The organism is Pseudomonas sp. H2_A10 (assembly GCF_054680085.1).
Genome location: NZ_CP162821.1, coordinates 165001 through 278475 on the forward strand (window position 1 = coordinate 165001; position 113475 = coordinate 278475).

102 protein-coding genes, 1 rRNA gene and 3 pseudogenes (2 of these 106 cut by a window edge) are annotated in these 113475 nt (G+C 62.2%); 64 read left to right on the forward strand and 42 right to left on the reverse strand.

From position 1 onward, the window contains the following. The 3 genes from AB4O23_RS00820 to aptA form a co-directional block, all read right to left on the reverse strand. A 16S ribosomal RNA gene (locus AB4O23_RS00820) occupies window positions 1-758 on the reverse strand (it extends 779 nt beyond the left edge of the window). Between the two features lie 571 nt (window positions 759-1329). Continuing rightward, the gene (locus AB4O23_RS00825) at window positions 1330-2823 is read right to left on the reverse strand and encodes a CoA-acylating methylmalonate-semialdehyde dehydrogenase (protein WP_017527825.1); all 1494 of its coding nucleotides are present in this window, start codon (window positions 2821-2823) and stop codon (window positions 1330-1332) included. Between the two features lie 39 nt (window positions 2824-2862). Beyond that, window positions 2863-4212, reverse strand: coding sequence for an omega-aminotransferase AptA (gene aptA / locus AB4O23_RS00830; protein WP_223495382.1), 1350 nt, complete (start codon window positions 4210-4212; stop codon window positions 2863-2865). 125 nt (window positions 4213-4337) lie between these two features. Here aptA and AB4O23_RS00835 point away from each other — a divergent pair, with 125 nt between their 5' ends. The 6 genes from AB4O23_RS00835 to AB4O23_RS00860 all read left to right on the forward strand — a co-directional run bounded on the left by AB4O23_RS00835 (window position 4338) and on the right by AB4O23_RS00860 (window position 10351). Continuing rightward, window positions 4338-5258 carry a LysR family transcriptional regulator gene (locus tag AB4O23_RS00835; RefSeq protein ID WP_460085356.1) on the forward strand — a complete coding sequence of 307 codons (921 nt, stop codon included), beginning with the start codon at window positions 4338-4340 and terminating at the stop codon, window positions 5256-5258. A gap of 87 nt (window positions 5259-5345) precedes the next feature. Then, window positions 5346-6740 carry a nucleobase:cation symporter-2 family protein gene (locus tag AB4O23_RS00840; protein WP_116079071.1) on the forward strand — a complete coding sequence of 465 codons (1395 nt, stop codon included), beginning with the start codon at window positions 5346-5348 and terminating at the stop codon, window positions 6738-6740. Between the two features lie 87 nt (window positions 6741-6827). Then, complete coding sequence (locus tag AB4O23_RS00845) at window positions 6828-7487, forward strand: TetR/AcrR family transcriptional regulator (protein ID WP_017527829.1); 660 nt, start codon at window positions 6828-6830, stop codon at window positions 7485-7487. Between the two features lie 12 nt (window positions 7488-7499). Further along, window positions 7500-8081 carry an IMPACT family protein gene (locus AB4O23_RS00850; RefSeq protein WP_017527830.1) on the forward strand — a complete coding sequence of 194 codons (582 nt, stop codon included), beginning with the start codon at window positions 7500-7502 and terminating at the stop codon, window positions 8079-8081. Window positions 8082-8124: 43 nt separating this feature from the next. Beyond that, the gene (locus AB4O23_RS00855) at window positions 8125-8811 is read left to right on the forward strand and encodes an SDR family oxidoreductase (RefSeq protein WP_017527831.1); all 687 of its coding nucleotides are present in this window, start codon (window positions 8125-8127) and stop codon (window positions 8809-8811) included. Window positions 8812-8995: 184 nt separating this feature from the next. Further along, window positions 8996-10351, forward strand: coding sequence for an 8-oxoguanine deaminase (locus tag AB4O23_RS00860; protein WP_460061755.1), 1356 nt, complete (start codon window positions 8996-8998; stop codon window positions 10349-10351). Here AB4O23_RS00860 and AB4O23_RS00865 read toward each other — a convergent pair. After that, window positions 10352-11442: pseudogene (locus tag AB4O23_RS00865) on the reverse strand (calcium:cation antiporter). It lies immediately after the preceding gene. A 193-nt stretch (window positions 11443-11635) separates the two neighbouring features. Between AB4O23_RS00865 and AB4O23_RS00870 the strand changes: the two are divergent. After that, entirely contained in the window at window positions 11636-12589 is a 954-nt protein-coding gene (locus AB4O23_RS00870; RefSeq protein WP_068933845.1) for an adenosine deaminase, read from the forward strand. 42 nt (window positions 12590-12631) lie between these two features. Here AB4O23_RS00870 and AB4O23_RS00875 read toward each other — a convergent pair whose 3' ends face one another. Both AB4O23_RS00875 and AB4O23_RS00880 read right to left on the reverse strand, forming a co-directional pair. After that, the gene (locus AB4O23_RS00875) at window positions 12632-13318 is read right to left on the reverse strand and encodes an ArsR/SmtB family transcription factor (RefSeq protein WP_017527835.1); all 687 of its coding nucleotides are present in this window, start codon (window positions 13316-13318) and stop codon (window positions 12632-12634) included. Window positions 13319-13452: 134 nt separating this feature from the next. Beyond that, window positions 13453-14382, reverse strand: coding sequence for a LysR family transcriptional regulator (locus AB4O23_RS00880; RefSeq protein ID WP_460116560.1), 930 nt, complete (start codon window positions 14380-14382; stop codon window positions 13453-13455). 116 nt (window positions 14383-14498) lie between these two features. Between AB4O23_RS00880 and AB4O23_RS00885 the strand changes: the two genes are divergently transcribed. The 3 genes from AB4O23_RS00885 (at window position 14499) to AB4O23_RS00895 (ending at window position 16152) form a co-directional block, all read left to right on the forward strand. Beyond that, entirely contained in the window at window positions 14499-14792 is a 294-nt protein-coding gene (locus AB4O23_RS00885) for a putative quinol monooxygenase (RefSeq protein ID WP_017527837.1), read from the forward strand. Between the two features lie 25 nt (window positions 14793-14817). Further along, window positions 14818-15831, forward strand: coding sequence for a zinc-binding alcohol dehydrogenase family protein (locus AB4O23_RS00890; RefSeq protein WP_065879402.1), 1014 nt, complete (start codon window positions 14818-14820; stop codon window positions 15829-15831). A gap of 147 nt (window positions 15832-15978) precedes the next feature. Then, complete coding sequence (locus AB4O23_RS00895) at window positions 15979-16152, forward strand: hypothetical protein (protein WP_017527839.1); 174 nt, start codon at window positions 15979-15981, stop codon at window positions 16150-16152. Between the two features lie 7 nt (window positions 16153-16159). Here AB4O23_RS00895 and AB4O23_RS00900 read toward each other — a convergent pair whose 3' ends face one another. Both AB4O23_RS00900 and AB4O23_RS00905 read right to left on the reverse strand, forming a co-directional pair. Then, window positions 16160-17353, reverse strand: coding sequence for a multidrug effflux MFS transporter (locus tag AB4O23_RS00900; protein ID WP_017527840.1), 1194 nt, complete (start codon window positions 17351-17353; stop codon window positions 16160-16162). A gap of 84 nt (window positions 17354-17437) precedes the next feature. Further along, on the reverse strand, window positions 17438-17635 hold the full coding sequence (locus tag AB4O23_RS00905) for a heavy-metal-associated domain-containing protein (protein ID WP_017527841.1): 198 nt from the start codon (window positions 17633-17635) through the stop codon (window positions 17438-17440). A 147-nt stretch (window positions 17636-17782) separates the two neighbouring features. Here AB4O23_RS00905 and AB4O23_RS00910 point away from each other — a divergent pair, with 147 nt between their 5' ends. The 3 genes from AB4O23_RS00910 to cueR all read left to right on the forward strand — a co-directional run bounded on the left by AB4O23_RS00910 (window position 17783) and on the right by cueR (window position 20828). Continuing rightward, entirely contained in the window at window positions 17783-18163 is a 381-nt protein-coding gene (locus AB4O23_RS00910) for a hypothetical protein (RefSeq protein ID WP_017527842.1), read from the forward strand. Between the two features lie 65 nt (window positions 18164-18228). Further along, window positions 18229-20430: a heavy metal translocating P-type ATPase gene (locus AB4O23_RS00915; protein ID WP_065879403.1), complete on the forward strand. Its 2202-nt coding sequence runs from the start codon at window positions 18229-18231 to the stop codon at window positions 20428-20430. Next, window positions 20427-20828, forward strand: a complete 402-nt coding sequence (gene cueR / locus AB4O23_RS00920) for a Cu(I)-responsive transcriptional regulator (protein WP_065879404.1) — start codon at window positions 20427-20429, stop codon at window positions 20826-20828. The genes AB4O23_RS00915 and cueR overlap by 4 nt, the downstream gene beginning before the upstream one ends. A gap of 82 nt (window positions 20829-20910) precedes the next feature. On the opposite strand, the gene AB4O23_RS00925 is transcribed toward cueR, so the two are convergent. Together AB4O23_RS00925 and AB4O23_RS00930 are read right to left on the reverse strand one after the other, a co-directional pair. After that, complete coding sequence (locus AB4O23_RS00925; protein ID WP_017527845.1) at window positions 20911-21810, reverse strand: PA4780 family RIO1-like protein kinase; 900 nt, start codon at window positions 21808-21810, stop codon at window positions 20911-20913. A 134-nt stretch (window positions 21811-21944) separates the two neighbouring features. After that, window positions 21945-23222, reverse strand: coding sequence for an acetyl-CoA C-acetyltransferase (locus AB4O23_RS00930; RefSeq protein WP_460150365.1), 1278 nt, complete (start codon window positions 23220-23222; stop codon window positions 21945-21947). A 116-nt stretch (window positions 23223-23338) separates the two neighbouring features. Between AB4O23_RS00930 and AB4O23_RS00935 the strand changes: the two genes are divergently transcribed. Continuing rightward, complete coding sequence (locus tag AB4O23_RS00935; protein ID WP_460061766.1) at window positions 23339-24682, forward strand: 3-oxoacyl-ACP reductase; 1344 nt, start codon at window positions 23339-23341, stop codon at window positions 24680-24682. 3 nt (window positions 24683-24685) lie between these two features. Then, window positions 24686-25542: pseudogene (locus AB4O23_RS00940) on the forward strand (MaoC family dehydratase). 269 nt (window positions 25543-25811) lie between these two features. On the opposite strand, the gene AB4O23_RS00945 reads toward AB4O23_RS00940, so the two are convergent. From AB4O23_RS00945 to pbpC, 5 genes are all read right to left on the reverse strand, one after another. After that, window positions 25812-26369, reverse strand: coding sequence for a DUF4136 domain-containing protein (locus tag AB4O23_RS00945; protein ID WP_460061768.1), 558 nt, complete (start codon window positions 26367-26369; stop codon window positions 25812-25814). 43 nt (window positions 26370-26412) lie between these two features. Then, window positions 26413-27015, reverse strand: a complete 603-nt coding sequence (locus AB4O23_RS00950; RefSeq protein WP_017527867.1) for a DUF4136 domain-containing protein — start codon at window positions 27013-27015, stop codon at window positions 26413-26415. Window positions 27016-27039: 24 nt separating this feature from the next. After that, window positions 27040-27789 (reverse strand): methyltransferase, encoded by a 750-nt coding sequence (locus AB4O23_RS00955; RefSeq protein ID WP_017527868.1) that lies wholly within the window; start codon window positions 27787-27789, stop codon window positions 27040-27042. Beyond that, window positions 27782-28090, reverse strand: a complete 309-nt coding sequence (locus tag AB4O23_RS00960; RefSeq protein ID WP_017527869.1) for a MazG-like family protein — start codon at window positions 28088-28090, stop codon at window positions 27782-27784. Before AB4O23_RS00960 ends, AB4O23_RS00955 begins: the two co-directional genes overlap by 8 nt. A 105-nt stretch (window positions 28091-28195) precedes the next feature. Continuing rightward, window positions 28196-30487 (reverse strand): peptidoglycan glycosyltransferase PbpC, encoded by a 2292-nt coding sequence (gene pbpC / locus AB4O23_RS00965; RefSeq protein ID WP_068937851.1) that lies wholly within the window; start codon window positions 30485-30487, stop codon window positions 28196-28198. A 197-nt stretch (window positions 30488-30684) separates the two neighbouring features. Here pbpC and AB4O23_RS00970 point away from each other — a divergent pair, with 197 nt between their 5' ends. Further along, complete coding sequence (locus AB4O23_RS00970) at window positions 30685-30978, forward strand: hypothetical protein (protein WP_017527871.1); 294 nt, start codon at window positions 30685-30687, stop codon at window positions 30976-30978. Window positions 30979-31068: 90 nt separating this feature from the next. Here AB4O23_RS00970 and AB4O23_RS00975 read toward each other — a convergent pair whose 3' ends face one another. Further along, complete coding sequence (locus AB4O23_RS00975) at window positions 31069-35970, reverse strand: alpha-2-macroglobulin family protein (RefSeq protein WP_460061773.1); 4902 nt, start codon at window positions 35968-35970, stop codon at window positions 31069-31071. Between the two features lie 230 nt (window positions 35971-36200). Between AB4O23_RS00975 and AB4O23_RS00980 the strand changes: the two genes are divergently transcribed. Continuing rightward, window positions 36201-37544: an MATE family efflux transporter gene (locus AB4O23_RS00980; RefSeq protein WP_460061775.1), complete on the forward strand. Its 1344-nt coding sequence runs from the start codon at window positions 36201-36203 to the stop codon at window positions 37542-37544. Window positions 37545-37673: 129 nt separating this feature from the next. Here AB4O23_RS00980 and speA read toward each other — a convergent pair whose 3' ends face one another. From speA to AB4O23_RS01000, 4 genes are all read right to left on the reverse strand, one after another. Beyond that, window positions 37674-39587, reverse strand: a complete 1914-nt coding sequence (gene speA, locus AB4O23_RS00985; RefSeq protein WP_017527874.1) for an arginine decarboxylase — start codon at window positions 39585-39587, stop codon at window positions 37674-37676. 142 nt (window positions 39588-39729) lie between these two features. After that, window positions 39730-40101 carry a translation initiation factor Sui1 gene (locus AB4O23_RS00990; RefSeq protein ID WP_017527875.1) on the reverse strand — a complete coding sequence of 124 codons (372 nt, stop codon included), beginning with the start codon at window positions 40099-40101 and terminating at the stop codon, window positions 39730-39732. A gap of 178 nt (window positions 40102-40279) precedes the next feature. Next, a complete protein-coding gene (locus tag AB4O23_RS00995; protein WP_065879411.1) occupies window positions 40280-40816 on the reverse strand; it encodes an NUDIX hydrolase in 537 nt (178 codons plus the stop codon). 2 nt (window positions 40817-40818) lie between these two features. Beyond that, the gene (locus AB4O23_RS01000) at window positions 40819-41796 is read right to left on the reverse strand and encodes a DUF2333 family protein (protein WP_370671257.1); all 978 of its coding nucleotides are present in this window, start codon (window positions 41794-41796) and stop codon (window positions 40819-40821) included. Between the two features lie 391 nt (window positions 41797-42187). Between AB4O23_RS01000 and AB4O23_RS01005 the strand changes: the two genes are divergently transcribed. The 13 genes and pseudogenes from AB4O23_RS01005 (at window position 42188) to AB4O23_RS01065 (ending at window position 59081) form a co-directional block, all read left to right on the forward strand. Continuing rightward, entirely contained in the window at window positions 42188-43858 is a 1671-nt protein-coding gene (locus AB4O23_RS01005) for a response regulator (protein ID WP_065879413.1), read from the forward strand. Between the two features lie 1499 nt (window positions 43859-45357). Further along, window positions 45358-45873, forward strand: a pseudogene (locus tag AB4O23_RS01010) (methyl-accepting chemotaxis protein); the annotation flags it as partial. Window positions 45874-46171: 298 nt separating this feature from the next. Beyond that, window positions 46172-46666: a type II 3-dehydroquinate dehydratase gene (aroQ, locus tag AB4O23_RS01015; RefSeq protein ID WP_460150366.1), complete on the forward strand. Its 495-nt coding sequence runs from the start codon at window positions 46172-46174 to the stop codon at window positions 46664-46666. Beyond that, window positions 46653-47114, forward strand: a complete 462-nt coding sequence (gene accB / locus AB4O23_RS01020; protein WP_065879415.1) for an acetyl-CoA carboxylase biotin carboxyl carrier protein — start codon at window positions 46653-46655, stop codon at window positions 47112-47114. Before aroQ ends, accB begins: the two co-directional genes overlap by 14 nt. A gap of 17 nt (window positions 47115-47131) precedes the next feature. Further along, window positions 47132-48493 (forward strand): acetyl-CoA carboxylase biotin carboxylase subunit, encoded by a 1362-nt coding sequence (accC, locus tag AB4O23_RS01025; RefSeq protein WP_460150367.1) that lies wholly within the window; start codon window positions 47132-47134, stop codon window positions 48491-48493. 180 nt (window positions 48494-48673) lie between these two features. Further along, window positions 48674-49552 (forward strand): 50S ribosomal protein L11 methyltransferase, encoded by an 879-nt coding sequence (gene prmA / locus AB4O23_RS01030; protein ID WP_068937848.1) that lies wholly within the window; start codon window positions 48674-48676, stop codon window positions 49550-49552. A 30-nt stretch (window positions 49553-49582) separates the two neighbouring features. Then, on the forward strand, window positions 49583-50830 hold the full coding sequence (locus tag AB4O23_RS01035; protein ID WP_460061784.1) for a DUF3426 domain-containing protein: 1248 nt from the start codon (window positions 49583-49585) through the stop codon (window positions 50828-50830). A gap of 185 nt (window positions 50831-51015) precedes the next feature. Then, on the forward strand, window positions 51016-52029 hold the full coding sequence (gene dusB, locus AB4O23_RS01040) for a tRNA dihydrouridine synthase DusB (RefSeq protein WP_017527884.1): 1014 nt from the start codon (window positions 51016-51018) through the stop codon (window positions 52027-52029). Further along, complete coding sequence (fis, locus tag AB4O23_RS01045; RefSeq protein WP_017527885.1) at window positions 52026-52346, forward strand: DNA-binding transcriptional regulator Fis; 321 nt, start codon at window positions 52026-52028, stop codon at window positions 52344-52346. The genes dusB and fis overlap by 4 nt, the downstream gene beginning before the upstream one ends. A gap of 81 nt (window positions 52347-52427) precedes the next feature. Beyond that, the gene (gene purH, locus AB4O23_RS01050) at window positions 52428-54035 is read left to right on the forward strand and encodes a bifunctional phosphoribosylaminoimidazolecarboxamide formyltransferase/IMP cyclohydrolase (RefSeq protein ID WP_065879416.1); all 1608 of its coding nucleotides are present in this window, start codon (window positions 52428-52430) and stop codon (window positions 54033-54035) included. Between the two features lie 104 nt (window positions 54036-54139). Continuing rightward, window positions 54140-55432 (forward strand): phosphoribosylamine--glycine ligase, encoded by a 1293-nt coding sequence (gene purD, locus AB4O23_RS01055; protein WP_065879417.1) that lies wholly within the window; start codon window positions 54140-54142, stop codon window positions 55430-55432. 126 nt (window positions 55433-55558) lie between these two features. Beyond that, window positions 55559-58330, forward strand: coding sequence for a hybrid sensor histidine kinase/response regulator (locus AB4O23_RS01060; RefSeq protein WP_460070240.1), 2772 nt, complete (start codon window positions 55559-55561; stop codon window positions 58328-58330). Window positions 58331-58484: 154 nt separating this feature from the next. Beyond that, window positions 58485-59081: a MarC family protein gene (locus AB4O23_RS01065; protein ID WP_003171467.1), complete on the forward strand. Its 597-nt coding sequence runs from the start codon at window positions 58485-58487 to the stop codon at window positions 59079-59081. Here AB4O23_RS01065 and AB4O23_RS01070 read toward each other — a convergent pair. The 5 genes from AB4O23_RS01070 to cobG form a co-directional block, all read right to left on the reverse strand. Beyond that, window positions 59078-59854 (reverse strand): hypothetical protein, encoded by a 777-nt coding sequence (locus AB4O23_RS01070; protein ID WP_017527889.1) that lies wholly within the window; start codon window positions 59852-59854, stop codon window positions 59078-59080. The two genes, AB4O23_RS01065 and AB4O23_RS01070, sit on opposite strands and share 4 nt — an antisense overlap. A gap of 224 nt (window positions 59855-60078) precedes the next feature. Then, on the reverse strand, window positions 60079-61716 hold the full coding sequence (cobJ, locus tag AB4O23_RS01075) for a precorrin-3B C(17)-methyltransferase (RefSeq protein WP_068936054.1): 1638 nt from the start codon (window positions 61714-61716) through the stop codon (window positions 60079-60081). Further along, window positions 61716-62447 carry a precorrin-2 C(20)-methyltransferase gene (locus tag AB4O23_RS01080; RefSeq protein ID WP_017527891.1) on the reverse strand — a complete coding sequence of 244 codons (732 nt, stop codon included), beginning with the start codon at window positions 62445-62447 and terminating at the stop codon, window positions 61716-61718. Before AB4O23_RS01080 ends, cobJ begins: the two co-directional genes overlap by 1 nt. Then, complete coding sequence (locus AB4O23_RS01085) at window positions 62447-63073, reverse strand: precorrin-8X methylmutase (protein WP_017527892.1); 627 nt, start codon at window positions 63071-63073, stop codon at window positions 62447-62449. Before AB4O23_RS01085 ends, AB4O23_RS01080 begins: the two co-directional genes overlap by 1 nt. Next, complete coding sequence (gene cobG, locus AB4O23_RS01090) at window positions 63066-64355, reverse strand: precorrin-3B synthase (protein WP_223271431.1); 1290 nt, start codon at window positions 64353-64355, stop codon at window positions 63066-63068. The genes AB4O23_RS01085 and cobG overlap by 8 nt, the downstream gene beginning before the upstream one ends. Before the next feature lie 95 nt (window positions 64356-64450). Between cobG and AB4O23_RS01095 the strand changes: the two genes are divergently transcribed. From AB4O23_RS01095 to ureC, 20 genes are all read left to right on the forward strand, one after another. Next, entirely contained in the window at window positions 64451-65656 is a 1206-nt protein-coding gene (locus AB4O23_RS01095) for a bifunctional cobalt-precorrin-7 (C(5))-methyltransferase/cobalt-precorrin-6B (C(15))-methyltransferase (protein WP_065879421.1), read from the forward strand. Further along, window positions 65653-66372 carry a cobalt-precorrin-6A reductase gene (locus AB4O23_RS01100; RefSeq protein WP_065879422.1) on the forward strand — a complete coding sequence of 240 codons (720 nt, stop codon included), beginning with the start codon at window positions 65653-65655 and terminating at the stop codon, window positions 66370-66372. Before AB4O23_RS01095 ends, AB4O23_RS01100 begins: the two co-directional genes overlap by 4 nt. A gap of 366 nt (window positions 66373-66738) precedes the next feature. Next, window positions 66739-67041, forward strand: a complete 303-nt coding sequence (locus AB4O23_RS01105) for a type II toxin-antitoxin system RelE/ParE family toxin (protein WP_017527896.1) — start codon at window positions 66739-66741, stop codon at window positions 67039-67041. Window positions 67042-67044: 3 nt separating this feature from the next. Continuing rightward, entirely contained in the window at window positions 67045-67332 is a 288-nt protein-coding gene (locus AB4O23_RS01110; protein ID WP_065879424.1) for an addiction module antidote protein, read from the forward strand. Between the two features lie 97 nt (window positions 67333-67429). Next, window positions 67430-67825, forward strand: coding sequence for a DUF2946 domain-containing protein (locus AB4O23_RS01115; RefSeq protein ID WP_017527898.1), 396 nt, complete (start codon window positions 67430-67432; stop codon window positions 67823-67825). 47 nt (window positions 67826-67872) lie between these two features. Beyond that, window positions 67873-68355, forward strand: coding sequence for a copper chaperone PCu(A)C (locus AB4O23_RS01120; RefSeq protein WP_017527899.1), 483 nt, complete (start codon window positions 67873-67875; stop codon window positions 68353-68355). Window positions 68356-68366: 11 nt separating this feature from the next. Beyond that, a complete protein-coding gene (locus AB4O23_RS01125; RefSeq protein WP_065879425.1) occupies window positions 68367-68765 on the forward strand; it encodes a DUF2946 domain-containing protein in 399 nt (132 codons plus the stop codon). A gap of 93 nt (window positions 68766-68858) precedes the next feature. Continuing rightward, window positions 68859-70919 (forward strand): TonB-dependent copper receptor, encoded by a 2061-nt coding sequence (locus AB4O23_RS01130; protein WP_065879426.1) that lies wholly within the window; start codon window positions 68859-68861, stop codon window positions 70917-70919. 116 nt (window positions 70920-71035) lie between these two features. Beyond that, window positions 71036-72418 carry a PepSY-associated TM helix domain-containing protein gene (locus AB4O23_RS01135; RefSeq protein WP_068936056.1) on the forward strand — a complete coding sequence of 461 codons (1383 nt, stop codon included), beginning with the start codon at window positions 71036-71038 and terminating at the stop codon, window positions 72416-72418. 205 nt (window positions 72419-72623) lie between these two features. Beyond that, window positions 72624-73889, forward strand: a complete 1266-nt coding sequence (urtA, locus tag AB4O23_RS01140) for an urea ABC transporter substrate-binding protein (RefSeq protein WP_026067266.1) — start codon at window positions 72624-72626, stop codon at window positions 73887-73889. 72 nt (window positions 73890-73961) lie between these two features. Beyond that, window positions 73962-75464 carry an urea ABC transporter permease subunit UrtB gene (urtB, locus tag AB4O23_RS01145; protein WP_460061805.1) on the forward strand — a complete coding sequence of 501 codons (1503 nt, stop codon included), beginning with the start codon at window positions 73962-73964 and terminating at the stop codon, window positions 75462-75464. Then, on the forward strand, window positions 75464-76531 hold the full coding sequence (urtC, locus tag AB4O23_RS01150) for an urea ABC transporter permease subunit UrtC (RefSeq protein WP_017527905.1): 1068 nt from the start codon (window positions 75464-75466) through the stop codon (window positions 76529-76531). Before urtB ends, urtC begins: the two co-directional genes overlap by 1 nt. After that, window positions 76528-77361 carry an urea ABC transporter ATP-binding protein UrtD gene (gene urtD, locus AB4O23_RS01155; protein WP_017527906.1) on the forward strand — a complete coding sequence of 278 codons (834 nt, stop codon included), beginning with the start codon at window positions 76528-76530 and terminating at the stop codon, window positions 77359-77361. Before urtC ends, urtD begins: the two co-directional genes overlap by 4 nt. 58 nt (window positions 77362-77419) lie before the next feature. Next, window positions 77420-78118 (forward strand): urea ABC transporter ATP-binding subunit UrtE, encoded by a 699-nt coding sequence (urtE, locus tag AB4O23_RS01160; protein WP_017527907.1) that lies wholly within the window; start codon window positions 77420-77422, stop codon window positions 78116-78118. Between the two features lie 31 nt (window positions 78119-78149). Beyond that, window positions 78150-78989 (forward strand): urease accessory protein UreD, encoded by an 840-nt coding sequence (locus AB4O23_RS01165; protein WP_017527908.1) that lies wholly within the window; start codon window positions 78150-78152, stop codon window positions 78987-78989. 174 nt (window positions 78990-79163) lie between these two features. Continuing rightward, complete coding sequence (gene ureA, locus AB4O23_RS01170) at window positions 79164-79466, forward strand: urease subunit gamma (RefSeq protein WP_003171437.1); 303 nt, start codon at window positions 79164-79166, stop codon at window positions 79464-79466. 9 nt (window positions 79467-79475) lie between these two features. After that, complete coding sequence (locus AB4O23_RS01175) at window positions 79476-79988, forward strand: N-acetyltransferase family protein (protein ID WP_460116553.1); 513 nt, start codon at window positions 79476-79478, stop codon at window positions 79986-79988. Between the two features lie 5 nt (window positions 79989-79993). Beyond that, window positions 79994-80527: a GNAT family N-acetyltransferase gene (locus AB4O23_RS01180; protein WP_116079041.1), complete on the forward strand. Its 534-nt coding sequence runs from the start codon at window positions 79994-79996 to the stop codon at window positions 80525-80527. After that, window positions 80524-80829 (forward strand): urease subunit beta, encoded by a 306-nt coding sequence (locus AB4O23_RS01185; protein WP_017526372.1) that lies wholly within the window; start codon window positions 80524-80526, stop codon window positions 80827-80829. Before AB4O23_RS01180 ends, AB4O23_RS01185 begins: the two co-directional genes overlap by 4 nt. A gap of 66 nt (window positions 80830-80895) precedes the next feature. Further along, window positions 80896-82596: an urease subunit alpha gene (gene ureC / locus AB4O23_RS01190; protein ID WP_017526373.1), complete on the forward strand. Its 1701-nt coding sequence runs from the start codon at window positions 80896-80898 to the stop codon at window positions 82594-82596. A 43-nt stretch (window positions 82597-82639) separates the two neighbouring features. Here the strand turns inward: ureC and AB4O23_RS01195 are convergent, their stop codons facing one another. Continuing rightward, on the reverse strand, window positions 82640-83578 hold the full coding sequence (locus tag AB4O23_RS01195) for a DnaJ C-terminal domain-containing protein (protein WP_017526374.1): 939 nt from the start codon (window positions 83576-83578) through the stop codon (window positions 82640-82642). Between the two features lie 239 nt (window positions 83579-83817). Here AB4O23_RS01195 and AB4O23_RS01200 point away from each other — a divergent pair, with 239 nt between their 5' ends. Beyond that, window positions 83818-85086, forward strand: coding sequence for an Hsp70 family protein (locus tag AB4O23_RS01200; protein WP_116079038.1), 1269 nt, complete (start codon window positions 83818-83820; stop codon window positions 85084-85086). 116 nt (window positions 85087-85202) lie between these two features. Here the strand turns inward: AB4O23_RS01200 and AB4O23_RS01205 are convergent, their stop codons facing one another. Both AB4O23_RS01205 and AB4O23_RS01210 read right to left on the reverse strand, forming a co-directional pair. Next, window positions 85203-86216 (reverse strand): AI-2E family transporter, encoded by a 1014-nt coding sequence (locus AB4O23_RS01205; protein ID WP_017526376.1) that lies wholly within the window; start codon window positions 86214-86216, stop codon window positions 85203-85205. Between the two features lie 148 nt (window positions 86217-86364). Beyond that, window positions 86365-86664 carry a PsiF family protein gene (locus AB4O23_RS01210; RefSeq protein WP_017526377.1) on the reverse strand — a complete coding sequence of 100 codons (300 nt, stop codon included), beginning with the start codon at window positions 86662-86664 and terminating at the stop codon, window positions 86365-86367. Window positions 86665-86783: 119 nt separating this feature from the next. Here AB4O23_RS01210 and AB4O23_RS01215 point away from each other — a divergent pair, with 119 nt between their 5' ends. Further along, the gene (locus AB4O23_RS01215; RefSeq protein WP_460061821.1) at window positions 86784-87674 is read left to right on the forward strand and encodes a DMT family transporter; all 891 of its coding nucleotides are present in this window, start codon (window positions 86784-86786) and stop codon (window positions 87672-87674) included. Here the strand turns inward: AB4O23_RS01215 and AB4O23_RS01220 are convergent. Beyond that, on the reverse strand, window positions 87655-88545 hold the full coding sequence (locus AB4O23_RS01220; protein ID WP_017526379.1) for an esterase/lipase family protein: 891 nt from the start codon (window positions 88543-88545) through the stop codon (window positions 87655-87657). The two genes, AB4O23_RS01215 and AB4O23_RS01220, sit on opposite strands and share 20 nt — an antisense overlap. 176 nt (window positions 88546-88721) lie before the next feature. Between AB4O23_RS01220 and AB4O23_RS01225 the strand changes: the two genes are divergently transcribed. Continuing rightward, window positions 88722-89252: a ferritin-like domain-containing protein gene (locus AB4O23_RS01225; RefSeq protein ID WP_017526380.1), complete on the forward strand. Its 531-nt coding sequence runs from the start codon at window positions 88722-88724 to the stop codon at window positions 89250-89252. Between the two features lie 115 nt (window positions 89253-89367). On the opposite strand, the gene AB4O23_RS01230 is transcribed toward AB4O23_RS01225, so the two are convergent. Beyond that, the gene (locus tag AB4O23_RS01230) at window positions 89368-91437 is read right to left on the reverse strand and encodes an AsmA family protein (RefSeq protein WP_065879432.1); all 2070 of its coding nucleotides are present in this window, start codon (window positions 91435-91437) and stop codon (window positions 89368-89370) included. A 359-nt stretch (window positions 91438-91796) separates the two neighbouring features. Between AB4O23_RS01230 and AB4O23_RS01235 the strand changes: the two genes are divergently transcribed. Further along, complete coding sequence (locus AB4O23_RS01235) at window positions 91797-92210, forward strand: hypothetical protein (RefSeq protein WP_017526382.1); 414 nt, start codon at window positions 91797-91799, stop codon at window positions 92208-92210. Between the two features lie 149 nt (window positions 92211-92359). After that, window positions 92360-92992 carry a TetR family transcriptional regulator gene (locus tag AB4O23_RS01240; RefSeq protein WP_017526383.1) on the forward strand — a complete coding sequence of 211 codons (633 nt, stop codon included), beginning with the start codon at window positions 92360-92362 and terminating at the stop codon, window positions 92990-92992. 5 nt (window positions 92993-92997) lie between these two features. On the opposite strand, the gene AB4O23_RS01245 is transcribed toward AB4O23_RS01240, so the two are convergent. Continuing rightward, complete coding sequence (locus AB4O23_RS01245; protein ID WP_460061826.1) at window positions 92998-93495, reverse strand: C40 family peptidase; 498 nt, start codon at window positions 93493-93495, stop codon at window positions 92998-93000. 277 nt (window positions 93496-93772) lie between these two features. Here AB4O23_RS01245 and ureE point away from each other — a divergent pair, with 277 nt between their 5' ends. From ureE to AB4O23_RS01270, 5 genes are all read left to right on the forward strand, one after another. Continuing rightward, window positions 93773-94273, forward strand: coding sequence for an urease accessory protein UreE (gene ureE / locus AB4O23_RS01250; RefSeq protein ID WP_017526385.1), 501 nt, complete (start codon window positions 93773-93775; stop codon window positions 94271-94273). Then, window positions 94270-94944, forward strand: a complete 675-nt coding sequence (locus tag AB4O23_RS01255) for an urease accessory protein UreF (RefSeq protein ID WP_017526386.1) — start codon at window positions 94270-94272, stop codon at window positions 94942-94944. The genes ureE and AB4O23_RS01255 overlap by 4 nt, the downstream gene beginning before the upstream one ends. Before the next feature lie 24 nt (window positions 94945-94968). Further along, window positions 94969-95583, forward strand: a complete 615-nt coding sequence (gene ureG, locus AB4O23_RS01260; protein ID WP_017526387.1) for an urease accessory protein UreG — start codon at window positions 94969-94971, stop codon at window positions 95581-95583. Between the two features lie 23 nt (window positions 95584-95606). Beyond that, window positions 95607-96179: a HupE/UreJ family protein gene (locus tag AB4O23_RS01265; protein ID WP_068936072.1), complete on the forward strand. Its 573-nt coding sequence runs from the start codon at window positions 95607-95609 to the stop codon at window positions 96177-96179. A gap of 173 nt (window positions 96180-96352) precedes the next feature. Continuing rightward, the gene (locus tag AB4O23_RS01270) at window positions 96353-97462 is read left to right on the forward strand and encodes an AGE family epimerase/isomerase (protein WP_065879434.1); all 1110 of its coding nucleotides are present in this window, start codon (window positions 96353-96355) and stop codon (window positions 97460-97462) included. Window positions 97463-97503: 41 nt separating this feature from the next. On the opposite strand, the gene AB4O23_RS01275 is transcribed toward AB4O23_RS01270, so the two are convergent. The 8 genes from AB4O23_RS01275 to amaB all read right to left on the reverse strand — a co-directional run bounded on the left by AB4O23_RS01275 (window position 97504) and on the right by amaB (window position 107462). Then, window positions 97504-98268 carry an SDR family oxidoreductase gene (locus AB4O23_RS01275; RefSeq protein WP_017526390.1) on the reverse strand — a complete coding sequence of 255 codons (765 nt, stop codon included), beginning with the start codon at window positions 98266-98268 and terminating at the stop codon, window positions 97504-97506. 790 nt (window positions 98269-99058) lie between these two features. Further along, the gene (locus tag AB4O23_RS01280; RefSeq protein ID WP_017526391.1) at window positions 99059-99775 is read right to left on the reverse strand and encodes an ABC transporter ATP-binding protein; all 717 of its coding nucleotides are present in this window, start codon (window positions 99773-99775) and stop codon (window positions 99059-99061) included. After that, window positions 99772-100647 (reverse strand): ABC transporter ATP-binding protein, encoded by an 876-nt coding sequence (locus AB4O23_RS01285; protein WP_017526392.1) that lies wholly within the window; start codon window positions 100645-100647, stop codon window positions 99772-99774. The genes AB4O23_RS01280 and AB4O23_RS01285 overlap by 4 nt, the downstream gene beginning before the upstream one ends. Further along, window positions 100644-101921 carry a high-affinity branched-chain amino acid ABC transporter permease LivM gene (gene livM / locus AB4O23_RS01290; protein WP_017526393.1) on the reverse strand — a complete coding sequence of 426 codons (1278 nt, stop codon included), beginning with the start codon at window positions 101919-101921 and terminating at the stop codon, window positions 100644-100646. Before livM ends, AB4O23_RS01285 begins: the two co-directional genes overlap by 4 nt. A gap of 2 nt (window positions 101922-101923) precedes the next feature. Continuing rightward, complete coding sequence (locus AB4O23_RS01295; protein ID WP_003236186.1) at window positions 101924-102838, reverse strand: ABC transporter permease subunit; 915 nt, start codon at window positions 102836-102838, stop codon at window positions 101924-101926. Window positions 102839-103039: 201 nt separating this feature from the next. Continuing rightward, a complete protein-coding gene (locus tag AB4O23_RS01300) occupies window positions 103040-104176 on the reverse strand; it encodes a branched-chain amino acid ABC transporter substrate-binding protein (RefSeq protein WP_027607701.1) in 1137 nt (378 codons plus the stop codon). Window positions 104177-104549: 373 nt separating this feature from the next. After that, the gene (gene amaA, locus AB4O23_RS01305) at window positions 104550-105833 is read right to left on the reverse strand and encodes an L-pipecolate oxidase (RefSeq protein ID WP_065879435.1); all 1284 of its coding nucleotides are present in this window, start codon (window positions 105831-105833) and stop codon (window positions 104550-104552) included. A gap of 138 nt (window positions 105834-105971) precedes the next feature. Continuing rightward, on the reverse strand, window positions 105972-107462 hold the full coding sequence (amaB, locus tag AB4O23_RS01310; protein WP_065879436.1) for an L-piperidine-6-carboxylate dehydrogenase: 1491 nt from the start codon (window positions 107460-107462) through the stop codon (window positions 105972-105974). A 153-nt stretch (window positions 107463-107615) separates the two neighbouring features. Here amaB and AB4O23_RS01315 point away from each other — a divergent pair, with 153 nt between their 5' ends. From AB4O23_RS01315 to nadE, 3 genes are all read left to right on the forward strand, one after another. Further along, complete coding sequence (locus AB4O23_RS01315; protein WP_017526398.1) at window positions 107616-108506, forward strand: LysR family transcriptional regulator; 891 nt, start codon at window positions 107616-107618, stop codon at window positions 108504-108506. Window positions 108507-108645: 139 nt separating this feature from the next. Further along, window positions 108646-109860 (forward strand): nicotinate phosphoribosyltransferase, encoded by a 1215-nt coding sequence (gene pncB, locus AB4O23_RS01320; protein ID WP_017526399.1) that lies wholly within the window; start codon window positions 108646-108648, stop codon window positions 109858-109860. A 3-nt stretch (window positions 109861-109863) separates the two neighbouring features. Continuing rightward, complete coding sequence (nadE, locus tag AB4O23_RS01325; RefSeq protein ID WP_460061839.1) at window positions 109864-110691, forward strand: ammonia-dependent NAD(+) synthetase; 828 nt, start codon at window positions 109864-109866, stop codon at window positions 110689-110691. A 136-nt stretch (window positions 110692-110827) separates the two neighbouring features. Here nadE and azu read toward each other — a convergent pair whose 3' ends face one another. Next, complete coding sequence (gene azu, locus AB4O23_RS01330; RefSeq protein WP_017526401.1) at window positions 110828-111274, reverse strand: azurin; 447 nt, start codon at window positions 111272-111274, stop codon at window positions 110828-110830. Between the two features lie 332 nt (window positions 111275-111606). On the opposite strand from azu, the gene AB4O23_RS01335 reads away from it, so the two are divergent. Next, on the forward strand, window positions 111607-111789 hold the full coding sequence (locus AB4O23_RS01335) for a hypothetical protein (protein ID WP_017526402.1): 183 nt from the start codon (window positions 111607-111609) through the stop codon (window positions 111787-111789). A gap of 46 nt (window positions 111790-111835) precedes the next feature. Here AB4O23_RS01335 and AB4O23_RS01340 read toward each other — a convergent pair whose 3' ends face one another. Then, on the reverse strand, window positions 111836-112726 hold the full coding sequence (locus AB4O23_RS01340) for a transglutaminase family protein (protein WP_017526403.1): 891 nt from the start codon (window positions 112724-112726) through the stop codon (window positions 111836-111838). Beyond that, window positions 112726-113475: the 3' portion of a circularly permuted type 2 ATP-grasp protein gene (locus AB4O23_RS01345; RefSeq protein ID WP_017526404.1), read on the reverse strand. The gene runs 1737 nt beyond the window's last position; only the last 750 of its 2487 coding nucleotides appear in the window; its start codon lies beyond the right edge, outside the window; it ends in the stop codon at window positions 112726-112728. Before AB4O23_RS01345 ends, AB4O23_RS01340 begins: the two co-directional genes overlap by 1 nt.

The window sequence follows — 113475 nt, forward strand, 5'->3', positions numbered from 1 at the left end:
GCACCTCAGTGTCAGTATCAGTCCAGGTGGTCGCCTTCGCCACTGGTGTTCCTTCCTATATCTACGCATTTCACCGCTACACAGGAAATTCCACCACCCTCTACCATACTCTAGTCAGTCAGTTTTGAATGCAGTTCCCAGGTTGAGCCCGGGGATTTCACATCCAACTTAACAAACCACCTACGCGCGCTTTACGCCCAGTAATTCCGATTAACGCTTGCACCCTCTGTATTACCGCGGCTGCTGGCACAGAGTTAGCCGGTGCTTATTCTGTCGGTAACGTCAAAACAATCACGTATTAGGTAACTGCCCTTCCTCCCAACTTAAAGTGCTTTACAATCCGAAGACCTTCTTCACACACGCGGCATGGCTGGATCAGGCTTTCGCCCATTGTCCAATATTCCCCACTGCTGCCTCCCGTAGGAGTCTGGACCGTGTCTCAGTTCCAGTGTGACTGATCATCCTCTCAGACCAGTTACGGATCGTCGCCTTGGTGAGCCATTACCTCACCAACTAGCTAATCCGACCTAGGCTCATCTGATAGCGCAAGGCCCGAAGGTCCCCTGCTTTCTCCCGTAGGACGTATGCGGTATTAGCGTCCGTTTCCGAACGTTATCCCCCACTACCAGGCAGATTCCTAGGCATTACTCACCCGTCCGCCGCTCTCAAGAGAAGCAAGCTTCTCTCTACCGCTCGACTTGCATGTGTTAGGCCTGCCGCCAGCGTTCAATCTGAGCCATGATCAAACTCTTCAGTTCAAACATCTTTGGGTTTTTAAGAAACCCTAAACTTGGCTCAGCAATCGTTGGTTACATCTTTGATTTCTCGCGGAGTAACTTGTGATGCTGATAATCTTGTTGACTATCAGTCTGACTCCACAAGCACCCACACGAATTGCTTGATTCAGTTGTTAAAGAGCGGTTGGTTAAGAGCTTTCGTCTCAACCGAGGCGCGCATTCTACAGCAGCCTCATTTGCTGTCAAGCGGTTATTTTCAGAAGCTTTCGAAGATTTCCTCAACAACTTCAACCACTTGCGCTTCCGATCTCTCGTCAGCGGGAGGCGAATTCTACAGCGTTACACGCTGCTGTCAACACCTCTTTTTCAACTTCCTTTTGGCTTCGATGAACTGAAGCAACTTGCTGCCGAAAACTGCGTAACTCATTGTTTACCAAGGAGTTTTCCGTTTCGACTGCGCCGGAAGTGGGGCGAATTATAGGCTTCCAGAATCTGGCGTCAACCTTCTTTTTCATATTTCTGTCATATGGACCAAAAAAGCCCAGAAACGCGAAAGCCGGCCCCAAAGGGCCGGCCTTCTGGCTACCGAGCCTTACAAGCTGGGGAACGCGAATTGCGACGCTTCATGGCTGGCCCGTTGCGGCCAACGCTGGGTAATCGCCTTGCGGCGCGTATAGAAGCGCACCCCATCCGGCCCATACGCATGCAAATCGCCAAACAGCGAACGCTTCCAACCACCAAAGCTGTGATAGGCCACCGGCACCGGCAAAGGCACATTCACCCCCACCATACCTACTTCAATCTCATCACAGAACAGACGCGCCGCTTCACCGTCGCGGGTGAAGATGCAGGTACCGTTGCCATATTCGTGATCATTGATCAACTGCATCGCCGCTTCCAGGCTGTCCACCCGGACTACGCACAATACCGGCCCGAAGATTTCTTCCTTATAGATGCGCATCTCAGGGGTCACACGATCAAACAGGCTGCCGCCGAGGAAGAACCCGTCTTCATGCCCCGCAACACTCAAGCCTCGGCCGTCGACGACCAGTTCAGCACCCGCCGCCACACCGTCTTCTATATAGCCACTGACCTTATCCCGCGCCTGCCCCGTCACCAGCGGCCCCATATCCAGCCCGCATGACGTACCCGCACCAATCTTCAGCGCCTTGACCTGCGGCACCAGCTTGGCAATCAACGCATCCGCCACCTGGTCACCTACACACACAGCCACCGAGATCGCCATGCACCGCTCGCCGCAGGAACCATATGCCGCGCCCATCAAGGCACTCACCGCATTGTCCAGGTCCGCATCCGGCATCAGCACCGCATGGTTCTTCGCCCCACCCAGCGCCTGAACGCGCTTGCCACGCTTGGTCGCCTCCGAATAGATGTACTCGGCAATCGGCGTCGAGCCTACAAAACTCAGCGCTTTCACTTCCGGCGCCTCGATCAAGGCATCCACCGCGCCCTTGTCGCCGTGTACCACGCTTAGCACGCCTTTGGGCAAGCCGGCCTCCTGCAGCAATTGCGCGATCAACAGCGTCGAGCTCGGATCACGCTCCGAAGGCTTGAGAATGAAGCAGTTACCGCACACGATCGCCAGCGGATACATCCACAACGGCACCATCGCCGGGAAGTTGAACGGGGTAATACCTGCCACCACACCCAACGGTTGGAAATCCGACCAGGCATCAATATTTGGCCCGACGTTACGGCTGTACTCGCCTTTAAGAATCTCCGGCGCCGAACACGCGTACTCCACGTTCTCGATCCCGCGCTTCAACTCGCCAGCCGCATCTTCCAGAGTCTTGCCGTGCTCCTCGCTGATCAACTGCGAGATACGCGCTTCGTTCTGCTCCAGCAACTGCTTGAAACGAAACATCACCTGGGCACGCTTGGCCGGCGGCGTATTGCGCCACGCCGGGAAAGCCGCCTTGGCGGAGTCGATTGCACGCTGAATGGTGTCACGGCTGGCCAACGGCACTTGATGAATCACCTGGCCGGTGGACGGGTTGTACACGTCGGCACTGCGACCGCTGTCATTGACCAATTCGCCGTTGATCAAGTGTTGGATAAGGCTCATGCAGGGCTCCTGAAAAGTTGTTCTATATAGAAGGAGAAATCAGTCGATCTTGTTCAGCACTTCGCCGACCGCATCGAACAGGCGATCCAGGTCCTGCGGCTTGCTGTTGAAGGTTGGCCCGAACTGCAGGGTGTCCCCGCCAAAACGCACGTAGAAACCGGCTTTCCATAAGGCCATGCCGGCCTCGAACGGACGCACGATGGCATCACCGTCGCGCGGGGCAATCTGGATCGCGCCGGCCAGGCCGTAATTGCGAATGTCGATCACGTTCTTGCTGCCCTTCAAGCCATGCAGTGCATTCTCAAAGTGCGGGGCGACTTCGGCTACGCTCTGCACCAGGTTTTCCTTGTGCAACAAGTCCAATGCCGCCAGGCCGGCCGCGCACGCCACCGGGTGGGCCGAGTAGGTATAGCCGTGAGGGAATTCCACCGCGTATTCCGGCGTCGCCTGGTTCATGAAGGTCTGGTAGATCTCACTGCTGGCAATCACCGCGCCCATCGGGATCGCGCCGTTGGTGACTTGCTTGGCGATGCACATCAAATCCGGCGTCACGCCGAAGCTATCGGCACCGAACATCGACCCGGTACGGCCGAAACCAGTGATGACTTCATCGAACACCAAAAGGATGTTGTGCTGATCGCAGATCTCGCGCAGACGCTTGAGATAGCCCTGTGGCGGCACCAACACACCAGCGGAACCGGCCATCGGCTCGACAAACACTGCCGCGATGTTGGAAGCGTCGTGCAGCTCGATCAGCTTAAGCAACTCATCGGCCAAGGCAATACCACCCTGCTCCGGCATGCCACGGGAAAAGGCATTGCTCGCCAGCAAGGTGTGCGGCAGATGATCAACATCCATCATCGCCTGGCCAAACAACTTACGGTTGCCATTGACCCCGCCCAGGCTGGTGCCGGCGATGTTCACGCCGTGGTAACCACGGGCACGACCGATCATCTTGGTCTTGGTGGCCTGCCCCTTCAGGCGCCAGTAGGCACGCACCATTTTCACCGCCGTATCGGCGCACTCGGAACCGGAGTCGGTGAAGAACACGTGGTTCAGGCTGCCTGGGGTCAGGTCGATAATCTTTTCCGCCAACTGGAAGGACAACGGATGACCGTATTGGAAGCCCGGCGAGTAATCCAGGGTACCCAATTGCTTGGCCACCGCCTCCTGGATTTCCTTGCGCGTATGCCCGGCACCGCATGTCCAAAGGCCCGACAACGAGTCGTAGACCTTGCGGCCCTTGTCATCCGTCAGCCAGCTGCCTTCGGCGGCCACGATCAGGCGCGGGTCACGCTGGAAGTTACGGTTGGCGGTGTAAGGCATCCAGTGCGCATCCAACTTCAGTTGGCTGGCCAGGGACGATGGGGCGTTTTCATGCATGTTCATCAGCAAAACCTCGCAGGGCAGAAGGCAGCGTCGGGATTGAAAAGCGTAGTTGCAGCTAAATTGCCACGGGGATAAAGTCGGTGAAATCCAACTCTTCTAACCTTCAGTCAGGCCACTACTAAACTATGAGCAGCCGCCGACCCGATCCCCTGGCCCAAGTCAGCGACTTCGATATTCGCCTGCTGCGCATCTTTCGCAGTGTAGTGGAGTGTGGCGGCTTCTCGGCGGCGGAGACCGTGCTCGGCATTGGCCGCTCGGCCATCAGTCAACAAATGAGCGACCTTGAGCAACGCCTCGGTCTGCGGCTCTGCCAACGCGGCCGAGCCGGGTTCTCACTCACCGAAGAAGGCCGCGAGGTCTACCAGTCCGCCCTGCAACTGTTAAGCGCGTTGGAAAGCTTTCGCACCGAGGTCAACGGCCTCCACCAGCATTTGCGCGGCGAGCTGATCATTGGCCTCACCGACAACCTGGTGACCCTGCCCCATATGCGCATCACCCACGCCTTGGCGCAGTTGAAAGAGCGCGGCCCGGACGTGCAAATCCAGATCCGCATGATCGCCCCCAATGAAGTCGAACAAGGCGTACTCGATGGTCGCCTGCATGTCGGCGTAGTGCCGCAGGTCAGCGCCTTGTCGGGGCTGGAGTACCAGCCGCTGTACAGCGAACGCTCGCTGCTCTACTGCGCGGTCGGTCACCCGTTGTTTTACGCTGACGACAAGCAACTGGACGACGAACGCATCGACAGCCAGGACGCCATCGCCCCCACGTTTCGCTTGCCTGCCGAGATCCAGGCCCACTACCAGGCGCTCAACTGCACCGCCAGCGCCTCGGACCGCGAAGGCATGGCGTTCCTGATCCTCACCGGCCGCTATATCGGCTACTTGCCCGACCACTATGCCAGCCTATGGGTCCAACAAGGACGACTGCGCGCGCTGAAACCGGCTACGCGTTTTTACGATTTAAGCCTGGCATCGGTCACGCGCAAGGGCCGCCGCCCTCATTTGGTGCTGGAGAGCTTCCTGGAAAGTCTGGCCGCAACGCGCTAACTCGGGCCTCGCACAAAAAGCTGAGCAACTGGACAGCTTTTTGCAGGGCACATGGCACTTGAACCGTCCTCCACGAGTTTGCCCGCCATGACACCTGAATCCTCCAGCCCCAGCGACCTGATCTACGGCCTCAACGACCGTCCCAAACCCGCCCCGGCCTTTTTGGCCGCACTGCAACATGTGCTGGCCGCTTTTGTCGGCATTATCACGCCGCCACTTATCATTGGTTCCACTCTGGGCCTGGCAGCCCATTTGCCCTACCTGATCAGCATGGCGTTGATGGTGTCGGGTGTTGGCACCTTCATCCAGGCGCGCAGGCCATTTGGGATAGGCGCCGGAATGATCTGCCTGCAAGGCACCAGTTTTGCGTTCCTCGGCGCCGTGCTGTCAGCGGGCTTTTTGGTGAAACAACGTGGCGGCAGCCCGGAAGACATCATGGCGATGATCTTCGGCGTGTGCTTTTTCGGCGCGGCGGTGCAGATCGTACTGAGCCGTTTCATCGGCCAACTACGCCGCGTGATCACGCCACTGGTCACCGGCATCGTGATTACGTTGATCGGCATCAGCCTGATCAAAGTCGGCATCACCGACCTCGGCGGCGGCTTCAATGCCCCCGACTTCGGCGCTCCCACCAATCTGGCCTTGGGCTTGTTCGTGGTGTTGACGATCATCCTGCTCAACCGCTCGAACACACCTTGGGTGCGCCTTTCAGCCATTATCATCGGACTGGCCCTCGGTAGCCTCGCCGCCTGGCTCTGCGGAAAACTGGTGCCCCAGGCCCTGCCCGACTTGCCTTGGGTCAGCCTGCCAATCCCATTTCGCTTCGGGTTCAACTTCGACTGGAGCGCCTTCCTACCGATCGCGCTGATTTATCTGATCAGCAGCATCGAAACCGTCGGTGACCTCACCGCCAACTGCATGATCGCCCGACAGCCCATCAGCGGCCCCTCCTATATAAGACGGCTCAAGGGCGGCGTGCTGGGCGATGGCGTGAGTTGTATGATCGCCGCCACCTTCAGCGCCTTCCCCAACACCACTTTTGCGCAGAATAACGGCGTGATCCAACTCACCGGAGTGGCCAGCCGTTACGTGGGTTTATACATCGGTGTGGTGCTGTTTTGTCTCGGCTTGTTTCCGTTGATCGGTGCCGTGCTGCAGCAAATTCCCAAACCGGTATTGGGCGGCGCAACCCTGGTGATGTTCGGCAGCGTGGCCGCCGCCGGCGTGCGCATCCTCGCCCAGGCACCGTTGGACCGACGCAGCATGCTGATCATCGCTACCTCGTTCGGCGTCGGCCTGGGCATCGCAGCCCAACCGAACCTGTTGCACCTGATGCCGACATTGGTCCAGAACCTGTTCGACTCCGCCATCACCAGCGGCGGCCTGACCGCCATTGTGTTGTGCCTCTTGTTGCCGGAAGCCAACGCGGCCCACGCGGGCGCAAACCACGCGCCGGAGAGCGACACACTGGAATCGCTTTGACGGTTTTATTGCATCGGGACTTGTCTGGGGCTTGAGGGTGGGTTATCTGTGCACACGTCGTCTCTATCGATCAGCACGGTAATCTCCATGAGCCTCGAAGTTCCTGCCCATAGCAACCACGCCGGTAAACCCGCCAGCCGCATTCGGCAAAAGAACGAACAAGCGATTCTGCAGGCGGCTGAAGATGAGTTCGCGCGCCATGGCTACAAAGGCACCAGCATGAACACCATCGCCGCGAGTGCCGGGCTGCCCAAGGCCAACTTGCATTACTACTTCACCAACAAGCTGGGCCTGTATATCGCAGTGCTCAGCAATATCCTCGAACTGTGGGACAGCACCTTCAACACACTGACCGCCGAGGACGACCCTGCGCTAGCGCTTACCCGCTACATCCGCACCAAGATGGAGTTCTCGCGGCGCCAACCCCAGGCGTCGCGCATCTTCGCCATGGAGATCATCAGCGGTGGCGAATGCCTTACCGAATATTTCAGCCAGGACTACCGCGCCTGGTTCAGCGGCCGCGCCGCGGTGTTCCAAGCCTGGATCGATGCGGGCAAGATGGACCCCATCGACCCCGTGCACCTGATCTTTCTGCTATGGGGCAGCACCCAGCACTACGCCGACTTCGCGACCCAGATCTGCCGCGTCACCGGTCGCACCAAACTGACCAAGCAAGACATGGAAGACGCCGGCACCAACCTGATCCACATCATTCTCAAAGGCTGCGGCATCAAGCCGGCCCTCTAGACGAAGCAACCTATGTCTTTCACGCTCACAGGCTGTTGCGAATTTCGTGAAGAAATACGCAAAAGCCGCTTTATCACCCTCGCCGCCCCCATCACCAGCCCGCAGGACGCCCAGGCGTTTTTCGAGCAGCACAGCGACCTGAACGCCACGCACAATTGCTGGGCCTGGAAGCTGGCCGATCAATACCGCAGCAATGACGATGGCGAACCCGGCGGCACGGCCGGCCGGCCGATCCTGGCAGCCATCGAGGCCCAGGGGTTCGATCAAGTCGCGGTGCTGGTGATCCGTTGGTACGGCGGCATCCAATTGGGCACCGGCGGCCTGGCCCGCGCCTACGGTGGCGGTGCAAATAAATGCCTGCAAAACGCCGAACGCATCGAGCTGATCAGCCGCGTGCCGTTGAGCTGCGCCTGTGGGTTTTCCGAATTGAACCTGGTGAAACTGCGCGTCGCCGAACTGGGCGGGCTGGTGGTGCAGGAAAACTTCACCGCCAACGGTGTGGAACTGCAACTGGCCCTGGGCGCCGCCCACATCGATACGCTGCAAACCCAGCTTGCCGACTTGAGCCGTGGGCGTATCCTGCTGCAACGTTGAAACTGCTTGCCCCTCTGAACCTCGACGCCAAAGGAAGCTTTTCATGTCTACGCCAAAAACCGCATTGATCATCGGCGCCTCGCGCGGGCTGGGCCTTGGCCTGGTCAAGCAACTGCTCCAGGACGGCTGGGACGTGACCGCCACCGTGCGTGACCCAAGCAAGGCCGATGCCCTGAAAGCCGTGGGCCCGGTGCAGATCGAGAAACTCGACATGGACGATCAGCAAGCCGTGATCGCCCTGGCCCTGCGCCTCAAGGAGCGCACCTTTGACCTGCTGTTCGTCAACGCAGGGGTAAAAGGCCCCGCCAACCAGGAGCCCGGCCACGCTACGTTGGCCGAAGTCGGCCAGCTGTTTTTCACCAACGCCGTGGCGCCGATCAACCTGGCACAGCGCTTTGTCGGGCAGATCCGCAAAAACAGCGGCGTACTGGCCTTCATGAGTTCAGTGCTGGGTAGCGTGACCATCCCCGACGGTTCGGACCTGGCGCTGTACAAGGCCAGCAAGGCCGCGCTCAACTCGATGACCAACAGTTTCATCACCCAACTCGGCGACCATAAGCTCACCGTCCTGTCGATGCACCCGGGCTGGGTCAAAACCGACATGGGTGGTGAAGACGCGCACATCGATGTCGACACCAGCGTGCGCGGCCTGGTCGACCAAGTGAACGCCTACACCGGCAAAGGCGGCCATCACTTCGTGGACTACAAAGGCGACACCATCGCCTGGTAAACACCACGGGGCAGACGGTGGGAGCAAGCCGCTCCCACACTGGCCGTATCCGCTTTCCTACATCTAGACCAGACCTCGAACTACACGTAGTCTAAGCATCTCGCCCTTCCCGGCGACCCTGGATCAGCAGACAGGGCAACACTGAGCTGGCAAACCTGAACCCATCATTCAGAGGAGCCGGCCAATGCCTGCGACCCGTATCTGGTTAAAAAACCCCCTCGCGATTTTCACCGCCAATGGCCTCGACGCGCGTGGCGGCCTGGTGCTGCAAGACCGTGTGATCACCCAAGTGCTGGCCCACGGGCAAGTCCCCACGCAGCCCTGCACACAGGTGTTCGATGCCCGTGAGCATGTGGTCCTTCCGGGGTTGATCAACACCCACCATCACTTTTACCAAACCCTCACCCGTGCCTGGGCGCCGGTGGTCAACCAGCCGTTGTTCCCGTGGCTCAAAACCCTGTACCCGGTATGGGCACGCCTGACCCCGGAAAAACTCGCCCTGGCCAGCAAAGTCGCGCTGGCCGAGTTGCTGCTCTCAGGTTGCACCACGGCGGCCGACCACCACTACCTGTTCCCCGATGGGCTGGAAAACGCCATCGATGTACAAGTCGCCAGCGTGCGCGAATTGGGCATGCGCGCGATGCTCACCCGGGGCTCCATGAGCCTGGGCGAAGCGGACGGCGGCTTGCCGCCCCAGCAGACGGTGCAGCAAGGCCAGGTGATCCTCGACGACAGTCAACGGCTGATCCGCCAATACCATGAGCGGGACGACGGGGCGCAGATCCAGATTGCCCTGGCGCCCTGCTCACCGTTTTCAGTCACTGCCGAAATCATGCGCGCCAGCGCCGAGATGGCCAGCAGCCTTGATGTGCGCCTGCACACCCACTTGGCGGAAACCCTCGACGAGGAAGACTTCTGCCTGCAACGCTTCGGCCTGCGCACCGTGGATTACCTCGACAGCGTCGGCTGGCTCGGCCCGCGCACCTGGCTCGCGCATGGCATTCACTTCAACCCGGATGAAATTGCGCGCCTTGGCGCTGCCGGCACCGGTGTCTGCCATTGCCCGAGTTCGAATATGCGCCTGGCCTCCGGCATCTGCCCGACCTTGGATTTGCTCGCTGCCGGCGCGCCTATCGGTATTGGCGTGGATGGGGCTGCGTCCAATGATGCCTCGAACATGATCCTCGAAGCGCGTCAGGCCCTGTACATTCAGCGCCTGCGTTATGGCGCAGAAAAAATTACTCCCGAAGGCGTACTGGGCTGGGCCACCAAAGGCTCGGCGCAATTGCTGGGACGTACGGATATCGGCGAATTGGCGGTGGGCAAACAGGCCGACCTGGCGCTGTTCAAGCTTGATGAGCTGCGCTTCTCCGGCAGTCATGACCCGATTTCGGCGCTGCTGTTGTGCGGCGCCGACCGAGCCGATCGGGTGATGATTGCGGGCAAATGGCGCGTGGTCGATGGCCAGGTCGAAGGCCTGGACCTCAAAGGCTTGATCGCCGATCACACCCAGGCCGCGCGACACCTGATTGCAGGCTGACTACACGCCCAGCAGCGACAACATGATAAAGGTCGCAAACAGCACAAAATGGGTCATCCCTTCGATGGCGTTGGTTTCGCCATCGTTGAGGTTGATCGCACTGACGATCAACGTGATAAACACCATCACCGTTTGCACCGGCGTCATCGCCATCTGGAACGGCTGGCCGGTATAGAGCGCCATGGCCTCCATCACCGGCACGGTCAAAATCACCGTCGACAGCGACGCGCCCAGCGCAATATTCACCACCGACTGCATGCGGTTGGCGAGTGCGGCGCGTAGCGCGGTCAGAATCTCCGGCGCGGCCGAAATAGCCGCCACCACAATCGCCGTGATCACCGGCGGTGCGCCCGTGCCTTCCAGGCCAGGTCGAGGGTCTTGGACATCACCTCGGCCAGCGCGCCAATCACGATCACGCCAAACACCAGAGTGCCGATGGAAAACGCGAGGTTCACCGGCGTTTCCTGTTCTTCTTCCGGCAGTTTTTTGCGGCGTTTTTCCGGGTAGCTATAGCTGAAGAAATAACTGTGGGGCCCCACCTGCATGCGCAGGAACAAGGTATAGAGCACCACCATCGCGCCAATGGTGAAGGCCGAGTAAATTTTCCAGTCGGCTTCGGGGATAAATTCCGGCACCACCATCGATACGCCCATGGCGGTGAGAATCATCACGCTGTAGGTGCGTGCTGAATCATCGTTGTAGGACTGTTCGCCATGTTTGATGCCACCCATCAACGCGGCCAGGCCGAGGATGCCGTTGATATCCAGCATCACCGCCGAATAGATGGTGTCGCGCACCAAGGTCGGCGACGGCTCGTTACTCATCATGATCGCCAGGATCACCACTTCCACCAACACCGCCGCGAGGGTCAGGATCATGGTGCCGTAGGGGTCACCGACTTTTTCCGCCAGTTGCTCGGCGTGATGCGCCACACGCATTGACGCAACCACAATAAAAGCGATCAACGCCACACCGGCCAACAGCGCCACTATCTGCCCGCTGTGCAGCATCCAGTGCTCCAGCGGATAAGCGGCGATGGCGGCAATCAGCGCCAGCAGCATGAATTTTTCTTGCTTGAGGAGTGTGAGCATTACGGGCCTTTTCAAACGCCAAATCAGTCATTGATGGGGTAGAGACTGCGCCACGCTGCTAACGTTTCGTTACACCTTAGTTCACGTCGCCCTTGCGCGAATAAACCGAATACTCTCCTGCCGGTCAGGTTTTGCCGATTATTTCAGCCATGACCTGTAGAATGCCGCCATTGCACCTGATGAGAATTTAGACATGTACGATTGGCTCAACGCCCTGCCCAAGGCTGAACTGCACCTGCATCTGGAAGGCTCGCTGGAGCCGGAGTTGCTGTTCGCCCTGGCTGAACGCAACAAAATCGCGCTGCCGTGGAATGACGTCGAAACCCTGCGCAAGGCCTACGCCTTCAATAACCTGCAAGAGTTTCTCGACCTGTATTACCAGGGCGCCGACGTACTGCGCACGTCACAGGACTTCTACGACCTGACCTGGGCCTACCTGCTGCGCTGCAAAGCGCAGAACGTGATCCACACCGAACCCTTCTTCGACCCGCAAACCCACACCGACCGTGGCGTGCCGTTTGAAGTGGTGCTTAACGGCATCGCCGCTGCGCTTAAAGATGGCGAGCAGCAACTGGGCATCACCAGCGGTTTGATCCTGAGCTTCCTACGCCATCTGAGCGAAGACGAAGCGCAGAAAACCCTCGACCAGGCGCTGCCGTTCCGTGACGCGTTCGTGGCCGTAGGCCTGGACAGTTCGGAAATGGGCCACCCACCGAGCAAGTTCCAGCGCGTATTCGATCGTGCCCGCCATGAAGGCTTCCTCACCGTGGCCCACGCCGGCGAAGAAGGCCCGCCCGAGTACATCTGGGAAGCCATCGACCTGCTGAAAATCCAGCGTATCGACCACGGCGTACGTGCCATCGAAGACGAGCGCCTGATGCAGCGCATCATCGACGAGCAGATCCCGCTCACCGTGTGCCCACTGTCCAACACCAAGCTTTGCGTGTTCGATGACATGGCCCAGCACAACATCCTCGACATGCTCGAGCGTGGTGTGAAGGTGACGGTAAACTCGGACGACCCCGCGTACTTCGGCGGTTACGTGACCGAGAACTTCCACGCGTTGTACACCTCGCTGGGCATGACCCAGGACCAGGCCAAACGCCTGGCGCAAAACAGTCTGGATGCGCGCCTCGTAAAACCCTGACACGCCCCGACGGTAGGCGTGGGCGCCTGAAGGCGCTGGCGCCTACCGCAGGGTCAATCGGGCGATCTCCTGAATGCCGATCTCGTTGACCTGCACGGCCTGGGACTCGTTGACCAGGCTGATCCAGTTCGACTGCAGGAACAATTGCATTAACCCCGCGCCCAGCGCACCGCCCAAGTGCGGTTGCTGCTGGCTCCAGTCGAAACAGTCGCACACCAGCGGCGATACCAGTGCCTGGGTAAAAATGCCCAGCTGCGCCAGGCAATGCGCGCCTTTGACCGTGACGTCGGTACGATGCTCATGACGTTCGAGCCACCCCGCCGCCATCATCCGTTCATACAGCCCCGCCGCCATTTCGCCACCGAGGTGGCCATGGCACAGTCGCGCCCGTCTCAACGAGGGCGGCGCCAGCAGCACCGCGGGTGAAGCATCCGGCGCGCTGCGTGCCGCACTGGCCAGGGTGGTACTGGCCAAGGCGTCGATGGCAGCGCAAACATCGGCGGCCGCCACGCGAAACAGCCGTTTGCCACGTCGCGCCTCGACACGCAGCAAGCCGCTACCCGTCAACCGTGCCAGATGCGCATTGGCCGAGGCCGCCGACAACCCGGCCACTGTCGCCAGTTCCTGCGATGACTTGGCCGAGCCGTCCATCAAGGACCACAGCATGGCGGTGCGTTTGGGCTCGGCGAGCAAGCTGGCGATCTGACTGATGCAAGGTGCCTCTTCCATCTATTAACTCCCTGTCGAATTATTTTTGTACCGCAGTTGGCGCCAAAGTATAGGTGCGCCAAGCGCCAGTTCCGTGGCGTCTGACACCGGGAATAGGGACAGGGCTTGAGCGAAATTTCCGCTGATGGTGGAGGTTATTGCCCAACGCCCGCTCGGGACGGCAACTGCGCCGTCAATGTCGCACAGCGCGCCGCGAGCATTTCGCGCAGCAGGTTGATGGGTTTGCTCAGCTGGGCACGGTGGGCGCACAGCAGATTGAGCGGCGTAGGCTCGCCACGCAGCTCCGGCAGGATCAGGCGCAAGCGCCCGGTCAGCACGTCGCTGCTCACATCCAGCCAGGATTTGTAGGCAATGCCCACTCCCGCCACAGCCCAGCGCCGGACGACATCGGCATCATCGCTGAATCGGTCTCCGGACACCGTCAGGCTGACTTCGCGCTTGCCGTCGTGGAATGTCCAGTGGTCATGCACCCGGCTGCCCAGCATGTAAAGCAGGCAATTATGCTGGGCCAGTTGCTCCAGGTGCCGGGGCTCGCCGTGGCGCGCCAGGTAACCGGGGGCGGCACACAGCACGCGAATATTGGTCGGCGCCACCGGCAATGCGATCAGGCTCGAATCTTCGGGCTCACCGTAGCGCAGGGCGATGTCCACCGGCTGGCGGAACAGGTCGGCAATCCGATCGCCCAGCAGCAGACGCACGGCGAGCTGGGGGTGTTCACGCTGGAATTCATCCAGCCATGGCAACAGCTGGTTGCGACCAAAATCCGAGGGCGCCGACAGTTGCAACACACCACTGACATGGTCCTGGCCGCTGGCCAATAGGCGCCGCCCTTCGTCCAGTGAGCTCAAGGCCGCGCGGGCATATTCCAAAAAGCCTTCACCTTCGGCAGTCAGCCGCAGGCTGCGAGTGGAGCGTGCCAGCAAGCGCGCGCCCAGTTGCTGCTCGATGCGTTTAAGCGCTGCGCTGGCTACAGCGGGTGACAGGTCCATCACTCGAGCCGCCGCCGACAAACTGCCCAGGTCCGCCGCGCGCACAAACAGCTGCAAATCATCAAAACGCAGCATTTGGCGCCCCATTATCAAAATTTGGTTGAAACAGCGTGCTGTTTTAGCCGCTTTTTTCTTGCGGGGAAATAGCCAATGATCTGTTCATCCCGTTCTTCACGTGCCTGGAGTTGAATATGTCTGCTGCCTTTAACGTTATCGCCACCCTGATCGCCAAGCCCGGCCAACAGGCCACCTTGGAACCCCTGCTGCGTGGCCTGCTGGAGCCGACCCGCCGCGAAGCCGGCTGCGAGCAGTACGACCTGCACCAAGACCTGCAACACCCCGAGACCTTCTACATGCTCGAACGCTGGAGCAACGACGCCGCGCTGGCAGACCACGACCAAAGCGCGCATATCCAGGAGTTTCGCGCCAAGGCCGCTGACGTACTCGAACACTTCGAGCTTAAGCGCCTGAAATTTCTTGCCTGATCACCGCCCTTTTTCCGGAGCCCCCATGAAAGCCATTGCCTACTACGCATCACTGCCCATCAACGACGAAAATTCCCTGCAGGACATCGACCTGCCGGAACCGGTCGCCGGCCCTCGCGACCTGCTGGTAGAAGTCAAAGCCATCTCGGTCAACCCGGTGGACACCAAGGTGCGCCAGAACGTCGCCCCGGAAAACGGCGCCGCCAAGGTGTTGGGCTGGGACGTGGCCGGTGTGGTCAAGGCCATCGGCAGCGAAGTGACCCTGTTCAAGGCCGGCGACAAGGTGTTCTACGCCGGCTCCCTGGTATGCCCGGGCGGCAACAGCGAACTGCACACCGTGGACGAACGTATCGTCGGCCATATGCCCAAGACGCTGGGCTTTGCCGAGGCCGCTGCGCTGCCGTTGACCGCCATCACGGCGTGGGAACTGCTGTTCGAACGCCTGCAAGTGCGTGAGGGTAAACAGGATGAAGGCCAGAGCCTGCTGATCGTCGGCGCCGCCGGTGGTGTGGGGTCGATCCTGACTCAATTGGCCAGCCAGCTCACTGCGCTAAAAGTCATCGGTACCGCCTCGCGGCCGCAAACCCAGGCATGGGCCAAGGCACTCGGCGCCGATCTGGTGATCGACCACAGCCAACCGCTGAGCGAAGCACTGAAGCAGGCCGGCCACGCGCAAGTGACCCACGTCGCGAGCTTGACCCAGACCGACCACCACCTGGACCAACTGGTAGAAGCGCTGCGGCCCCAAGGCAAGCTGGCCCTGATCGACGACCCCAAGGCGCTGGATGTGAGCAAACTCAAGCGCAAGAGCCTGTCGCTGCATTGGGAGTTCATGTACACCCGGTCGATGTTCGAAACACCGGACATGATCGAGCAGCACAACCTGCTCAACCGCGTGGCCGAACTGATCGACGCCGGCACCTTGAAAACTACGCTGGGTGAACACTTTGGCGTGATCAATGCCGCCAACCTGCGCCGTGCCCATGCGCTGCTGGAAAGCGGCAAGGCCAAGGGCAAGATCGTGCTGGAAGGCTTCTGACAGTAACGTCGGTCAGTGTCGTCCGTTATTCGCGTGAGTAAGGGACGACACCGCTAGTCAGAGACTTGATCCTTGTCATATTTGTGAGCGTATTCAGGTTTATATTGGCCGCCTTTGCCACGATTCTTTTACGTGAGGAAGTCAGCAATGAAGATCCTGATAAAAGCGTTAGCAAAATCCCAATGGGAGGTCCGTCTGGACCAGAAAGCCATTGTTTTCCACACCGAAGCCGAGGCTCGCGCCTTTGCCGATACCCTGCAGGCGCGCATCCAGGCGCCCCATCGTTTCCCGCTCAGCCAGCCACAATCCGCCGCCGGCTGAGCGTCCTTCAGGCCTGCGCCTGCAAGGCCCTGGCCCGCTGCAGGCGCTGGGTCGACACGGCTACCGCCACGGCCAATACACCGCACAAGCTGATGACCATCGCCATTGGCATAGCCGTGCCATCGTGCAACATCCCCACCAATGACGCGGCCCCCGCCGCCACGCCGAACTGGATGCAGCCCAGCAACGCCGAGGCGCTACCGGCACGGGCGCCCTGCCCGCTCATGGCGCAGGCCGAGGTGTTGGGCAAAATGCAGCCCAGGCTGGCGATGCAGATAAACAGCGGCACCAGCAATGGCCACAGTGCATCAGTGTGCAACGCCGAAATGCCCAGCAGCGTCATGCCTGCCAACGCGTAGAGCCACACCGTGCGCGACAGCAAAAACGCCGGGCCACGCTTGGCCAGCAGGCGCGCGTTGAGCTGCGCCACCAATATAAAACCGGCAGCGTTGGAACCGAACACCCAGCCGTAATGCTCGGCGGGCACGCCATAAAGCTTGATAAACACGAACGGTGAACCGGCGATATAGGCAAACATGCCGGCAATCGACAGCGCGCCGGTAAGCGCATAACCGAGGTAAACCCGGTCCGACAGCAGCCCGAAGTAGCGGCGCAACGATCCGGATAGCGGCTGGCGCGGCTGATGGGCCGGGAAAGTTTCCGGCAGGCCGAATGCAACGGCGACGGCGGCCATTACGCTGAAGATCGACAACGCCAGGAAAATCGACTGCCAGCCCCACACCCCAACCATCAAGCCGCCGGCCAGCGGCGCAAGGATCGGCGCCAGGCCGGTTACCAGCATCAATTGGGAAAACACCTTGGCCGAGCCCACCGCATCACATTTGTCGCTGACCACCGCGCGGGAAATCACCATGCCCGCGCAACCGCCCAGGGCCTGCACGAAGCGGGCGCCGATCAGCCAGTCGAGGGAAGGTGCGTAGGCACAGGCGAAAGACGCCAGGGTAAATAAGGTCACGCCGCTAAGCAGCGGCCCGCGCCGGCCAAAGCGATCCGCCAGCGGGCCGTAGATCAATTGGCCGATGGCCAACCCTGCGAAATACACCGCCAGGGTCAACTGGATGTGTTTTTCATCGGTGGCGAACGCCGTGGCCATTGCCGGAAAGCCCGGCAGGTAAAAGTCGATCGCCAGCGGGGCAAAGGCGCTCAAGGCCCCCAGGATCAGAATTATGCGAAGGTTCATCAGGCACCCAAGTGAGTCGGCAGCCCGACAGTCTAGCCGGGCCTGGGTGCCTTGAACATAACGATAGCTCGCTAACTATTAAAATCAGGCGAGCGTGGCTTTATAGCCTTCTTCTTTAATGAGGTTGATCACCTCGTCGGCAGACAAACGGCTTTCCACGCCCACTTCCCCGGCAGCCAGATCCACCTTCACACTGGCCGCCGGGTCCTGGCTCTGCACCGCCTGGGTCACCGCTTTGACGCAATGGCCGCAGGTCATTCCTTCAACGCTGAATACTTGCATGACATGACTCCTTTGATGAGGTTGACGCCAGTCTCGACCTTGCCACGATGGCAAGGTCAAGTTTTGAAAATATCGGCCGGGCTGGTATTCGGCGGCACGGTCGGCCAAGCTTGAGGCATCGTTGATTCAACCCACGGAGCATTCGCCATGCGCTGGTCGTATTTTGGCCTTGTCGGCCTGATGAGCTTGTCTGCCGCTGCGCCCTTGGCCAGCGCCGCTGAAGACTATGCAGTGCTGATCATTTCCCGGGAGCGCCTGGAGGTGTCGACCAATTGTGAGATCGGCCTGTATCTCAATGACCAGCTCGCCGGTCGGCTGTTCCAGGAACAGGCCACCTCGTTCAACCTGGCGCCCGGAACGGTATCGCTGCGCCTCAAACTGTTGCCGGGCCAGGCAGCAGGCTGCTTGCCCGGTCTGCTCGCTCCGCCTGCGCAAAACATCACGCTCAAGGCCGGTGACGTGCGCAAGTTGCGTATCGCCCAAGGCCCGGACGGCATGTACCTCAAAGGCGCCAAATTGGACTACTAAGGCGCTTGACCTTCCCCACAGGTCAAGGTTGATCCTAGGCGCAACTTCTTCCGGAGGACTGCCCCATGAACGGATCCACCACCTTTGACCTGCCCATCAGCGGCATGACGTGCGCCAGCTGTGCCGGGCGTGTCGAGCGCGCATTGGGCAAGGTGCCTGGGGTGCAAAGCGTCAGCGTCAACCTGGCCAACGAGCGCGCCCATGTTGAAGTCATGGGCCAGATGGACGCGGCCGTATTGATCGCGGCCGTCGACAAAGCCGGCTACACCGCCACCCTGCCCCAAAGCGAAACCGCCACCGACGCCAACCAGGCCCAGCGCCTGCACCGCGAGCGTTGGGCGCTGCTGCTGGCCATTGCGCTGGCACTGCCCCTGGTGCTGCCAATGCTGGTGCAACCCTTCGGCATGCACTGGATGCTGCCCGCCTGGGCGCAATTCGCGCTGGCCACTCCCGTACAATTCATCCTCGGTGCGCGCTTTTACAGCGCCGCCTGGAAAGCCGTGCGCGCCGGTGCCGGCAATATGGACTTGCTGGTGGCCATCGGCACCAGCGCCGGTTACGGCCTGAGCCTGTATGAATGGCTCACCGCCCCCGCAGGCAGCATGCCGCACCTGTATTTTGAAGCCTCGGCCGTGGTGATTGCCCTGGTACTGCTCGGCAAATACCTGGAAAGCCGTGCCAAACGCCAGACCGCCAGCGCCATCCGTGCGCTGGAAGCCCTGCGCCCTGAACGCGCCATTCGTGTGCAGGACGGCCGCGAAGAAGATGTGGCCATCAGCGCGCTGAAGCTGGATGACCGGGTGCTGGTCAAGCCGGGCGAGCGCTTCCCGGTGGACGGTGAAGTGCTCGAAGGGCAAAGCCACGCCGACGAAGCGCTGATCAGCGGAGAAAGCCTGCCGGTGCCCAAACAACCGGGCGATAAGGTCACCGGCGGCGCCATCAATGGCGAAGGCCGCCTGCTGGTACGCACCACCGCGCTGGGCGCCGAAAGCGTATTGGCCAGGATCATCCGCCTGGTGGAAGACGCCCAGGCCGCCAAGGCGCCGATCCAGAAACTGGTGGATAAAGTCAGCCAGGTCTTCGTACCGGCCGTGCTGGTGCTGGCCGTGATCACTCTGCTGGGCTGGTGGTTATACGGCGCCTCGCTGGAAACCGCGATTATCAACGCCGTGGCGGTACTGGTGATCGCCTGTCCTTGCGCCCTCGGGCTGGCCACCCCGACTGCAATCATGGCCGGCACCGGCGTCGCCGCCCGCTACGGCATCCTGATCAAAGACGCCGAAGCCCTGGAGCGTGCCCATGCAGTGAGCGCCGTGGTGTTCGACAAGACCGGCACCCTCACGTCCGGCGCACCCAAAATCGCCCACTTGGCGGCGCTGGATGGCAATGAAGCCTTGCTGCTGCAACAGGCCGGCGCGCTGCAGCGTGGCAGCGAACACCCGTTGGCCAAGGCAGTGCTGGATGCCTGCGACGAACGAGGGCTGGCAGTCGCGGATGTGAGCGCCAGCCAATCCCTGACCGGACGCGGCATCGCCGGCACCCTGGACGGCCGGCAACTGGCCCTGGGCAACCGCCGCTTGTTGCAAGAGAGCGGCTTGAGCGCAGGCGACCTGGCCACCCGCGCCCAAGACTGGGAGGCCGAAGGCCGCACCCTGTCGTGGCTGCTTGAACAAGGCGCGCAACCCAAGGTGCTGGGGCTGTTCGCCTTTGGCGACACCCTCAAGCCCGGCGCACTGCAAGCGGTGACGCAACTCAAGGCACGCAATATCAGCAGCCACCTGCTTACCGGCGACAATCGCGGCAGCGCGCGAGTAGTCGCGCAGGCGCTGGGCATCGACGACGTACACGCCGAAGTGCTGCCCGCCGATAAAGCCGCCACCGTCGCCGAACTGAAGAAAACCGCGGTGGTGGCCATGGTCGGCGACGGCATCAACGACGCCCCGGCCCTGGCCGCCGCCGATATCGGCATCGCCATGGGCGGTGGCACCGACGTGGCCATGCACGCCGCCGGGATCACCCTGATGCGCGGCGACCCACGCCTGGTGCCGGCCGCGCTGGAGATCAGCCGCAAGACCTACGCAAAAATCCGCCAGAACCTGTTCTGGGCCTTTGTGTATAACTTGATCGGCATTCCCCTGGCCGCATTCGGCCTGCTTAACCCGGTGCTTGCGGGCGCAGCCATGGCCTTGTCCAGTGTCAGCGTGGTGAGCAATGCACTGCTGCTCAAAACCTGGAAACCCAAGGATCTGGAGGATCAACGCCCATGAACATCGGCCAAGCCGCCCGCCAGAGCGGGCTGAGTGCAAAGATGATTCGTTACTACGAGTCCATCGGCCTGCTCAAGGCCGCCCACCGTACCGACAGCGGTTACCGCGTGTACGGCGCTGAGGACCTACACACCCTGGCATTCATCAAGCGTTCGCGGGATCTGGGGTTTTCACTGGAGGAGGTCGGCAAGCTGCTGACCCTGTGGCAGGACCGGCAACGGGCCAGCGCCGATGTGAAAGCCCTGGCACGCCAGCATATCGAGGAGTTGAATCAGAAAATTGTGGAACTGGGGCAACTGCGCGACACGTTGCAAGACTTGGTGGAACACTGCCACGGTGATGATCGACCGGATTGCCCGATTCTCAAGGAGTTGGCATCGGGCAGTTGCTGCCCCTGATCATCTTAGTGGCCCACCAAAAACCAATGTGGGAGGGGGCAAGCCCCCTCCCACATTTTTCAGATCTTCATTTGCTGGAAGATCACTGCATCCAAGGCGGAGGCGGTGGCTCTTCGGACGCTTTGCTCGCGGGCGCATCATCCGCAGCCCGAATCGCCTGACGACGCTCTTCATCCAAACGTGCCGCTTCGATCTCGCGGATCACACCGCCCACGTCCGCCAATTCTTCCGGCTCATCGAACTCACCGGTCAATACGCTGGCCGGGTGCAAAGTGCCGGCTTCATACAGCGCCCACATTTCCTTGGCGTACTTGGTCTTCTTCAGCTCCGGGGCAAAGCGCCCGAAGTAGGAAGCCATATTGCCGACATCCCGCTCCAGCATGCTGAACGCGTGGTTGTTGCCCGCCGCATCCACCGCCTGGGGCAGGTCGATGATCACCGGGCCCGTAGGTGTGAGCAGCACGTTGAACTCGGACAGGTCACCGTGCACCAGGCCGGTACACAGCATCAGCACGATCTGGGAGATCAGGAAGGCGTGGTATTCACGCGCCTGGTCCGGCTCCAGCACCACGTCGTTCAGACGCGGCGCCGCATCGCCGTACTCGTCGGCCACCAGTTCCATCAGCAGTACGCCTTCGAGGAAGTCGAACGGCTGGGGCACGCGAACGCCAGCACCGGCCAGGCGAAACAACGCCGCGACTTCGGCGTTCTGCCAGGCATCCTCGGTTTCTTTCTTGCCGAACTTGGAGCCCTTGGCCATGGCCCGGGCCTGACGGCTGTTACGGACCTTGCGCCCTTCCTGGTATTCGGACGCCTGACGAAAACTTCGTTTATTCGCCTCCTTGTAAACCTTGGCGCAACGCAATTCGTTGCCGCAGCGCACCACATAAACAGCTGCTTCTTTACCACTCATGAGTGGGCGCAGCACTTCGTCGACCAGACCGTCTTCGATCAGGGGTTCAATGCGTTTAGGAGTCTTCATCAGCTTTTATTGTGGGTCCTTTATTACCAAATACGCGTATGGCACTCGTTATACGGCAATCGGCCCGCCGGTGGGAGAGGCGACCGACCTTTGACCACTCAAGAATGCATCCTATATGCCAGTTTCCATGGCAATCAACGCTCAATAATCGCCGTGACGCCTTGCCCACCCGCGGCGCAGATCGAAATCAACCCGCGCCCCTTGCCCGCCGTGCCCAGCAATTTGGCCAGGTTGGCGACGATACGGCCACCCGTGGCGGCAAACGGGTGGCCGGCCGCCAGCGAGCTGCCCTTCACATTCAACCGGCTGCGGTCGATGGAACCCAGTGGCGCGTCCAGGCCCAGGCGGGTCTTGCAGTAGTCGGCGTCTTCCCAGGCCTTGAGGGTGCATAACACCTGGGCCGCGAAAGCTTCGTGGATCTCGTAGTAATCGAAGTCTTGCAGCGTCAGACCATTCCTCGCCAACAACCGTGGCACGGCATACACCGGCGCCATCAGCAGGCCTTCGGCGCCATTGACGAAATCCACGGCTGCCGCTTCGCCATCGCGCCAATAGGCCAGGATCGGCAAGCCACGTTCCTGGGCCCAGGCTTCGCTGCCCAGCAGCACCAGGGATGCACCATCGGTGAGCGGCGTGGAGTTGCCGGCGGTGAGCGTGCCCTTTTCGCTGCGTTCGAACGCGGGTTTGAGCGCCGCCAGTTTTTCCAGGCTCAGGTCGGGGCGCAGATTGTTATCGCGGGTCAGCCCCAGGAACGGAGTGAGCAAATCGTTGTGCCAGCCTTCGGCGTAGGACGCGGCCATTTTCTGGTGGCTTTCAAGGGCGAGCTGGTCCTGCTCGGCACGGGGAATCTGCCAGGTCTGCGCCATCAACTCACAGTGCCGGCCCATGGACAACCCGGTACGCGGCTCGCCATTGCGCGGCAGCTCGGGCTTGAGGTGATGGGGACGAAGTTGTAACAGAAGTTTTAATTTATCGGCCATGGATTTGCTGCGGTTGGCCTGCAGCAGGATTTTGCGCAGCCCTTCATTCACGCCGATCGGCGCGTCGGAGGTGGTGTCCACCCCGCCCGCGATGCCGCATTCGATCTGGCCCAACGCAATTTTGTTGGCCACCAGCAGCGCCGCCTCCAGCCCGGTGCCGCAGGTCTGCTGGATGTCGTAGGCCGGGGTTTGCGGCGACAGGCGCGAGCCCAGCACGCATTCGCGGGTGAGGTTGAAATCACGCGAATGCTTGAGCACCGCGCCGGCGGCCACTTCACCCATGCGCAGGCCGTGCAGGTTGTAGCGTTCGATCAGGCCTTCGAGCGCCGCTGTCAGCATCGCCTGGTTGCTTGCCGTGGCGTAGGGGCCATTGGAACGGGCGAACGGAATGCGGTTACCGCCAATGATCGCTACACGGCGCAATTGAGTCATGGAAAGCTCCCTCTGTGGGGTGGGCGGCTGCGGTGGGCCAGATAGCTGAGCCTAGTCGAACGACTGCTACCCTGGGATGGTCAACCCTTTGAACCCCAGCCTTCGGAGAGCGTTCCATGTCTGACCGTTATATCGACTTCGCCAACTCAAGCCTCGGCCATCGCCTGGTCGCCGCCCTTGGCCTGCCGTCACCGGTACGCCTGGAACGCTGGCAAGCCGGGCGCCTGCGCCCGGTGGACGGTGCCCTGCTGTTGGGCGGTGGCGCACTGGCGAGCGGGGTGCAGGCGTTTGCCCATAAACTCACCGAGGCCATCTACAGCTACGGCACCGAGACCTCGACGTGGATTCCAGGGCACGGCCCAAAACTCAAGGCCGTGGTGTTCGATGCCAGCCACTTGCAGCACACCGATCAACTCAAGCAGCTTCGCGAATTCTTCCAACCGCTGCTCAAAAACCTGGATAACAGCGCGCACCTGGTGATCCTCGGCCGTGCCCCGGAAAGCCTGCGCGACCCGTTCGCCGCCAGCGCCCAGCGCGCCCTGGAAGGGTTCAGCCGCTCCCTGGCCAAAGAGCTGCGCAACGGCGGCGTGCTGCAATTGCTCTACGTCGGCGAAGGTGCCGAACACCAGTTGGAAGGCGCGCTGCGCTTCTTCCTCTCGCCAAAAAGCGCGTACATCTCTGGCCAAGTGATTCGCCTGCAGGCCTGCGCCACGCCCGTTGAAGACTGGACTCGCCCGTTGGCCGGGCGCAAGGCGCTGGTCACTGGCGCGGCCCGAGGCATCGGCGCATCCATCGCCGAAACCCTGGCCCGCGATGGCGCCGACGTCATCCTGCTGGATGTGCCCCAAGCCAAGGCCGATCTCGAAGCGTTGGCCGCGCGCCTGGGTGCGCGCCCAGTGGTGCTGGATATCTGCGCCGAAGACGCCGCCGGCCAGTTGATCGAACAGTTGCCCGATGGCCTGGACATCCTGGTGCACAACGCAGGGATCACCCGCGACAAGACCCTGGCCAACATGACCCCGGAATATTGGGACGCAGTGCTGGCGGTCAACCTCAGTGCCCCGCAAGTACTGACCCAGGCACTGCTCGACAGCCACACCCTGCACGACAACGCACGCGTGGTGCTGCTGGCGTCCATCAGCGGTATCGCCGGTAACCGTGGGCAAACCAACTATGCCGCGAGCAAGGCAGGCTTGATTGGCCTGGCCCAGGCATGGGCGCCGCTGCTGGCGGAACGCGGGATCAGCATCAACGCCGTGGCCCCAGGGTTTATCGAAACCCAGATGACCGCGCACATTCCGTTTGCCCTGCGCGAAGCCGGGCGACGCATGAGTTCGCTGGGCCAGGGCGGTGTGCCGCAGGACGTCGCCGAGGCCGTGGCGTGGCTGGCCCAGCCGGGCTCCGGTGCGGTCAGTGGGCAAGCCGTGCGGGTGTGTGGGCAAAGCCTATTAGGAGCGTGATGCATGCAATGGCAGACCTTGAGCAGCCCCCGTTTCTGCCGCCGCTGTATTGGCGCGCGGCACTCAAACGCAAGATCACCGGCACGGCCCTGCCTGAACAGGGCGTGCGCTGCCGGGTCAGCGTCAATTCCTGGCAGGTGGCGGCCTATCGCAAAGTCTGCGGGTTTGCCGACAGCCCGGTGCTGCCGGCCACCTACCCGCATATCCTGGCGTTCGGCTTGCAGATGCAGCTGCTCACCGATCACGCCTTTCCTTTCCCGCTGTTGGGCTTGATCCACCTGAGCAACCGCATACGCATCCACCGGCCTTTGGGCGGTGTGAGTGAACTGTCCATCGCCGTGCACGCGCAAAACCTGCAGCCACACCCCAAGGGTGCGACGTTTGACGTGGTGACCCGCGTCGAAGATTCCCTCGGCCTGTTGTGGGAAGCCGAAAGTCGCATGCTGTGCCGAGGCGTGAAACTCGACGGCGAAACGGCGCAGGCCGTGCAAGCCGCCCCCACTCAAACCGGCGAAATCACCCGCTGGAAAGCCCCGGCCGATATCGGTCGCCGCTATGCCCGTGTGTCGGGCGACTACAACCCGATCCACCTCAGTGCCTTCACTGCAAAACTGTTCGGCTTCCCCCAGGCCATCGCCCACGGCCTGTGGAACAAGGCGCGCACACTCGCCGCACTGGCTGAGCATCTGCCCGCGGCCAATATTGAACTAACGGTCGAGTTCCAGAAGCCCGTGCGCCTGCCCAGTGAAGTGGTATTGCTTGCCAGTGCTGCCGGTGCCCGTGGCGAATTGATGTTGAAAGGTGCGGGCGACATTGAACATATGCGGGGTAAATGGCAGCCGATCACGGAACGGCATTGATTAATTGTATATATACGCAAAAAGTTATAGCGGGCCTGATCAGGCCCACTTCTGTTAATTAAGCTTCTGATTTAAAACACCTATACATTTGGAAAACCAGTACCGCATTGGCCCTGGCAGTCGCAATGACGCTCGGCGGCTGCAGCAGCGGCGCCGGCACCGACACACGCTGGGCACCACCCTGGGCAGCTTGCCGATCTTAGGCGTAACCGCCCGCGACCTGACCATCACCACCGGTACGACAGCCTCTGGGGCCGGTGCGGCGTTTTTCAGTGCGGCGGATAGCTGGAGAGCACGCGGCTCACGGTGGTGCGAATGGCTTTGTCGCGATCCTGGGGGTTGGGCGTGCTGCTCATCATCTGTTCATCGCTGCCGCGCCACACCAGTTTGCCGTCCTTGCCGTCGAGCAGGTCGATCTGGATGGTCGCGACTTTGTAGGTGATGTTGCGCGTTTCGTCGTACATCGGCACGCCCCAATAGCCATTCCACGGGCCACCCCAGGCGCCACCGTAGCGGGTGGTGACTTGTTGCTGGCGGTCTTCGACGATCAGGTACGCCTGCACGTTCAGGTCAGCCCTGGTACCGGCCGCCGCAGGGCGCAGGCCGCGTTGGTCGAGTTGGTCGCCCACGGCTTGGCGGATGCGCTGCTCGGTAAGGTCGCTCTTGATACGCGGATCATCCGGGCGGTATTGCAGCGCCGGGTCTTTCCAGGCCCAACTGCGGTAGGCGGCGAAATCTCGGCTGGCGTCGAAATCGTGGTTGACCTGGCTGGTCTGGCAACCGCCCAGCAGCACGACAACAGCAAGCGTAGCGATGCGACGAAACATGGTGATCTCCAAAAACGAGCAAGGCGTCAGATGAGAATAGCTGTTAACTCGGAGGATACGCCGTCAGCGCCTTTTGCACCGCCTGGCGCAACGCATCCGCGCGCTCGCTGAGGCTGCCCTGGCTGCTGGTTTCCGCGCTGGCGCTCCACACCGGCTGGCCACTGCGCGCGTCGAACAGATTGACGCGCACCACCACCACTTGCACTTCATAAGTGCGCACGATGGGCGCCGAGTTGTACATGCCGTAGCCATTGCCGTAACGGTTATAGCCACCGTAGCCGTAGCCATAGTCGTCCTGGACCTGTTTGAGGCGCTTCTCCAGGCGCACATCGGCGCTTACCCACAGGTCCGGGGCACGCTTGTCATGCAGCGGGCGCAAGCCGCGCTGGTCAAGGGCACCGCTGACCGCTTCGGCCACTTGCGCCGAATCAGCCCACGCCGTGCCCGCCGGCAGCTGGCCGTTGCGCCAGGCCCAATTGCGGTAGGCGCCGTAATCGCGCACCGGCGCCGGGTAGGCGCTGGTATCAAAGGTGGTGGCCGCCTGGGCCGGTGCCGGCGGCATCGGGGCCGAGGCTGCGACGTAGGGGTTGGGGCTTGAGCAAGCGCTCAGGCCGAGGGATAACAGGATCAAACAGAGACGACGCATTTCGACCTCCGCAGACTGGGCCGCTTAAACCGGACGGCAGATCCAGTGCAAATAACGCCCAAGTCCGGCAAAGCTTGGGTGACGACGGTGAGCGAGTTCCATCTCTACAAGGTCCTGAAGATGGGCGCGGGCCTGGAATTCCACCGGCATGTAGTCGTGGAACACCCGCACCCCACTTTGGCTTTCGACCTGCCACAACCCCTGGAGTTGCGCCGCCAATTCGCGTGGGTCGAGGGGCTGCTGCGGGGTAAGGCTCTGCTTCTCGCCGGCCATGTCGTTCTTGCGCATTTTGCGAAAGTGGCCTTTGAGCAGGTTGCGGTAAATCAGCGCATCACGGTTGTAGAACGCCAGGGACAGCCAGCCGCCGGGCACCGTCAACTGATGCAGCACCGGCAGGATCGCATGGGGTTCGGCCAGCCATTCCAGCACGGCGTGGCACAGCACCAGGTCGTAGGGTTCGGTGAGTTGGCCGAGCAGGTCTTGCCAGGGCGCATGGATAAAGGTCGCGGCCTGCCCTGCTTCGGCAAACCGTTGGCGCGCGCCGTCGAGCATCGGCTCGGCGGGTTCGGCCAGGGTTACCTGATGCCCGCGCTCGGCCAGCCACAGCGACATATGCCCCAGGCCTGCGCCAATATCCAGCACGCGCAAGGGCCGATCCGGCAGCGCTTCGGCCAGGTCGGCCTGCAACACCGCCAGACGGATCGCACCTTTGGCGCCACCGTAGATCTTCTCGGCAAAGCGCGTGGCCAACTGGTCGAAATGGCGATCACTCATGGCTAAACCGCCGTTCGCTGTCGGCCAGTTTGGCGCGTACCACTTCGTTCATGTCCAGGCCCAACTCGCTGCACAACAACAGCAGGTACAGCACGATATCGCCGACTTCCTGCCCGGCGTGGGCAAGTTTATCGGCAGGCAACTGGCGCGATTGGTCTTCGGTGAGCCATTGGAAAATCTCCACCAGTTCGGACATTTCCACACTGGCGGCCATGGCCAGGTTTTTCGGGCTGTGGAACTGCTTCCAGTGGTTGGTATCGCGGATGCGGTGCAGGCGTTCGGTGAGGTGTTCGAGGTTCATGCTGGGCTCCTGAAGGTGTGTAGCTTCGGGGGGATCAGGGATGAAGGCAAGTGAATAGGTGCGTTGTGCTCAAGGCCGCCATCGGGGCTTGCTCCCGATGGCAATTTAATCAACAACGCTGAATTCAAGGCGTGCCGTTTGGCCAGCCTCATCAAGGACACTGAGCTGATAACGCCCCAACCGCTCGAAACTGGCATTGATGAAGTCCTGATTGGCACTGTCGCCCAGCGGCTCGCCGTTGAGGAACCACCAGCGTCGGCCACTGCCGCCCAGGGCGGAAAGTTTCAGGCGCAAGGTTTGTTGGCTGCCGGCGGGCAGGCGCAGTTGGTCGCCTTCGCGCACGCCGACGATTGACAGCGGCGAGGACGCCGCCAGTGCCGGTGGCGGGCACTCCGGGTCGGCCGCCGGGATGCGCGCTTCACGGCGTTCCGCCCTCGGCAGCCACGGTTCCAGCGGCGCGGGCCACAGGGCGATACGCCTGGCGACCGCGCCCGGGCAATGGGCATCCACCCGCAGCCCCCTGGCGTTGACCCAGATACTTTCCATCAAGCCCACACTCAGCGGTTGGTCCAAGGCCTGCAAGGTCGGCGGCGTGGTGTTGTCCAGTGTCCAGGCGAAGCGCTGGCGCCGGCAATTGGGGTCGCCGCGGCTCATGGGCTGGCCGAGCGGCCAACAGATCGCCGCCACACCCACGTTCGCCGGCACCGGTTTAACCGGGGCGCTGATGCCGCGCTGGCTGTCGCGGTTGGTCAGCACGTCGTGTACTTGCAGCATCAACGGCGCAGCCGAAGCCAGGCCGAACTGCCCCGGCACCGGCGTGCCGTCCGGTCGGCCGATCCACACGCCGATCAAATAGCGCGGCCCCACGCCGATCGCCCAGGCGTCGCGAAAACCGTAGCTGGTGCCGGTTTTCCAGGCCAGCACCGGGCGCTGGACCAGTTCGGCGCGCGGGTCGCGGTCCGGCCGTGCCTGGCCGCTGAGGATGCGCCGCACAATCCAGGCAGCCCCTGGCGACAGCAACGGCCGTTCTCTAAGCGTGTCGTCCGGCTGCAATCGCAAGGTGGCGCTCTTGCCGTCGCGGGCGAAGGCGCTGTAGCCGCTCACCAGGTCTTCCAGTCGGCTACCCGCGCCGCCCAGGATCAGCGCCAGGTTGGGCTCGGCCAACGCCGGCAATGCCAGGGGCACGCCGCCGATACGCATCTGGGCGGCAAAGCGCTTGGGCCCGTACGCTTCCAGCAACTGCACCGCCGGCAGGTTGAGCGAACTGGACAGCGCCGTGCTCGCCGGCACCGCGCCGGTAAACCCCATGGAGAAGTTGCCCGGCCGGTAATCGCCGTAGCGCCGGGGCACGTCTTGCAACAGCGATTCGGAGTGGATCAAGCCTTCATCCAACGCCATGCCGTACAAAAAGGGTTTGAGGGTGGAGCCGGGCGAACGCAACGCGCTGATCATGTCCACATGACCGAAACGCTTGGCGTCGTTGATGTCCACCGAGCCCAGGTAGGCGCGCACCGCCATGCTTTCTGCCTCGACCACCAGGATCGCGGCCGAGGTGTGCTCCGGCAACCGCGCACGCCATCCCAGCAGCAGGTCTTCGAGGCGGCGTTGCAGGTTGGCGTCCACGGTGGTGCGAATAAGCGGCGGGCTGTCGGGGCGGTTCAGACGCCGGGCGAGCAACGGGGCAAGGCTTGGCTCCAGGCGCGGGGCGAGCAACAGCGGCTCTTGCAGGGCTTCATCGACGGCTGATTGCGGCCATACCTTGAACTCGCCCAGGCGGCGCAGCACCTTGTCGCGGGCAGCCTGGGCGCGTTGCGCGTGACGGTCCGGGCGCAAACGGCTCGGCGCCTGGGGCAACACCGCGAGCAGCGCCGCTTCGGCATGGGTCAACTGTGACGGGGACTTGCCCAGGTAGGCCCAACTGGCCGCCGCCACGCCTTGCAAGGTGCCGCCAAACGGCGCGCGGTTGAGGTAAAGGGTGAGAATTTCATCCTTGGACAAGTGCCATTCCAGCTGCGCCGTACGCCACAGTTGACGCAACTTTCCCTGGAAGGTGCGCGAATGCGGATCGAGCAAGCGCGCCACCTGCATCGACAAGGTGCTGCCGCCGGACACCACCCGCGCACCGGTCAGGTTCTGCCAGGTCGCCCGCGCCAGTGCCAGCGGGTTTACGCCCGGGTGCTGGAAGAACCAGCGGTCTTCGTAGGTGAGCAACGCATCCAGGTAATACGGCGACACTTCGTTGGTCTGCACCGGGTAGCGCCACACGCCATTGGCATCGGCGAACCGCCACAACGGTGTGCCATCCTCGGCCAGAACCACCCGTGCCAGGTCATCCTGGGGCAAGGGCAAGGGCCAGATGCGGTCGGCCAGCCATAACAGGGCAATCACCAGCAGCACAGACCCAAGAGCCCAGCGCAGTAACTGTGGGAGGAGCGGTGCGACGATTCGACTTGCCCCTCCCACATTGGACTGAGTCCATCCACCCATGATTAATCGAAACCTCAAACCGGCAAACCTCTATGCTTGTAGGGAACTAGCCTGTCGCAATAACAACCAATGCACAGATACGCCCACCTTCTCATCAGGACACACACATGCAGGTAGAAAGCTTCTTCGAATGGTTGGGCCAGGCGCTCGGTTCCGTCATCCGGTTTATCGTCGATGGCCTCAGTGGGCTGTTCGGTGCGCTGACCCATGCCGGCGGCAACTTTATCGAAGGCCTGTCGCGCACGTTGGGCATGGACACCTCGATCATCAGCATTCTCACGCTGATCATCGGCCTGATGTTGTTGTATTCGGCGGTACGCGCATTCATGCGGGCATCGATCATCATGGGGATTATCTGGTTGATGCTGGGCCTGTGGCTGCTCAGTTGGGTCGTGCATTGACCCTGAAACTGCCACAGCCCCCTGTGGGAGGGAGCCAGTCGAATCGTCGCACCGCCCCTCCCACATTCATCTTCATTCCAAGCTGAAGTATCAGCGGCCCTTGATCACCAGATCCGCCGGGGTCTCTCCCACCGCCTGCCAGTTCGGCCGGTACATCGACTCCACCTGCGGCGGCGGCACGCGGTAAGTGCCCGGTGTCACCGCACGCGCCAGGTACAGCAGGTGCGTGGTGCCATCGCTGTCCAGGTTGATCGCCGCCACGTAGCGATCATCACGGAATTCCTGATGCTTGAGCGCCGCGTTCTGCATCGACTCACGCCACTCCTTCACTTGGCTGCTGGCGTTTTCCAGGCTGGCGGCGCTTTGCGCCAGGTTCTGGTTTTCCAGCTCCAGGCCGGCGGGCAGCAGGTCGACCACCAAGGCATCCGGCACACGCTGCTTGGCGCTGACCGCCAAATGCACCAGTACCAGGTCGCCGCTATTGAGGTTGCGCAGGTTCAGCGGCTGGCCATTCATGCCCAGGTATTCGCGGCGGATGCTCAGGTTCTCGCCACCCGGCGCCGGTGGCACCTGGGGGTAACCCGAAATGGTCAGTTGCTGATACACCGGCGTGTCACTCTGATTGCTCAGGCTCAGGTCGTCGGAGAGCAATTTGTCGTCCAGTTGCAGCGTCGATTGTTGGTTATTCAACTCGCGTACGCCGCCACTGCCGGTCAGGGATACTTGCCAGTTTGCCTCAGGCCGGGCGAACCCAAGCCGCCCGGCCAGGAACAGCGAATTACGCTCCTGGGTCGACAAATACGGGCTGGCCGCCAATTGGTCCGACAGCGTAAACAGGCGCTCTTCACGCTTGCCCTTGGCCAGATCGTTTTCTTCAAGCAAGGCCAAGATCATCGCTTGGTCACGCAGCGGGCTGCCATAGTCGGCCAGCCATTCCTTGGCGCTGCGCTGCGCCGCCAAGCCGGCCTGCAAGGCCTGGTCCGCACGCGGCTGATCGCCCATTTTTTGCAGGGCGACGGCCAACTGCACCAGCGGCAACCCGGAACGCGCATCGCTGCGGCGCTCGAAAATACTGCGCAACGCCCCCAGCGGCGCCTGCTGACTGCGCGCCAACACCATGCCTGCATACGCTTGCACGGCAAAGCGCGTGTGTTCGGCATTGTCGCTGTAATCGACCTCGATCAGGTTGCGCTCCTGCACATACCGCAACAGGCGCTCGCTGGCCTTTTTCAGCGCGTCGCCCGGCACGGCAAAACCCTGGTCGCGGGCACGCAGCAAGAAGTCGGTGACGTAGGCGGTCAGCCAATATTCTTCCTCGCCATCGGCGCCCCACAAGCCAAAGCTGCCGTTGTAGCGCTGCATGCCCAGCAGGCGTTCGATGCCCAGTTCGATCTTGCGTTTGCGCTCGGCATCCGGCTCGCCCTTGATGCTCAGGCGCTTGAGCAACGCATCGTCGGCATACAGCGACGGGTACAGGCCGCTGGCGGTTTGCTCCAGGCAACCGTATGGGTAGGCCTTGAGCGCCTTGATCTGCGCCCCGAGATTCAACGGCGGCCGGCTCGACAGGCTCAGCAGCGCTTCGCGCCCCGAGGTATCGAATTGCTCAAGGGTGGCGGCAGGCAAGCTCCAGGGTTCGCTTTTCAGCACCGCGCGATACTGCTTGAGCAACGCGGGGTACGCAGGACGCACACCCAGGGTCCACTCCCGGCTGAACGGCGGCAGGCTTTCACCCGGCAGGTCCAGCCCGTTGACCGTCACTTTCACCTTGCCCTGGCCCAAACCGCCCCAGGCTTTGACCGGAATACGCAGCGTCGTGCGCTGGCCCTGCTTGAGTTCGACGGTTTGCGCGCCACCGTTGACGAGCTCCAACTGGCCGTCTGCGCTCAGTTGCACGTCGAGTTTCTGCGCCTTGCCCGACAGGTTGGACAGGTCCAGCGCCAGGCTGGTCTGGTCTCCACCCGCGAGGAAGCGCGGCGCCGACAGCTCGGCGATCAGCGGCGCGGCAATCACCGTCCTGGCTTCAGCCATGCCGTAGCGATCTTCGCTCCAGGCCTGGGCCATCAGGCGCAGTTCGCCGTTGAAGTCGGGGATATTGACGCTGACTTCGCCCTCGCCCTTGTCATTCAGGGCTACCGGCGCGCTTTGCAGGGCGACGATGGTCACGCTGGTGTCCGGGCGCTTGCCGCCCTTGGCCAGCGCGGCATCACCGCCAAAGGCCAGGCTGGCCAGACGGCCCTGGCCGGCTTCGATCAGTTGGCCGTAGATGTCGAACTGGTCCACGCCATAGGCCTTGCGGCCGAACAGGCTGGCGTAGGGATCGGGCGTCGGGTATTGGGTGATATTGAGGATGCCCACGTCCACTGCCGCTACCAGCACATGCACCTGTTTGGGGACGCTGCCATCGGCATTCTTGGCCGCGACTTTCACCGTCAACGGCTGCTTGGGACGCATTTTTTCCGGCGCGGTGAGGGTAACGCCCAGTTTGCGCTGGGTGCGATCCAACGGCAGGTGCAGCAAGCCAACCGCCCGTTTGGGGGTGATATTGGCTTTGCGCTCGCCGGGACGAATCACCAGCGCACTCACGTACAGGTCATGGCGCGACCATTTCGGGTCGAGCTTCACCGCGAAGCTTTTGCCTTCGGCCGGCACCTCGATTTCCTGCCACCACAATGGCCCTTCGGCGGACTCCACCAACAGGTAGCCTTTACCGGCGGCCGGCGGCGTAACGGTGACGTTGGCGGTATCGCCGTCGCCATACGCCGGTTTATCCAGCGCCAGCTTGACCTGGTCGGGGCGCACGGCGCCGCCTTCGGTGTTGTCCTGGGCCTGGTAACCGGCCCAGAAGCGCAGGCTGCTGACCAGGCCGGTCTGCGGGTCTTCGACCTCGACGCGGTACGGCCCCCACTCCACCTGGAAGCTGACCTTGGCGGTGTCGCCGGCCTTGATGTTCAGGCTCTGTTCGTCGAGGTTGAGGAATTTCTCGTTGTAGTGGTAGCTCCAGCCGTCGTTGTCCGAGTAGTTCCAGTAGTAGTCGCGGCGCTCGCGCACCAGGCGCACCTTAAGGTTCTGCGCGGCGAGTTTCTGCCCGTCCGGGTTGGCCAGCAGCACTTCGAATTCCGCCGGGCCATCGCCATTGGTTTCGGTGCCGTCAAACAGCCCACGCAGGCCCGGCATCTGCTCCGCCGGCCAGATCGGTTGCACCAGGCGTCGGGTAATCGGGCGTCCGCCCGACTCCTGCAGGCTGGCCTGCACGATCAGTTGCAGCGGCGACTTGGCCTCGGCCCATTTGCTTTCCAGGATGATTTTTTCCTGGCCCTTGGCATCCAGCACGCCCTCGTCCAGTTCGAAATCCTGGCTCAGTTCTTCTTCGGTGACGGAGCCGAATTGATAGCCCGGCAGCGCCTTGACCGCTTCACGCAAGGGCCGCACATACACTTGCCCGCTGACCCGATTGCCGGCGGCCGGCGCGCCGTAGAGGTAGCGCCCGTCGAGCTGAATCACTGCGGTCTGCGCTGGGTTCAGCGGCGTGTCGCTGCCCTTGAGTTCGAGCGCCAGGCGCTCGGGCAGGAAGTCTTCGACGAGGAATTCATACAATTGCGGTTTGCCATCGCCCAGGTCGAACACCAACTGCCAGCGCCCGGTCGGTGCTTCGCCGGCCAGTTGCAATTGATATTGATAGAGGCCGGAAGCGTCGGCGTCCCACACAAACTTGCGGCTGACCTGTTCGTCGGGGCGGCGCACCTCGACACTCACCGGTTGCGGCTTGACTGCATTGCCGTCCTTGTCGCGCAGCAGCGCATTGAGCAGCACGGTTTCGCCGGGGCGGTACAGGTCGCGCGGGCCGAACACAAAAAACTGCAGTGGGTGCGACGGTTGGCCGCCAATATCGAACTCCGCCAGGTCCAGCGCCGCGCTGTCCAGGCGCAACAGGCTGGTTTGCTCGCCCTGCTTGGCCAGCAGCACCTGGGCTTTTTTCGGCAACGGCAGCTGCGCGTGGCCGCCCTTTTCGGTCTTGCCCTGGCCGACCACTCGGCCGTCGGCGTCGAGCACTTCCAGGGCCACGTCGTCCAGCGCCTTGCCGCCGTCCAGAGCCTGGGTGAACACATCCAGGCGATTGGCGTAGCGATGCACCGACAGGCCGATGTCACTCAAGGTAAATAGCGTGGCCGGCTGCGAATAGTTGTAGGTGCCCGACGCGCGCATCACCGCCAGGTACACCCCCGGCTGCTGCAATTGTTTGAGGCCGGCGATCGGCAGCAACAGCGTTTCGCGGGTGTTGCGTGCAGGTTTCAGGTCGAAGCGGCCGCCATAGACCAGGTCGGCCAGCGGCAGCAATTCGCGGGACTCATAACTTTGCAGGCTGGTATTGCGCCCCCACTGCGCCAGGAACGAGGGCAGCGATTCGGGCTTGATACGGAAGAATTCGACGTCGATCTTGTCGACGTTCAACGCGATCACCGGCAGGCCCTCGGCCAGGCGCGTCGGCAACAGCGTGCCACGGCTGGCGAAGCCGACAGTGGCTTGCAGGTCGCGGGTTTCCAGGCGGGCGGTGTATTCGGCGGCGAGCTTGTTTTGATTGACTGCCTCGACCCCGGCATCCACCGTCAACACCAATTTGCGCTGGGGTTCCAGATGGCGCAGGCGCAGCTCCATCAGGTTGTCGGACAGCTCCCAGGCGCCGTCGACCTTGCCGGACTTGCTGTCCACCAGATGGAGTTTGTCGGCGAACTTCTGATCGGGGTCCAGCGGGATCGAGAAACTCACCGACAGCGTGCTGGCCCCGTCCAACTGCACCTCGGACACGTCCACCACGCTCAACTCACGCCCGGCATAACGCTGCTTCAACGCCGCCACATCCACCGCGGCCTTGACCGGTTTCGGCGCGGTGGTCGCCGCCGCCGCAGGAGCGGTGGGAGCGGCGGGTTTGTCGGAGGAATCGCAGGCGCTCAGCAGGGCCAGCGCGCAAGCGAGAAACAGTCCTTTGTTAAGCATGGGGCACTCATCGTCAGAGGGAACCGGGGGGTGAACTATATATCAGCCGGGGTAAGGCCGATGTGGCGCTGGTCACATTGACCGACGGAGGGTGGGTTTGTTCTGGAGGAGCCTGAAGCCAAGCCAAATCCCACAGCCTGCGAAGATCAAAATGTGGGAGGCCCCCTCCCACATTCGCCCTGCTGCGCGGCTGATGGCCGGGTACAATGCCGCTCCCCCAAGGAGCCCGCATGCCCACCTTACTGACTGACTGGCGCGACCGCCCTACGCATCACCGTGTATGGGCTTTGGCCGCGCCGATGATTCTGTCGAATATCTCCGTGCCGCTGGTGGCGCTGGTGGACAGCATGGTCATCGGCCACTTGCCCCACGCCCATCAACTGGGCGCGGTGGCCGTCGGGGCCAGCCTGTATACATTCCTTGCCTGGGCCATGGGCTTTTTGCGCATGGGCTCTACCGGGTTCGCCGCCCAGGCCGCCGGGCGCAATGATGGCGCGGCACTGCGGCAGATCCTGTTGCAAGGTTTGCTGCTGGCGCTGGGCCTGGCGATGCTGCTCGGCACCGTGGGCATTCCGCTGAGCCACCTGGCCCTGGAATGGATGCAGCCCTCGCCCGAATTGAACCAACTGACCCGCGACTTCTTCCACACGCGTCTGTTCGGCCTGCCCGCCGCGCTGGCCAGCTATGCCTTGGTCGGCTGGTTCCTCGGCACGCAGAACGCCCGCGCACCGCTGGCGATCCTGCTGACCACCAACCTGGTGAATATTGCGCTGAACCTGTGGTTTGTCCTCGACCTGGACTGGGGCGTGGTCGGCTCCGCCCGCGCCTCGGTGATCGCCGAATGGACCGGCGCCCTGCTCGGCCTGGCGCTCACGCAAAAAGCCCTGCGCGCCTACCCCGGCCATATCGCCTGGGCCGCGTTGAAGCGGTGGCACAGCTGGCGCCCACTGCTGGCGGTAAACCGCGACATCTTTATCCGCAGCCTGGCGCTGCAGTCGGTGTTCTTTATGATCACCGTACAAGGCGCACGCCTGGGGGATGCCACGGTGGCCGCCAATGCCTTGCTGCTCAATGGGCTGTTGCTGACCGCGCATGCCCTGGACGGCCTGGCTCACGCCGTCGAAGCCCTGTGCGGGCACGCCATCGGCGCCCGAGACCGCCAAGCCCTGCGCCGCTCGCTGGTAGTGGCCGGCGGTTGGTCGCTGATCGCCAGCGTTGGCTTTGCGCTGTTGTTTACCTTGGCCGGGCACGTGTTTATCGCCATGCAAACCGATATCCCCAGCGTGCGCGAAACGGCTGACCTCTACCTGCCTTACCTGGCGGTACTGCCGTTGATTGCGGTGTGGAGTTATTTGCTCGATGGCTTGTTTATCGGCGCAACGCGCGCGCGCGAAATGCGCAATGGGATGGTGCTGACGGTGTTGTTGGTGCTGCCGATTGCCTGGGCGTTGCAGGGGCTGGGCAACCACGGGCTGTGGATAACTTTCCTGCTGTTCATGGCGGTGCGCAGTTTGACGCTGTGGGCGATTGCCTGGCGGCTGAATCGCCAAGGGCTTTGGCTGGGAGCTAACTGAAGAAATACAATCCAAATGTGGGAGGGGGCTTGCTCCCGATAGCAGAGTGTCAGGCAACTAAATTGTTGCTGATATACCGTTATCGGGAGCAAGCCCCCTCCCACATTTTTAAATCTGTATCAGTTGATGTTACGAGGACAGGTAGGAGGAGCGGGTCAAGCCAAGACGCAGCGCATCCAGGAACTGGGTGCGCTCAGACGCCGAGATCTTCGCACTCGCACACTTGTCACGGTAATGCGTCATCAATTCCTCCGGCGACAAGTGCACGTAGCGCAGCATGTCTTCGATGGTGTCGTGGGTCTCGATCCCGGCGCTGTACACCGAACCGTCTTCACGCTGGTAGATGTTCACCGAGTCGGTGTCACCGAACAGGTTATGCATGTCGCCCAGAATCTCCTGGTAGGCACCCACCAGGAAGATGCCCAGCAGGTAGTCCTCGCCTTCATTCAAGGCATGTACCGGCAGGCTGGTCTCGATGCTCTGCTCGTCGACGTATTGCTTGATCTTGCCGTCGGAGTCGCAGGTCAGGTCTTGCAGCACGGCACGGCGCAGTGGTTCTTCGTCGAGGCGATGCAGCGGCAGGATCGGCAGCACCTGGCCGATCGCCCACGTGTCCGGCAGGCTCTGGAACACCGAGAAGTTACAGATGTACTTGTCGGCCAGCTTGTCGTTGAGTTCGTCCAGCACCTGGCGGTGCGAGCGCTGGCGAGCCTTGAGCGAGTTGTGCAGGCGGCGGCACACGGCGAAGTAGCATTGCTCGGCCAGGGCTTTCTCGGCCAGGGTCAGCTTGCCATCGGCGTACTGGGTGGCCACGTCGCTCATGTAGTGGGTAGCGCGCCAGTAGGTTTCGGTGACCATCTCGATATCGGTGGGGCCGAGCAGGTCCACCAGCCATTGCACGGTTTCCGGCAGGCTTTCCTTGTTCTCGATCTTTGGGATTTCGTCGTTGTGTTTCTCCACGTCGGTGACCTGCACCACCAGCATGGCGTGGTGCGCGGTCAGGGAGCGGCCGCTTTCGGAGAAAATGTGCGGGTGCGGCAGGCTCTGCGCGTCGCAGAATTCCTTGAGCATGCCCACGACCACACCGGCGTAGTCGTCCATGTCGTAGTTGATCGAGCTGGCATTGCGCGAGTGGGTGCCGTCGTAATCCACGCCCAGGCCACCGCCGACGTCGATGTGATCCACCGGCAGGCCGAGGTTGCGCAGTTCGCCGTAGTAACGAATGGCTTCCTTGAAGCCGTGCTGGTAGTCGGCCAGGTTGGCGATCTGCGAGCCCATGTGGAAGTGCAACAGGCGGATGCCCTGGTCCAGGCCGGCCGCGCGGAAACGCTCGACCACCGACAGCAATTGCGCCGCCGACAGGCCGAACTTGGACTTCTCGCCACCGGTGTCCGCCCACTTGCTCGACGCCAGCGACGACAAGCGCACACGCAGGCCGACCTGCGGCTTGACCTTGAGGCTGGCGGCCTCTTCGATCACCAGGCCGACTTCGGATTCTTTTTCGATCACGATGAATACGTTGTGGCCAAGCTTCTGGCCCATCAGCGCGAGGCGGATGAACTCACGGTCCTTGTAACCGTTGCAGACGATGGTGCCGCCCTTCGGCGCCAGGGCCAGCACGGCCAGCAACTCGGGCTTGGAACCGGCTTCCAGGCCGATGGACACGTTCTGGGTGGCGATGATGTTTTCGATCACCGCTTCCTGCTGGTTCACCTTGATCGGGTACAGCGCGGTGTACTTGCTCTGGTATTCCAGGCGCTCGATGTTGGCATCGAAGGCGCCGGTCAGTTGGCGCACGCGGTCTTGCAGGATATCGGGAAAGCGCACCAGCAATGGCAACGACAGGCCGCTTTTGCGCAACTGGTCGACTTGCTCGTACAGGTCGACGGGCGTGCTGTTCGGGCCGTTCGGACGGACTTCAACGCGACCGGCGTCATTGATCGCGAAATATCCGGCCCCCCAATGGCGAATCCCGTAAACACTGCGGCTGTCCGCAACTGTCCATTGGCTGCCATCGTCTTTGCGTGTGCGTCGTACGGACATCGAAGTCCCCTATAAATGAAGGCGAAGGCGCCACCCCTCGTGGAGGCTGGCGCAGTCTAAAGAATGAAAATGACGATTTGCCTGTAAGAAGGTCAGACCCCACTCGCAGGACAGAGTTTAGACACAGGTTGGGAAGCGGCTGTCAGCCGCCGGACTTCTTGGCCTTGTAACCCAGCTTGATCAGCTCGGCCAACAGCAGTTCGACGTGATCGCCCTGGATCTCGATGACCCCGTCTTTCAACGCGCCACCGGTGCCGCAACGCTTTTTCAGCGCGGTGGCCAGTTCCTTCAGCGCCTCTTCAGCCAGCGGCACGCCGGTGATGGTGGTCACCGTCTTGCCGCCACGGCCCTTGCTCTCGCGTCGCACGCGGGCAATACCGTCGCCTTCAGGGATCAGGGTCTGTTTGCAGGTGCACGAACCCACGGGCTGACGACAGTCCGGGCAGTGTCGACCTGCATCGGTGGAAAATACCAGGCCACCAAGGGCGGCGAAGGATGCGGCTTTTTTGGCCACCGGCAATCCTCTTGGGAGGATGAAGACTGATCGGCGCGCCAAGCGTCACCGACCGCGAAGCCCCACTCAGGCAGGGGCAGCGCTACCGAGTCGCCAAGGCGGCTCGGGTGAAAAGTCGCGCAGTGTAACGGCAAAAAGCGAAGTTGCTAAGAGCCAAATGGCGCCAATTCATGCAAGTTTAGCGACGCAAGGCCAGATAGCGCCGCAAGCCCTCTTGAGCATCCGGGCAGTAAGGCTTTTGCGCAGCCTCTTGCAGCACCGTTTCGATGGGTAAAAAGCGCGCCTCCATGACTTCTTCAGGCTGCAAGTGCAGGGGGCCATCCCACACGGCGGAGTAGGACATGCACCACAGGCGGCTATCGCCATCCTCAAAATAAAAGTGGTCGTGCTCGACCAGCTCCACCCCGCTCACGCCGAGTTCTTCAGCCAATTCCCGCTGCGCCGACTGGGCATAACTCTCCCCCGCCGCCACCATGCCACCGGCCGCCGTGTCCCAGAAACCTGGGTACAGCGCCTTGCTCAAGGTGCGCCGATGCACACACAGCTCACCTCGGGTGTTGAACAGGAAGATAAAGGTGCAGCGGCCGATCAGGCCGCGCTGGCGAAGGTCAGACCGGACAAGGTGACCGAGCAGGTTGTCCTGCTCGTCGACCCAGCAGATCAGTTCGGCATCGGAGGCCGCGCGGTGGGCGGCCTCCTTCTGAGCGGCGTCCATCATCAACCCTGGTTGAGGAGCTGACGCAAATCGATCACTGCAGCGTTGGCCCTGGAAATGTAGTTGGCCATCACCAGCGAGTGGTTCGCCAGCACACCGAAGCCGCTGCCATTCAGAATCATGGGGCTCCACACCGGTTCCTGCGAGGCCTCCAGTTCACGAATGATCTGGCGCACGCTGACGGTGGCGTTTTTCTTGGCGAGTACGTCGGCAAAGTCGACTTCGATGGCGCGCAGCAGGTGAGACAACGCCCACGCCTGGCCACGGGCTTCGTAGAACACGTTGTCGATCTGCATCCATGGCGTCTCCACCACTTCTTCATCGACCTGCGGCACTTCACCCGGCGCCAGGGCTTCGGTTTTCAGTGCGGTGTTCAACTTGACCCGACCGACGCTGGCCGACAGGCGTTGCGACAATGAGCCCAGACGGGTGGCGACATCGCCCAGCCAGTTGTTCAGGTTGTCGGCACGCGCATAAAACAGCGCGCCGCGCTGGTTCGGGTCGGACAGGCGCGCTTCATAACGGTTCAGGGAGTTGATGCCTTCCTGGTATTCGGACTCGCTGGACGGCAGCACCCAACTCTTGTTGTCAAAGTTGAAACGCGGCTCGGCCTTGGCCAGGTCGGCGTCTTCAGCCGATTGCGACTGGGAGCGGGCAAAGTCCTTGCGCAGGGCGCGGGTCAGGTCACGCACCTGCACCAGCACGCCGTATTCCCAGCTGGGCATGTTGTCCATCCACAGGCCTGGCGGGAAACGGTCGTTGGAAATATAGCCGCCGGGCTTGTTCAGCAAGGTGCCGACCACGGTCTTGAGGGTTTCAACGGTGGTGTAGCCCACCACCATCTGCTTGCCTTCCTTCTCGGCGGCAAGCTGGGCGTTTTGCTGGACCGGGAACAGCGCCGGCTCTTCGCTCCAGTACCAGCCCAGGGCGCCGGTGACCAACAGGTACAGGCCGAGCACGCTGAGCACCGCTCGGCTCATCAGCAGAGTACGAAAATAGCTGCGGTTGGCCGACTTGGGCTCAGGGGCGGGGCCTTTGGCACTGCCTGCACGGTTTTTCCAGTCCAGCATGGCGATATCCTTTCAATCACTTGAGTTCATGCACTTTAAAAGGCGGCGTGCGTTCACACACTCCGACAGCAACCCTACCCCATCGTGCCAGCCAATGCGGGGCTTTTCGTCAAACTGGCGCGCCTGGGGAGTTGGACTATAAAGGATGCACGCTTTTTACGCTGCGCGACCGGCCGGTCATCAACTGAATGTCGGGATATGCGCAGTTAATTGATGTATGACACTGATGCGATTCGAAAGAGGTGCTAGCATAGAGCCATCATTTTCGATCTCAGCATGCACCCTTACTAGCAGTCAGGATATGACCGAGTCAGAAGACCCCAGCCGTGAGCGTCTCAAGCAGCACTTTGCCCAGCGGGTAATTCATCAGGCACGTCAAATTCTTGAGATCTGGCAGCGCCTGCAACGCAGCGAATGGTCGAACGCCGACTTCAGCGAACTCAGCGAAGCCAACCTGCGCCTGCTGCGCTTTGCCGAGCGCTTTGAACAACCGGAGCACGGCCAGCTGGCGCGCCATATTGGCGAGTCGCTGAAGGCCGTGGACGAAAACCGCGGGCGCCTGAGCAGCCAACTGATCACCGAACTCAACCGCCTGATGCAGCGCCTGTCCCGCACCGGCCTGCGTCAAGGCGACCAGTTGGAACAGACGCTCCTGCCGCCGATGCGCAAGCCGATCTACGTGATGCTGGCCGATCACGACCGCGCCGAGCGCCTGGCCAAGCAGCTGGAATTTTTTGGCCTGAGCGCGCAGTCGCTGGACAGCGTGGCGGCATTTCGTGCATCGATGGCCGAGCGCTTGCCGTCGGCGATTGTGATGGACGTGGATTTCTGCGGCGCAGGCCTGGGCCTCAAGCTCGCCGCCGAAGCCCAGGAAGGCCTGGAGCACAAGCTGCCGCTGCTGTTTTTCAGCCTGCACGAAACCGACACCCCAACCCGACTGGCGGCCGTGCGCGCCGGTGGCCAGGAGTTCCTCACCGGCACCCTGGAAGCCTCCAGCCTGCTGGAAAAGATCGAAGTGCTGACCTGCGTCGCTCAGTACGAACCCTACAAAGTGCTAATCATCGACGACTCACGGGCCCAGGCGCTGCACACCGAGCGTCTGCTCAACAGCGCCGGCATCGTCACCCGCACCCTGATCGAGCCGATCCAGGCCATGGCCGAGCTGGCGGATTTCCAGCCCGACCTGATCATCCTCGACATGTATATGCCCGCATGCACCGGTACCGAGCTGGCCAAGGTGATCCGCCACAACGACCGCTATGTGAGCGTGCCGATCATCTACCTGTCGGCCGAAGATGACCTGGATAAACAGCTGGATGCCATGAGTGAAGGCGGCGACGACTTCCTCACCAAGCCGATCAAGCCACGCCACCTGATCACCACCGTGCGTAACCGCGCGGCCCGCGCACGCCACCTCAAGGCGCGGATGGTGCGCGACAGCCTGACCGGCCTGTACAACCACACCCATATCCTGCAACTGCTCGAAGACTGCAGCTTCCGCGCACGCCGCGAGAACAAGCCGCTGAGCTTTGCCATGCTCGATATCGACCACTTCAAGCGCGTCAATGACAGCCATGGCCACCCCATGGGCGACCGCGTGATCAAGAGCCTGGCGCTGTTTCTCAAGCAGCGGTTGCGCAAGACCGACTATATCGGGCGCTACGGCGGTGAAGAATTTGCCATTGTGATGCCCGACACCGACCTGGAGTCGGCCTGCAAAGTGCTGGACGAGATCCGTGGGCGCTTTGCCGAAATCCATTATCCGGCCCAGCCCCAGGACTTATGGTGCACCTTCAGCGCCGGGCTGGTGGAGCTGTGCGATGACTCCGACAGCTTGATGATGGCCGCTCAGGCGGACGAAGCGCTGTACCGCGCCAAGGGCGCAGGACGCAATCGTGTACAGGCCGCGCGCACACCAAAGCAAAGTGCCACTTTTTCACCGGAATCCACTGATTCCGTCATAACTTTGTAATGTAAATGCAATAACTTCAGGCACTTACCTTTTGCTGTCGGTTGAAACCCCGCATGCGCCTGAAGCTGCTGACCAATCTCAATACCCTTCTTCTGGTGGCCGTGTGCCTGGCACTCGGGGCGACGCTGTGGTGGTCGCAACGCGCGCTGGAACGCCCGTATCTATTGATGGAACGCTACCTGGGGCTGTCGCAGAGCTTTCAGAACCAGGCCGCGCGCAATATCGACGACTACCTGGCCAGCGGCGACGCCCTGCGCTTGAGCAGCGCCAGCCAGAGCCTGGAAAACCTGCTGCGGGACCTGAATGAATTGCCCGCCGAGCTGGCGCAAAATCTGCGCCCCAGCCTGGTAGAGCTGGACGCCTTCAGCAAAACCGACCTGCTCGCCGCCGGCAAGTTGGCCGGCGACCCGCAAGCCCTGTTGCTGCAAGCCGAACGCGAACTGGGCGCGAACCTGGAGCAATTGGGCCAGTACGCCATGGGCGTGAACGCCCCCGAAGCAGCGCGTTATCTGCCGCCGCTGCTGGCCGCATCCCAGCATCTGGGCAAACTGTCCCTGGCGCGCGACAAACTGGTGAGCAGCGGACGCGCGGAACTGGCCGCTGACGTGGAGCGCGAAGTCGGCAGTATCCGCAGCCAGGCTGACCTGCTGGAGCAACTGCCCTTGCTCGGCGTCAAAACCAGTACCGAATCCAACACCGACGATTTTTCCGCCCTGATGGGCCTGCAAAACAGCGAAAAAACCGAAGCCCAGGACACCGGCGTCGACCTCAAGCGCGAACTCAACAGCTTGCTGACCCGCTACCCCGCCGAACTCCAGCGCACCCGCGAGCAGATCCAGAAACGCGCCGACCTGGCCGCCGCCACCCATCTGAAAATCAGCGCGGTGCAACAGGCCATCGCCGGTCTTGAGCCGGTGGTGCGCGCACAACACGCCATTATCCAGGGCGAAGTGCGCGTGATGCAGGGCGTGATGATCGGCTTGATCCTGCTGATTGCGCTGCTGATCGACACCTTGCAACGGCGCCTGGCGCGCGTGCTGACCAACCTGGCGCCGGCCCTGTCGACCTGGGGCGAAGGCGACTTCAGCCAGCCGATCGCCCTGGGCAAGACCAACCGCGAACTGCACGATATCGAAGCCTCACTGAACCGCTTGCGCGCCTACCTGGCGGACCTGGTGGGCACTATTCGCGGCAATGCCCAGGAAGTGGCCGGCAGCAGTCGCGCCCTCGCCGAACTGAGCAGCGGCTTGCACGACGGCGCCGAGCGCCAGGCCGGGGACACCGCGCAGATTCGTGACTCGCTGGGCGAACTGGAGGCCACCATCCAGCAAGTGGCCGGCGATGCCAGCCAGGCCGCCGGCGCCAGCCGCAGTGCGGGCCAGGCCGTGGAGCAAGGCCAACGGGTGATAGGCCTGAGCCTCACCGGCCTGCACGCGCTGGTGGGAGAAGTGCAGCAAAACGCGCAGATGATCGAAAAACTCGCCGCCGAGTCCGCCACCATCGGCGGCGTGCTCACCGTGATTCGCTCGATTGCCGACCAGACCAACCTGCTGGCACTCAATGCCGCGATCGAGGCCGCTCGCGCCGGGGAAGCAGGCCGTGGGTTTGCGGTAGTCGCCGATGAAGTGCGCACACTGGCCCAACGCACGGCGGGCGCCACCGCTGAAATCCAGGGTTTGATCAGCGGCCTGCAAACCGCCGCCCACCAGTCGGTGGAAGGCATGCGCGCGCAGGTCGAACATGCCGAAGCCACCGCCCAGCAGGCCCAGGCGGCCGACGGCGCGCTGGATGAAATCGTCGGGGCGATCCAGACAATTTCCGACACGGCGGTACGCATTGCCGATGTGACCGCGCAGCAGAGCGGCGCCGTGAGCGAAATTCGCGACAACAGCGAAAGAATTCACCAGTTGGGTGAGGATAATTTGCTGCGTATCGGCCAGGGCCGCCGCCAGGGCGAACACCTGTTGGCGCTGGGTGGGCAGCTCAATACGGCGGTGCAGGCCTTCCGCGTTTGAACCGACCTCATGCCAAATACAGTTCAACATGTGGGAGGGGGCTTGCTCTCGATAGCGGTGGATCAGTTACAGATAGTGAGACTGACACACTGCAATCGGGGGGCAAGCCCCCTCCCACATTTGATCTCCTGGGGGTTCAAAACCGTGTTGGCAATGACCAGACTGGAGAACTGGGTCACATATTTTTCGCAATCCTCGCTAATCGTGCGGCCTACTGCATAGAACTGGACAGTCACAAAGGCTTTGCGGCATAGTCGCCGGGTTCTGCCGTACTCCCCTCAATAACAAGGAACAGCCGATGGCGACCTTACTGGTTCTTCACGGACCCAACCTGAACCTGCTCGGCACCCGTGAACCGGGCGTCTACGGGGCAGTGACCCTGGATCAGATCAACCTCGATCTGGAACGACGGGCCCGTGAAGCCGGCCACCATCTGCTCTACCTGCAAAGCAATGCCGAGTATGAATTGATTGATCGCATCCATGCCGCGCGCGGCGAAGGCGTGGACTTTATCCTGATCAATCCCGCCGCTTTTACGCATACAAGCGTTGCATTACGTGACGCGCTGCTGGCGGTGAGCATCCCATTCATCGAAGTGCATTTATCGAACGTGCACAAACGCGAACCTTTCCGCCATCACTCTTACTTCTCCGACGTAGCAGTAGGAGTGATCTGCGGCCTTGGCGCCAGCGGTTACCGACTGGCCCTGGAGGCCGCCCTGGAACAGCTTGAAGAACAGGCTAAACGCCCCCTGACCGACCCTTGGGAGTTGATGATTCATGGATATCCGTAAAGTTAAGAAATTGATCGAACTGCTGGAAGAATCCGGTATCGACGAGCTGGAAATCAAGGAAGGCGAAGAGTCCGTACGGATCAGCCGCCACAGCAAAACCCCGGCCCAACAGTTCTACGCACCGCAGATGCAAGCACCGGCTCCCGCCGCTGCTGCTCCGGCTGCCGCGCCTGCCGCCGCTGCACCTGCCGCCCCAGCCGCGCCTGTGCTGAACGGTTTCGTGGCCAAGTCGCCAATGGTCGGTACCTTCTACCGCACCCCCGCGCCGGGCTCGCCAGCCTTCGTTGAAGTCGGCAAAACCGTGAAAGTGGGCGACACCCTCTGCATCGTTGAAGCGATGAAGATGATGAACCACATCACGGCCGAAAAAGCCGGCGTCATCGAATCCATCCTGGTAGAAAACGGTCAGCCGGTTGAGTACGACCAGCCGCTGTTCACCATCGTTTGAACCGCGGAGCGCCTTCGATGTTGAAACCTGCGAAGAAACTGCAAAAAGTCCTGATCGCCAACCGCGGCGAGATCGCGCTGCGGATCCTGCGCGCCTGTAAGGAAGAGGGCATCAAGACCGTCGCTGTTTACTCGACGGCCGATACCGAATTGATGCACGTGAAACTGGCGGACGAAAGCCTCTGCATCGGCCCGCCACTGGCCTCGAACTCGTACCTGAACATCCCGAACATCATCGCCGCGGCAGAAGTGACCGGCGCTGATGGCATCCACCCTGGTTACGGCTTCCTCGCGGAAAACGCCGATTTCGCCGAACAGGTGGAAAAATCCGGGTTCGCGTTCATCGGCCCTAAAGCCGAAACCATTCGCCTGATGGGCGACAAGGTCTCGGCCAAGGACGCCATGATCGCAGCCGGCGTGCCAACCGTTCCAGGCTCCGACGGCCCACTGCCTGAAGACGAGGAAACCGCCCTGCGCATTGGTCGCGAAGTCGGTTACCCGGTGATCATCAAGGCCGCCGGTGGCGGTGGTGGTCGCGGCATGCGTGTGGTGCACAAGGAAGAAGACCTGATCGAAGCCGCCAAGCAGACCCGTGCGGAAGCCGGCGCCTGGTTCGGCAACCCGATGGTCTACCTGGAAAAGTACCTGACCAACCCACGTCACGTGGAAGTCCAGGTACTGTCCGACGGCCAGGGCCATGCCATCCACCTGGGCGACCGTGATTGCTCGCTGCAACGCCGTCACCAGAAGGTGTTGGAAGAAGCGCCGGCACCGGGCCTGGACGAGAAAGCCCGCCAGGAAGTGCTGGCTCGCTGCGTCAAGGCGTGCATCGACATCAACTACCGTGGCGCCGGCACCTTCGAGTTCCTCTACGAGAACGGTCGTTTCTACTTCATCGAGATGAACACTCGCGTGCAGGTAGAGCACCCGGTGTCGGAGATGGTCACCGGTATCGACATCGTCAAGGAGATGCTGAGCATCGCCGCCGGTAACGTGCTGTCCTTCACCCAGGCTGACGTGAAGATTCACGGCCACTCCCTGGAATGCCGGATCAACGCCGAAGACCCGAAAACCTTTATGCCGAGCCCAGGCCTGGTCAAGCATTTCCACGCGCCCGGCGGCAACGGCGTACGTGTGGATTCGCACCTGTACAGCGGCTACAAGGTTCCGTCCAACTACGACTCGTTGATCGGCAAGCTGATCACCTGGGGCGCCACCCGCGACGAGGTCATGGCCCGCATGCGTAACGCCCTGGACGAAATCGTGGTCGACGGCATCAAGACCAACGTCCCGCTGCACCGGGACCTGGTCCGCGATGAAGGCTTCTGCGAAGGTGGTGTGAACATTCACTACCTGGAACACAAACTGGCCAACCAGTAAGTGCTCCACCCAACAAAACCGCCTTCGGGCGGTTTTGTTGTTTCTGCGCGCTCGATCTTGAAGATGTACACCCTGCAAATGTGTTCAGTCAGTACAGTCGTCTTCTGCCGTGAGCTCGCGTAAACTTGCGCGCTTTCGCGACTCTGCGGTCGCACACTCATTTTTTCAAAGGTGCCCGCCATGCCTTGGCTGCAAGTCCGTCTCGCCATCAGCCCAGAACAAGCCGAAACCTACGAAGACGCTTTCCTCGAAGTGGGCGCTGTGTCGGTGACTTTCATGGACGCCGAAGACCAGCCGATCTTCGAACCCGAGCTGAACACGACCCCACTGTGGTCTCACACCCACTTGCTGGCCCTGTTCGAAGACGGCACCGATGCCGCCGCCGTGCTGGCCCATATGGAGCTGCTTACCGGCAGCCCGTTGCCGGAGCACCACAGTGAAGTGATCGAAGACCAGGACTGGGAACGCAGCTGGATGGACAACTTCCAGCCGATGCGTTTCGGCCAGCGCCTGTGGATCGTGCCAAGCTGGCACGCCGCACCGGAGCCCGAGGCGGTCAACCTGCTGCTGGACCCGGGCCTGGCCTTCGGCACCGGCACCCACCCCACCACCGCGCTGTGCCTGGAATGGCTGGACGGCCAGGACCTGACCGACAGCCACGTGCTGGACTTCGGCTGCGGCTCGGGGATCCTGGCGATTGCCGCCCTGCTGTTGGGCGCCAAGGATGCCGTGGGTACCGATATCGACGTGCAGGCGCTGGAAGCCTCCCGCGATAACGCCGGGCGCAACAATATCCCTGAAGGCAAATTCCCACTCTACCTGCCTGAAGATCTGCCCCAGGTGCAGGCCGATGTGCTGGTGGCGAACATCCTCGCCGGGCCGCTGGTTTCCCTGGCGCCGCAGCTGTCGAGCCTGGTCAAGTCCGGCGGGCGCCTGGCGTTGTCGGGCATCCTCGCAGAACAGGGCGAAGATGTAGCCGCCGCGTATGCCAAGGATTTCGAGTTGGACCCGATCGCCAACCGTGACGGCTGGGTACGCATCAGCGGGCGTCGGCGCTAGAATGAGCGCTTGCCTGAATCGGATGGCCGCATGACCGACAGTTTCGTCACCCAGTGCCCGCATTGCCAAGCCCGTTTCCGCGTCAACCACGCCCAGTTGAGCGTGGCCCGTGGCGTGGTACGTTGCGGCTCGTGCCTGCAAGTGTTCAACGCCGCTCGCCAGTTGCTCGAGCAGCGCGCCCATGCGCCGGCGCCGGGGCAGCCGACCGCGGCCGAGCCAAGGCCCGAAGCGGTGCCCGAGCCACAGCGGGCAATCAGCCAGAAACAGTGGACCGCCGAAGAGCTGGACCTGGACAACCTGGACCTGGATAAAGAACTGGCCAAGCTGGAACGCCGCGAGATTCAGCACACCCTGCCCGTGGGCGCGGAACGCCGTCAGCCCGGCGCCGAGCGTCGGCAAAAAGACGACGCCCTCAGCGCCACTCGCGAAACCGTCAAGGCCGATGAAGAAAAATGGGCCGCCAGCCTGTTCAGCGAACCGCCTGAAGAACGCGCCACTCACGCTGAAGACGAGCCCGAGCCGATTAAAGGCCCTGCGACAAAACAGCGCACCGAACCGTCCATGTCGCCGCACACTGACGAGATCGACGACGAACCACCGCTGCACTCAACCCCAGACGATGACGAGCGCGACCCGCCGTTCACTCCCCTGACAGCCGCGGCACAGGAACCGGAGCCCGAAGAGCGCCCGCAACCCCGCCGCAAGCGTCCGCGCCCCGAAGCCGGAATCCACGACGAGCTGCTTCAGGACCTGGAAGACGACCCGCTGCACCTGTATGCGCAAAAACGCCCGCAGGGCTGGGGCCGTCGCCTGATCTGGATACTGCTGGTGCTGATCGCCGCCGCCGGCCTGGCCGTCCAATACATTGCTTACCAATTCGACGACCTGGCCCGCCAGGACGCCTACCGCCCATGGTTCCAGCAACTGTGCCCCACACTGGGCTGCACGGTGCCATCACGGGTTGATATCGCCCATATCAAGAGCAGCAACCTGGTGGTGCGCAGCCATCCGGAGTTCGCCGGCGCGCTGGTGGTGGATGCGATCATCTACAACCGCGCGACATTCTCCCAGCCCTTCCCCCTGCTGGAGCTGCGGTTTGCCGACCTCAATGGCAACCTGATCGCCAGTCGTCGCTTCAAACCCGCCGAATACCTGAGCGGCGAACTGGCCGGTGTGAGCGAAATGCCATCGCAAACCCCGATTCATATCTCCCTGGATATCCTCGACCCAGGCAATAAAGCCGTGAATTACAGCTTGAGCTTCCATTCTCCAGAGTGAATCGGCGGATGCACCGAAGCTTGACGGTGGAATATTGACTTCACGCCGCGCAACCAAACCGGTAGCGATAAAGAATTAACTGTTCAGATTTTATCCAATTCAGCCTTTATCCAGTCATCGAGAGCGGGTATCATGCCAACCCTTTTTCGAACTCTAATGATCCGGCCCCACAACAGGGAAGTCCTATGTCGGCGGTACGCATCGGCCCATATACATTGCAGAACGGCTTGATTCTCGCCCCGATGGCGGGCGTCACCGACCAGCCCTTTCGTCAGCTCTGCAAACGTTTGGGCGCGGGTCTTGTAGTCTCGGAAATGGTCACCAGTGACATGAGTTTGTGGAACACCCGCAAATCGCGGATGCGCATGATCCACGAAGGTGATCCCGAGCCCCGCTCGGTACAGATCGCCGGTGGTGACGCGCAGATGCTGGCGGATGCGGCCCGAGCCAACGTGGAGCTGGGCGCACAGATCATCGATATCAACATGGGCTGCCCGGCCAAGAAGGTCTGTAACAAGGCTGCCGGTTCCGCCCTGTTGAAAGATGAGCAGTTGGTTGCCGAGATCCTGCAGGCCGTTGTCGCCGCCGTGGATGTGCCGGTGACCCTGAAGATTCGTACCGGCTGGGACCGGGACAACAAGAATGGCCTGACGGTGGCGAAGATCGCCGAACAGGCGGGCATTACAGCGCTGGCGGTGCATGGCCGCACCCGCGCCGACCTTTATACCGGTGAAGCCGAGTACGACACCATCGCCGCGATCAAGCAGGCGGTGTCGATGCCGGTATTTGCCAATGGCGATATCGACTCAGCCGAGAAAGCCCGGCGCGTGCTGCACGCAACCGGTGCCGATGGTTTGTTGATAGGCCGGGCCGCCCAGGGGCGCCCGTGGATTTTTCGTGAGATCGAACACTTTCTGCGTACCGGCGAAGTCCTGCCGGCACCGGAGTTGGTCGAGGTGGAACGTATTCTGCTAGAGCATCTGGCTGCCCTTCACACTTTCTATGGGGATGTGATGGGCGTACGCATTGCTCGCAAGCATGTGGGTTGGTATCTCGCAACCCTGCCGGGCGCCAGGGAGTTTCGCGCCGGGTTCAATCGTTTGGATGAAACGCAAGCACAGGTCACCGCCGTTCGTGAGTTTTTTGCCGAACGAGACAAGAGCCTGAGAGCAGGGGACGGAGAGGGGGTGGCCGCATGACGATCATGACCGAGACTTTAGTGAGTGGAACAACACCCGTGAGCGACAACGTCAATTTGAAACAGCACCTCAACACGCCGAGCGAAGAAGGCCAGACCCTTCGCGGGAGCGTTGAAAAGGCGCTGCACAATTATTTCGCCCACCTTGAGGGCGCTTCAGTCACGGACGTGTACAACCTGGTGCTCTCCGAAGTCGAGGCGCCCTTGCTCGAAAGCGTGATGAACTACGTCAAGGGCAACCAGACCAAAGCCAGTGAGCTGCTGGGCCTCAACCGTGGCACCTTGCGCAAAAAGCTCAAGCAATACGATTTGCTGTAAGCATTCAATCAAACCAGAAAGGCGCCCGCGTAAAACCGGTCGCCTTTTTTGCTGACTCCTTTGCTTTTGATGGAAATTGAAATGACCGACCAGACTACCCGCCTGCCGATCCGCCGCGCCTTGATCAGCGTTTCCGACAAGACCGGCATCCTCGAATTTGCCCGGGAGCTGGAAGCCCTGGGCGTGGAAATCCTCTCCACGGGCGGGACCTTCAAACTGCTGCAGGACAACGGCGTGGCCGCAGTAGAAGTCGCGGACTACACCGGTTTCGCGGAAATGATGGACGGTCGGGTCAAGACCCTGCACCCGAAAATCCACGGCGGCATCCTCGGCCGTCGCGGTATCGACGACGCCATCATGAACGAGCACGGCATCAAGCCGATCGACCTGGTGGCCGTCAACCTCTACCCCTTCGAAGCCACCATCAACAAGCCCGGCTGCGACCTGCCGACCGCCATCGAAAACATCGATATCGGCGGCCCGACCATGGTGCGCTCGGCAGCCAAGAACCACAAAGACGTGGCCATCGTGGTCAATGCCGGCGACTACAGCCAGGTGCTCGAAAGCCTGAAAGCCGGCGGCCTGACCTACGCCCAGCGTTTTGACCTGATGCTCAAGGCGTTCGAACACACCGCGGCCTACGACGGCATGATCGCCAACTACATGGGCACCGTGAACCAGGCCGCCGACACCCTGAGCACAGAAGGCCGCAGCCAGTTCCCGCGCACCTTCAACAGCCAGTTCATCAAGGCCCAGGAAATGCGCTACGGCGAGAACCCGCACCAGAGCGCGGCGTTCTACGTGGAGGCAAAACCGGCCGAAGTCGGCATTGCCACCGCGACCCAACTGCAAGGCAAAGAACTGTCCTACAACAACGTGGCCGACACCGATGCCGCGCTCGAATGCGTGAAAAGCTTCGTCAAGCCGGCCTGCGTGATCGTCAAGCACGCCAACCCGTGTGGCGTGGCCGTGAGCCCGGACGCCGAAGGCGGTATTCGCCAGGCCTACGAACTGGCCTACGCCACCGACACCGAGTCGGCCTTCGGCGGCATCATTGCCTTCAACCGTGAGCTGGACGCCGAGACCGCCAAGGCCATCGTCGAGCGTCAGTTCGTTGAAGTGATCATCGCGCCAAGCGTCAGCGAAGAAGCGCGCGCCATCGTTGCAGCGAAAGCCAACGTGCGCCTGCTGGCCTGCGGCGAATGGTCGGCTGACCGCGCCGCTGCCTGGGACTACAAGCGCGTCAATGGCGGCTTGCTGGTACAGAGCCGCGACATCGGCATGATCGGCAGCGCCGACCTGAAAGTGGTAACCCAGCGTGCTCCCACCGAGCAAGAGATCAACGACCTGATCTTCGCCTGGAAAGTGGCCAAGTACGTTAAATCCAACGCCATCGTCTACGCCAAGAACCGCCAGACCATCGGTGTCGGCGCCGGCCAGATGAGCCGCGTGAACTCGGCGCGTATCGCCGCGATCAAGGCTGAACACGCCGGTTTGCAGGTGGTGGGCTCGGTGATGGCGTCCGACGCTTTCTTCCCGTTCCGTGACGGCCTGGACAACGCCGCGAAAGCGGGCGTGACCGCCGTGATCCAACCGGGCGGTTCGATGCGCGATGCTGAAGTTATCGCCGCCGCTGATGAAGCTGGCATCGCGATGGTCTTCACCGGCATGCGCCACTTCCGCCACTGATCCAACCCGATTGAAATGTAGGAGCGGGCTTGTGTGGGAGGGGGCAAGCCCCCTCCCACATTTAAAAGCGCTCCTCTGGCGCCTACAGAATTTGAGGTTTTGAAATGAATGTTTTGATCATTGGCAGCGGTGGCCGTGAACACGCCCTGGCCTGGAAAGTTGCCCAGGACCCCCGCGTCCAGAAAGTTTTCGTCGCGCCCGGCAACGCCGGCACCGCCATTGAAGCCAAGTGCGAAAACGTCGCTATCGACGTGCTGGCGCTTGAGCAACTCGCCGATTTCGCCGAGCAAAACGTCTCCCTGACCATCGTCGGTCCGGAAGTACCGTTGGTGGCCGGCGTGGTCGACCTGTTCCGCAGCCGCGGCCTGGATTGCTTCGGCCCAACCGCCGGCGCCGCGCAGCTGGAAGGTTCCAAGGCGTTCACCAAGGACTTCCTGGCGCGCCACAAGATCCCGACCGCCGACTACCAGAACTTCACCGAGATCGAGCCGGCCCTGGCTTACCTGCGTGAGAAAGGCGCACCGATCGTGATCAAGGCCGATGGCCTGGCCGCCGGTAAAGGCGTGATCGTGGCGATGACCTTGCAGGAAGCCGAAGACGCCGTGCGTGACATGCTCGCCGGCAATGCCTTTGGCGACGCAGGCTCGCGCGTGGTGATCGAGGAGTTCCTCGACGGCGAAGAAGCCAGCTTCATCGTGATGGTCGACGGCAAGAACGTATTGCCGATGGCCACCAGCCAGGACCACAAGCGCGTCGGCAACGGCGACAGCGGCCCCAACACCGGCGGCATGGGTGCCTACTCCCCTGCCCCGGTGGTCACCCGCGAAGTGCACCAGCGCGTCATGGACCTGGTGATCTGGCCAACCGTGCGCGGCATGGCCGACGAAGGCAATGTGTACACCGGTTTCCTCTATGCCGGCCTGATGATCGACAAGGCCGGCAACCCGAAGGTCATCGAGTTCAACTGCCGCTTCGGCGACCCGGAAACCCAACCGGTGATGCTGCGCCTGCAATCGAGCCTGGTATTACTGGTGGAAGCCGCCCTGGCCCAGGCCCTGGACAAGGTCGAAGCCCAGTGGGACCCACGCCCGAGTGTCGGCATCGTACTGGCGGCCGGCGGTTACCCTGCCGACTACGCCAAGGGCGATGTGATTGAAGGCCTGGATGCGGCGGCTACGCTGGAAGGCAAAGTGTTCCATGCGGGCACCGCGCTCAAGGATGGCAAGGTGGTAACCGCCGGTGGCCGTGTGCTGTGCGCTACCGCCATGGGCGCCAGTGTCGACGCCGCGCAACAACAGGCGTACAAACTGGCCGCAAAAATCGATTGGAAAGGCTGCTTCTACCGCACCGACATCGGTTACCGCGCCATTGCCCGTGAACGTGGCGAAACGCACTAAGGCGCAGACGTCGCAAGCCTCGTCACTAGCTATCCGTTCGGTCAGGCAAGGGCCTCTGGCCCTTGCCGTACACCGGCCACCCCGCGCATAGTTAACCCGTGCATCAACCTACGAAGGGATTTCGCCGTGCGCTGGCTCAGGATCGCCATAGGTTTCACTGTCAGTCTGCTGACGCTGCTCTGCTTGTTCCCGGCCCAGGTCGCCGCGCAAGGCAGTGGCTGGGCAGTATTGCTTGATGAACAGGCCGACCTGCAACTGAGCGACATTCGTTCCTCGCGCTACACCAACCAATTCAGCCCCATCGAACTGGACCGCATTACCGCCGCGCAACCGGACGGTGCGTTGTGGGTACGTTTCAAGCTGCAACCCGGCAAGCACGAGCAAGTGCTGCGGGTATTCGCCCCGGACCTGTCCTACCTGAGCCTCTACGTGCTGGACGGCGACACCCTGATCGAGCAACAGAACACCGGCACCCGCCAGCCCCAGACGGAACGCCCGTTACCCAGCAGCGACTTCATGCTACCGATGCCCCAGAGCCAGAAGCCGCTTGAGGTCTACCTGCGCCTGGTCTCGGAACATGAGCTGCGCCCCTATATCACCCTGGAGCCGGCCGTACTGGCCGCCGCCGACCAGACCCAGACGCTGGTCTACGGCCTGCTCTTCGGTTGCCTGTTGATGCTGATCCTGCACAACCTTTCACGCTTTGCTTACCACCGCTCGCGCAGCAGCCTGTGGCTGGCGGCGTGCGAAATACTGTTGATGCTCAGCCTGGCGCTGCTGCTCAACCTAACGGGCCCATGGCTGCCGAACTGGCACGCTATCCAGACCCCAGGCGCGTACCTGGCGCTGCTGCTGACCGCGCCGTGCGGGCTGATGTTCGCCTACCGCTTCTTCATGCCCCTGGGCCCGCACCCGCTGAACAAGCTGTTGATGGCCGATATCCTGTTTATCGTGCTGTGCGGCCTGCTGCTGTTGTTTGTCAGCACCCTGCCGCTGAACATCATCACCTATGCGCTGGTGGCCCTGGCAGGCCTGAGCATGCTGTTTGTCTCGGCGTATCACTGGCAGAGAGGCTATGGCCCGGCGCGTTTGTTCGTGGCGGGCATGGTGGTGTTCAACATCGGCACGCTGATCATCCTCCCGGCGTTGCTGGGCCTTACGATGGTGTCGCCACAGGGGCTGATCGTCACGCTCCTCGCGTTTATCTGCCTCAGCGGCCTGTTGATGAGCCTGGCCCTGGGTGAACGCCAGCGCGCCCTCGTGGAAGCGCGCTTCAGCCTCAGCCGCGACCTCGCCGCGAGCAACGCCGAAATCGCCGCAAAGGCCGAGTTCCTGGCCAAGATCAGCCACGAAATCCGCACCCCCATGAACGGCGTGCTGGGCATGACCGAACTGCTGCTGGGCACCCCGCTGTCGGTAAAGCAGCGCGACTACGTGCAGACCATCCACAGCGCCGGCAACGAACTCCTTACCCTGATCAACGAAATCCTCGACATCTCCAAACTCGAATCCGGGCAGATCGAGCTGGACGACGTGCAGTTCGACCTCAACGCGCTGATCGACGACTGCCTGAGCATCTTCCGCGCCAAGGCCGAACAACAGAACGTCGAGTTGATCAGCTTTATCCAGCCCCAGGTGCCGCGCGTCATCAGCGGCGACCCGACCCGCCTGCGCCAGGCGCTGTTGAGCCTGCTGGAAAACGCCCTGCAAAAAACCGATGAAGGCGAAGTCCTCATCGTCGTCGCCCTGGACGACCGCAGCACCAAGCCGCGCCTGCGCATTGCCGTGCAAGACAGCGGCCTGCCGATGGAACCCGCCGAGCGCGAGGCACTGCTGCACAGCGAACTGCACAGCAAGAACTTCCTCTCGGCCACCCGCTTGAGCGGGCACCTGGGCCTGGTCATCGCGCGTCAACTGATCCTGTTGATGAACGGTGAGTTCGGCATCAAGAGCGGCAGCCATCAGGGCAGCACCCTGTGGCTGACCCTGCCGCTTGACCCGGAACGCCTGGAGCACCCGACCTCCGACCTCGACGGCCCGCTCAGGGATGCGCGCGTACTGGTGGTGGACGACAACGACACCTGCCGCAAAGTGCTGGTGCAGCAATGCACGGCCTGGGGCCTGAACGTCAGCGCGGTACCTTCGGGCAAAGAAGCCCTGGCCTTGCTGCGCACCAAGGCGCACCTGCGTGACTACTTCGACGTGGTGCTGCTGGACCAGAACATGCCCGGCATGACCGGCATGCAACTGGCGGCAAAAATCAAGGAAGACCCAAGCCTGAACCACGACATCCTGCTGATCATGCTCACGGGCATCAGCAATGCGCCGAGCAAGATCATCGCGCGTAACAGCGGGATCAAGCGCATCCTCGCCAAGCCGGTGGCCGGTTACACCCTCAAGACGACCCTGGCCGATGAACTGACCCAACGCAGCAAAGGCGGCGTGCCGCCCCGCGCGGTCCTCAGCCCGCCGGCGGAGGTGGCCGTGCCCAGCGATTTCAAGATCCTGGTGGCCGAGGACAACAGCATCTCCACCAAAGTGATTCGCGGCATGCTCGGCAAGCTCAACCTCAACCCGGACACCGCCAGCAACGGCGAAGAAGCATTGGAGGCAATGAAAGCCCAGCGCTATGACCTGGTGTTGATGGACTGTGAAATGCCAATCCTCGATGGCTTCTCGGCCACCCAGCAATTGCGCGCCTGGGAAGTCAGCCATCAACGCATTCGCACGCCGGTGGTGGCGCTCACGGCGCATATCCTTTCGGAACATAAGGAACGCGCGCGCCAGGCCGGCATGGACGGGCACATGGCCAAGCCGGTGGAGTTGTCGCAATTGCGCGAACTGGTGGCGTTCTGGGTGGCGCAGCGCCAACAACGCCCCGAGCACGAACCCTCCTGACCGCAAATACAGTGGGAGGGAGCTTGCCCCGATGGCAGTCTGTCAGCCGACCACTTAGGGATTGATATACCGCTATCGGGAGCAAGCCCCCTCCCACATTTGATCTGTGTCGCCTGATAGACTCCCAACACTTCTCCTGCCGCGAGCCGCCCTTATGCTCCACGTGTTATTCAGCGTTTACCTGAAGATGCTGGTGCTCTACAGCCCGTTCTTCGTGCTGTCCTGCTTTATCAGCCTGACCCGTGGCTATTCCAGCAAAGAACGGCGGCGCCTGGCCTGGAAAGTGGCGCTGGCGACCCTGGTGTCGAGCGTGCTGCTCTACCTGTTCGGCCGCGTCATTTTCAGTGTGTTCGGCATCACCGTGGATGCCTTCCGCATCGGCGCCGGCAGTGTGTTGTTCATCTCTGCCCTGGGCATGGCCCAGGGCAAGTCGGCGGTGCAGACCGACAACGTGCAGCAAGACGTGACCATCGTGCCGCTCACCATCCCCCTCACCGTCGGCCCCGGTACCATCGGCGCCTTGCTGGTGATGGGCGTCAGCCAGCCGCACTGGGATGACAAACTCACCGCCATCCTCAGCATCGCCCTGGCCAGCCTCACGGTCGGCGTGGTGCTGTATCTGTCCAACCGTATCGAACGCATCCTCGGTGACCAGGGTTTACAGATTGTCAGCCGGCTGATGGGCCTGTTCGTGTGCGCCCTCGCCGCGCAAATCATCTTCACCGGCGTGCGCGGTTATCTGGTGCCTTAGATGCGGTACTTGGCGATCGCCAATTGCACCTTGTCGCCCGCGCTCTCGCGCATCAGCCGGATGGTTTTTTCGTTGACCACCGAGGTATTGAGCACCAGGCAGGTCTGCCCGCTGAAGGCCTCGAACGAGGAACTGTCCCACTCAAGGAACGGCAGCCCCACCTGTTTGCTCACTCCCTGGGTGCTGTAGGTCACCAGCACCATCATCAATTCCCCGTCTGTTTCGGCACAGGACGCCAAGCCAAAATCACCGCCCTGGTGCACCGTGCTGTTGCGTTTGAACAGTTCGAAAGACGCCGGCTGGCGCTTCAAGGCCTCCAACGCATCAGCGGCCAGCTTCGGCAGCGCGGCCAGCAGCGGCCCGGCCAGCGATGTCGAGGCCCATAACGTGGCGATGATGTTCAGCGCCGCCAGTTGCACCGTCAGGCCTTTGCTGGTGCTTGAGACGCGCTCGAACCGGCTGCGCACCGGCAGCCAGCCCAGGCTGATCATCACCTTGATAAATTCGTCATACCAGGCTTGGCCGCCGCGCTGGATGTTCAACACATCGCTGACGTAGCTGCTGGCCAGCAGGTAGCTTTTGCGAATGTACTCGCGGTTAATCCCCGACAGCCCCTCGGCAAATGAAATCACGCCGTTGTTGACCACCGCTGCATTGCTGTCGTCGTCGACCGGCTCAGCAACGACCTGCTGGCCTCGCGCGCCGGGCAGCGTGTAGGCGGCAATCAACTTGCGCCGCTTTGTACTGTTGATCCTTTTGTGATGTCGCTCCATTTTCGTTCTCCACAAGCGCCCCACATGGGGCTTGCTCGCACACTAGTCCAGCGCCCGGTGGACTTTCCAGGCCACAAACATCGCTTGCGCGAGCGCGCCGGAAAACGCCGCCCAGCAATCGTAGGGGGCAGCCGTCGCCCTTGCGGTTTTCCTCGATAAAAAAAGAAAAAGCTCCGAATAACGGCAGGTGGTTACCCAGCGTCAATCGGAGCTTTCGTGCAGCGTCAGGCGACGGGTTTTTCGCCGTACCAACGCGGCGTATAGACCCATTCACCACCACCGGCCCTGGGGAATGTGCAGGTGGTGGACGAGCCGATCAGCACCATGGTGCGCATGTCCACCTGCTCCGGCGTCAGTTGCCCCAGCGTGGTGACACGCAAGGTCTGGCCTGGGCGCCCGACATCACGGCCCAGCACCACCGGCGTTTGCGGGGTGCGGTGCAGCGCGACGATTTCCAGGGCGCGCCCCAACTGCCAGGGCCGCGACCGCGAGATCGGGTTGTAGAACGCCAGGGCCAGGTCGGCCTGGGAGGCAAGGTCCAAGCGTTTTTCGATGATCGACCAGGGCTTGAGGTTGTCCGACAGCGACATCACACAGAAGTCATGCCCCAGCGGCGCACCTGCCTGGGCGGCGGTGGCCAGCGAAGCCGAGACGCCCGGCAGGATCTCCAGGTCGACCTGATGCCAGGCCGGGTCGCCGGACTCGTGCAACGCTTCGATCACGGCAGCGGCCATGGCGAATACGCCAGGGTCACCGGACGACACCACCACCACCGAACGGCCTTGGGCGGCCAGTTCGAAGGCGTGGCGCGCACGCTGCATTTCTTCACGGTTATCGGTGCAGTGCTGCACCTGGTCGTCACGGAACGGCCCCGCCATGCGCACGTAGGTTTCATAGCCCAGCACGTCGGTGCAACGGGCCAGTTCAGCCTTGACCGCCGGCACCATCAACTCGGCCGCGCCAGGGCCCAGGCCGATCACGGCAAGACGGCCACGCGCACGCCCTACCTGGAACAGGTCCAGGGGTTGCTCGGCAACGTGAATCACGATGTCGGCGTCTTGGCTGACGCTGGCGAAACGCAGCGGCACAGCCAATGCCGAGGCCGCTTCATGCAGCGTCGCCTCGGCCATCTGCGTATCGCTGGCGAGCAGGCACGCCAGCGATTGCACGGCAATGCCCGCGTCATGCAACGCAGCACGCACACGCTCGGCCAATCGCGCGCCCGGTTTGCAGGTCACGCTTACATTCTTGGGGTAGATCAACAATTCGTTGGCGACGGGCACGCGCTCGGCGCTGCTCACATGGATCGCCAAACGCGCTTGCGGGTCCTGGGGCAGGTGCGCTTGATCCAACCACGGCGCGGCGCCCTCGATACGTACGCTTTCGCCGCCCAGCAAGTCGCTGACGAAGCGCTTGCCCAGTTCCAGGTCCGCCAGCTCATAACCCGCGGGCGGGTTGAGCAGGCAGGTGCCGAAACGCAACTCGCCACTGGTGGTGATCGCCGCGGCGACATTCAGCGCGGCGCCGATGTGCCGCGCCATCACGTTAACCCCGCCCAGGCCACCGAGCAGCGGCACCACGGCGCTGCCGTCTTCGGCCACGGCGAGCACGGCGGGCTCGTCACCTTTTTCCAGCAGCAGCGGCGCCAGGGTGCGGATCACGATGCCGGCGGCGCACAGCGCAATCAGCGGCGTGCCGTGTTGATACAGCCGGCGCAGGGTGGCGCCGAATTCGTCGTAGGCCTGGTCGGCGCCCTCAACCCGCCCCGCCAGCCCATGGATCAAGGCGCCGGGGTACAGCTGCTGGATCCTGCGCGCCGTGGCCAGGCTGCCCTGGCCCAGTATGACAATCGCTGGCGTCATCACCCTTGCCACCGCTCACCGGGCACGATGATCAGCGAGAAATACGGCGACGACATCGGCTCCACCTGATCCAGCGGCACGATCTTTTGGTTAGCCATGGTGGCGCGCTCCACATACAACGCGCGCTCGGCCAGGCCGAGTTCTTCCAGTACCTGGCGCACCTTGGGGAAGTTGCGACCCAGTTTCATGATCACGGCGGCATCGGCATCCGCCAGGCGGCGCTTGAGGTCGTCATGGGGCAGCACGCCCGACAGCACCGACAGGCTCTGGTTGCGATACACCAGCGGCGCGCCCAGCACAGAGGCGCCACCGAGCATCGAACACACGCCGGGGATGACCTGCGCGTCGTAACGTTCGGCCAAGCGGTCGTGCAGGTACATGTAGGAGCCGTAGAAGAATGGATCGCCTTCGCAGATCACCGCCACATCGCGCCCGGCATCCAGGTGCGCAGCCACATTGACGCTGGCGGTATCGTAGAAATCGCTGATCACTTGCTCGTACGACAGCGGCGCCGGCAATGCCTCGGTCGTCACCGGGTACACCAGCGGCATCAGGGTCTGTTGCGGCACCAGGTGATCCTCGATGATGCCGAATGCATTGCCCTTCTTGCCCTTGGCCACGAAGTACGCCACCACCGGCGATTCACGCAGCAGGCGCAGGGCCTTGAGGGTGATCAGTTCCGGGTCGCCGGGGCCTACGCCCAGGCCGATCAAACGTCCGCGCACGGGCATTATTCGACCTCCGTGGCGAGTGCATTGACCGCGGCGGCGGCCATGGCGCTGCCGCCCAGCCGGCCCTGCATGATCACGAACGGCACGCCACGGCTATCAGCCGCCAGCATCGCCTTGGATTCGGCAGCACCGACGAAACCCACCGGGAAGCCAAGGATCAACGCCGGTTTCGGCGCGCCGGCGTCGAGCATTTCCAGCAAGTAGAACAAGGCGGTCGGCGCATTGCCGATCACCACCACGCTGCCTGCCAAATGCGGGCGCCACAGCTCCAGGGCGGCAGCGGAACGGGTGTTGCCCAACTCCCGCGCCAACTCAGGCACGCTGTCGTCGCGCAGGGTGCAGATCACCGGGTTATTGGCCGGCAGGCGCGCACGGGTCACGCCCTCGGAAACCATCCGCGCATCACACAAGATCGGCGCGCCGGCGGCCAGCGCGTCGCGCCCGGCCTTGCCGGCACCGGCGGAGAATTGCAGGCCGTCGATGGCATCCACCATGCCGCACGCATGAATCACCCGCACCGCGAGTTTTTCCAGGTCGGCCGGGATACGCTCCAACCTGGCTTCCGCGCGAATAATGGCGAAGGAGTTGCGATAGATCTCCTGACCGTCGCGGATGTAATCAATCATCGGTGTTGCTCCGTGGACGAGCGCGTAACAGGGCGCCCGCCGCTTCAATGGAAAGAGTGCGCGCGTGCAGCCGGCCAAAACCTGGCTGGGCTGCATCGCGAAAATAGAGGTCGTAGTGGCCAGGGCTCACTGCCAGCAAGGTGACCGGCGCGGTGTGCGCGGCGGCGCAGGAACGTGGGCAGCCGGACAGATGCGCCTCGGCGCCGGGTGCCTGCGCGGCCAGTTGCATGGCATCGGCCTTGGTGTCGGCCAAGGCTTTGCCGCAACCGCTGGAGCCGGTGCAGGCGACCAGGCGCGCCAGGGGCTGGTCGGCCGAGCAAAGGAAGCCCAACTGTGCCAGGCGCTCGGTCACGGCGTAAGGTTTTTCGACATTGGGCAGCAGCACGCCCTGCCAAGGGGTGAAGCGCAAAGTGCCGTCCCCGTAATCGCCGGCAAGCTGTGCGGCGCCCTTGAGCATCGTTGAATCGAGGCGGCCCAAGGGCGCGACGGCGGCGACATAAAACTGATTCTGTTGAGGCTGTGGATAAGTCCCAAGGTGTAACAAAGCGCCACTGGCCGGGCGATTGAAACCGCTTGCCGGCAGCAGAGGCAGGCTCAGGTGGCTCAGTACGTTATCCACAGGCAAATGGCGCATGCGGGTTTGCTCTGGGGCCGCGAGGGCAAGGAACGCTTCGAGGACGGCCACCACCAGTGCGTGCCCCTGGTCCAATCGCACGGCGGCCAGCGGCGCATCCAGGCCCGGGCAACCCGCCAGGCCAAACGCGAGCAACGTCTGGCCATCGCGCACGAATGCCGACAACCACAGGTCATGATGATGTTCGAGCATCGCCAGGGCCTCGCCGCCATCCAGTTGCACGGCGAACTTGGCCGACAACCCGTGAAAACGCGGATTATTTTCCAGCGTGGCAAGGATCTGCCCAGCCAGGGGGCGGGTGTCGAACAGCATCTGCGGGTCGATACCGGCGCTGGGGCTGAGCATCAGGTTGCGTACATCGTCACCAGCGGCGTTGTTCGGGCCAAGGCCAGCGGCGAGCAGCCTCGCGATCAAGGCATCCTGCTCGGCGCCGATCCCGCGGATCTGCAGGTTGGCGCGGTTGGTTGCCTCGATCACCCCACCGGCATAGGCCTGGGCCGCGTCCGCCACGGCGTTGGCCTGGGCGGCGCTGATCGAACCACCGGCCAACTTGATCCGGCAAATGCCGCCGTCCAAGGCCTGGACGATACGCAGCAACCCCGGACAAGCCGAGGGGCGCAAGGTATTCAGAGCGGGCGTTGGGTTCACGGAGCTACCGGTTCACGGGTAAAGGCGCGGTATTATGCCTGCTTTGTCCGGCGGCATGAAAAGCCTGCCCGTCGGATGTCGCTCAAGGAATGGATATGTCGCCCTGGCTGACGGTTGTAGGCATCGGTGAAGACGGCTTCAAGGGGCTGGGCAGGAATGCCCGGCATGCCCTGTTGCGCGCCACGCGGATTATAGGTGCTCAGCGCCAGTTGGACCTGTTGCCCGTGTGCATTCGTGGCGAGCGCCAGCTGTGGCCGAGCCCGTTTTCCCTGGAACCGGTGCTGGCAAAACGTGGCGAACCGGTGTGCGTGCTGGCCAGCGGAGATCCGATGTTCTATGGCGTGGGGGCCAGTCTGGCGCGGCAGATCGCGGCTGAAGAGTTGCTGATTTTACCGGCACCGTCGTCGGTTTCCCTGGCAGCCGCGCGTTTGGGCTGGCCGTTGCAGGACGTGGTGACGTTATCCGTGGTGGCCCGGCCCTTTGCGGCAATCAATGCGCACCTGGCCAGCGGCGTGCGCTTGTTAGTGCTGAGCAATGACGGTGGCAGCCCTGCGTTGATGGCGGCGTTATTGACCGAGGCAGGGTTCGGGCCCAGCCGATTGACGGTGTTTGAACAGGTGGGCGGCGCGCACGAGCGGCGCCTCGATGGACTGGCCGCAAGCTGGCAACACCTCAGCACTGCCGATCTGAACCTGGTCGCCATCGAGTGCATCGCCTCTGCCGACACACCACCGTTGTCACGCCTGGCGGGCCTGCCGGACGCGGCCTTCAAACACGACGGCCAACTGACCAAGCGCGATGTGCGCGCCATGACCCTCGCCCGCCTCGCGCCGATGCCCGGCGAACTGCTGTGGGACGTGGGCGCGGGCAGCGGCTCCATCGGTATCGAGTGGATGCGCACGCACCCCAGTTGCCGAGCGCTGGCGATTGAAGCCGACGAAGGTCGCCAAGGCCTGATCGAACACAACCGTGACGCCCTCGGTGTGCCCGGCCTGCATCTGGTGCGCGGTAAAGCCCCGGACGCATTGCAGGGCCTGCCGGTACCCGACGCGATCTTCATCGGTGGCGGCGTCACCCGCGACGGCGTACTCGACACCTGCTGGCACCACCTGCGCCCCGGCGGGCGGTTGGTCGCCAACGCCGTGACCCTGCAAAGCGAAATGACCTTGATGAACTGGCGCGCGGAGCACGGCGGCGAACTGACCCGCATCCACGTGGCCCAGGCGCAGCCGTTGGGGGAGTTTGATACCTGGCGCCAGGCGCTGCCGATCACCCTGCTGGACGTGGTCAAGCCGCTATGAAACGGATTCTGCTGCTGGGCGGCGTGACTGAAGCGCTGGCCATTGCCCGCACGCTGGGCCCGGAACATCTCTACAGCCTGGCCGGTGTCGGTCGCGTGCCGACCGACCTTACCTGCCAGGTGCGTGTCGGCGGTTATGGCGGCGCCGAGGGGTTGGCGCAGTTCGTTCGTGATGAGGGCATTAGCCTGATCCTCGACGCGACCCATCCGTATGCAGCGCAGATCAGCCGCAATGCCGCCGAGGCTGCACAGTTGAGTGGCGTGCCCTGCTGGGCACTGCGGCGCCCGGCGTGGCAACCGCAGGTGGGCGATGATTGGCGTGAGGTCAGTGACTGGGCCGGGCTGATCCAGGCCTTGAAACCGTTCAACCGGCCGCTGTTCACCTTGGGGCGCGAGCCGTTGCAGCACCTCGACGAAATTCCCCCCGGGCAGTTCTGGACGTTACGGGCGCTGGGGGTATACCCGGGAAATGAGCGCTGTGAAGTGATAGGCGCACGTGGACCGTTTCTGATCGAGGACGAGCGCGAGTTATTCGAGCGACGCGCAATTGATGTGCTGATCAGCAAGAACAGCGGCAGCACCGCCACCGAGCCCAAGCTGGAAGTGGCGCGGGAACGTGGGGTGCCGGTGCTGGTGCTGAAGCGGCCGGTGTTGGCGACCGTGGACCGGGAGTTCCCAACGGTCGCGTCGGCCTTACAGGCAATCACCCTTCTTTAAACACCACCGATCCATTGTGGGAGGGGGCTTGCTCCCGATGGCGGCGTGTCAGCCACTGATTGACTGACTTCACACCGCTATCGGGAGCAAGCCCCCACATTCAAAACTGCGTCATCCAGCTACTGCTGCCGTCTGCGCAACGCCGAGCAATTCCTCTCGTAACCAACCGAACAGCCAACTCTCGGGCCTCACCACCGAAAGTCGAATCCCCCTACAAACACTTCTGAACAAGCTGGCTGGCTCAGCCAAAAGCCCTCGCCCTAACCTCCCCGCTCGCGGTTTCGCCTCAGCCATCCGCGATGGGGATGCCTGCTTTTGCAGCGCGTCGCAACTTGCCAATGTGTATCCCAAGGAATACGATCCGAGATGATTCACTTCAAGAGGTCTGATGAGTTTCAGGAATGGCTTTATTCGTTGCGCAGTCAACCCGCCCATGGACGCGTACTAACAAGATTGGATAACGCAAGAATGGGTAATTTTGGAGACTGCGAAAACGTCGGAAATGGCATATCCGAAATGCGCATCCACTATGGCCCTGGATACCGTGTGTACTTCAAGCGTGTAGGTGAGGTGGTTTACCTATTGCTGACAGGTGGCGATAAATCAACGCAAAAACGCGACATTGAGCGCGCTAAAGCAATTGCCGATGAATTTGAGAGAAAGGAGTGACCCATGACTCAATTTAACGATTTCGACATAGCCGAACACCTGACGACCCCTCAGGACATTGCGGGGTATCTGGAAGCTTCTTTCGAGGAGGACGCCGGTGACGGCCTGCTGATCCGTTCAGCGCTCAACAACATCGCCCGCGCCCAAGGCATGACCCAAATCGCCCGCGACGCAGGCCTCGGACGGGAAAGTCTATACAAAGCCCTCTCCAGCACTGGCAATCCTGAGTTCGCGACTATCATGAAGGTCATGAAGGCGTTAGGCCTGAGACTTCGCGCCACCGCTATCTGATGGCACTGCGACACCAAACCACACCGCCCCTTTTTACTTCTCCCCACCGATCAGGCTAAATACCCGCCTGCTCCTTTAACCCTACGGATTGTCCGCCATGGCCCGTCAACGCTTTGCAATTGCCTGGATCGCCTGCCTTGCAGTGCTGTTCAATGCGTTTGCCATGCCGATGGCCAGTGCGATGCAGCAGACGGATGACCCGGTCAAGCGGCTGATGTGGGGCGGGTTCTGTTCTTCCAATGGCGCCAGCCTGAAGACGATTGCCCTGGGCAAGCTGCAAATCCCGGCGCCGCAGCAGGACGATCATTCCACCATGCAGCATTGCTGGTGTTGCTCCGGCGGGGCGCCCTTGGTGGCGTTGCCGGGGCATGCGTCGCAGTTGTACGTCACGCGGTTCGACGCGGTACAGAGCCTGCCACCCCCCTCGTTGCAAACCCCAACCCCGCGCCAGCAATGGCCGAGCCTCAACCCCCGCGCCTCTCCAACGGTCTGAGCTTCTTCGCAAGTGAACTGCGTTTAGAACCGTTCTGGAGAACTGCCATGCTTAAATCTTCCCTGCTTCTGGCCGCGTTGCTGCTGCCGGTGTTCAGTGCCGCCAACGCCGAAGACTACAAGGCCGGCGACCTGCTGGTCAGCGACCCCTGGTCCCAGGAATTGCCGCCGAACGCGCCGACGGTTGCGGCGTACTTTGTCATTCATAACACCGGCGCCACCCCGGATCGCCTGCTCAGTGCTCAGACGCCCTTGGCGCAGAAAGCCGAATTGCATGAGCATGTGATGCAGGGCGATTTAATGAAGATGCAGCAAGTGCCCAGCGTGGCCGTGCCGGCCAAGGGCGAGCTGACCTTCGCGCCCATGGCTTATCACGTGATGCTGCTGGGCCTCAAAGACCGCAGCCTGTTGGCCGATGGCAAGCAATTTCCGTTGACCCTGACCTTCGAAAAAGCCGGCAAGGTCGAGGTGCAAGTCTCGGTACAAAAAGTGCCGCCGATGGCCAACCACGGGCATAAGCACGCTCAATAGGCCAACACTCGATGGGCGCCCCTCGCGCCAGGCTCTCTCCACACCGCGTGAAGCGCGGCAGTTGGGTCTGCCTGTTTGCCATGTTGATGATCTTTATCGGCCCGCTGATTTCCCAAGCGATGCCGATGGACCATCACGCCGGTATGTCTATGGCAATGCCCATGGAGATGCCGGGCGACCACGGCGAATCCCATCATCCCAAAGCCCCCAGCGAACACCACGCACTCTGGGCCAAGTGCGGTTATTGCGACCTGCTGTTCAGTTGCCCCGCCCTGCCCGGCAGCGTGTCATGCGTGGCCCTCGGTCCCCCGCCGCCGGCCAATGCCCTCACCCCCGCCACGCGCCTGGGCCATGCCCGGCAGAGCATCTTCCCCGGCGCCCGCAGCCGTGCGCCGCCCGTCGTTTCGTAAACGTCTGACACCGTTACTTCACCCCGGCCGACTTTAGACAGACAGCCGCAGGCTGCTGGCCGTGTTGTTTACGAATGATTGATGGAATTTGTCATGTCCAGGTTTTCTGCTGACACCCGATTGGGAAGTACCACTGCGCTCGCCATTTTATGCGGCGCATTCCTGGCGCCACAGGTTCAGGCCGACGAGCATGAGCTGAGCCCCACCGTGATCACCGCGATCGCACCCAGCTCGCCGCTGACCGTGGTCACCGACCCGAAAGACCCGCGCCAACCGGTGCCCGCCAGCGATGGCGGCGACTACCTCAAGACCATCCCCGGCTTCGCCCTGGTGCGCAACGGCGGCACCAATGGCGACCCGGTGCTGCGCGGCATGTTCGGCTCGCGCCTGAACATCCTCACCAACGGCAGCATGATGCTCGGCGCCTGCCCCGGCCGCATGGATGCGCCCACCTCGTACATTTCGCCGGAAACCTACGACACCCTAACCGTGATCAAGGGCCCGCAAACCGTGCTCTGGGGCCCAGGCGCTTCGGCCGGCACCATTTTGTTCGAGCGCGAGCCGGAACACTTCGGCGAGCTGGGCACGCGGCTCAATGCCAGTGTGCTGGCCGGTTCCAACGGGCGTTTCGACAAGGTCATCGACGCCGCCGCCGGCGGGCCGCGGGGCTACGTACGGGTGATCGGCAACCAGGCACACGCCGACGATTACAAGGACGGCAACCACGACACCGTCGCCTCACGCTACGACAAATGGAACGGCGACGTGGCCGTGGGTTTTACCCCCGACGCCGACACCCTGCTGGAACTCACCGCCGGCCGTGGCGATGGCGAAGCACGCTACGCCGGGCGCGGCATGGACGGCTCGCAGTTCCTGCGCGAAAGCCTGGGCCTGCGCTTCGAAAAATCGAATATCGGCGAGGTGCTGGACAAGGTCGAGGCCCAGGTCTACTACAACTACGCCGACCACGTGATGGACAACTACAGCCTGCGCACGCCCTCGGGCACCGGGATGATGGCCGGGCCCATGGCCTCCAACGTTGACCGTCGCACCCTCGGCGCGCGGGTCAAAGCCACCTGGCGCTGGGCCGATCTGCAGTTGATCAGCGGCCTGGATGCACAGACCAATGAACACCGCGCACGCAGCAGCATGGGCATCGACACCTACAAAGACCTGCCGCGCACCAAGGACGCCAACTTCCACAACTACGGCGTGTTCGGTGAACTGACCTGGTACGCCGCCGACCGCGACCGCCTGATCAGCGGCGCGCGCCTGGACCGCGCCTCGGCCAAGGATTTTCGCCAAACCCTCGGCTCCGGCATGAGCACCCGCCCAAACCCGACCGCCGACAATAGCCGCGCAGACACCCTGCCCTCGGGCTTCATGCGTTACGAGCACGACCTGGCCGACACCCCCACCACGCTCTACGCCGGCCTGGGCCACGCCGAACGGTTCCCGGACTACTGGGAACTGTTCTCCCCCAACACCGGCGCGGCAGGCTCAGTGAATGCCTTCGACGGGGTGAAACCGGAGAAAACCACCCAACTCGACTTCGGCGCGCAATACAAAGCCGCCGACCTCGAAGCCTGGGCCTCGGGCTATGTGGGCCAGGTGCGTGACTTCATCCTGTTCGACTACCGGGCCGGCAGGATGGGCACCACCTCCCAGGCGCGCAATGTCGACGCGCGCATCATGGGCGGCGAACTGGGCGCGGCATACAAGCTGACGCGCCACTGGAAAGCCGACGCCAGCCTCGCCTACGCCTGGGGCAAGAACAGCAGCGACGGCAAGCCCCTGCCGCAAATGCCGCCGCTGGACACACGCCTGGGCCTCACCTACAGCGAAGACGACTGGAGCGCCGGCGCCCTCTGGCGGGTGGTCGCCGCGCAACACCGCATCGACCCGAACAAGGGCAATGTGGTCGGCAAGGACTACGACAAGAGCGGCGGCTTTGGCGTGTTTTCGCTGAACGCCGCGTACCGCCTCAATAAACACTTCAAGGTCAGCACCGGCGTCGACAACCTGTTCGGCAAAGCCTATGCCGAGCACCTGAACCTGGCGGGCAACGCCGGGTTCGGCTACCCGGCCAGCGATCCGCAGGCCATCAAGGAGCCCGGCCGAACCCTTTGGACCAAGGTGGACATGAGCTTCTAAACGCATCGCCGGCAAGCCAGCTCCCACATTGGAATACCTCCCAAATGCGGGAGGGGGCTTGCCCCCGATGACGGTGTACCTGACACAAAAAACTCAAAGCCTTGCGGAGCCCGATGATGAACAAGCAAAAAATCTCCTTCTACAACCTGGCCTGGCGCTGGCACTTCTACGCCGGGCTCTTCGTCGCCCCCTTCATGGTGCTGCTGGCAATCACCGGCATCATCTACCTGTTCAAACCCCAACTCGACCCGTTGATGTACGGCCACCTGCTGACCGTCCCCGCCGCCGAACACACATTGAGCGCCGACGAACAACTGCAACGCGCCAAGGCCGCCTACCCTCAGGGCGCAATCAGCAAGTATCTGCCCCCGGTGGACGCCACCCGCAGCGCGCAGTTCGTGATGCACAACGGCGGCCGGGAAATCACCGTATTCGTCGACCCCTATCGCGGCACGGTGCTCGGCGAACAGGACGCAAAATACAACCTGCAAGCCATCGCCCGCGCCCTGCACGGCGAGCTGATGATCGGCACCACCGGCGACCGCCTGGTGGAACTCGCCGCCGGCTGGGGCGTGATGCTCGTCGTGTCCGGCCTGTACCTGTGGTGGCCGCGCGGCAAGTCGTCGGCCGGGGTATTGTGGCCGCGCATTAACAGTCGTGGCCGAGTGTTCTGGCGCGATATGCATGCGGTCGCGGGCTTCTGGGGCGCTGCGTTTTTGCTGGTGATGCTGCTCAGCGGCATGACCTGGACCGGCTTGTGGGGCAAGCAATACGCCGACCTGTGGAACCGCTTTCCAGCCGCCATGTGGAACAACGTGCCGCAGTCCGACCAGCAAGCGCGGGTGCTCAACACCGCGACGCAACAGACCGTGCCCTGGGCCATGGAAAACACGCCGATGCCGATGTCCGGCGACCACGCCGAGCACATGAACCACGGCGCCATGCATTCCGCTCCCGCCGCCCCCACCCTGCGACTGCAACAAGTAGTGGACCTGGCCACCGCGCACAAAGTCGAGCCCGGCTACAGCATCACCTTCCCCACCACCGCCGAAGGCGTGTTCACCATCGCCGTGTTCGCCGACGACCCGCGCTTTGATGCCACCCTGCATGTGGACCAGTACACCGGCAAGGTCCTGGCCGATGTGCGTTGGGCGCACTACAACCTTGTCGCCCGCGCCACCGAAACCGGCGTGATGCTGCACGAGGGCAAGATGTTCGGCTGGGTCAACCAACTGATCGTGCTGTTGATCTGCCTGATGATTCTGCTCAGCGCCGTCAGCGGCGTGGTGATCTGGTGGAAGCGCAGGCCCCAGGGCGGCCTGGGCGTTCCGCCGTTGCGCCATGACCTGCCCAAGTGGAAAACCGCGATGCTGATCATGCTCGGCCTGGCGATTGTTTTCCCGCTGGTGGGCGCCTCGCTGATCGCGGTGTGGGCATTGGATCGCCTGGTGTTGGCGCGCTTTTTCGGCCAGCGCGCGCCCTCCACCGATCAGGCATAAGCCAGGCAACGCCAATCGCTCGCTAACGCACCAGCGCGGTGCCCGCTGCGCACCATCGCCGGATCCAGGCGCCGAATCGGTGCAGGGTCTGGCGCTCATCGCGGTGCGCAGCACCGGATTCAAGGGCTGGCCCGAGCGGGCACAGCCTTTGCAATCACTCCAGTATCTGACCCACAACAACACTCAGGCACTCGGAGATCGCACCATGAAGCGTCGCAGCTTGATCAAGGCTTTCACTTTGTCGGCATCCATTGCCGCCATGGGCATGACCTGGACTATCCAGGCCGCCGAGACCATCAAGGTCGGCATCCTGCACTCGCTGTCCGGCACCATGGCCATCTCCGAAACGTCGCTTAAAGACATGGCGTTGATGACCATCGATGAAATCAACGCCAAGGGTGGCGTGAACGGAAAAATGCTCGAGCCCGTAGTCGTCGACCCTGCGTCCAACTGGCCGCTGTTCGCCGAAAAAGGCCGGCAGTTGCTGACCCAGGATAAAGTCGCCGTGGTGTTCGGCTGCTGGACCTCGGTGTCGCGCAAATCCGTGTTGCCGGTGTTCGAAGAACTCAACGGCCTGTTGTTCTACCCGGTGCAATACGAAGGCGAAGAGATGTCGCCGAACGTGTTCTACACCGGCGCGGCGCCGAACCAGCAGGCGATCCCGGCGGTGGAATACCTGATGAGCGAAGAAGGCGGCGGCGCCAAGCGTTTCTTCCTGTTGGGCACCGACTACGTGTACCCGCGCACCACCAACAAGATCCTGCGTTCGTTCCTGCATTCCAAAGGCGTGGCGGATAAAGACATCGAAGAGGTCTACACCCCGTTCGGCCACGCCGATTACCAGACCATCGTCGCCAACATCAAAAAATTCTCCGCCGGCGGCAAGACCGCGGTGATTTCCACCGTGAACGGCGACTCCAACGTGCCGTTCTACAAAGAACTGGCCAACCAAGGCTTGAAGGCCACCGACGTGCCGGTGGTGGCCTTCTCCGTCGGCGAAGAAGAACTGCGCGGCATCGACACCAAGCCGCTGGTAGGCAACCTCGCCGCCTGGAACTACTTCCAGTCGGTGGAGAACCCGGTGAACAAAAAGTTCGTCGCCGACTGGAAGGCCTACGCCAAGAAACACAACCTGCCGGGCGCCGACAAAGCCGTGACCAACGACCCGATGGAAGCCACCTACGTGGGCATCCACATGTGGGCGCAGGCGGCCGAGAAAGCCAAGTCCACCGACGTCGACAAAGTGCGTGAAGCGCTGGCCGGCCAGACCTTCGCCGCACCGTCGGGCTTCACCCTGACCATGGACAAGACCAACCACCACCTGCACAAGCCGGTGATGATCGGCGAGATCCAGGCCGACGGGCAGTTCTCGGTGGTGTGGCAGACCCAGGAGCCGATCCGCGCGCAGCCGTGGAGCCCGTACATCCCTGGCAATGACAAAAAGCCGGACTATGCGGTGAAGAGCAACTAAAGCCCCCCAGGCCAAATGTGGGAGGGGGCGATCCTCTTCCCACACTGTCCGGCACGACTAGGACATTTGTTTATGCCCGCTGCCCTCCATCGCTATTTCCTGGCACTGCTGCTGTTACTGCCTTTGGCGGTACACGCAAGCGACGCCGAAGACTTCCTCGCCGCCAACCCGGCGCAGCAAGCCAAACTCCTTCAGGATTGGGCCGCCAACCCCGACCCGGCGCGCATCGAGCTGGTGGACGCGCTGGAGCAAGGCCAGCTCACGCTCAACGGCGAAACCAAAACCGTGCGCCTGAACAACCGCCTGCGCGGCCTGATCGATAACGTGCAAGCCAGCCAGCAACTGCTCGCCGCCGATCCCAAGGTCCGTTTGACCGCCGCGCAAACCCTGCAAAAAAGCGCACAACCGGCGCAACTCAAATTCCTCGACCAGCGCGTCGCCGCCGAAACCGATGAAGGCGTGCATACCGCCCTGAGCCTGGCGCTGGCCAACCTGCAATTGGTCGACCCCGACCCGGTGGTGCGCCTGGCCGCCGTGCGTTTGCTTGGCAGCACCGGCGACCCGCTGGCCCGCACGCGCCTGGAAGCCCTGCTCGCGCCCGGCGTCGAAACCGATGCCGGCGTGCACACCGCCGCCGAAACCAGCCTGGCCCAGGTCAAACGCAAACTGATGATGGGCGAGATCCTCGGCCAGGCGTTCAGCGGCATGTCCCTGGGTTCGATCCTGTTGCTGGCGGCGCTGGGGCTGGCGATCACCTTCGGCCTGCTTGGCGTGATCAACATGGCCCACGGCGAAATGCTGATGCTCGGCGCCTACTCGACCTATGTGGTGCAGTTGCTGATGCAGCGCTACGTGCCCGCGGCCATCGAGTTCTACCCGTTGATCGCGCTGCCGGTGGCGTTCTTTGTCACCGCCGCCATCGGTATGGCGCTGGAACGCACGGTGATCCGCCATTTGTACGGCCGCCCCCTGGAAACCCTGCTGGCCACCTGGGGCATCAGCCTGATGCTGATCCAACTGGTGCGCCTGGTGTTCGGCGCGCAGAACGTCGAGGTGGCCAACCCGCAATGGTTGTCCGGTGGCATCCAGGTGCTGCCCAACCTGGTGCTGCCGTACAACCGCATCGTGATCATCGCCTTTGCGTTGTTTGTGGTGGTACTCACGTGGCTGCTGCTGAATAAGACTCGCCTGGGCCTGAACGTGCGCGCGGTCACCCAGAACCGCAACATGGCCGCCTGCTGCGGCGTGCCCACCGGGCGCGTGGACATGCTCGCCTTTGGCCTCGGCTCCGGCATCGCCGGCCTGGGCGGCGTGGCGCTGAGCCAGATCGGCAACGTCGGGCCGGACCTTGGCCAGAGCTACATCATCGACTCGTTCCTGGTGGTGGTGCTCGGCGGTGTCGGCCAACTGGCCGGCAGTGTCACGGCGGCCTTCGGGTTGGGCATCGCCAACAAAATTCTTGAGCCGCAGATCGGAGCCGTGCTCGGCAAGATCCTGATCCTCGCGCTGATCATTCTGTTTATCCAGAAACGCCCGCAGGGACTCTTCGCACTGAAAGGACGGGTGATCGACTGATGAACCAGCCATTGATGCTTACGGCCGCACAAAAGGCCGGCCCCAAGGCGACGATTACCGTCGGTGTGATCGTGCTGATCCTGCTGCTGGCGTTGCCGTTGTGCTCGCTGCTGTCGCCGCAAAACCCGCTGCACGTGTCGGCGTACACCCTGACGCTGGTGGGCAAGATCCTCTGCTACGCCATCGTCGCGCTGGCCCTGGACCTGGTGTGGGGTTATGCCGGGATGCTGTCCCTGGGCCACGGGCTGTTTTTTGCCCTGGGCGGTTATGCGATGGGCATGTACCTGATGCGCCAGGCCGCCGGCAGTGAGTTACCGGCGTTCATGACGTTTTTATCGTGGACCGAACTGCCCTGGTATTGGGCCGGCACCGACCACTTCCTGTGGGCCCTGTGCCTGGTGGTATTGGCGCCGGGGTTGCTGGCGTTGGTGTTCGGCTTCTTCGCCTTCCGCTCGCGGATCAAGGGCGTGTATTTCTCGATCATGACCCAGGCCCTGACCTTTGCCGGGATGCTGCTGTTCTTTCGCAACGAGACCGGGTTTGGCGGCAATAACGGCTTTACCAACTTTCGCAGCATTCTGGGCTTTGGCATCACCGAGCCGGGTACGCGCGCCGTGCTGTTTACCGCCACGGTGCTGCTGCTGGTGGCGAGCCTGTACATCGGCTGGCGTCTGGCGCAAAGCAAGTTCGGCCGCGTGCTGACTGCCCTGCGCGATGCCGAGAACCGCCTGATGTTCTGCGGCTACGACCCGCGTGGTTTCAAACTGTTCGTGTGGGTGTTGAGCGCCGTGTTGTGCGGCTTGGCCGGGGCTTTGTATGTGCCGCAGGTGGGCATCATCAACCCCAGCGAAATGTCGCCGACCAACTCCATCGAAGCCGCCGTGTGGGTGGCCCTGGGCGGGCGCGGCACGCTGATCGGCCCCTTGCTCGGCGCCGGGGTGGTCAATGGCATGAAGAGCTGGTTCACCGTGGCCTTCCCGGAATACTGGCTGTTCTTCCTCGGGGCGTTGTTCATCATCGTCACCCTGTACCTGCCCAAGGGCGTTATCGGCCTGCTGAAGAAATGAGGAACGTCATGCTTGAACCTATTTTCGATGCAGGCAGCGGCCGTGATGCGATCGGCATCGGCCAGGCTGCGGGCAAGGGCCTCAACACGCGCCATGGCACGATCCTGACCCTGGAAGACATCAGCGTCAGCTTCGATGGTTTCAAGGCGCTCAACGACCTCAACCTGTACATCGGCGTCGGCGAACTGCGCTGCATCATCGGCCCCAACGGCGCGGGCAAGACCACGCTGATGGACGTGATCACCGGCAAGACCCGACCCAGCCACGGCAACGCCTGGTTCGGCGAAACCCTGGACCTCACCGGCATGAGTGAAGTGCAGATCGCCCAGGCCGGCATCGGCCGCAAGTTCCAGAAGCCCACGGTGTTCGAAGCCCTCAGCGTGTTCGAAAACCTGGAGCTGGCGCAGAACACCGACAAGTCGGTGTGGGCCAGCCTGCGCGCGCGCCTGAGCGGCGAACAGAAAGACCGTATCGAAGAAGTGCTCGACACCATTCGCCTCACCGCATCGGTACAGCGCCCTGCCGGCCTGCTGTCCCACGGCCAGAAGCAGTTTTTGGAAATCGGCATGCTGTTGATGCAGGACCCGCAGCTGTTGCTGCTGGATGAACCGGTGGCGGGCATGACCGACGCCGAAACCGAGTTCACCGCCGAGCTGTTCAAACGCCTGGCGGGCAAGCATTCGCTGATGGTGGTGGAACACGACATGGGCTTTGTCGGCTCGATTGCCGACCACGTGACGGTGTTGCACCAGGGCAGCGTGCTGGCCGAGGGGTCGCTGGAACAGGTGCAGGAAAACGAGCGGGTGATCGAGGTGTACCTCGGCCGCTGACTTGCTGGAAGGGGGCTTGCCAGCCCCCTTCCACAAAGGATTTGAGGAGAATTTGGGTATGCTGCAAGTCGAAAAATTGCACCAGTACTACGGCGGTAGCCACATCCTGCGCGGGCTGTCGTTTGACGTGAAGATCGGCGAAGTGACCTGCCTGCTCGGCCGTAACGGCGTAGGCAAGACCACCCTGCTCAAGTGCCTGATGGGGTTGCTGCCGGCCAAAGAGGGCGCGGTGAATTGGGAAGGTCGCGCCATTACCGGTTTCAAGCCACACCAGCGCGTGCATGCAGGGATCGCCTACGTGCCCCAGGGTCGCGAGATTTTCGGGCGCCTGACGGTAGAAGAAAACCTGCTGATGGGCCTGTCGCGCTTCCCTGGCTCGGAGGCCAAAGAGGTGCCGGCGTTTATCTACGAGCTGTTCCCGGTGCTGCTGCAGATGAAGCATCGGCGCGGCGGTGACTTGTCCGGCGGGCAACAACAGCAGCTGGCCATCGGCCGTGCCCTGGCCAGCCGCCCGCGCCTGTTGATCCTCGACGAACCCACCGAAGGCATCCAGCCGTCGGTGATCAAGGAGATCGGCGCAGTGATCAAACAGCTCGCGGCACGCGGCGACATGGCGATTCTGTTGGTGGAGCAGTTCTATGACTTCGCCGCCGAACTGGCCGACCAGTACCTGGTGATGTCGCGGGGTGAAATCGTGCAGCAGGGCCGTGGCGAAAATATGCAAAGCGACGGTGTGCGCGGCCTGGTAACGATCTAATCTGTAGCGTCCTGACGATAAGCACCCAACCATGAACCTGCCCGTTTCCTCTGCCTTGTTCACCCCCAGCTGGCACGCCGAGCTGGAACTCGGCTACGCGCGTTTCGGCGACACCACGCGCCCGGTGATGCGCCGCCACCTCGGCCCGCTGCGCGTGCAAAAGCACCTGTATGCCGAAGGCCCCGAGGTGTGCCAGCACATCATCGTGCACCCGCCCGGCGGCATTGCCGGCGGGGATCGCCTGGCTATCAGCGCCCATGTCGCCGAAGGTGCCTGGGCCCAATTGACCAGCCCCGGCGCAGCCAAGTGGTATCGCGCCAAGGGCCCTGCGTATCAGCACCTCGACCTGCGCGTCGCAGCGGGCGCCACGCTGGAATGGCTGCCCCAGGAAACCATCGTATTCAGCGCCGCCCAGGCCGAACTCACCACGCGCATCGACCTGCAAGGCGACGCCCGCCTGTTCTACTGGGATGTGGTCGCCCTGGGTCGCCCAGCCAGTGGCGAGCGCTTCGACCTGGGCCATTTTCAAGCCCATTTGGATATCCGCCGCGACGGTCGGTTGCTCTGGCATGAACGCCAGCGCATCGTCGGCGGCGATGGCTTGCTCGACTCACCGATCGGACTGGATGGGCAACCGGTGTTCGCCACGTTGCTGGTCACCGGCGACATCCCTGCTCAGTTGCTTGAACAATGTCGCGCGCTGCCGAACGCCGTACGCGGCGACCTGACCCAACTGCCCGGCTTGCTGGTGGCGCGTTGCCTGGCCGGTGAAGCGCTGCTGGCGCGGGGATGGTTGATTGATTTATGGCGGCTGTTGCGTCCGGCGGCACTTGGGCGCGAAGCCGTCGCACCACGAATCTGGAGCACATGAAGATCAAAATGTGGGAGGGGCGGTGCGACGATTCGACGTGCTCCCGATAGCTGAGTGTCATGCAATAAATCTGTCACTGATCCATCGCCATCGGGAGCAAGTCGAATCGTCGCACCGCCCCTCCCACATTTGATCTCCACTGTATTTAAGAATGCATTTAAAGGACCTTGAACCATGGACCTCACCCCACGGGAAAAAGACAAGCTGTTGATCTTCACCGCAGGCCTGGTGGCCGAGCGTCGCCTGGCGCGCGGTGTGAAGCTCAACTACCCGGAAACCATCGCCTACATCAGCGCCGCGCTGATGGAAGGTGCCCGCGATGGCCGCACTGTGGCCGACCTGATGCACTACGGCACCACCCTGCTCAGCCGCGAACAGGTGATGGAAGGCATCCCGGAAATGATCCCGGATATCCAGGTGGAAGCCACCTTCCCGGACGGCACCAAGCTGGTCACCGTCCACCAACCGATTGCCTGAGGCCCGGCCATGATTCGTGATGCAACCGAAAAGGACCTTCCCGCCATTCGCGACATCTACAACGACGCGGTGTGCAACACCACGGCGATCTGGAACGAGCAACCGGTGGACCTGGCCAACCGCCAGGCCTGGTTCAGCGCGCGCCAGAGCCAGGGCTACCCGATTCTGGTGGCGGTGGAAAACGATGAGGTCACCGGCTACGCCTCGTTCGGCGATTGGCGGCCCTTCGAAGGCTTCCGCTACAGCGTCGAGCACTCGGTGTACGTGCGTAACGACCAGCGCGGCAAAGGCCTGGGCCCGCGCCTGATGCAAGTCTTGATCGAACGCGCGCGCGCCGCCGGCAAGTACGTGATGGTCGCCGCCATCGAAAGCGGCAACCAGGCCTCGATCCGCCTGCATGAGCGCCTGGGGTTCGTCACCACCGGGCAGATGCCACGAGTGGGCATCAAGTTTGGCCGCTGGCTCGACCTGACCTTTATGCAACTGGCCTTGAACCCGGGCGCCGAACCGCCCAAGGAGTGAGATCGATGAGCGCTGCACAACTGCGTCGAGTCCATGCTGAAAGCTTTGCCCATTACCGCCAGGGCTTGATAGAACTGTTGCTGGACGCGGTGAAGCATGGCGCCTCGGTGGGTTTCATGGCTGACTTCGATGACGCCCAGGCCCGCGCTTATTTGAGCGGCGTGCAAGCCGGTATCGAAGACGCCGGCTTGCTGTTGTGGGTGGTGGTGCGCGATGAACAGGTGCAGGCCAGCGTGCAATTGGCGCTGTGCCAGAAAGCCAATGGCCTGAACCGTGCCGAGGTGCAAAAACTGCTGGTGCACAGCAGCGCCCGGCGCCATGGCCTGGGCCAGCAATTGATGCACGCGCTGGAACTCGCCGCGCGCCAACACAAACGCGGCCTGCTGTACCTGGACACCGAAGCCGGCTCTGCGGCGGAAGCCTTCTACCAGGCGCTGCGCTACACCAAGATCGGTGAACTGCCCGATTACTGCCAAAGCCCGGACGGGCGCTACAGCCCGACCGCCATCTACTTCAAGACCCTGGGGCAACCTGCATGATTCCTGGCCAATACCGCATCCAGCCCGGCGAGATCGAACTCAACGTCGGCCGCCGCACCATCATCCTGAGCGTGGCCAACAGCGGCGACCGGCCGATCCAGGTGGGTTCGCATTACCATTTTTTCGAAACCAATGACGCGCTGACGTTTGACCGTGCCGCCAGCCGGGGCATGCGCTTGAACATTCCGGCGGGGACTGCGGTGCGGTTTGAGCCGGGGCAGAGCCGCGAGGTGGAGTTGGTGGATTTGAGTGGTGGGCGGCGGGTGTTTGGGTTTGCCGGTCGGATCATGGGCGACCTTTAGGGCCTCATCGGGAGCAAGCCCCCGATAGCGGCCTCATATTCAACACACATTTTTCAGGACAACCCTATGAAAATCAGCCGCCAAGCCTACGCCGACATGTACGGCCCCACCGTCGGTGACAAGGTGCGCCTGGCCGACACCGAATTGTTCGTCGAAGTGGAACAGGACTTCACCGTCTACGGCGAAGAAGTCAAATTCGGTGGCGGCAAGGTGATCCGCGACGGCCAGGGCCAAAGCCAGTTGCTTGCCCATGAAGTGGTCGACACCCTGATCACCAACGCGCTGATCATCGACCACTGGGGCATCGTCAAGGCCGACGTCGGCTTGAAAAACGGGCGTATTCACGCGATCGGCAAAGCCGGTAACCCGGACATCCAGCCAGGCGTGACCATGGCTATCGGCGCCAGCACCGAAGTGATTGCCGGCGAAGGCATGATCCTCACCGCCGGCGGCATCGACAGCCACGTGCATTTCATCTGCCCGCAGCAGATTGAAGAAGCACTGACCAGCGGCGTGACCACCATGATCGGCGGCGGCACGGGGCCGGCTACCGGTACCAACGCCACCACCTGCACCTCGGGCCCCTGGCACCTGGCGCGCATGCTGCAGGCCAGCGATTCGTTCCCGATGAACATCGGCTTTACCGGCAAGGGCAACGCCAGCCTGCCGGAGCCGTTGGTCGAGCAGGTCAAGGCCGGCGCCATCGGCTTGAAGCTGCATGAAGACTGGGGCACCACGCCCGCCAGCATCGACAACTGCCTGAGCGTCGCCGACAGGTACGACGTGCAGGTGGCGATCCACAGCGACACGCTCAACGAATCCGGCTTCGTCGAAACCACCCTCGCCGCGCTCAAGGGCCGCACCATCCACACCTATCACACCGAGGGCGCCGGCGGCGGCCACGCGCCAGACATCATCAAGGCCTGCGGCTTCCCCAACGTGTTGCCCAGCTCAACCAACCCAACGCGACCGTTTACGCGCAACACCATCGACGAGCACCTGGACATGTTGATGGTCTGCCATCACCTGGACCCAAGCATCGCCGAGGACGTGGCCTTCGCCGAAAGCCGCATCCGCCGCGAGACCATCGCCGCCGAAGATATCCTGCATGACCTCGGCGCGTTCTCGATGATCAGTTCCGACAGCCAGGCCATGGGCCGCGTCGGCGAGGTGATCACGCGTACCTGGCAGACCGCCGACAAGATGAAAAAGCAACGCGGCGCCTTGCCCGGCGACGGCGCGGGTAACGACAACTTCCGCGCCAAGCGCTACATCGCCAAATACACCATCAACCCGGCGATCACCCACGGCATCAGCCACATCGTCGGCTCCATCGAGGTGGGCAAGTGGGCCGACCTGGTGCTGTGGCGCCCGGCGTTTTTCGGCATCAAGCCGACCCTGATCCTCAAGGGAGGCGCGATTGCCTCAAGCCTGATGGGCGACGCCAATGCCTCGATCCCAACGCCGCAACCGGTGCACTACCGCCCGATGTTCGCCAGCTTCGGCAGCTCGCTGCACGCCACCAGCCTGACGTTCATCAGCCAGGCCGCACTGGAGGCCGGCTTGCCGGAAGCCTTGGGTTTGAAGAAACAGATCGCGGTGGTGAAGGGGTGTCGCGACGTGCAGAAAAGCGACCTGATCCACAACGATTACCTGCCGGATATCGAGGTCGACCCACAGACGTATCAGGTCAAGGCGGATGGGGTGTTGCTGTGGTGTGAACCGGCTGACGTACTGCCGATGGCGCAGCGTTACTTCCTGTTCTGACTTACCCCGGTGGCGAGGGAGCGTGCTCCCTCGCCACCGCGGCTTAGAAGTTTTCGCGCGGGTTGAAGTTGGCCTTTTTCGCCAGTGCCTGCCACAGCGCGATGGTCTCGTCGTCGGCCTGTTTGGGCATGACCGCCTTGAGTTGCACAAACAGGTAGCCGCGCTGCCCGGCCTTGTTCAGCAAACCGTGGCCCTTGGCACGCATGCGCTGGCCGTTCTGGCTGCCGGCCGGCACCTTGAGGTTGATCTTGCCGGTGAGGGTGGGCACGGTGACTTCGGTGCCCAACGCCAATTCCCACGGCGCCAATGGCAGGTCGATGATCAGGTTTTCACCGTCCACTTCGAACTTGGGGTGCGGCGCGAACTTGATGATCAGGTACAGATCGCCATTGGCCCCGCCACCGATACCCGGCGCGCCCTGCGCTTTGAGGCGGATGCGCTCACCGTCGGTCACGCCGGCGGGGATCTTCACGTTCAGGCTCTTGGTGGTGTTGCTGACGTGCCGGCCCGAGGCGTCGTATTGCGGCACCTGGAAGGTGACCTGCTTGGACTCGGTGGACAGCGTCTCCTCCAGGAACACCGACAGCTGCATTTCCACGTCCTGGCCTTTACGCCCGGTGGGCCGGCGCTGGCCGCCACCAAAGGCATCGCCGCGCGAGCCGAAGATCGAACTGAAAAAGTCCGAGAAATCGCCCGCGTCCTGGCCGCCGCCAAAGCCGCCACGGCTCTGCCAGCCCGGTGGCCCCTGGAACGGCTGGCCATGCTGGCCGTACTTGCGCAGTTCGTCGTACTCGGCGCGTTTGTCGGCGCTTTTAAGCGCCTCATAGGCTTCGGACGCGTCCTTGAACTTGGCTTCGGCGTCTTTTTCCTTGCTGACATCCGGGTGATATTTGCGCGCGAGCTTGCGATAGGCGGCCTTGATTTCCTTGTCATCGGCGCTCGGCTCGACACCCAATATCTTGTAGTAGTCTTTGAAATCCATCGGCGGTTCACCATCCTTAATCGAGATCGCACAGCCCGGGGCACAACGTGCGTTGTTTTGCACCTGTTGAGTGATGTGGCCTGGGGGTGCGTCGCAGTGTTAATCGGCACGTGCCGTATGCACCACATGTGGGGGCGAATCGCGCACTTTCAAGCACGATTTAACGGATGGTCGGCCTACGCATCCGCCTTCGACTGGCATACACTGCGCGGCCGTTTTTCGACCGGAACCCGATAGACATGAAAAACCCATCCCCAGCCCGTGCCTGCGGCATCGACTTTGGCACGTCCAACTCCACCGTCGGCTGGATCCGCCCCGGCCAGGAGACGCTTATCGCGCTGGAGGACGACAAGATCACCTTGCCGTCGGTGGTGTTCTTCAACTTCGAGGAGCGTCGCCCGGTGTACGGTCGCCTGGCACTGCACGAGTACCTGGAAAACTACGAAGGCCGCTTGATGCGCTCGCTCAAGAGCCTGTTGGGCTCCAAGCTGATCAAACACGACACCAGCATATTGGGCACGGCGATGCCGTTCACCGACCTGCTGGCGCTGTTTATCGGCCAACTCAAGAGCCGCGCCGAAGCCAACGCCGGCCGAGAGTTCGAAGAAGTGGTACTGGGCCGCCCGGTATTTTTCGTCGATGACGACCCGATGGCCGACCAGGAAGCGGAAAACACCCTGGTCGACGTGGCGCGCAAGATCGGCTTCAAGGACATCTCGTTCCAGTACGAGCCGATTGCAGCGGCGTTCGACTACGAGTCCACCATCGAAAAAGAAGAGCTGGTGCTGATCGTCGATATCGGCGGCGGTACCTCCGACTTCTCGCTGGTGCGCCTGTCGCCGGAGCGTCGTCACAACGACAACCGCCAGAGCGACATCCTCGCCACCGGCGGCGTACACATCGGCGGTACCGACTTCGACAAACAGCTCTCGCTGGCCGGCATGATGCCGCTGTTCGGTTACGGCAGCCGCATGAAAAGCGGCGCCTACATGCCCACCAGCCACCACATGAACCTGGCCACGTGGCACACGATCAACTCGGTGTACTCGCAAAAGTCCCAGTTGGCCCTGGGCAGCATGCGCTACGACATCGAAGACACCGGCGGCATCGACCGCCTGTTCAAGCTGATCGAACAGCGCGCCGGGCACTGGTTGGCGATGGAGGTTGAAGAAACCAAGATCCAGTTGACCCACGAAGAACGCCGCCACGTGCCGCTGGACCGTATCGAAGCGGGCCTGAGCGTCGACCTGAGCCGGGCGCTGTTCGAATCGTCCATCGACGCCTTGCTCGAACGCGTGCGCGCCAGCGTGACGCAATTGCTCAACGATGCTTCGGTGAGCGTGGCGCAGGTGGACACGGTGTTCTTTACCGGCGGCTCCAGCGGCATCCCGGCGCTGCGTCACAGCATCGCGGCGATGCTGCCGAATGCGCGGCATGTGGAAGGCAATATTTTTGGCAGTATTGGCAGCGGCCTGGCGATTGAGGCGAGCAAGCGCTACGGGAACTGAGTTTCACCTGTGTGACGCCATCGGGGGCAAGCACCCTCCCACATTTTGATTTGTGAACACATTCAAAGGTGGGAGGGGGCTTGCCCCCGATGAGGCGCGCCCAGGCAGCACAAGGCTTAAACCATACCGCCGAGCTTCAGCTCACTCTTCAGATACGCGTAATAAATCGGCCCCGCCACCACCCCCGGCAGGCCGAATGCCGCTTCAAACACCAGCATCGCCAACAACAATTCCCACGACTTGGCACTGATCTGCCCGCCGACAATGCGCGCGTTGAGGAAGTACTCGACCTTGTGGATCACGATCAGATACCCCAACGCCGCCACCGCCACCCAGATCGACAGCGACAGCGCGACGATGGTGATGAGGGTGTTGGACATCAGGTTGCCGATCACCGGCAGCAGGCCGAGCAGGAAGGTCAGCACGATCAGGGTTTTGGTCAGCGGCAGGTGGATGCCGCACAGCGGCAGTACCACGGCGAGGAACACCGCCGTGAACGCGGTGTTGAGCGCGGCGATCTTGATTTGCGCGAACACAATGTTGCGAAACGCCTGGACCAGCAGGTGCAGGCGGTCGAACAGCGCGGCGGCCAGGGGCTTGCGTTTGGTCAGGTCGGGGATGCGTTGCAAGGCGATGATCGCGCCGAGCACCATGCCGATCAGCAGGGTGACGAACATGTGCGCCGCGTCTTTACCAACCAGTTGCAGTTCACTCAGGTGCTTGCTCAGCCACTCGCCGATGGCCACGCGGAATTCGGCGGCGCTGGCGGGCAGGTAGGCATCGAGGAACGGCGGCAATTGGCCGCGCGCGCGGTCGACCACACCCATGAATTTGTCGAGGGAAGCCCCAGGGTTTTCGGCTTCGTGGAGCAGGAAGCTGATGGCGCCGGCAAAGATCAACGTCAGTACGCTGACGATCAGGGTGCCGAGCAAGGCCACCGCCAGCCAGCGCGCGCGGCGGCCTTCGATCAGCCGTTGCAGTTGGGGGGTGAGCATGTTGACCAGTTCATAGACCAACAGGCCGGCCAGCAGGCTAGGCAGTAGTTTGAGCGGCAGGACCAGCAGCAACCCGCCAAAAATGATGATGTAGCTGGCCAGCAACAACATAGGACGCTGAGAAAACGTTGGCATACAGCCTCAAAACGAACGGCGTTAAAGGATGGGCAGTCTGCCAGCGTTCAAGAAATCAAGCGAGAGCTGAAGGCGCGAATGCCGATCAAGTGTGGGAGGGAGCAAGCCCCCTTCCACAGTTGTTTTCCAGCGTTGGCGAAATAGGGGGTCAGCCTTTGAGGCAGGTGCTCATGAACGTCTTGCGCGCATCGCCGGTCAGCGCCTTGGTTTTCGCCGAGGCATTGCAATCCTTCATTTTCTGCTGCTGCGGGGTCAGGGTCTTGGCGTCATTGGCCGCCGGGGCCGACAGGCAGGTTTTCATGAAGGCCTTGCGCTCGTCGCCTTTGAGCGTCTTGGTGGTGGCTTCGGCATTGCAGGTGGTCATTTTGTTTTGCTGCGCGGTGGCGGCAAAGCCTTGGGAACAGAGCAGCAGGCCTATCATCATCAACGGAACACGCAACATCTTCATGGAGTTTTCTCCCGGTTACCGCGCCGAGGGGCGCAGCCTTCGCAGAGTGTAGCCAAATCCTGTTACACATTCCCACGAAGAGAGGATAATCCCCGTTCATTCCTCTGTACGGCGATGTCATGCAATACGCGTATCCCTTGCTGGCCATCTTCATCTGGGCCGGCAATACCGTGGTCAACAAACTGGCCGTCGGCTCGATCTTCCCCTCGGAGATCGGTTTTTACCGCTGGCTGTTCGCGGCGCTGCTGTTCACACCGTTCATGCTCAAACCGGTAGTCGCCCACTGGGCCCGCATTCGCCCGAACCTGGGCAAGATCGTGATCCTCGGCGTGCTGGGCATGGCCGTGTACCAAAGCCTGGCCTATTACGCCGCAGCGCTGACCAGCGCCACCAACATGGGCATCATCCTGTCGCTGATGCCGTTGATGGCCCTGACGGCGGCCATCATCAGCCTCGGCCAGCGCCTGAACTTCGGCGCGCTCACCGGTGCCGTGCTGTCGTTTGCCGGCGTGGCCGTGGTGGTCTCGGCCGGCAGCCTGGGGACGCTGCTGCAACATGGGGTCAACCTGGGCGACGGCATGATGCTGGTTGCGACCCTGGCGTATGCGGTCTACAGCACCCTGCTGAAAAAATGGCAACTGCGCCTGCCGCCGTTGGTGTTGCTGTACTTGCAGATACTCGTCGCGGTGGCGGTACTGTTGCCGTTGTTTGTGTTCTCGCCCAAGGCAGGCCTGGGTTGGGCGAATGTTCCGCTGGTGCTGTACGCCTGCATGCTGGCATCGATGCTCGCGCCACTGGCCTGGATGCACTCGGTCAAGACCCTGGGCCCCAGCCGCACCACGTTATTTTTCAACTTGCTGCCGTTGATTACGGCGTTGATCGCGGCCGTGGTGCTGAAGGAGCAATTGGCGCTGTACCACTTGATAGGTGGCTTGCTCACGCTGGGCGGGGTGATTTTGTCGGAGCGTTGGACAACTCCGGTTCGACTCGCTACACCCCGGCGGCCTTGAGCCGCTGCGCATGCTCCACAAACAGGCGGATCGGCTCGGCGCCCTTGCCCACCAGCCCCAAGGACTGGTTGACGATATCGAAATGGTCCAGCGCATAGTCGTCACCGATCACCCGCCCCAAGTGCGAGCTGTAGCGCCCGACCATGCCGTCGCACTGGCCTTTTTCGCGCACAAAACTGCGGGCAAACAAGCGGCAGCTGCGGTTAGTACCGTCGAACAGGTTGCGGCCACGGTCAGTGGTGCCTGGCTGCAACGTGCCCGACCACGAGTAATAGCGCACGCCATTGACCAGCTCCGCGCCCTGCCCGCCCCACGTGTCGGGCAGCCCCTGGGGGTACTGGCGATTGAACAGCGCTACGCCCGCGCTGGTCAGCGACAGGTGCGATGCGTGCAAGTCTGCCTTGAAGCGCGGCCCGCGATAGCCGGTTTCCAGCACGCCCATCAGCCAGGCAACCAGATGAAACAGCGCACTCATGAGGCGGCCTTTGGCGCCCTCGACGGGGTAGTGGGCATGGATATGGTCGGCCAACTCTGAACCGTGGTTGGGGCCGGCCACCGACGTCACCGACGCCACCCACTCCGGCCGCTTGGCTGCGGCATAACGCGCGGTCAGTGAGCCTTGGCTATGGCCGATGAGGTTGACCTTATCCAAGCCGGTGTCGCGGCGGATCTGCGCGATGTGCACCAGCAACTGCTCGCCACGCACTTCGTTGGAGTCCAGCGGCGCCACCTGCACCGGGAATACCTGGGCTCCACCGGCGCGCAGTGCCGGGACGATGCCATACCAATAGGGGAAGAACCCCAGGCGCACAAACCCGAGCATGCCGGGCACCAGCACCAGCGGATAACGCGTGGCTAACGACTGCGACATGAAGCGAACGTCCCTGATCAAGGAGGAGTCAGTGCAGCGTAGCCGTCTGCGGCTACGTACTCATGACACCTGTAGACAAATCCGATAAAACTTTTTGCGTTGCCTGGGACTCACAACTTGCAGTGATCACGCCGCCAGAGCGTGGCACCCCACCGGATTAGCCCCAGGAGATCGAGATGACTGAAGCACATTTGACCGACGTTGCCACTCTGCGCAGCCGCGCCCGCCAGAACGTCGAAAACGGCGCCGTGACCGAAGGCTACGACGCCGACCGCCAGGAAATCATCCGCCTGCTCAACGAGTCGCTGGCCACCGAGCTGGTGTGCGTGTTGCGCTACAAGCGTCACTACTTCATGGCCAACGGCCTGAAAGCCAGCGTTGCCGCCAATGAATTCCTCGAACACGCGACTCAGGAAGCCGAACACGCCGACAAACTGGCCGAGCGCATCGTGCAGTTGGGCGGCGAACCGGAGTTCAACCCCGACCTGCTGTCCCAGAACTCCCATGCTCAATACGTTGCGGGCAATACCTTGAAGGAAATGGTCTTCGAAGACCTGGTGGCCGAGCGCATCGCGGTGGACAGCTATCGCGAAATCATCCAGTACATCGGTGATAAAGACCCGACCACGCGCCGGATCTTCGAAGACATCCTGGCCCAGGAAGAAGAGCACGCCGATGACATGGCGGACATCCTGCAGGACCTGTAAACCCGTACGGGAGGAGGCTTGCATCCGATAGCGGTGGGTCAGTCAGTACACCCGGCACTGACCCAAGGCTATCGGGAGCAAGCCCCCTTCCACATTTAAAGCTGCGTTTGGTCAGTCAGCCCTTTACGGTTTTCGGCGCCTTGCCTTCCTTCATCTGTTGCAGCAACGGCGCGCATTGGTTCGGCACATCCCCACTCGGTGCTACCAGCGCCAGCAACCCCGCCGCCGGCCCCGCGATCACTCCCAGCGCTACCATGCCGGCGCCACGCAGCATCAACGGTACGGCTTTGACCCCGGCATTGGGCTTGATGAACGGCCCGTTCACGTACAGCGGCGAGCGTAGCGAAAACAGGCGAAAGCCCTTGGATTCGGGGGTAATGGTCAGGTCCAGTTGCTCGCTGGCCATGTTCGCGGTGCCGTCGATGTAGATGATGGCGTTCTCGGTATCGAACACAAACAGCCGTGTGGTTGCCAGGCCGGTCTTGATGCCGAAGTCCGCCGCCGCGCAGTTGATCTTCACTTCCTTGTCGCCGAACAGGCGGCCAACCACGTAGTTACCCACGTTGAGCCCGGCGATTTCCATCAGGCCACGGCTGATGGCGCCATCGTTGATCAGCATCTTCAGGTCACCGTTGGCGCTGCCCAGCAGCGCCGCCACCGAGTTACCGCGCCCGGTTATATCAGCGTCGCCGTTGAGTTCACCGAAGCTGGTCTTCATCGGTTCGAACGTCGGGAACAGTTGTTTGAGCTTGAAGTTGCGCGCGGTGAGCCTGGCGCGGCCCTCCATCGGCGTGAGGCGGCCATTCAGGCGGATCTGCGCATCGAGCTTGCCGCCGGCCACGCCGAAGCGCAGCGGTTCCAGGCTCAGTTCGCCATCGTTGAGCACCAGGTGCGTGTAGAGGTCCGTGAAGGGCAAGTCGGCGCTGTGCACGATGCGTTTACCGGTGAACTCCACATCGGCATCCATGTCGCGCCAGCGCTCGGTGCGGAACGCTTCTACCGGCAGCACTTTGGTCGCGGGCTGTTTGCTTTCACCGCCACGGGCTTTTTGCTTGGCGTTGGAATCGGCGCCGATCAAGGGCGCAAGGTCGGTCATCAGCAGTTGGTTGGACACCAAGGCGCCGCTGAGCTTGGGCCGCGGCTGGCTGGCCAGGTAGGCGAGGTTGCCGTGAATGTCGCTGTTGCCGATTTTGCCGTTGAAGTTTTCATAGCGAAATGACGCGCCACCGGCCTCGTGCAGCTTGGCGATCAGGTGGCCGTCGGTGGAATACGCCGGGGAATCCGGCAGGGTCACGCCAGTGAGTGGGTACAGGTTGCCCAGGCTGGCGCCCGCCAGTTTCAGGCGCAGGTCGAGGGCGCCGAGGTTGAGCGGATCGGTCAGGGTGCCGGCCAGGGCGATGCTGGTGTCGGCGATTTTCACTTGGGCTTGCAGGGGGAACGGCTTGGCCGCGTCCTGCAGGGCCAGCAGGCCGCCGATCTTGCCGGCGCCATCGAGTTTCTGGCCGTGGTATTGGCCTTTGACCTTGAGGCCGAAGGCATAGTCCTGGGGCGCGGCGCCTTTTTCCAGGGCTTTTTTGGCATCGGCATCGCCGACGATTTCGCCGAACGGGATGGGTTTGCCCAGCGGGTCGATGATCACATCGAGTTGGGTCTTGAGGGTTTGGTCGTCGAGGGTCACATGGCCCTTGTCAAAACCGATGGCGCCGATGTCCACCAACCAGTTGGAGGGTTCGGCGTTCGGGTCCTTGGGGTCGAACGTGAAGGTCCAATTGGCGCGGCCATCGGCCAGGCGCTGCAGTTCGGCACTCGGTTCGGTGAGGTCGATACGCGGGATCACCACGCGCTGCACCAGCAGGGCCAGGGGCGAGATGCGCAGTTCGACTTTTTTCAGCGTGACCATGTGCGGTTTTTTCGACCAGTCGGGGTTGCCCAGGGTCAGGTCTTCGGCAATCACGTGGGGCCACGGCACCCAGGCACGCCAGCCGCCTTCATCGGGCTCGCGCTGCCACACCACGGCCAGGTTGCCATTGATGGCGAACGGGCGGTGCAGCTCTTCGGAAACTTTGGCATTGAGGGGCGGTTTGATGCGGTTCCAGTCGAAGAACATCAGAACCAGCACGACCACAGCGATTAACAGAACGAAGCTGGCGCAGCTCCAAGCGACGATTTTACGAGTGCGCGTCATTGCACAGGACTCCTGAATACGACTGGCTGGGTCACAGCCATTGGGACAGCTTTATAAAGCTACGACTGGCAAACCGCCAGGGGGTTTAACGCAGCGGCGAATTTAACTGAAAACACGCATTTTTCTGATCAACCGGACAAATTCGCGCATCAACGGCGCACCATTGTTACCCAGCGTTGTGTCGAAAATACCCACCCCGGTGCAAAACCGCGTGCTTGAGAGCCGCGTCCTAGAGCCCTCGCCGAGAACAATCAATTCTGTTGATTATTACCATTGTGTTTATGAACTTTTATATCGACTTATCGAGAGTAGCATTAGCCCCGTACCCACTTTATCGCCCTCCCAAGGAGCAACCCATCATGAAACGCCAAGTACTCGCTACCGTCCTGTTGTCCATCCTGGCTTCCAGTGCCTTTGCCCTGCCGGCCGCCGAACAGGTCACTCCACAAGTCAAAGCCGACGCCGCGCACTTCAACCAGACCCTGGCTCGCAGCGGCTCCCAAGAAGACGAGAACCGTGACTACGCTAAAGGCGCTGTCGCTGAAAACGGTTCGGACAACGCCAACAAACGCGCTTACACCGAAGGCCTGACCGAAAACGGCCGCAACCGCCTGGAAGAGAAAGGTCTGGTTGAAGGTGGCGCTGATCGCCTGCAAGAACGCAACGCTGTCGCCGAAGGCGGCGCTGAACAAGCCAACGACCGTGCCTACACCCAAGGTATCGCCGAAGGTGGTGCCGACCGCCTGCAAGACCTTCATCAAGCACAGAGCTAACCCGGTGGTGGCCCAGAAAAAAGCCCGATCAGTCGATCGGGCTTTTGACTTTTTGTAACCTGCATCACGCCTGCCTGCGTCAAGTTCGACGCCAACGAAGCTGTTTTGCTAGAGTGCGTCGCTGTACTTACCGACAAAGCTCACCCACCATGCTGCCCCGCGCCGAACAGAAGCAACAGACCCGCCTCGCCCTGATGGACGCTGCCCGCCATCTCATGGAGTGTGGCCGTGGGTTCGGCAGCCTGAGCCTGCGCGAAGTGGCCAAGACGGCCGGCATCGTGCCCACCGGGTTCTATCGCCACTTTGCCGATATGGACCAGCTTGGGCTTGTGTTGGTCAGTGAAGTCGGCCAGACCTTTCGCGCCACCATCCGCCTGGTGCGCCACAACGAATTCGTGATGGGCGGCATTATCGATGCCTCCGTGCGGATTTTTCTCGATGTGGTCTCGGCCAACCGTTCGCAATTCCTGTTCCTGGCCCGCGAGCAATACGGCGGCTGCCTGGCCGTGCGCCAGGCCATCGGTGCGTTGCGCGAGGACATCACCCGCGACCTGGCGGCCGACTTGACGCTGATGCCCAAGTTGCAACACCTGGATGCCGATGGCCTGCACGTGATGGCGGACCTGATCGTCAAAAGCGTGTTCGCCACCCTCCCCGACATCATCGACCCACCGGCCCAGGCGTTGCCCGCGCACCTCACGCCCCAGGCGAAAATCACCCAACAACTGCGTTTTATCTTTATCGGCCTCAAGCACTGGCAAGGCCTGGGCAGCACCGAGTAAACCGATCAGCCGGCCTGATGGAATCGCTTCGCGCTGGTGTAGTACTTGTTCCAGTAGCGGTTGCTGAGCGAATCGATGCGCACCGTCTTGCCGGTACGTGGCGAATGAATGAACTTGCCCTCGCCTATATAAAGCCCCACGTGGCTGACCGGACCGCGCCCATTACCCTTGAAGAACACCGCATCGCCGGGCTTGAGCGCACTGCGCTGAATGGTGGCGGCCGTTGAGCGGTGCATCGCCGTGGTGGTGCGGGGTAATTGGATATTGGCTTGGGTCTTGAACAGGTAGACCAGAAAACTGCTGCAATCGAAACCCTGCTGTACCGAGGTGCCTCCCAATTTGTAGCGGGTGCCCACCAACTGGTGAGCGCGGTCGATCACATCGTCGATCGCCGCGCCTTGCTCGGGCGCGGCAAAGGCGGGGCGTGGCTGCAGATTGGCCGAAGCCGAGGACATGCCCACGGACAGACCGAGAATGACCACAAAAAGTAATAGCTTGAACATGATGAACGTCGCGGCGAATTAAACACGGCGCAAAGCCTAATGATTTCGCAGGTAATGTGATGAACGTAGAATCCCCAGATCCCGTAGGACAAATCCGAGATTGCTCAGAGCGAGTGCGCATGGCGGTAGCGCGCACCACTTTGGAGCACGCGCCGACTCTTTCAACGCCCTGTTTAGTGGCATTGCCCTGCCCGCCTACAGGTAATTCCTACTCTTGACCGGGGTTGGCAAGCCCCTTGCTCTAGCTGTTTCATCGCTCATAGCTGGAAGCTTCCTGATGCTGGTGATCCACCGCCGAATCGCCCCCCAAGCCCTCTGGGCCGCTGAGCTGCTGCTGAATTTCGAAGCGCGCAGCAAAAGCCGCCTGCGCTGTTTCAGTGCCGACGGTGAAGACGTCGGCCTGTTTCTGGAGCGTGGCCAGCCGCCGCTTCACGATGGCGAATTCCTACAGGCCGAAGACGGACGTGTCGTACGCGTGTGCGCCCGGCCTGAACAACTGCTGCATGTCACCTGCGCCAGCGCCTTCGAACTGACCCGCGCTGCCTATCACCTGGGCAACCGCCACGTGGCGTTGCAAGTCGGGGATGGCTGGCTGCGCCTGCTCGATGACTACGTGCTCAAGGCCATGCTTGAACAATTGGGCGCCCATACCGAAACCCTTGAGGCGCCGTTCCAGCCGGAACACGGTGCGTATGGCGGCGGCCATCATCATTCACGCCACGGCGATGAAGATTTCAACTACCCGCCCAAGCTGCACCAGTTCGGCGTACGTTTATGAACCCAGCCTGGGCGCTGCTGCGCCTGGCCAGTCCGCAATTGCCGATTGGCGGCTACAGCTATTCCCAGGGCCTGGAAATGGCCGTGGAGAATGGCCGCGTCAAGGATGCGAGCAGCGCCCGACGCTGGATCAGCGACCAATTGCTGCTCAACCTGGCGCGCTTCGAAGCGCCGCTGTTGCTCGCCCATTGCCGCGCCGCCGCCGAGCAGGATTGGCCGAGGCTGGCGCAATTGTGCGAAGAACACCAAGCCAGTCGTGAAACCCGCGAGCTGTACCAAGAGAGCCGGCAGATGGGTTATTCGCTGCAACAGTTGCTCAATGGCTTGCCGGAGCTGGACGGCGCCGCTCGCGCCTTGCTTGAGCAACACAGCGAGCCCCATCTGGCGTTGGGCTGGGCCCTGGCGGCTCGCGCCTGGAGCATCAGCCCCGACGACGCCCTGGCGGCCTGGCTGTGGAGCTGGCTGGAAAACCAATTGGCCGTGCTGATGAAAACCCTGCCCCTGGGCCAGCAGGCCGCCCAGCGCCTGACCAGCGAACTGCTGCCGCTGCTGCAACAAGCCCAGCAGGATGCCGGCCACATCGCCCCCCACTCGTTCGGCAGTGCCGCTTTCGGCCTGTCATTGGCATGCATGGCCCACGAGCGCCAGTACAGCCGCCTGTTCCGTTCCTAGGAGTTCTTGATTTTGGAGAAGCACATGAACACACAACCCCTGCGCGTCGGCATCGGCGGCCCGGTGGGCTCCGGCAAGACCGCCCTGACCCTGGCCCTGTGCCTGGCGCTGCGCGACCGCTACAACCTGGCGGTGGTGACCAACGATATCTACACCCGCGAAGACGCCGACTTCCTGGTCCGCAACGAGGCCCTGGCGCCCGAGCGCATCATCGGCGTGGAAACCGGCGGCTGCCCGCACACGGCGATTCGTGAGGACGCCTCGATCAATCTGGAAGCGGTGGACCAACTCAACCGCCGCTTTCCGGGCCTGGACCTGATCCTGGTGGAGTCCGGTGGGGATAACTTGTCGGCGACCTTCAGCCCCGAGCTGTCGGACCTGACCATCTACGTGATCGATGTGTCTGCCGGCGACAAACTGCCGCGCAAAGGCGGCCCGGGCATCTGCAAATCCGACCTGCTGGTGATCAACAAGATCGACCTCGCGCCGCTGGTCGGTGCCTCGTTGGAGTTGATGAACAGCGATACCCAACGCATGCGCAACGGCAAACCCTTTGTCTTCAGCAATCAGAAAACCGGTGTCGGCCTGGATGACATCGTCGCCTTTATCGAACGCCAGGGCTTGCTGACCGCCGCATAAATCAACCCATAAGGAATCTGCTCATGAGCCTCAAAAAACTCTTCGCAGCCGCCGCCTTGCTGCTCGCCCCGGCCCTGGCCTTCGCTCATCCGGGCCACGGCGACAACGGGCTGCTCGCCGGTATCAGCCACCCCCTGGGCGGCATCGACCATCTGCTGGCCATGGTTGCGGTCGGCCTGTGGGCCGCGCAGCAAAAAGGCGCCGCCCGCTGGGCGCTGCCGTGCACCTTTGTCGGCACCCTGCTGATCGGCGGCGTATTGGGCTTTGAGGGTCTGGCGTTGCCGGCACTGGAAAGCGGGATTGCCGCGTCGGTCCTGGCGCTGGGCCTCGCCGTGGCGCTGGCGGTGCGCCCGCCGTTGTTCATGGCGGTAGGCGCGACGGCGTTGTTTGCGCTGTTCCACGGTGTGGCCCATGGCCTGGAGTTGCCGGACATGACCAGCCCTTGGACGTATGCGGCAGGGTTTGTCGGTGCGACTGCGGTATTGCACGCGGCGGGTTATGCGCTGGTGCGTTGGCTGCCGGCTGCTGCGGCGCCGCTGGTGCGGGTGGCTGGGGCGGCTTCGGCGGTGACGGGAGCTTGGTTGCTGGCGGGCTGATTCGCGGCGCGGTCGAGGGCCTCATCGGGGGCAAGCCCCCTCTCACATTTGAACTGTGTTCACACGTCTGAATGTGGGAGGGCGCTTGCTCCCGATAGCGGTCACACAGACACCACCGTTCCCAAGCCTGCTACCATGCGCGGCAAACACCCCTGCCGTGACGACGCCAGCCAATGCCCATCGCTTCCCCGCCTGCCTTGAATACCGTGCTCACGCACTTCCACAGCCTGATCGTGCCCCTCTGGCAGGGCCCGGGCTGGAACGCCGAGCTGGCGTTGCCCTATGAGGCGCTGGACGCCGATCACCGGCCTTTGCCCCCCCAACGCTATCGCGCCATGGCGTGCGCCCGACAGTTGTACCTGTTCGCCAGCCTGATTGGCGAACCCGGTGCGGCCTTCGCCGAAGCACGCGCGGCAGTGTTGTTCCGCTCGCTGCAACGGCACTTCCACGACGCGGAGCACGGCGGCTGGTTCTACAGCATCGACCCGGCCGGGCAGCCGTTGGATAAACGCAAAGACCTCTATACCCACGCCTTCATCATCTTTGCCTGTGCCCACTACTGGGCCAAGGTGCGTGAACCGTTGGTGGAGTCGGTGCTCAATGCCGCGCTTGCCGTGGTCGCCGAACGCTTCGCCAGCGGCGACGGCCTGTACGAAGCGGTGCTGGAACGCAACTGGTCTTCCCTCAACGCCGGGCCCTTGCAGAACCCGCTGATGCACCTTGCCGAAGGCTTCCTGGCCACGCTGAGCGTGCGTGAAGACGCCGTCACACAGGACGCGTTGCTCGACTTGGCCACGGCCCTGCAAAAGCGCTTCATCGACCGCCTGCACGGCGTGATGATGGAAAAACCGCTGGGCGCGGTGGATAACTGGTTCGAGCCGGGACACCAGTTCGAATGGTTCTTTTTGCTTGAGTCGTCGGATGTGCTGCGCGGCACTGCGCTGCATGCTTCGCTCACGCGGGCATTTGCCTACGCCGAGCAAAAAGGTGTGGATACGTTAAGCGGTGCGGTCAGCGGCATGCTCGCCCTCGACGGCAGCGTGCGCGACGGTACCCAACGCATCTGGGCCCAGGCCGAATACCTGCGGGCCTTGACCCTGCGCCCCGCCAGCGAAGCGCGGTTACAGCACCAATTGCTGGCGCTGCAACACAACTTCCTGCATGACAAAGGCTGGCACGAATGCCTGGATGCCAACGGCGCCGTGAGCCGACGGGATATGCCGTCGACCACGCCGTATCACCTGGCGACGTGCTATCAGGGGCTTAGCCAGCATTTTTGTTGATTTTTAGGGCCGCATCGGGGGCAACGCCCCGATCCAAAGCCTTACTTGGCGCCACGCTCAATCGCAAACCCAGCCCAGGTCTGGCTCACCGGCATCAGTTCCAGGCGGTTGATATTGACGTGCGCGGGCGTGTTCATGACCCAGAAGATCGTGTCGGCAATGTCTTGCGGCTGGATCGGCTCGGCGCCGGCGTAGGTGGCGTCGTAGCGCGCCTGATCACCGCCGAAGCGCACCAGGGAGAACTCGCTCTCGCACAGGCCGGGCTCGATGTTGGTCACGCGCACGCCGGTGCCTTGCAAGTCGCAACGCAGGTTCAGCGAGAACTGTTTAACGAACGCCTTGGAGCCGCCATACACGTGGCTGCCCGGGTAGGGGTAGCTGCCGGCGATGGAGCCCAGGTTGATGATCCCGGCGCCCCGGCCATGGGCGATCAAGCGTGGCAGCAGCAGGCTGGTGGTGGTCAGCAGGCCCTTGATGTTGGTGTCGACCATGGTTTCCCAATCGTCGAGGCTGCATTTGGGCGCCGGGTCCGTGCCCACGGCCAACCCGGCGTTGTTGATCAGGCCGCGCAACGTGGCGAACGACGGCGGCAGGTTGGCGATGGCGTCTTCCATGCCTTGGCGGTCACGCACATCCACGACCAAGCCATGCACTTCGGTCTGCTTGGAAAGCTCTTCAACCAGGGCATTCAAACGCTCGGCGCGACGGCCGGTGAGCACGAGTTTCCAGCCGGCTTCGGCAAACCGACGGGCGCAGGCTTCGCCGAAACCTGAGGTGGCGCCAGTGATAAACAGCGTGTTGGTCATGGTGTTCTCCTTGCGGGCATCGGGAAAAAATCAGCCAGCAGAATGCCCGTACCCCGCTGTTGCGGCAACCGCTATGCACCTACCTTCATACACAGCTGGTTGTTTTTTAACCACTCAGAGCAACGCCTTATAAACCGTGGCCTGCAGCCATATGCGCGCAGGTTATCCACAACTGCGCCCACAGTCTTTGGGGGCAAGTGCAAAACAGCTCAAGCCTCTATCCACAAGGCCTGCAGGCGATTTTAGAAAGTTTTTTGCTTGACCTCGGCCGAAGCGTATGTAGAGCCACGGCAAGCGGAAAAATCCGAACGATGGCTCCAGGCCAGACATTTCGGCCTCTGCGGCCGTCTTTCCAGAGTTTAGTCACAGACTTATCCACAGGCTGACGAGACATATTCCCGTCATATACCTGTGTCTTTAAACAGGTTGACAAACCCCTTGGGCGGTCGCGAAAAAGTCACTGATCAAAAAACAACCGTCGCGCTGTAAGCCACGGTTTTAAAGGCGTTCAGCCAGCTACTCCCACGTTACCCACAGCCGGTTCCACAGCGGATGGGGACAAGTCAAAACGGTGACAAAACAGGGATTTGCGGCGGCTATATGTCGCGCTTTGGGAGGTGGCCGGATTTGTTTTCCACAATTTCCTAAGCGCCGCAAAACAAATGTGGGAGGGGCGGTGCGACGATTCGACTTGCTCCCGATAGCGGTGGGTCAGTATCAGATGTGCTGACTGATACACCGCTATCAGGAGCAAGCCCCCTCCCACAGGGGGTCGGCGTTTTTATTTAGATCAGTGACCGCCGAGGTAGGCGTTGCGCACGTCCTCGTTCACCAGCAATTCTTTACCGGTGCCCGTCAGGCGGATCTCACCGTTGACCATCACATACGCCCGGTCCGACAGACGCAGCGCGTGGTTGGCGTTTTGTTCCACCAGGAAGATGGTCATCCCAGTGGCCGCCAGCTCGCGCAGGGTCGAGAAGATCTGCTTCACCACAATCGGCGCCAACCCCAGGCTCGGTTCGTCCAGCAACAACAGCTTGGGCCGGCTCATCAGCGCGCGGGCGATGGCGAGCATCTGCTGCTCGCCACCGGACATGGTCATGGCCCGCTGGTTGCGCCGTTCCTTGAGGCGCGGGAACAGCTCGAACATGCGCTGCATGTCTTCCTGAGCGTATTTGTCGCCAATCGGGATGGTGCCCATCAGCAGGTTTTCCTCCACGGTCATGTCGGGGAACACCCGCCGCCCTTCCGGCGACTGCGCGATGCCATTGGAGGCGATGTAGTGGGATGACTTGTGGGTAATGTCGACACCGTTGTAGAGGATTTGCCCCGACTCGGCCCGCGGCTGGCCGAAGATCGACATCAGCAGCGTGGATTTGCCCGCGCCGTTGGAGCCGATCAGGCTGACCGTTTCACCTTCGTTGATGTGCAGCGAAACTTTTTTCAGGGCCTGGATCGGTCCGTAGAACACGTCCAGGTCCTTCATTTCGAGGATAGGTGCGCTCATACCACTTCCTCTTCGTCTGCGCCCAGGTAGGCGGCAATCACTTTCGGATCGTTGCGTATCGCTTCCGGCCCGCCTTCGGCGATCACGTTGCCGTGGTCCAGCACCACGATGTGGTCGGAAATACTCATCACCATGCCCATGTCGTGTTCGATCAGCACCACCGTAAGGTCGTGTTCGTCGCGCAGCAGGCGAATCATCGCGCTGAGGGCTTCGGTTTCCTGGGGGTTGAGGCCGGCTGCGGGTTCGTCCAGACAGATGATTTGCGGCCGCGTGCACATGGCACGGGCGATTTCCAGGCGGCGCTGCTGGCCGTAGGAAAGCTCACCGGCGAGGCGGTTGGCGCAGTCCACCAGGTCGACCACTTCGAGCCAGTAGAACGCGCAGTCCAGCGCGTCGCTTTCGGCCTTGCGATAGCCCTTGGTGTTGAGAATGCCGGCCAGCATGTTGCGGTTGACCCACATGTGCTGGGCCACCAGCAGGTTTTCCAGCACCGACATTTCCTTGAACAGGCGAATGTTCTGGAAGGTCCGCGCCAGGCCGGCGCGGTTTACCAAGTGGGTGCCGCCAAACATCTTGTAGTACACGCGGCTGAGGAAGCTTTTCGGCGAGACGAAGTCCGTGGCCTCGAAGCGTTCGCCGAGCAGTTGGATCACGTTGGTCTGCTTGCCACGCACGTTGAGTTCGATCTTGCCGCCACTGGCCTTGTAGAAGCCGGTGAGGCAGTTGAATACCGTGGTCTTGCCGGCGCCGTTGGGGCCGATCAGAGCGAAGATCGAGTTGCGTTCGACCTTGAGGCTCACATCGCTCAGGGCCTTGATGCCACCGAAGTGCATCATCAGGTGTTCCACGGACAGGACGACTTCCTTGTTCATGGCGCCACTCCTTTACGTGGGGTTACACCGGTACGGCTGATGCGGATCAGGCCGCGCGGTCGCCAGATCATCATCACCACCATCAGCACGCCAAACAGCAGCACACGGTACTCGGAGAAGCTGCGCAGCAGTTCCGGCGCTACCGTCAGCACGAATGCCGCGATCACCACGCCGACCGTCGAGCCCATGCCGCCCAACACCACGATGGCCAGGATCAGCGCCGACTCGAAGAAGGTGAACGACGACGGGTTGACGAAGCCCTGGTAGCTGGCAAAGAACACCCCGGCCAAACCGGCGGTGGACGCGCCGATGGTGAATGCAGAGAGCTTGACCAGTACGTGATTCAGGCCCATGGAGCGGCAGGCGATTTCATCTTCACGCAGGGCTTCCCAGGCGCGGCCGACCGGCATGCGGGTCAGGCGGTGCTTGATGTACAACACGGCCAGCACCACCAGGAACAGCACGATGTAGATGAACATGAACTTGATGTTGGGGTTGTAATCGATGCCGAAGAACTCGTGAAACGGGATGCCGCCATCTTTGGCACGCTTGCCGAACTCCAGGCCCAGAAAGGTCGGCGAAGGCACCGGCATACCATTCGGCCCGCCGGTGAACGACAGCCAGTTGTTGAGTACCAGGCGGATGATTTCACCGAAGCCCAGGGTCACGATGGCCAGGTAGTCACCGTGCATTCGCAACACCGGGAACCCGAGTATGCACCCCGCCAGCGCCGCCGCGATGGCCGCCAGTGGCAGTACCGTCCAGAAGCCCAGGCCCAGGTATTGGTAACCCAGCGCCAGGCCATAGGCGCCGATGGCGTAGAACGCCACGTAACCCAGGTCGAGCAGGCCGGCCAGGCCGACCACGATGTTCAGGCCCAGGCCGAGCAGTACATAGATCAAGCCCAGGATGACGACGGTGAGCAGGTACTTGTTGGCGAAGATCGGGAACACGATGGCGATCACGATCAATGCCGGGATAATCCAGCGCAGCCGCGATTTGTAGTCCGGTGCCAGCACATGCACGCCCGAACCACTGCTCTCGAAGCCCTGCAGGATCTTCACGCCCTTGGAGGTTTGCAGGAACAGGCTCATGGCAAAACGGCCGGCCATCACGATGGCGACCAACAGGCCCACGCGAGCCGGTTCCAGGTTGAAGCTGTAGCCGTCGAGGACCACGCCGACAATCGGGCCGAACACGATCAGCGAAATCAGACCGGCGAGGATCGTATCGACGACACTTTTCTTGATATCGATAGGTTTGGCAGCAGACATGTTTACACCTTCGCCACGAGTGGGCGACCAAGCAGGCCCTGGGGACGGAAAATCAGAATCACCACCAGCAGGGAGAAACTGAACACGTCTTTGTAGTCAGAGTTGATCAACCCCGAGAACAACGACTCGGAGATACCGAGGATGATCCCGCCCAACATCGCCCCAGGCAGGGAGCCGATGCCGCCGAGTACCGCTGCGGTAAACGCCTTGATGCCGATGATGAAGCCGGCATAGAAGTCGAAGGTGCCGTAGTTGAGGGTGATCAGCACGCCGGCCAACGCGGCCATGGCGGCCCCTATGACGAACACATAGGAGATCACGCGATCGGTGTTGATCCCCAGGATCGAGGCCATCTTGCGGTCTTGCTGGGTGGCGCGGCACATGCGGCCGAGCTTGGTGTACTTGATGATGTAGGTCAGCAAAGCCATGCCCGCGAAGGCGGCGACCAGGATGAATACTTTGGTGTAGGTGAGCTGGACGAACCCACTGCCGATATCGACACGCCAGGCCCCGGCCAGCAGGGTAGGAATACCTTGTTGCTTGGCGCCCTGGGCGATCTGCGCGTAGTTCTGCAGGATCAGGGAGATCCCGATGGCGCTGATCAGCGGTGCCAGTCGGGTGGAATTGCGCAGCGGTTTGTAGGCGACACGCTCAATGACCCAACCGTACACGCCAGTGACGACCACGGTGAAGATCAAGGTGCCGAGTATGAGCAGCGGGAAGGATTCGATGCCGAAGTAAGCCAGCAGTGCCAGACTGATCGCCGCGAGGTAAGCGGAAATCATATAAACCTCGCCGTGGGCGAAGTTGATCATGCCAATGATGCCATAGACCATTGTGTAGCCGATGGCGATCAGGCCATAGACCGACCCGAGGGTCAGGCCGTTGACCAGTTGCTGCAGGAAAATACCATCCATAACGCAATCTCACGCGGTGAGCACCTGCACACCGGTGGGTGTGCGGCGCTTCTGGAGGAAAAGACAGATCTTGATAACAACACGGCCTTTTGTGGGAGGGGGCTTGCTCCCGATTGCGGTATGCCAGTCAATAGATTTGAACCTGATGCACCGCTATCGGGGGCAAGCCCCCTCCCACAGGGGGGGCCGTGGCGTTTGTGCTTACTTCTGCTTTTCCAACTGGTGGTATTTGCCGTCCTTGTCCCACTGGTAAACCACGTAGTCGGACACTTTCAGGTCGCCTTTGGCGTCCCAGGTCTTCTCACCCATCACGGTCTTGACCGGGTGAGCCTTGAGCCATTTGGCGGCGTCTTCGCCCTTGTTGGACTTGGCGCCATTGAAACCGGCGGCCAGGGCCTGCAGCGAGGCGTAGGCGTACAGGGTGTAGCCTTCAGGCTCGTAACCGGCCTTGCGGAACTCTTCGACCACGGCCTTGCTGTCCGGCAGCAGGCGCGGGTCAGCGCCGAAGGTCATGTACACGCCATCGACGTACTGCGCGCCGCCGGCGGTGGCCACCAGTTCGTCCGTCACGACACCGTCGTCGGACATGAACTTGACGTCCTTGAGGCCGGCTTCACGGATCTGGCGGACCAGTGGACCGGCTTCCGGGTGCAGCCCGCCGAAGTACACCACGTCGGCGCCCAGGGAGCGGATCTTGGTGACCAGGGCGCTGAAGTCTTTCTCGCCACGGGTCAGGCCTTCTTCGAGCACCGGCTTGACGCCGCGCTTGGTCAACTGCGCAGCGGTGGCATCGGCCAGGCCTTTGCCGTAGGTGTCCTTGTCGTTGATGACCGCGACTTTCTTACCCTTGAGCACGTCGACGATGTAGTCGCCGGCGACGATGCCTTGCTGGTCGTCACGCCCGCACATGCGGAACATGGCGCCCAGGCCGCGCTCGGTCACCTGTGGGTTGGTGGAGCCGGGGGTGATCGCGATGATGCCCGCCTCGTCGTAGACCTCGGAGGCCGGGATGGTGTTGGACGAGCAGAAGTGCCCGACCACGCCGATCACTTTGTCCTGGTCGGCCAGGCGGTTGGCCACGGCCACGGCCTGCTTGGGTTCGCAGGCGTCGTCGCCGGCCACCAGCACGACTTTCTCACCGTTGATGCCGCCGGCCTTGTTGATGACTTCGGCCGCCGCCTGGGCACCCTTCATGTACTGCTCACCGAACGACGCGTTGGCGCCCGTCATGGGCCCCGCCACGCCAATCTTCACATCAGCTTGAACAAACGTAGAAACACCCAGCGCCGCTGCAACGGCGAGGGCCAGAAAACCTTTCTTGTAAAACGTCTGGGACATGAGTGGTGCTCCGATATTTTTGATTTTTGGCACGACAACTTGCGTTCAAACCTTTCACTGAAAGCTCAGAGCAAGCAGCGTGCCATTACGTTTTTATTCTTCAAAAAGACACGGTGTCATTGTTATTACAGGCGTTTCGCCACCGCTTGCCAGCACGTGCAACCCTCTAGCCCAAAGAGGTGCAACCAACCGCTATAAAAAGTACAACCCTAACGGGTCGCACCTGCAACCGGACGCATAAACGACTCTTCCTACACTTGTTACAACGTGCGTAACGGAACTGCACATTTACAGTGCGTGATTGCTACAACTTGCACCAATACAGATGAGTAGCCGCCTAATAAAACCCGGCTATGGAGCGGCAGTTCGCCGCTCAGATCACGATCCGCAGGCATTGCCCGGCGTGATACAGCGAGAATCCCGCCTCATACAGACAACTGCGCAACCCCACACCGGCCAACGGCTGCATCGGCGCGAACGGAATCGGCAATGCCTGGGCATTCTGGTGACACAGGTAGTCGGCAAACGCCTTGCCGACCACGCTGCCGGTGGTCACGCCCCGCCCGTTATAGCCGGTGACGGCCACAAGGCCCGGCGCCGGTTCGAACAGGCGCATCAAGTGGTCGGGCGTGAAGGCAATGCAACCAGTCCAGGTGTACTCCCACTGCACCGATTTGAGGTACGGGAAGTAGTGCTGCTGCACCCGATCGGCCCACGCTTTGAGGAACCAGGCCGGTTTCTGATTGCCGTTACCCAGGCTGCCGAGCAACAGGCGACCCTCGGCATCGCGGCGGATGCTGCTCAAGACCTGGCGCGTATCCCACGACCCCTGGCCACCGGGAAGGATTTGTTTGGCGGCGTCGTCGGTGAGCGGGGCCGACGCGACCTGGTAGTAATAACCGGGGAAAAAGTTACGCCGCAGCTCGGTCCATTCGCCTTCGGTGTAGGCATTGGAGGCGATGACCACCTGTGCCGCCTGCACGGCCCCTTGGGCAGTCTGCACCGACCAGTGGGAACCCTGGCGTTCCAGCCGGGTAACCGGCGAATGGTCGAACAGTTGCCCGCCAAGCCCCACGGCCGCCTCTGCAAGCCCCGAGGTATAGGCCATCGGGTTCAACGTACCCGCCCGTCGGTCCAACAGGGCGGCGGCAATTTTTTGGGTGCCGGTGGCCTGCTCGCAGGCCTGGCCGGTGAGCAACTCCACTGGCGCGCCACGGCGCTTCCATTGTTCTTCACGACTGCGCAGGTCCGCCTCGCCACGGGCGTTGTGCGCCATGTGCAACGTGCCCTCACGGCGCAATTGGCAATCGATGTGGTATTTGTCGATCAGGCTGAACACCAGCGACGGCGCCGCGCCCAACATGCGGTTGAGCTGGCTGCCCACCGCTTCGCCGAACCCGGCTTCGATGTCGTCCGGCGGGATCCACAGGCCGGCGTTTACCAACCCGACGTTGCGCCCCGAACCGCCATGGCCGGTGCGATGGGCCTCCAGCACGGCGACGCTTTTACCCTGTTCCAGCAAGTGAACGGCCGCCGATAAACCGGTGATGCCGGCGCCGATCACGCACACGTCCACCTTGGCCTCGCCCCGAAGCGCGGCACGGTCCGGCCGGCTGGGGGTGAGGTGTTCCCATAAACATGTTTCGCGTAGTGCCATTGCCAGACTCCGATGAGACCCAACAAACATCTATTCCGAACTGCAAATGCGCCCAACTGTGGGAGGGGCGGTGCGACGATTCGACTTGCTCCCTCCCACATTTTGGCCACATTTTGACCTCACTCCGACCCAAGCAAATCAGTCGAACGTGATGCCTTGAGCCAGCGGAAGCTCCAGCGAATAGTTCACGGTATTGGTTTGCCGACGCATATACCCGCGCCACGCATCCGAACCCGACTCACGCCCGCCGCCGGTTTCTTTTTCACCGCCAAACGCGCCACCAATCTCCGCGCCGCTCGGGCCGATATTGACGTTGGCGATGCCGCAGTCACTGCCCACCGCCGACATGAACTGCTCGGCTTCGCGCACATCGGTGGTGAAGATGCACGACGACAAGCCTTGCGGCACGGCGTTGTTCAGGCGCAGCGCTTCGGCGAAGTCGGTGTAGCCGACCACGTACAGAATCGGCGCGAAGGTTTCGGTGCACACCACATCGCTTTGCTCGGGCATTTCCACAATCGCCGGCGATACGTAGTAGGCGTTGGGGAAGGTGTCTTGCAACTGGCGTTTGCCGCCGAACACCTTGCCGCCTTCGCTCAAGGCTTGCTCAAGGGCATCTTGCATGTTGTCGAAGCCGTGCTTGTCGATCAGCGGGCCGATCAGGTTGCCTTCCAGCGGGTGGCCGATGCGCACTTTGGAATAGGCGGCCTTGAGGCGGGTGACGATTTCTGCCTTGACCGACTCATGGGCGATCAGGCGGCGCAGGGTGGTGCAACGCTGGCCGGCGGTGCCGACGGCGCTGAACAGAATGGCGCGTACGGCCATGTCCAGGTCGGCGCTTGGGCCGAGGATCATCGCGTTGTTGCCGCCCAGCTCCAGAATGCTGCGGGCGAAACGCGCGGCAACTTTCGGCGCCACTTCACGGCCCATGCGGGTGCTGCCGGTGGCGCTGATCAACGCTACGCGTGGGTCATCCACCAGCGCAGCGCCGGCATCGCGACCACCAATGATCACCTGACTGAGGTACTGCGGGGCATCGTTAAAGTTTTTCAGCACGCGCTCGAACAGCGCCTGGCACGCCAGGGCGGTGAGCGGGGTTTTTTCCGACGGTTTCCAGATCACCGCGTTGCCGCACACCAGCGCCAGCGCGGTGTTCCACGCCCACACCGCGACCGGGAAGTTGAAGGCGCTGATCACACCGACCACGCCCAGCGGGTGCCAGGTTTCACGCATGTGGTGGCCTGGGCGCTCGGAGGCGATGGTCAAGCCGTACAACTGGCGCGACAGGCCGACGGCGAAATCGCAGATGTCGATCATCTCCTGCACTTCACCCAGGCCTTCCTGAGTGATCTTGCCGGCCTCCCAGGACACCAGCTCACCCAGGTCAGCCTTGTATTCACGCAGCACGTCGCCGAACTGCCGCACCAGCTCGCCACGACGGGGCGCCGGCACGTTGCGCCAGGCTTGGAATGCATGCTCGGCGCGACTGACCTGTTGCTCCACCTCGGCGGCACCTTCCCACTGGACACTGCCGATCAGGCTGCCATCAATCGGCGAATGCACGGGCTGTTTACCCGCCTGGTACAGCGCCGGGTTTACCCCGAGACGATCAAGCAATGCGGCAACCATGGTCACTCCCTCAAATCTGCGTACAAAAAATCGCGCCGCGACATGCACGGCGATCCAGCGCTTATTTGTAGCTGGCCCAAGACTTGCCAACAAACGACGATTAGGCGAGATATCATTCCGTTTATTCATGCAAAGCATAAAAAGAGGCACACCGTGCTGAACAAAAGACATTTGCCCTCGATCACCGCCCTGCAGTGTTTCGAAGCCGCCACCCGCCACCTGAGCTTCACCCGCGCCGCCGAGGAACTGAACCTCACGCAGAGCGCCGTGAGCAAGCAAGTGGCGCAGTTGGAGGAGTTGCTGCAACACCTGCTGTTTCGCCGCGTGCGTCGTCGCCTGCAGATGACCCCGGCGGGCGACCTGTACCTGGTGGAAGTGCGCAAAATCCTCACCCAGGTGGAGATGTCCACCCACTACCTGCGCTCCTATGGCGGCGAAACCGAAGTGTTGCGCGTGTCCACGCCCTACACCTTCGGGGCCCGCTGGTTGGTGCCGCGCCTCAAGGGCTGGCGGCTGCGTCACCCGCAAATCCACCTGGACCTGTGCAACGAACAGGAACCGGATGACTTGCTGCAGGGCAAGGCCGACATGGCGTTCTATTTCGGCCAGGGTTCACGTCCCGGCACCGAGAGTTTGAAGTTGTTCAGCGAGGAACTGGTGCCGGTGTGTGCACCGGAAAGCCTGCCGGCCAAACCGCTCACCGACCCTACGCAGCTCAGCGAGTTGGTGTTGCTGCAAAACGCCTCGCGCCCGCAGGGTTGGCACGATTGGTTTGCCGACCAGGGTTACCAGACCGAACACAGCTACCACGGGCCGCGTTTCGATACGTTCTATATGTGCATTCGTGCCGCGCAGGTGGGCTGTGGGGTCGCGCTGCTGCCCAGGTTTCTGGTGGAAGAGGAGTTGGCCGACGGCAAGCTGGTGATTCCCTGGCCGCATGCGATGCCGAGCCGGGATGCTTATTACCTGGCGTATCCGGAGCACTCGGCGGAAGTGCCCAAGGTACGCAATTTTGTGAAGTGGATGATGGAGCAGGTTATTTAGTGCCTGCTCCCGATAGCGTCAGTAGCCGTGGCAAAAAAAATCACTGGCAAAACCCCACAGGTCTATGCGCCACTAGCCCCCTTCCTTAATTGCGCGTAAAGGCCGGCGCTCAGCGCCGACCCGTCTGGAGATTCCCGTTATGAGCGAGAGTGTGTTTGCCGATCGCATCGTGCAGAACCTGCTCGACACCGACTTCTACAAGCTGACCATGATGCAGGCGGTGCTGCACAACTACCCCAACGTGGAAGTTGAATGGGAGTTTCGTTGCCGTAACAGTGAGGATCTGCGCCCCTACCTGGCCGAGATCCGCTACCAGATCGAGCGCCTCGCGGACCTGAGTCTGAGCCCTGACCAGTTGGGGTTCCTGGAGCGCATCAGCTTTATGAAGCCGGATTTTTTGCGCTTCCTGGGGCTGTTCCGCTTCAACCTGCGCTATGTGCAAACCGGCATCGAGAACGGTGAGCTGTTTATCCGCCTGCGCGGGCCATGGCTGCATGTGATTCTGTTCGAGGTGCCGATGCTGGCCATCGTCAGCGAAGTGCGCAACCGCTACCGCTACCAGAGCGTGATCCTCGAACAGGCTCGCGAGCAGCTGTACCGCAAGTTCGACTGGCTGACCGCAAATGCCGGCAGCGATGAACTGGCCGAGCTGCAAGTGGCCGACTTCGGCACGCGCCGGCGCTTCTCGTACCGGGTGCAGGAAGAAGTGGTCAACGTGCTCAAGCACGACTTCCCCGGACGGTTTGTCGGCACCAGTAACGTACACCTGGCCCGCGAGCTGGACATCAAACCCCTGGGCACCATGGCCCATGAATGGATCATGGCCCACCAGCAACTCGGCCCGCGCCTGATCGACAGCCAGATCGCCGCCCTCGACTGCTGGGTCCGCGAATACCGTGGCCTGCTGGGTATCGCCCTGACTGATTGCATCACCACCGACGCCTTCCTGGGCGACTTCGACTTGTACTTCGCCAAGCTGTTCGACGGCCTGCGCCACGACTCCGGCGACCCGGTGCAATGGGCAGAAAAAGCCATCGCCCACTACCACAAGCTCGGTATCGAGCCGATGAGCAAGACCCTGGTGTTCTCCGACAGCCTGTCGCTGCCCAAGGCCCTGGAGATATTCCGCGCGTTGCGGGGCCGCATTAATGTGAGCTTCGGCATCGGCACCAACCTGACCTGCGATATCCCAGGGGTGGAACCGATGAGCATCGTGCTTAAGATGACCGCCTGCAATGGCCAGCCCGTCGCTAAGATCTCCGATGAAGCGGGCAAGACCCACTGCACCGACCCGAATTTTGTCGCCTATTTGCGTCACGTTTTCAAAGTACCTGCCCTATCCAGCAAGGAGTGAATCATGCAAGCCGTACAGCGTGAGATTGCGCAGCAGCTCAACGTGCAAGCGCCGTTCAAAGACCAGGCCGCCCTTGAGGCCGAGGTGGCGCGCCGCGTGACCTTTATCCAGGACTGCCTGCGCAATTCAGGCCTCAAGGCGCTGGTGCTGGGCATCAGCGGCGGTGTCGACTCCCTCACCGCCGACCTGCTGGCCCAGCGCGCCATGCAGGAACTGCGCGCCAGCACCGGTGATGAGGCGTATACGTTCATCGCCGTGCGCCTGCCCTACGAAACCCAGTTCGACGAAATCGACGCCCAGGCCTCGGTGGACTTTATCGAACCCCACGAGCGCCACACCGTGAATATCGGCCCGGCGGTGAAATCGCTGGCCAATGAGGTGGCGGCGTTTGAAGGCCAGGCCGCGGTGTCCCGCGACTTCGTGCTAGGCAACACCAAGGCGCGCATGCGCATGGTGGCGCAATACACCATCGCCGGCGCGGCCGGTGGCCTGGTGATCGGGACCGACCATGCGGCGGAAGCGGTGATGGGGTTTTTCACCAAGTTCGGTGATGGGGCCTGTGATCTGGCGCCGCTGAGCGGGCTGGTAAAGAACCAGGTGCGTGCCATTGCGCGGCATTTCGGTGCGCCGGAATCGTTGGTTGAGAAGGTACCGACGGCCGACCTCGAAGACCTGTCGCCGGGCAAGCCGGACGAAGCGTCACATGGCGTGACCTACGCCGAGATCGATGCGTTCCTGCACGGCGAGCCGGTGCGGGAAGAGGCATTCCGGATCATCTGCGAGACATACCGCAAGACCGAGCACAAGCGGGTGATGCCGTTTGCGCCGTGAGGTGAGTCAGACAGCTTTGCAGTGACTGTCAGATAGCTATCGGGGGCAAGCCCCCTCCCACACTTGACCGAGTTCCAGCATGTGAATGCGGTCGAATGTGGGAGGGGGCTTGCTCCCGACGAACGATGACGCGGCCTTATTTGACGACCACAGTGCCTTTCATCATCGAGATGTGGCCTGGGAACGAGCAGAAGAACGCATAGTCCGTCCCGGCGGCCAGTTTCGACACATCGAACGTCACCGAATCTTTCTCGCCGGCACCGATGATCTTGGTGTGGGCGATGATGCGGGCGTCACCTTCTTTCAGGTAGTTCTTGTCGATACCGGCGGCCATGCCGTCGCTGGCGATACCAGGCATATCGGCGGCAGAACTCAGTACCCAGTTATGCCCCATGACATTTTTCGGCAAGCTGCCGGAGTGAGTCAGCTCAACGGTGAACGTCTTGCAGCTTTTGTCGATTTCAATGGCTTTGGTGTTGAAGGACATCTGGTCAGTGGAGTCGACGGTGACCTTGCACTCTGCAGCAAGCAACTGGCCGCTCGCCAGAGTCAGCAGGGAAACAGCAACGAGTTTGGCAAACATGTGAATCTCCAAGGCAGGGTTTAAACAACGCGGATTGCGATAAGGGTGCCTCAAACGGGCTTGAATGCTTATGATCTGAATCAACAAATTGTATACAACTTTAGGCTATCAGACTTATCAACACAATCTACCAGCCTAAGTCGCAGCACCCGCCTATGATCGGCCCAACACTCACTGGAGCCCGAGCCATGCACTTCAATCAATTCTTCAACGGCCTGTTGGCCGCGTATGCCTGCGGTAAGTGAAGGCCAAGCGCGTCGCTAAGCTGCTACCATAGCGACCCAAGGCAGCTGCGCGCCGCCACCCTCACCTTCGACCCAAGAGGATCGCCCATGGCCAAACCTAATTACTCCTTCGCCAAACGTCAGAGAGACTTGGCCAAGGAACAGAAGAAAGAGGAAAAACTGCAACGCAAGAAAGCCGCTGCCGATGAAGAAACCGGCGCACTGAACCCGGACGTCGATGCTGAAGAAACGAACGACGAGACGGAAACACCAAAAGATCCGGCTGAATAATTTTCTTTGTGGTGAGCCGGCGCGCCCTGCTCACCACAATCCACCGTCACTCCAGCGGCATCACCGTCACCCGTACCTCCGGGTCATGGCTCCCTCCCCCCAGAATCACCCCCCGCAACGGCGACACATCGGAAAAATCCCGGCCCCAGGCCAGGGTGATGTGCTCCAGTGCCGGCTGTACGTTATTCGTCGGATCAAAATCCACCCAACCCGCCACCGGGCAAAACACCGAGACCCACGCATGGGAGGCATCGGCGCCGATCAGCCGTGGCTGGCCGGGCGGTGGCTGGGTGAGCAGGTAGCCGCTGATATAACGCGCCGCCAGGCCCCGCGAACGCAGGCAGGCGAGCATCAGGTGGGCGAAGTCCTGGCATACGCCGCGGCGGCGTTCCAGCACTTCCACCAAGGGCGTGGCGACCTGGGTGGCTTCGGCATCGAAGGTGAATTCACTGAAGATTTTTTCCATCAGCGCCTGCACGCCGAGCAGCAAGGGCTCGCCGGGCGGGAAACAGCTTTCGGAGAACTCGACGAAGGTTTTTTTCAGGTGCACGTAGGGTGATTCGAAGCGATAGCGGCACGCTTCGATCCGCTCAGGGGTCATTGTGTGGCTGCTGTAGGTCAGGCTGTCACGCGTCTGATCCCAGGGCGGCGACTGCTGAAAATCCAGCACCGGCCGTGCCAGCACTTCGACGGTCAGCCCGGCATTGACCAACAGTTCATCGTGGGGACGCTCGAAGGCCAGGCGCGTGATCGGGTTGCCGAACACATCCAGCTCATCGCGCCGCGACGACGGCTGCGGGCTGATTTCCAGTTGCTGCGCGGTGCAGCGCTGCCAGGCACACGGCCGTGGCCACAGGTGCGCCAGTTGCTGGGCCAGGGACACCGGGCTGTCGTAGTGGTAATGGGTATCGTGGAAAATCTGGTAGCGCGCGCTCATTACACCGACACCGTTTGCTGGCTGACATCATCCACATGGGCAAAATGGCGCAAGGCCAGGCGGTCCGACACTTGCCCGCTTTCATCGGCCACCGCTTGCAGCAGGTCGGCCAAGCCATCCAGCGCGGCACGCACGCTGGTTTCGCCAAACAGCCCGTTCTCCAGGCAGCCCAGGTCGAAACGCGCCAGGCGCTCCACCAAGGGGGCCAGGCCGGTCTCGCGAGGTACGCCAAAATCGTCGTTGAGCCGACGCAGGGTGCGGCTCACCAGCTTGAGCTGGAACAGCACCGCATGGGGGTTCTGCTCGTCAAGCAGCAACAGGTCGAGCACCGGGATCAACTGCGGCACCGCCAGGTAGCGCGAGCGATAGGTGATGCTGCTATTGCCCAGTTCCAGCAACCACTCCAGCCCCGCCTGATCGAATACCGCCACGCCGCGCAGAAACGCCGCAAGGCTGCTGCTCAGAAATTGCAGGCGCTCGATACGCCGGCCCATCATCAGGAAGCGCCAGCCTTCGTCGCGCGTCATGTCGTCCAGGGCAAAGCCGGACAGCGCGGCGAGGGACATGACCAGGCGGTTGAGAAAATCGAGCAACTCGCCAAAGTCCGGGCTTTCGTTTTCCAGTTCCAGGGCTTCGCGTTGCAGCTCGACCAGAGCCTGCCAGTTCTCACGGGACAACTTGCCGCGCACCTGGGACGCCGCCCACTGCAAGCGCTGCAGGTTGGCGCGCAGGCTTTGCGGCCAGTCATC

Excerpts from the sequence above, each read along its gene's own strand:
- AB4O23_RS00955 (WP_017527868.1), bottom strand. The coding sequence starts at position 27,789 with ATGAGTGATCGCCATTTCGACCAGTTGGCCACGCGCTTTGCCGAGAAG.
- AB4O23_RS00870 (WP_068933845.1), top strand. The coding sequence starts at position 11,636 with ATGTACGATTGGCTCAACGCCCTGCCCAAGGCTGAACTGCACCTGCAT.
- AB4O23_RS01175 (WP_460116553.1), top strand. The coding sequence starts at position 79,476 with ATGATTCGTGATGCAACCGAAAAGGACCTTCCCGCCATTCGCGACATC.
- AB4O23_RS01195 (WP_017526374.1), bottom strand. The coding sequence starts at position 83,578 with ATGGATTTCAAAGACTACTACAAGATATTGGGTGTCGAGCCGAGCGCC.
- amaB (WP_065879436.1), bottom strand. The coding sequence starts at position 107,462 with ATGGTTGCCGCATTGCTTGATCGTCTCGGGGTAAACCCGGCGCTGTAC.
- pncB (WP_017526399.1), top strand. The coding sequence starts at position 108,646 with ATGAGCGAGAGTGTGTTTGCCGATCGCATCGTGCAGAACCTGCTCGAC.
- AB4O23_RS01065 (WP_003171467.1), top strand. The coding sequence starts at position 58,485 with ATGCTCCACGTGTTATTCAGCGTTTACCTGAAGATGCTGGTGCTCTAC.
- AB4O23_RS00825 (WP_017527825.1), bottom strand. The coding sequence starts at position 2,823 with ATGAGCCTTATCCAACACTTGATCAACGGCGAATTGGTCAATGACAGC.
- ureG (WP_017526387.1), top strand. The coding sequence starts at position 94,969 with ATGAACACACAACCCCTGCGCGTCGGCATCGGCGGCCCGGTGGGCTCC.
- AB4O23_RS00950 (WP_017527867.1), bottom strand. The coding sequence starts at position 27,015 with ATGCGTCGTCTCTGTTTGATCCTGTTATCCCTCGGCCTGAGCGCTTGC.
- AB4O23_RS00860 (WP_460061755.1), top strand. The coding sequence starts at position 8,996 with ATGCCTGCGACCCGTATCTGGTTAAAAAACCCCCTCGCGATTTTCACC.
- AB4O23_RS01270 (WP_065879434.1), top strand. The coding sequence starts at position 96,353 with ATGCCCATCGCTTCCCCGCCTGCCTTGAATACCGTGCTCACGCACTTC.
- AB4O23_RS01215 (WP_460061821.1), top strand. The coding sequence starts at position 86,784 with ATGCAATACGCGTATCCCTTGCTGGCCATCTTCATCTGGGCCGGCAAT.
- cobJ (WP_068936054.1), bottom strand. The coding sequence starts at position 61,716 with ATGACGCCAGCGATTGTCATACTGGGCCAGGGCAGCCTGGCCACGGCG.
- livM (WP_017526393.1), bottom strand. The coding sequence starts at position 101,921 with ATGTCTGCTGCCAAACCTATCGATATCAAGAAAAGTGTCGTCGATACG.
- AB4O23_RS01340 (WP_017526403.1), bottom strand. The coding sequence starts at position 112,726 with ATGAGCGCGCGCTACCAGATTTTCCACGATACCCATTACCACTACGAC.
- AB4O23_RS00900 (WP_017527840.1), bottom strand. The coding sequence starts at position 17,353 with ATGAACCTTCGCATAATTCTGATCCTGGGGGCCTTGAGCGCCTTTGCC.
- AB4O23_RS01265 (WP_068936072.1), top strand. The coding sequence starts at position 95,607 with ATGAGCCTCAAAAAACTCTTCGCAGCCGCCGCCTTGCTGCTCGCCCCG.
- AB4O23_RS00855 (WP_017527831.1), top strand. The coding sequence starts at position 8,125 with ATGTCTACGCCAAAAACCGCATTGATCATCGGCGCCTCGCGCGGGCTG.
- aroQ (WP_460150366.1), top strand. The coding sequence starts at position 46,172 with ATGGCGACCTTACTGGTTCTTCACGGACCCAACCTGAACCTGCTCGGC.
- prmA (WP_068937848.1), top strand. The coding sequence starts at position 48,674 with ATGCCTTGGCTGCAAGTCCGTCTCGCCATCAGCCCAGAACAAGCCGAA.
- AB4O23_RS01200 (WP_116079038.1), top strand. The coding sequence starts at position 83,818 with ATGAAAAACCCATCCCCAGCCCGTGCCTGCGGCATCGACTTTGGCACG.
- purD (WP_065879417.1), top strand. The coding sequence starts at position 54,140 with ATGAATGTTTTGATCATTGGCAGCGGTGGCCGTGAACACGCCCTGGCC.
- amaA (WP_065879435.1), bottom strand. The coding sequence starts at position 105,833 with ATGGCACTACGCGAAACATGTTTATGGGAACACCTCACCCCCAGCCGG.
- accC (WP_460150367.1), top strand. The coding sequence starts at position 47,132 with ATGTTGAAACCTGCGAAGAAACTGCAAAAAGTCCTGATCGCCAACCGC.
- AB4O23_RS01035 (WP_460061784.1), top strand. The coding sequence starts at position 49,583 with ATGACCGACAGTTTCGTCACCCAGTGCCCGCATTGCCAAGCCCGTTTC.
- urtA (WP_026067266.1), top strand. The coding sequence starts at position 72,624 with ATGAAGCGTCGCAGCTTGATCAAGGCTTTCACTTTGTCGGCATCCATT.
- fis (WP_017527885.1), top strand. The coding sequence starts at position 52,026 with ATGACGATCATGACCGAGACTTTAGTGAGTGGAACAACACCCGTGAGC.
- AB4O23_RS00935 (WP_460061766.1), top strand. The coding sequence starts at position 23,339 with ATGTCTGACCGTTATATCGACTTCGCCAACTCAAGCCTCGGCCATCGC.
- AB4O23_RS00975 (WP_460061773.1), bottom strand. The coding sequence starts at position 35,970 with ATGCTTAACAAAGGACTGTTTCTCGCTTGCGCGCTGGCCCTGCTGAGC.
- AB4O23_RS00890 (WP_065879402.1), top strand. The coding sequence starts at position 14,818 with ATGAAAGCCATTGCCTACTACGCATCACTGCCCATCAACGACGAAAAT.
- urtE (WP_017527907.1), top strand. The coding sequence starts at position 77,420 with ATGCTGCAAGTCGAAAAATTGCACCAGTACTACGGCGGTAGCCACATC.
- AB4O23_RS01130 (WP_065879426.1), top strand. The coding sequence starts at position 68,859 with ATGTCCAGGTTTTCTGCTGACACCCGATTGGGAAGTACCACTGCGCTC.
- AB4O23_RS01005 (WP_065879413.1), top strand. The coding sequence starts at position 42,188 with ATGACCGAGTCAGAAGACCCCAGCCGTGAGCGTCTCAAGCAGCACTTT.
- AB4O23_RS01245 (WP_460061826.1), bottom strand. The coding sequence starts at position 93,495 with ATGTTCAAGCTATTACTTTTTGTGGTCATTCTCGGTCTGTCCGTGGGC.
- urtD (WP_017527906.1), top strand. The coding sequence starts at position 76,528 with ATGAGGAACGTCATGCTTGAACCTATTTTCGATGCAGGCAGCGGCCGT.
- AB4O23_RS01080 (WP_017527891.1), bottom strand. The coding sequence starts at position 62,447 with ATGCCCGTGCGCGGACGTTTGATCGGCCTGGGCGTAGGCCCCGGCGAC.
- AB4O23_RS00980 (WP_460061775.1), top strand. The coding sequence starts at position 36,201 with ATGCCCACCTTACTGACTGACTGGCGCGACCGCCCTACGCATCACCGT.
- urtB (WP_460061805.1), top strand. The coding sequence starts at position 73,962 with ATGCCCGCTGCCCTCCATCGCTATTTCCTGGCACTGCTGCTGTTACTG.
- AB4O23_RS01115 (WP_017527898.1), top strand. The coding sequence starts at position 67,430 with ATGGCCCGTCAACGCTTTGCAATTGCCTGGATCGCCTGCCTTGCAGTG.
- AB4O23_RS01105 (WP_017527896.1), top strand. The coding sequence starts at position 66,739 with ATGATTCACTTCAAGAGGTCTGATGAGTTTCAGGAATGGCTTTATTCG.
- purH (WP_065879416.1), top strand. The coding sequence starts at position 52,428 with ATGACCGACCAGACTACCCGCCTGCCGATCCGCCGCGCCTTGATCAGC.
- AB4O23_RS00915 (WP_065879403.1), top strand. The coding sequence starts at position 18,229 with ATGAACGGATCCACCACCTTTGACCTGCCCATCAGCGGCATGACGTGC.
- AB4O23_RS01225 (WP_017526380.1), top strand. The coding sequence starts at position 88,722 with ATGACTGAAGCACATTTGACCGACGTTGCCACTCTGCGCAGCCGCGCC.
- AB4O23_RS01295 (WP_003236186.1), bottom strand. The coding sequence starts at position 102,838 with ATGGATGGTATTTTCCTGCAGCAACTGGTCAACGGCCTGACCCTCGGG.
- AB4O23_RS00880 (WP_460116560.1), bottom strand. The coding sequence starts at position 14,382 with ATGCTGCGTTTTGATGATTTGCAGCTGTTTGTGCGCGCGGCGGACCTG.
- AB4O23_RS01240 (WP_017526383.1), top strand. The coding sequence starts at position 92,360 with ATGCTGCCCCGCGCCGAACAGAAGCAACAGACCCGCCTCGCCCTGATG.
- AB4O23_RS01135 (WP_068936056.1), top strand. The coding sequence starts at position 71,036 with ATGAACAAGCAAAAAATCTCCTTCTACAACCTGGCCTGGCGCTGGCAC.
- AB4O23_RS01205 (WP_017526376.1), bottom strand. The coding sequence starts at position 86,216 with ATGCCAACGTTTTCTCAGCGTCCTATGTTGTTGCTGGCCAGCTACATC.
- AB4O23_RS00910 (WP_017527842.1), top strand. The coding sequence starts at position 17,783 with ATGCGCTGGTCGTATTTTGGCCTTGTCGGCCTGATGAGCTTGTCTGCC.
- AB4O23_RS01285 (WP_017526392.1), bottom strand. The coding sequence starts at position 100,647 with ATGAACAAGGAAGTCGTCCTGTCCGTGGAACACCTGATGATGCACTTC.
- ureE (WP_017526385.1), top strand. The coding sequence starts at position 93,773 with ATGCTGGTGATCCACCGCCGAATCGCCCCCCAAGCCCTCTGGGCCGCT.
- AB4O23_RS00875 (WP_017527835.1), bottom strand. The coding sequence starts at position 13,318 with ATGGAAGAGGCACCTTGCATCAGTCAGATCGCCAGCTTGCTCGCCGAG.
- AB4O23_RS01275 (WP_017526390.1), bottom strand. The coding sequence starts at position 98,268 with ATGACCAACACGCTGTTTATCACTGGCGCCACCTCAGGTTTCGGCGAA.
- AB4O23_RS00850 (WP_017527830.1), top strand. The coding sequence starts at position 7,500 with ATGTCTTTCACGCTCACAGGCTGTTGCGAATTTCGTGAAGAAATACGC.
- AB4O23_RS01255 (WP_017526386.1), top strand. The coding sequence starts at position 94,270 with ATGAACCCAGCCTGGGCGCTGCTGCGCCTGGCCAGTCCGCAATTGCCG.
- AB4O23_RS00840 (WP_116079071.1), top strand. The coding sequence starts at position 5,346 with ATGACACCTGAATCCTCCAGCCCCAGCGACCTGATCTACGGCCTCAAC.
- azu (WP_017526401.1), bottom strand. The coding sequence starts at position 111,274 with ATGTTTGCCAAACTCGTTGCTGTTTCCCTGCTGACTCTGGCGAGCGGC.
- AB4O23_RS01110 (WP_065879424.1), top strand. The coding sequence starts at position 67,045 with ATGACTCAATTTAACGATTTCGACATAGCCGAACACCTGACGACCCCT.
- AB4O23_RS01085 (WP_017527892.1), bottom strand. The coding sequence starts at position 63,073 with ATGATTGATTACATCCGCGACGGTCAGGAGATCTATCGCAACTCCTTC.
- AB4O23_RS01165 (WP_017527908.1), top strand. The coding sequence starts at position 78,150 with ATGAACCTGCCCGTTTCCTCTGCCTTGTTCACCCCCAGCTGGCACGCC.
- AB4O23_RS01185 (WP_017526372.1), top strand. The coding sequence starts at position 80,524 with ATGATTCCTGGCCAATACCGCATCCAGCCCGGCGAGATCGAACTCAAC.
- AB4O23_RS01235 (WP_017526382.1), top strand. The coding sequence starts at position 91,797 with ATGAAACGCCAAGTACTCGCTACCGTCCTGTTGTCCATCCTGGCTTCC.
- AB4O23_RS00925 (WP_017527845.1), bottom strand. The coding sequence starts at position 21,810 with ATGAAGACTCCTAAACGCATTGAACCCCTGATCGAAGACGGTCTGGTC.
- AB4O23_RS00905 (WP_017527841.1), bottom strand. The coding sequence starts at position 17,635 with ATGCAAGTATTCAGCGTTGAAGGAATGACCTGCGGCCATTGCGTCAAA.
- AB4O23_RS01220 (WP_017526379.1), bottom strand. The coding sequence starts at position 88,545 with ATGTCGCAGTCGTTAGCCACGCGTTATCCGCTGGTGCTGGTGCCCGGC.
- AB4O23_RS01230 (WP_065879432.1), bottom strand. The coding sequence starts at position 91,437 with ATGACGCGCACTCGTAAAATCGTCGCTTGGAGCTGCGCCAGCTTCGTT.
- AB4O23_RS01100 (WP_065879422.1), top strand. The coding sequence starts at position 65,653 with ATGAAACGGATTCTGCTGCTGGGCGGCGTGACTGAAGCGCTGGCCATT.
- AB4O23_RS01000 (WP_370671257.1), bottom strand. The coding sequence starts at position 41,796 with ATGAGCCGAGCGGTGCTCAGCGTGCTCGGCCTGTACCTGTTGGTCACC.
- speA (WP_017527874.1), bottom strand. The coding sequence starts at position 39,587 with ATGTCCGTACGACGCACACGCAAAGACGATGGCAGCCAATGGACAGTT.
- AB4O23_RS00970 (WP_017527871.1), top strand. The coding sequence starts at position 30,685 with ATGCAGGTAGAAAGCTTCTTCGAATGGTTGGGCCAGGCGCTCGGTTCC.
- AB4O23_RS01280 (WP_017526391.1), bottom strand. The coding sequence starts at position 99,775 with ATGAGCGCACCTATCCTCGAAATGAAGGACCTGGACGTGTTCTACGGA.
- aptA (WP_223495382.1), bottom strand. The coding sequence starts at position 4,212 with ATGAACATGCATGAAAACGCCCCATCGTCCCTGGCCAGCCAACTGAAG.
- AB4O23_RS00845 (WP_017527829.1), top strand. The coding sequence starts at position 6,828 with ATGAGCCTCGAAGTTCCTGCCCATAGCAACCACGCCGGTAAACCCGCC.
- accB (WP_065879415.1), top strand. The coding sequence starts at position 46,653 with ATGGATATCCGTAAAGTTAAGAAATTGATCGAACTGCTGGAAGAATCC.
- AB4O23_RS01335 (WP_017526402.1), top strand. The coding sequence starts at position 111,607 with ATGGCCAAACCTAATTACTCCTTCGCCAAACGTCAGAGAGACTTGGCC.
- AB4O23_RS00945 (WP_460061768.1), bottom strand. The coding sequence starts at position 26,369 with ATGTTTCGTCGCATCGCTACGCTTGCTGTTGTCGTGCTGCTGGGCGGT.
- AB4O23_RS01095 (WP_065879421.1), top strand. The coding sequence starts at position 64,451 with ATGTCGCCCTGGCTGACGGTTGTAGGCATCGGTGAAGACGGCTTCAAG.
- AB4O23_RS00885 (WP_017527837.1), top strand. The coding sequence starts at position 14,499 with ATGTCTGCTGCCTTTAACGTTATCGCCACCCTGATCGCCAAGCCCGGC.
- ureA (WP_003171437.1), top strand. The coding sequence starts at position 79,164 with ATGGACCTCACCCCACGGGAAAAAGACAAGCTGTTGATCTTCACCGCA.
- urtC (WP_017527905.1), top strand. The coding sequence starts at position 75,464 with ATGAACCAGCCATTGATGCTTACGGCCGCACAAAAGGCCGGCCCCAAG.
- AB4O23_RS00960 (WP_017527869.1), bottom strand. The coding sequence starts at position 28,090 with ATGAACCTCGAACACCTCACCGAACGCCTGCACCGCATCCGCGATACC.
- AB4O23_RS01180 (WP_116079041.1), top strand. The coding sequence starts at position 79,994 with ATGAGCGCTGCACAACTGCGTCGAGTCCATGCTGAAAGCTTTGCCCAT.
- cueR (WP_065879404.1), top strand. The coding sequence starts at position 20,427 with ATGAACATCGGCCAAGCCGCCCGCCAGAGCGGGCTGAGTGCAAAGATG.
- AB4O23_RS00995 (WP_065879411.1), bottom strand. The coding sequence starts at position 40,816 with ATGGACGCCGCTCAGAAGGAGGCCGCCCACCGCGCGGCCTCCGATGCC.
- AB4O23_RS00895 (WP_017527839.1), top strand. The coding sequence starts at position 15,979 with ATGAAGATCCTGATAAAAGCGTTAGCAAAATCCCAATGGGAGGTCCGT.
- ureC (WP_017526373.1), top strand. The coding sequence starts at position 80,896 with ATGAAAATCAGCCGCCAAGCCTACGCCGACATGTACGGCCCCACCGTC.
- AB4O23_RS01070 (WP_017527889.1), bottom strand. The coding sequence starts at position 59,854 with ATGGAGCGACATCACAAAAGGATCAACAGTACAAAGCGGCGCAAGTTG.
- AB4O23_RS01210 (WP_017526377.1), bottom strand. The coding sequence starts at position 86,664 with ATGAAGATGTTGCGTGTTCCGTTGATGATGATAGGCCTGCTGCTCTGT.
- dusB (WP_017527884.1), top strand. The coding sequence starts at position 51,016 with ATGTCGGCGGTACGCATCGGCCCATATACATTGCAGAACGGCTTGATT.
- AB4O23_RS00835 (WP_460085356.1), top strand. The coding sequence starts at position 4,338 with ATGAGCAGCCGCCGACCCGATCCCCTGGCCCAAGTCAGCGACTTCGAT.
- AB4O23_RS01300 (WP_027607701.1), bottom strand. The coding sequence starts at position 104,176 with ATGTCCCAGACGTTTTACAAGAAAGGTTTTCTGGCCCTCGCCGTTGCA.
- AB4O23_RS01125 (WP_065879425.1), top strand. The coding sequence starts at position 68,367 with ATGGGCGCCCCTCGCGCCAGGCTCTCTCCACACCGCGTGAAGCGCGGC.
- AB4O23_RS00930 (WP_460150365.1), bottom strand. The coding sequence starts at position 23,222 with ATGACTCAATTGCGCCGTGTAGCGATCATTGGCGGTAACCGCATTCCG.
- nadE (WP_460061839.1), top strand. The coding sequence starts at position 109,864 with ATGCAAGCCGTACAGCGTGAGATTGCGCAGCAGCTCAACGTGCAAGCG.
- AB4O23_RS01120 (WP_017527899.1), top strand. The coding sequence starts at position 67,873 with ATGCTTAAATCTTCCCTGCTTCTGGCCGCGTTGCTGCTGCCGGTGTTC.